Source organism: Nocardia sp. NPDC004168 (assembly GCF_040610355.1).
Lineage (GTDB): Bacteria > Actinomycetota > Actinomycetes > Mycobacteriales > Mycobacteriaceae > Nocardia > Nocardia sichangensis.
Genome location: NZ_JBEXME010000019.1, coordinates 1 through 115,343 on the forward strand (window position 1 = coordinate 1; position 115,343 = coordinate 115,343).

Consider the following 115,343-nt stretch of genomic DNA (forward strand, 5'->3'; position numbering starts at 1 on the left):
CCCTCGAACACACCATCACCCAAGCATTCACCGACATACTCCACACCAACACCATCGGACTCGACGACTCCTTCTTCACCCTCGGCGGCGACAGCATCATGTCGATCCAGTTGGTCAATCGAGCCAGGGCGGCGGGTGTGGTGTTCACCCCGCGCGACGTGTTCGACCGCAAGACGGTCGCCGGGCTGGCCGAGGTCGCCGTCCGCGGCGGCACCGCGGCGACCGCGCTCGCGGCCGAACTGCCCGGCGGAGGCGTGGGGCCGGTGCCGGTCACGCCGATCGTCCGGTGGCTGCTCGAGCAGGCCGGGTCTGGGTTCGGCCGCTTCTCGCAGGCGGTGTTGCTCGGACTGCCGCCGGGGATCGACCGGCAGCAGCTGGTGGGCACGGTGCAGGCGGTACTCGATCGGCACGACATGCTGCGCGCGCGGCTGCGCCCGACCGACGACGGAAGTTGGGCGTGGGAAGCCTTGCCCGCCGGGGCGATTCGAGCCGAGGACGTCATCCGTCGGGTGGCGATGCCGGAAGCCCCGGGAAGCGCCGAGTTCCGTGCTTCTGTGGCGGCGGAGTTGGACGCCGCCGCGGACCGGCTCGATCCGGGCGCCGGGGTCGTGCTGCAGGTGGTCTGGTTCGACCCGGTAGCCACGACGGAGCCGGGCCGGGCGCTGGTGGTGGCGCACCATACGGCCGTCGACGGAGTGTCCTGGCGGGTGCTGGTGCCGGATCTCGCGATCGCGTGGGCGCGGATCGAGTCCGGCGAACCACCCGAGCTGGCCCCGGTCGGGACGTCCATGCGCAGGTGGGCCCACGGGCTGGTCGAATCGGCCGGAAGCGCCGAGCGGCGCGCCGAATTCGGATTCTGGAAAGCGATGGCCGCCGGAGACGATCCGGTGATCGGATCCCGCCCCCTCGACCCCGCGATCGATGTGGCCGCCACTGCCCGCACGGTCGAGATCGATGTTCCCCCCGAGGTGACCGAGGCGTTGTTGACCACCGTGCCCGCGGCATTCCACGGCGAGGTGAGCGACGGGCTGCTGGCCGCGCTGGCGGTTGCGGTGACGAAGTGGCGGCGCGAGCGCGACACGGTAGCGTCCGGCGATCTCGCGGACGTCGTGATCGGTTTGGAAGGGCACGGCCGCGAGGAGCGCGCGGTCCCCGGCTCGGATCTGGCCCGGACGGTCGGCTGGTTCACCACGAGTTTCCCGATGCGCCTCGACCTGTCCGGCATCGATGTCGACGACGCGACCGCGGGCGGGCCCGCGCTGGGGGCAGCGGTCAAGTCGGTGAAGGAACAGTTGCGCAAGGTCCCGGACCACGGGATCGGCTACGGCTTGCTGCGGTATCTCAACACCGATACCGGACCGGAACTCGAGAGCATGCCGACACCGCAGATCGGATTCAACTACCTCGGCCGCGTCGCCACGAAGGTGCCCGGAGGAGCGCCGTCGGCCGGATGGCTACCGGTGGACGACGGCGGGGACCTCTCGGGCGCCGAGTTCACCGGTGCGCTCGATCCGGACCTGCCGATGTCGGCGGTGCTCGACATCAACGCCCTCGTCCTGGACGACGGCGACCGGCGGCGGCTGCGGGCGAAGTGGTCGTATCCGGCCGGGGTGCTCACCGCCGACCAAGTGCACGAGGTGGCGGAGTCGTGGCGCCGGGTACTGACCGCGTTGGCGGCATACAGCCGCCGCGCCGGGACCGGCGGACGGACGCCGTCGGATCTGGACCTCGTCGATCTCACCCAGTCCGATATCGAGCGGCTCGAGACCGGATATCCGGCGCTGAGCGATGTCTGGCCGTTGACTCCGTTGCAGGAGGGATTGCTGTTCCATGCGGTGTTCGCCGAGGAGTCGGTGGACGCCTATGTGGTCCAGCTGGTCCTCGAACTGGGTGGGCGAGTCGATGCGCAGCGGCTGCGCCGAGCCGGGCAGGCGCTGCTGAACCGGCATGCGAATCTGCGCGCGGCGTTCGTCACCGACACCGGGCCGGTGCAGGTGGTCGACGAAGACGTCCAGGCGCCATGGACGGAGCTGGACCTGTCCGGGCTGGACGACGGGGAACGGGATCGAGAGTGGACTCGGTTGATGGCCGAGGACCGCGCGACCCGGTTCGACCCGTCGCGCGCCCCACTGCTGCGCTGGATGCTGGTCACCATCGGGCCGGAGCGCTTCCGGCTGGTGCTGACCAACCATCACCTGCTGCTGGACGGCTGGTCGATGCCGCTGCTCCTGAGGGAGTTGCTGGTGCTCTACGCCACCGACTGCGACGACGCGATGCTCCCTCGTGTCCGGCCCTATCGGGACTTCTTGGCATGGCTGGCGCGGCAGGACCCGACCGCTTCGCTCGACGCCTGGGCCCGTGCGTTCGACGGCGCCGACGAGCCGACTCTGATGGCTCCGTCCGACCCCCGCCGCCGCTACACCGAATCACGAGATGTCCTCGGCGAATTGACCGAGGAACAGACCGCGGACTTGACGAACCTGGCACGGACACGCGGAGTCACCCTCAACACCGTGGTCCAGACGGCCTGGGCGATTGTGTTGGGCGCCTTGACATCCCGGACGGATGTCACCTTCGGCACCACTGTCTCCGGACGGCCTCCGCAACTTTCGGACGTCGAATCGATGATCGGGCTGTTCGTCAACACGCTGCCGGTGCGTGTCCGGCTCGACCGCACCGAGAGTTTGGGGCAGCTGCTCGACCGGATCCAGGCCGAACAAGCCGCGCTGCTCGATCACCACTACGTGGGCCTGACCGACATCGAACGGGTGGCCGGGCCGGGAGCGGTGTTCGACACGATGACGGTGTTCGAGTCCTATCCGGTCGATCGTGGCGGGCTCACCGCGGACACCGACATCGCGGGCATGCGGCTGCTCGATGTGAGCGGCACCGACGCGGCGCACTATCCGATCGGCGTTGTCGCCCAGGTCGACACGCGATTGCGTCTCCACATCAAGTACCTGCCCGACCTCTTCGACCACGACATGATGGACGCGACGCTGCGTCGAGTTCTGCGCGTGCTGGGCGCGGTCGCCACCGACCCGGATCTACCACTGTCCCGGCTGGATCTGCTGTCCTCCGCGGAATACCGCGAGTTGGCGCCCGTGTCGGGTCGTCCGACGGTGTCGGCGCAGGTCTTGCCGGATCTGCTGGCCGCGGCGGTGGCGAACGATCCGGGAGCGGTCGCGGCGGTGTGCGGCGATCGCCGGTGGACTTACGGCGAACTGGACGCGGAGTCGAATCGCCTGGCACGCATGCTGATCGGCCTGGGAGCGGGCCCGGAGACGAGCGTCGCGGTCGGATTGCCGCGGTCGGTCGAGTCGGTGCTGGCGGTCTGGGCCGTGGCGAAGTCCGGGGCGGCGTTCGCGCCGATGGATCCCGAGTATCCGGCCGGCCGCATCGCGTACATGCTCACCGATTCGGGTGTGGCGGTGGGGATCACGCTGTCGCGATGGCGGGATCGTTTCCCCGGATCGGTGCGATGGCTGGCGCTCGACGAACCGGCGGTCGAAGCGCGGCTGGCGGGATTCCCGGCAGCGCCGGTGCGCGACGAGGAGCGAACACGGCCGGTGCGGCCCGACCACGCGGCGTACGTGATCTACACGTCCGGGTCGACGGGAGAGCCGAAAGGCGTGGTGGTGTCGCACAAGGGGCTGGCGAATCTGGTGGACGATCAATGCACGCGTTTGGGTGTCGGGCCGGGCACGCGGGTGCTGCACGCCGCGTCTCCGAGTTTCGACGCGGCGGTACTCGAATACCTCTGGGCGTTCGCGACGGGCGGGCAACTGGTGATCGCGCCGCCGACTGTCTACGGCGGGGACGAGCTGGCGCAAATCTTGGCGCGGGAGCGGGTTTCGCACGCGGCGCTGACGCCGACGGCCTTGGCGACGGTCGATCCGGCCGGGCTCGGAGGCCTCGGGACGGTCGTGATCGGCGGCGAGGAGCCCCCACCGGAGTTGGTGTCGCGGTGGGCGCCGGGCCGCAGATTGTTCAACACCTACGGTCCTGCCGAGGCCACGATCCAGACCGACGCCGGGCGCCCGCTGGTGGCGGGTGAGGCCGTGACGACCGGCAGCCCGATCCGCGGGGTACAGGAGATCGTGCTCGACACCTGGTTGCGGCCGGTACCGGTCGGAGTCGTCGGCGAGTTGTATCTGGCGGGTCCCGCTTTGGCGCGCGGCTATCGCAACCGGTTGGGCACGACCGCGTCTCGGTTCGTCGCCAATCCGTTCGCGGGGCCGGGGCAGCGCATGTACCGGACCGGTGACCTGGTGCGGTGGCTGCGGTCGCCGACCGGACATCTGACGCTCGACTACATGGGCCGGACGGATTCTCAGGTGAAGATCCGTGGTTTCCGCATCGAGCTGGGTGAGGTCGAATCGGCGCTACTGGCGTACGCGGGTGTGGCGCACGCGGTGGCGGCCGTGCGCCGAGGCGCGGTCACCGGCGACCGGTTGATCGGGTACGTGGTTCCCGAGTCCGGCGCCGATCTCGACACGGACGCGGTCCGCGAGTTCGCCGCGGACCGGTTGGCCTCGCACATGGTGCCCGCGACCGTCGTGGTGATCGACGCGCTACCGATGACGGCCAACGGCAAGCTGGACCGCACCGCTCTGCCCGAGCCCGACTTCACCCCTCGTGCCGGATCCCGGCCACCGGCCACCGAGCTCGAGACGACGCTGGCCGAACTGTTCGCGGAGGTGCTCGGACTCGACGAGGTCGGCGCGGACGATTCGTTCTTCGCCATGGGCGGCGACAGCATCATGGCGATTCAGCTGGTCGCGCGCGCCAAGGCGGCGGATCTGCTGTTCTCCGCGCGCGACGTATTCGAGCACGGAACGGTCGCCGAACTGGCCCGGGTCGCCGTGCGCGACAGCACCGAGGCCGCCGCCCTGCCCGCCGAACTGCCCGGCGGAGGCGTGGGACAGATACCGCTGACGCCGATCATGTGCTGGATGTTCGAACGCGGTGGCTTCGACCGTTTCAGCCAGTGGGCGATGCTCACGCTGCCTGCCGGTATCGACAGCGCCGGAATCGGCGCCACCGTCCAAGCGGTGCTCGAACGCCACGACATGCTGCGGGCGCGGCTACGCCCGGACCCCGCGCACGCGTCCGGCTGGGCGCTGCACGTATCGCCGACCGCCGCACCCGCCGCGGGGCTGATCCGGCGCGTGCCGGTAACCGCGGCGCCGGACAGCAGCGACTTCGCCGCGATCGCCGACGCCGAGGCGAACGCCGCGGCCGAGCGCCTCGACCCCGCGGCAGGTGTCGTGCTGCAACTGGTCTGGTTCGAGTGGGCGCGACAGCCGGGACGGCTGCTGATCGTCGCGCATCACCTGGTCGTCGACGGCGTTTCGTGGCGCATCCTGGTTCCGGACCTCGCGATCGCGTGGGCGCAGATCAGCGCGGGGCAACCGCCGCGGCTCGCGCCTGTCGGTACCTCGATGCGACGCTGGGCGCATGCCCTGAACACCGCCGCCGCGCGCCGGGACGAACTCGAGTGGTGGCGCACCACACTCGACGCCGCGGACCCGCCGATCGGCGCACGCCCCATCGACCCCGCGGTGGACGTGCAGGCCACCGTCGCGACCGTCGAGGTGAAGCTGCCCATCGCGGCGACCCGCGCGGTGCTCACCACGCTGCCGGAGGCCTTCCGCGGCAACGTGGACGACGCGCTGATCGCGGGGCTCGCTCTGGCGCTGACCCGATGGCGGCGCGAGCACGGCGACACCGCGCCGGAAACGCTGCTCACCCTCGAAAGCCACGGCCGCCACGACACGGTGCTCCCGCACGCCGACCTCTCGCGCACCATCGGATGGTTCACCACCACCTATCCGGTGCGACTCGACTTGTCCGGCATCGACATAGATGACGCGTTCGCCGCCGGACCCGCCGCCGGGGCTGTCGTCAAATCGGTGAAGGAGCGTTTGCGGCAGGTTCCCGATCACGGGATCGGCTACGGACTGCTGCGATACCTCGACGCCGATACCGCCCGCATCCTGCGTGCGCTGCCCGCGCCGCAGGTGAGCTTCAACTATATGGGCAGGTACGACACCATTCCGGCAGCGTTGCGCGAGGCCGGGTGGATGCCCGCCGGAGGCGGCGGCGTTCAGAACCCCGACGCGGCCGCCGCATCCGTGCTGGGAGTCAACGCGGTCGTCACCGACACCCCGGAAGGGCCGGCTCTCACCGCCGCCTGGGACTATCCGACCGGTCTGTTGACCTCCGACGAGGTCACCGGCCTCGCGGAACTGTGGCGCGACGCGGTGACCGCGTTGGCCGACTATGCGTCCCGGCCCGGCGCCGGCGGGCTCACCCCCTCCGACCTCGATCTCCTCGATCTGAGCCAGGACACGATCGACCGGCTGGAGCGCCTGCACCCGGCCCTGGACGACATCTGGCCGCTCACGCCGCTGCAGACCGGGTTGCTGTTCCACGCTCAGCTCGCGGACGGCGCCCTCGACGCCTACATCGTGCAACTCTGCATGGAACTCGGCGGGCACGTCGACGCCGAGCGGCTGCGCCGCGCCGCGCAGGCGCTCGTCGGACGGCACCCCAACCTGCGGACCGCGTTCGTGCGCGACGGCGCGGGTGAAGCGGTCCAGGTCGTGCATAAGCACGTCGACGTGCCGTTCACCCTCATCGACTTGGCCGAGCACGACGATCCCGCCGCCACGCTGGATCAGCTCATGGCCGCCGACCGGCGCGCCAGCTTCGACGTGACCACGGCGCCGCTGCTGCGAATGACGTTGGTGCGCACCGACCCCGACCGATACCGGCTGGTGTGGAGCATGCATCACATCCTCATCGACGGCTGGTCCACGCCACTGCTCATCCGGGAGCTGCTGACCCTCTACGCCTGCGACGACGACGCCACGGCGCCCGCTCCGGGCCGTCCCTTCCGTGACTACCTGACGTGGCTGCACGCCCAAGACCGGAACGCGGCGGAAACCGCGTGGACGCGGGCACTCGACGGCGTGTCGGAGCCGACGCTGCTGGCGATCGCGGACCGCGGCCGCAGGCACATCACCGACACGCGCGACGTACAAGTTCAGCTCGGCGAAGACCGCACCTCGGCGCTGGTCGCCACCGCCCACCGACAGGAGGTCACGCTCAACACCCTCGTTCAGGCCGCCTGGGGAATCGTGCTGGCCAACGCGACCGGCCGCGACGACGTGGTGTTCGGCACCACCGTCTCCGGGCGCCCGCCCCAGATCTCCGGCATCGAATCGATGATCGGGCTGTTCATCAACACGGTGCCGGTGCGGGTCCGGCTGGACCACCGCGAAACCCTCGCCCAACTGGTGCGGCGAATCCGGACCGAACAAGCCGCGCTGCTCGACCATCACCACCTGGGCCTGGCCCAGATCCAGCAGATCGCCGGTCCTGGCGCGATGTTCGACACCGTGACGGCCTTCGAGTCCTACCCGATCGACTCGACCGGGTTGTCCGAAGACACCGACATCGCGGGAATGCGTGTCCTGGGCGTGCACGGACGCGATGCCGCGCACTACCCGCTCGGCCTGATCGTGCACCAGGACAATAGATTGCACCTGACCTTCAAATACTTGCCCGACCTGCTGACCCGACAGCAGATCGACGCCATCGCCGACCGCGTGCTGCGCGTGCTCGACACCGTCGCGGACCACATCGACCTGCCGCTGACCCGGCTACAGCTGCTGTCGCAGGCCGAGCAGGCCGCGCTGGTGCCCGTTCGCGGGCCACACGGGGCGGTGATGTCGGTGCTGCCGCGGGTGCTGACCGCCGCGATGGAACCGGAGACCGAAGCGGTGGTCTGCGACGGCGCACGACTGTCCTACCGCGAACTCGACGAAACCTCGAACCGGTGGGCGCGGGTGTTGATCGACACCGGGATAGGACCGGAATCGTTCGTAGCCATAGCGCTACCTCGCTCCATCGACGCCATGATCGCCGTGTGGGCGGTCGCCAAGACCGGCGGCGCGTTCGTCCAGGTGGAACCCAGCCATCCGCGCGAACGCAGCACGACCATCCTGACGGATTCCGGTGCCACGGTCGGGCTTACTCGCGAGCCCTACCGAAATCAGTTGCCGGACACCATCGAATGGCTGACCGTCGACAGCCCCTCCTTCGCCGCGACGTCGGCAGAAGTGTCCTCCGCGGCGATCAGCGATGCCGACCGAACAGCCCCACTACGACCGCAGCACCCGGCCTACCTGGTCTACACCTCCGGCTCCACCGGAACCCCGAAGGGCGTCGTGGTCACACATACCGGGATAGCGAACCTGGCCGCGGATACGCGGCAACGGTTCGGCATCACTCCGTCCTCTCGGATACTGGCTGTCGCCTCGCCGAGCTTCGATGTCTCGATCCTCGAATGGATCAGCGCCGTCTGCGGCGGGGCCACGCTGATCCTCGCCCCCACACCGGTCGGCGCCGGGCTGTCCGAGCTGGTCCGGGCGGAACACGTCACCCATGCCGCGCTCACCCCGACGATGCTCGCCGCGATGAATCCCGACGGACTCGAAACCCTGGTCATCGGCGGTGAGCCGTGTCCGCCGGAGCTGGCGGCGCGGTGGACGCCGGGCCGCACGGTGCTAATCAGCTACGGGGCCACCGAGACCACGGTCGTGAGCTGCGCAGGCACTCCGCTGTCCACCACCGTCGACGGCCCGATCGCCATCGGCGGCCCGATCCGCGGATTCACCGCCGTCGTACTCGATCGCAAGCTCCGCCCCGTTCCGTTCGGAGTGGTCGGCGAACTCTATCTGTCCGGACCGGGCCTCGCCCGCGGCTACCACAAGCAACCCGCGACCACCGCGAGCCGATTCGTCCCCGCCCCGTACGGGCGGCCCGGGACGCGGATGTATCGCACGGGCGACCTGGTGGCGTGGACCGCCGACCGAAGACTGCAATACAAGGGCCGCAGCGACCTGCAGTTGAAGGTCCAGGGCAACCGCGTCGAACCCGGCGAGGTCGAATCCGCGCTGAGCGGCTATCCCGACATCGCCTATGCCGCGGTCACCGTGCACACCCGCCCCGACGGCACCGGCCAGCTCACCGGCTACGTCGTACCGACGCCGCACACCACACCCGACACCGGCGCCATGACCACCTACCTCGCAACCCGCCTGCCCACCCACATGATCCCCACCGCCATCGTCGTCCTCGACCGGATCCCGCTCACCAGCACCGGCAAATTCGACTACAAAGCTCTGCCCGCGCCGGACCGCCCCCCGTTCCGCGCGCCGTCCACACCGCTGGAGGCCACCGTGTGCGCGGCGTTCGCGCGAACGCTCCAGCTCGAGCGTGCCGGTTGCGACGATGGCTTCTTCGCCCTCGGCGGCAACTCGCTCGCCGCGACCCAACTGGTGGCGCGGTTGGAGGAGTCCACCGGGGTGCCCGTGCCGATTCAGTGGATCTTCAGCGACCCGACACCGCAATCGCTGGCCCGCCGCATCGAGGCCCGGCTGAGCGGCTTCGAGGAACCCGACCCCCACGACGCGCTCGCCGTCCTGCTCCCCCTGCGCGCGACCGGTGCGGAGCCGCCACTGTTCTGCGTCCACCCGGCCGTCGGTTTGGCTTGGGGCTTCAGTGGACTCGTGCAGCACCTCGGTGCGGAGCGGCCCGTTCACGGGCTGCAATCCCCGGCGCTGACCGACCCCACCGCGCGGTTCGACACGCTCGACCAACTCGCCGCCCGCTACGTGCGGGAGATCCGGTCGGTCCAGCCGCACGGCCCCTATCACTTGCTCGGCTACTCATTGGGCGGCACCATCGCGCACGCGATCGCCGTGCGACTGCGCCGCGAGGGCGAACCCGTCGCCACCCTGGCGATGATGGACACGCGCGTAGTCGACGCGGGCAGCGCACAAGCTCCCCTCCCCACCCTCAGGGACCTGCTCACCGAGTTCGGCGGCGTGGCCGGTTTCCGAATTCCGGCCGACTTCACCGTCGAGGCCGCGACCGACTTGCTGCACCGGCAGGGCGGTCTCTTCACCGCCCTCACGCCCGAACATCTGGCGGTTCTGTATGGCGACTACACCCGGCTCATCGACCTCACCCGGGATCATCGACCGGCACTCTTCGACGGTGATCTGCTCTACTTCAGCGCCGCCAACGGCCACCCGGACGACGGCCCCTCTCCATCTCTCGCGTGGCAGGAGTACCTCACCGGCAGCATCTTCGAACACCGTGTTGCCGTCCCGCACGAAAGGATGACCGACCCTGAGGCGCTACATGCCATCGGATCAACCCTGACCGAGCATTTCCGCCGCACCCCCGTCCCCTCACCGGAGCCTCCGATCTCAGCAAGGACCAGCCGATGATGAACACCGACCCCATAGTCGGGACACGCTCCGGCGTCCAGCCGGTCAACCTCTTCGCTCCCGACGCGGAAACAGGCCTCGCCGACCAACCCCGGTTCGCCGAACTCCGTCGGTGGACCCGCGAATACCTGTGCCATTCCCACCCGGATCTCGGCCGGCCCGGTCCTGTCTGCCCCTACACCAGCCACGCCATCACGCACAGGTACCTGTGGGCCGCCTACTTCGATGGGCACGACATCGATATCGGGCGCATCACCGCGATCGCCGACGATCTGTACGACCTTTTCCCGGCCCTGCCACCGCGGGAGGCGCCCGAGTCGCTGTTCAAAGCCGTTCTCGCGGTCTTTCCCGACCTCACCGACTACCCCTCGATCGACGCGGTGCAACGACAACAGAAAACCAAATTCGTCGACAAAGGTCTGATGATCGGGCAGTTCTATCCGGGCTGCACCTACCCCGGACTGCACAATCCGGCGTTCCCGGCGCTCGACGCGCCCCTGCCCATCCTCGCGGTACGCCACATGGCCCCTACCGACTATCCGTTCCTCGTCGCGCGCCACGAATGGATCGACACCTACCTCAGGCTCTTCGCCCCTACCATTCCCGGATTCGTCGCCACGGCCATGTCCGTCAGACTCGAACAGGCGATCGACGCCCAGAAAGACATTTCGTGAGTCGGTGGTGTGGGCGGTGCGGACCCGGTGACCACCGCCGAGCCGGTCCCGGCGACCGGCTGGACAGCGCTCAGTCCGCCACCAGTTCCACCGGGACCGCGAAGACGTCGACCATGGCTCCGTTGCGCAGCACGGTGACCGGCAGTTGCACGCCGATCGACTCGGCGAACAGCTGCCGCTGAATCCCCTGCGCGTCACGCACTTGCGACCGCGCCACGCTCAGCACCAGATCGCCGCGGCGCAGCCCGGCCAGCTCGGCGGGGCCGCCACGGACCACCTCCACGATGCGCACCCCGGCGGCCTGCCCGGTGCGCGCGGCGACCGGCTCGGGCAGGGGCGCTGGCACACCGACCAAGCCGAGGTATGCGCGCCGGACGCGCCCCTCGGTGTGCAGCGTGCCGATGATCCGGCGCGTCGTCGCGTTGATCGGGATGGCGAGGCCGAGCCCGATGCCCGCGACCGCGGTGTTGACGCCGACCACCCGGCCGGCCGAGTCCGACAGCGCGCCACCGGAATTTCCGGGGTTGAGCGCGGCGTCGGTCTGGATCACGTCCTCGATCACGCGGCCGGCGCGGCGGGATGCCACCGGAACCGCGCGCCCGAGCGCGCTCACCACGCCTGCGGTGACCGAACCCGCCAGGCCGAGCGGACTTCCGACCGCCACCACCAGCTGGCCGACCACCAACTGGTCGGCATCTCCGAGCGGCACCGCGTCCGGCGCGCCGCCGCGTGCGCGCAACACCGCGAGATCCGATAGGGGATCCACCCCGACGACGTGGAAGCGGGATTCCACCCCGTCGGCGAAGACCACCTCACCCTCGCGGGCCGCGCCGACGACGTGCGCGTTCGTCAACAGGAACCCGTCGTCGGTGAAGACCACCGCCGATCCGCTCCCCCGCCTGGTCCGCACGCTGGCCACGTGCGGCGTCACCGACGCCGCCACCGCGATCACCGTGCGGGAGTAGGCATCCATCGCGGCGTTGTCCACGCCGACCACCACCCTGTTCGCCGGAATTGCACTACTGCGTCCAGGATGCCCTCGCGCCGCGGACGACGCACGGTGTTCGCCGCAGGCGCAACCTGGGCCGCGGGTGCGCCGGGCGTGTCGCCGGGATACGGATCGCAGGTCCGGCACCGGGCGCTACGCCGTGGGCACCCGGTCGAGGAAACCGTGCACACTCGTGATCCGATCGTCGGCTCCGAGGGAGATCACGTCCGAACCCGCGACCGGGGCGCTGCCGTCGGTCGCGGAGACCAGCTCCCAGGAGAAGCGGGCGATGTCGTGGTGACCGTCGACCGCGCCGAGGCGACGGAACTCGAACCCGGGGAACTGCGCCTGCACGCCCCCGATGGCCGCCGCCAGCTGGGCGTGCCCGCGCACCTCCGCGAGCGGATCGGTGTACGCGCCGTCCTCGACCCACGCGGCCGCCACCGCCGCGGCCCTGGCGTCCTCGTCGGTGGCGTTCCACGCGGCGAAGTACCGATCGACCGCTTCCTCGTAGCGCGACATAATGAATCCTCCTGTGCGGTAATGATTTTCGGCAACCGTTCGGGTCTTCCGATCGGCTGTCTCCAACCTTGCCGCGCCGCGCGCCCAGAGTCGATTACGCGCGAGGTAATGATCGCCGGATAAGCGCGCGCCCGAGGGCTCAGCGCAGTAGGCCCCGCTTCTCGAGATAGGCCGATGGAATCACCGCCGCCGCCAGAGCCAGCAGCACGGTGATCAAAAGGCTCAGCTGCCAGGGCAATTCGGCGATGTCGAGCAGACCTGCGGCGTAGCAGCCGACGACCAGAACGGGCGGCAGGACGACCGCGGTGGTGACGGTGAACACCTTGACGATCTCGCTCTGCCGCACGTTCAGGCAGATCGTCACGGATTGCTGCAAGAAGCGGACGTTGTCGTACGCCGAGCCCGCATACTGCCCCACCCCGTCGATGTCGGCGAGCAGGATGCCGATCGCCTCGTCGAGTTCCGCCTTCGCCGACGACGTGTCGGCCATCAGATGCCGCGCGGCGCGGGCCAGCTGCCGCTGGGTCTCCTGAGTGCGCGAGACGACGCGTTCGGTCGCGTTCATCCGCGACATCACGCCGCGCAGGTCGGCGAGCTCGATCTCGCGCCGGTCCCGGCCCGTGATCGTCCGCTCGATCTCGTCGCGCAACGCCTCCATGGCGTCACCCGCATGATGTAGCACCCGCTCCGACGCCTCGTTCAGTGCCCACAGCAGCGCGTACATCACGCCGTGCGCGGAGCCGGCGAGCGCCGGGTCGCGCCGCATCTTCGCGACCGCTTTGTCGAAGGGGACGAAATGCTCGGACGGCTGCAGCGTCACGAGGAATTCACCGCCAAGGGCGAAGACGATCGTCTCCTGTTCGATGTTCTCGCCACGCTGGAATCCGGCCGTCACCGGAAAGTAGCGAAAGCTGTCGGTCTCCAGGACCTGATCGCGTGCGGACGTGAAGTCGATGCCGAGCCGTTCCCGCAGCACCGCCGCGGTGTCGGCGTCGTCGGCGGCGAGCGGAATCCAATGCTGCTGGAGCACTTCGGTATCGAAGTGGTCGGCGGTCACGGCACTGAGAAAGGTCGTCATCGACTACCACTGCCCGCGGAAGGAGCGCACCGCGGATCCGGCCTGCTGTCGCCGTTCCGGATCTGTTGTGCGAGGCGATGTTTCGGCCTTCTCTGGCAATGTGGCCATAGTGGATGCTCCAATACTTGCTATCGTGCGGGGCTGGCGCACTCCTCCGGTACCGAGGACGCACGCAGGGGCGAGCAGCGACGTGATCGGGCGGCGCCGCGGGTCGGGGGCCACGTATCGGCCGAACCCGGACGCGCCGCTCTTACGCGCCGGAGAGATGACGAAGGTTGCGGTCCGTACCGTGTCGGCCGATAGGCGCCGTTGCCCGGCGGGCGATCACGCACGCGGATCAACGACGCGCCGGCGCAACCTGTTTCGCGAGAGCGGCCCGGCTGTAGACGTCGATACTGTCATCCGGCATCTGCCGCTCACCTCGCTTCGTCGGTCGACCGGCGCACGAATTGCGCCATCCATCATTAGAAACCCGCCCATCGGGGTACGTCAATCAGTTGCGCAAGTGTTCGACAGCGCGCCACCGGATGGAAATCCAACGGCAGCAGGGGAAGCCGGACGACCGCGAACGACAGCGGTTTCCGGCGCCGAGCAGCCCAGGCCGTCGGCGGCGGCCACCTGATTGCACTGCCGGTCACGGCCGTGCCACCCTACCGGCTCGCCGCCACCGCGACGTCACTCCGCCACATCCACCCCGTACCGGCGCGCCAGCACCGCGAGATCCGTCGGATAACCCTGGCCCACCGCACGCAACCGCCAGACGTCGCCACGCAGGTAGACCTCGGCGAGCACCAACGTCCGTTCCTCGGTGGCCGCGTCCATCGTCGCGCGCGCGACAACGCCTGCCTCCGCGCCCGGCATCGCCTCGACCTCGATCGCGCCGACATCACCGAAGGTGGCCTCCGCGTCGTCCAACGCGGCGGCCAGCACGATCCGGCGGCAATATCGCGGCAGCTGATCCAGCCGTATCGCGTCGGACTGCTCGTCGGGCCCCTCGGCGACGAGACGCACGCCCCGCGTCTCGGGCTGGTTGTAGAAGACGAAGTCGTCGTCGCCCGCCACCTGCTCGTCACCGTCGACGAGGAACGCGACCAGGTCAACCGCCCCGCTGCCGCTGTAGGCCCACGACGCCCGGATCGTCCAATCGATGCCGAAGTCGTCGATCGGTAGATCGATCACCTGACCACGAATCAGCGCAAGAGGCTCGGCGCCCGCGCGACGCGATGCCGGCGACGCGTCGGAAGGCTGCGGCGCCGAGAGCAATTCGGCGCCGTGCACCGGGATGCCGAGTTCGGCGGCCCGTACGCAGCGCCGGTCGGCGTGCCCTCCGGTCAGCGCGAGCACGTCGGTTACCCGCCCGGACATGTTCACGGCCGCGGAGCCGCCGAGCTCGGCGATCCGTGACCGGACTGCGGCGGCACCGCCATGCGTTCCACCGAGCACCAGCACCCGGCGTCCCGCCAAGGGGCCACCGGGTGCAACCGGCACACGCGACGGTCGACGACGTGTCGAAGAAGTTCGCGCCACCTGATCGCCCTTGCGCTCACCCGGCTCGACACGCTCCAGCAACAACAGGAATCTGTTCTCGCTGACGATCGGGGTGCCGACCTCGACGGCTTTGCGAGCCTTGCCGCTGGTCGAATTCGGCGCGTTGGTGACGAGCACACTGGTGCGACCGCTCACCGCGCTGGTCACCTCTAGTCCGGCCGCTTCGGCACGGGCGACCAGGACGTCCCGATCGGTCGCGGTATCGCCGGTGAAGGCCACTTTCATTCCCTGGACGAGAGCGCCACCGGTCTCGAACCGGCCCGGATACGTGTAAGGACACGGTGTTTTCGGGCCCGTCCGCTCGGTCGGCAGACCCCACGCGCTCTGGTAGTTCTCCTTCGGCGGGCAGCGCAGCAGAGGCGGCGTGATGCCGAGCCGCGCCGCATCGGCGATCAGCGCTCTGAGCACACCGGCCAGGACGCGAGTGTCGTCCAACGCGTCGTGCGCTTTCGAACGTGAAATCCCGTAATAGGCGGCGAGCGTGCCGAGTTTGCAATCCGGCGTCGGCGGCGCGACCCGCCGCGCGAGGGCAAGCGTGCACAATCGGCGACCCACCGGCAGATCGGCGCCGGTCCTGCCGAATTCGCTGGCGAGGAACCGGTAGTCGAAGTGCGCGTTGTGCGCGACCATCACCCGGCCGGCCAGCAGGGCCGAAAGAGGTTCGCGCACATGCTCGAATCGCGGTGAGCCGCGCAGGATCTCGGCCGTCAGGCCATGGATGTGCACCGGCCCCGGGTCGCAGCCCGGATCGACCAGCGTATGGAATTCATGGACGACCTGGCCGTCGGCGTCCAGGACCAATGCCGCCACCGAAAGCACCCGATGCTCTTCGGCCCGCAGACCCGAGGTCTCCACGTCGACAACGGTGTAGGCGCCGAAACCCGCCGTTGAAGGCGCTTGGCGCACAATCGCATTCCCTTGCACGGCCAACTCATCGTGACCACGGTCCCGAACGTTGCATTGATCGCACCTCGAATTCCGGATACGCCGCACTCACCATGGACGAGGTCGCCGCACGGGCCGGGACCGACACGAACGCCATCTGCCGACGCCGGCCCCATGGCCGGCCCTCCTGGGCCGCGCGATCGCACGAGGTGAAGCCGTCCCCAAAGCCCTGCATCCGCGGGTGCCACCGTGGCCCTGGTCCTACTCCGCAACGAGTTCGTGGTCCGCGGGACGCCGCGCTACGGGTTCGCGGCGCCGCAGATCGGCAACTCCAGCAGCGCGCTGTGAGCGCGTTGCGGCACCGAGGTGCCCAGGATGAGTTGATGTTCACGACGGCGCTGGCGCCGTGGTCGGCTACCGACTCCGCACGACATGCCCGACAGATCTTCACCGCCGACGCTCCGGGTGCCTGACCGCACCGGAAGCCGGCCACAGTCCCCACCCGTTGCTGAAGTGGTCAGACGTCCAGCTCGAGCCGTCGCGGGTTCGGCCGCCTCGCCCCCTCCGGCGCCTTCCGCAGGTCGGCCGGACAGCGGGCGGCTCAGCCGTTCGCGCTGGACAGCGAAGGCGTCCGCGGCCGAACCCGCTCGCGCGGCGCATCGCCGGGTGCCGTGATCACCGAACCCGCCAGTAGGGTTGACCACGGCGTTGCCAGGCCGGATGCTCTTGGTTGGCCGAACAGCTCGAAACCGGACATTCGAACGATCTTCATCGTCGTAGCGCCGAGTTGTGGCGGCGACGACGCCGGTGCGGACCCGCCCCGGTGTCCGGTACTCGAGGGGAGATTCGCGTGACCTACCGCCTGACCGATATCGATTGCGTGAGTGCCCGTGGGCACTCCGCGCTAGGGGGAACCCTCGCGATACAGGCGGTCTGGCGCTACGCCCGTGCGGTGGATCTGGCGGCGCTCGAGCATTTCCACGAGGCGTTGCGGCACGGCAGGCTGGGTAGAGCGGTCGCGCCCGCGATGATCCCCGCCGCCGGGGACCGGTGGACCACCCGAGTCGAATTCAGCCCGCTCGAGGTCGCCGAGGAGCCCATTCCCTCGGGCGATCTGGAGGCCTGGATCGCCGAACAAGGAAATGCCGAGTTGCGTACCTTCGGCGGGCCCGCGTGGCGGTTGGCGGCGACCCACCTCGACAACGGGGAAAGCGTGGTGTCGCTGCTGGTTTCCCACACGCTCGCGGACGGCCACGCGTTCTGCACGGCGGTCACGGACGCCGTCGCGGACAAGCGACTCGACTTGTCCTACCGCACAGATGAATTCGGCCGGATACGCCTGCTCGCCGGTGATCTCCGCGATGCCGCGCGGCGAGCCAGGTCGTTACCCTCCGCCGCCGGTTTGGCGCTGCGGTTGGCCGTCACCGGGCGCGGCGGCGGGACCGGGACCGTCGGCGACGCGCCGGACTTCCGGCTTCCGACCGTCACCGCGACGGTCCCGGCGCAGCTGTGGCATGCGGCGGCACGGGCCCGAGGCGGAACCGGCACCACCCTGGCGGTGGCGATGATGACCGCCATCGCGACGGAGGTCGGCCGCACCGACGAAGAGGGCCGGGTGCGCATGATGATGCCGGTCAGCACCCGCACCGCCGACGATCTTCGGGCGAACGCTCTGACCTCCATCGCCTTCGAAGTGGACGTGCACGACGGCGCACCGGCCGATCTCGCTCCGCTGCGCGCGGTGATGAAGGAAAAGCTCACCGCGGCCGCGGCCAGCGGGCAGGACGTCCCGCCGCTGATCCCGGTCGCGGTGGCGCTGCCGCGCGGACGGTATGCCCGGCTGGCCCGCCAAGCCGCCACCGACCCCGCCTCCACGGTGTGCTCCAGCCTCGGCAAGCTCGACCCCGAAATCCTGCGCATCGACGGCAGCCCGGCCTCGGCGATGATGATCGGCCTGGTCAATCAGAGCCTCGACGCGCGGAGCGTCGTGACCGAACGCGGTGGCAATCTGTACGTCGCGCTGGTCGAGGCCGCGGAGAAGATCACGATGCGCGTCATGGGGTTCCACCCGCCTGCCCTGCTGGACACCGAGCAGCTCACCGAGCTGGTGCGGTCCGCGCTCGCCGAGTACGAGCTCTCGGCGACCTTCTGGTAGCACCTCGGCTTGTCACCGCCATGTGGCACGATCGCGTAAGTGACCAGCCGACCCGCCGCCACGCAGCACCTGCACGACCTCGCGCGGCTGCGCCGCGTTCGCGACCGCATCGATCGCGAGTACGCGCAGCCGCTGGACGTGGAGGCGCTCGCGCGCGACGCGCACATGTCGGCCGGGCACCTCAGCCGCCAGTTCCGGCTCGCCTACGGCGAATCGCCGTACTCCTACCTGATGACGCGGCGCATCGAACGAGCGATGTCGCTGCTGCGGCGGGGCGACCTCAGCGTCACCGAGGTGTGCTTCGCGGTCGGCTGCTCGTCGCTGGGCACCTTCAGCACCCGCTTCACCGAGTTGGTCGGTGTGCCGCCGAGCGTCTACCGGCGCGAGGCGGCGCGCGCCACGGCGGGGATCCCCTCGTGCGTGTCGAAACAGGTGACCAGACCGATCAGGAATCGAGAAGCACCGGTTACCGAGCCGCAATTAGCCTGACTGCCATGGACATCACCATTCACGCGAGCTTCCTGCCGCACGACGACGCGGACGCGGCCCTCGCCTTCTACCGCGACATCCTCGGCTTCGAGGTCCGCAACGACGTCGGGTACGAAGGGATGCGCTGGCTCACCGTCGGCCCCGCCGGCCAGCCGGAAACATCCATCGTCCTGCATCCGCCGGGCGCAGATCCCGGCATCACCGACGACGAGCGCCGCACCATCACCGAGATGATGGCGAAGGGCACCTATGGCGGCATCCTGCTGGCAACCAAGGATCTGGATGGCGCTTTCGAACGGCTGGCGGCCAACGACGCGGAGATCGTCCAGGAGCCGACCGAGCAGCCGTACGGGGTGCGCGACTGCGCCGTCCGCGATCCCGCGGGCAACCTGATCCGCATCCAGCAGCTGCGCTGACCGCCCGGCGCGAACCGATCGAACCGAGCCCGGCGACGCCGGCCGCGCAGGCGGCCCCGCCCGACAGATGGAGACACGATGAGCACGGCCACGACGACGGACACGCAGTCGCCCGCGCCGCACGCCGCGGACAGCCACGATTTGATCCGCGTGCACGGAGCGCGCGAGAACAACCTCAAGGATGTCAGCATCGAGATTCCGAAGCGAAGGCTGACGGTGTTCACCGGCGTCTCCGGCTCGGGCAAGAGCTCACTGGTGTTCAGCACGATCGCCGCGGAGTCGCAGCGGCTGATCAACGAGACCTACAGCGCGTTCGTCCAGGGCTTCATGCCGACGCTGGCACGGCCCGAGGTCGACGTGCTCGAGGGGCTGACCACCGCGATCATCGTCGATCAGCAACGGATGGGTTCCGACCCGCGCTCCACGGTCGGCACCGCCACCGACGCCAATGCCATGCTGCGCATTCTCTTCAGCAGGCTCGGAAAGCCGCACATCGGCTCGCCCCAGGCTTTCTCCTTCAACGTCGCCTCGATCAGCGGGGCGGGCGCGGTCACGACCGAACGTTCCGGAAGGACCGTGAAGGAGCGCCGCAGCTTCAGCATCACCGGCGGGATGTGCCCGCGCTGCGAGGGCCGGGGCTCGGTGTCCGATATCGACCTCACCCAGCTCTACGACGATTCCAAGTCGCTCGCCGAAGGCGCGTTCACCATCCCGGGCTGGAAGTCGGACAGCTTCTGGACGGTGCGGGTCTACGCGGAGTCGGGTTTCGTCGATCCGAACAAGCCGATCCGCAAGTACACCAAGAGGGAGATGCAGGACTTCCTCTACAAAGAGCCCACCAAGGTGAAGATCGAGGGGGTCAATCTCACTTACGAGGGGCTGATCCCCAAGATCCAGAAGTCGTTCCTGTCCAAGGACCGGGAGGCGATGCAGCCGCACATCCGGGCGTTCGTGGACCGCGCGGTCACCTTCACGACCTGTCCCGAGTGCGACGGCACCCGGCTCACCGAGGCGGCGCGCTCGTCGAAGATCGCGGGGATCAGCATCGCCGACGCCTGCGCGATGCAGATCAGCGACCTCGCCGAATGGGTCGGCGGCCTCAGCGAGCCGTCGGTGGCGCCGCTGCTGGGCGCGCTGCGGCACACTCTCGACTCGTTCGTGGAGATCGGGTTGGGCTACCTCTCGCTGGACCGGCCCTCCGGCACACTGTCGGGCGGTGAGGCCCAGCGCACCAAGATGATCCGCCACCTCGGCTCCTCGCTCACCGACGTCACCTACGTCTTCGACGAGCCGACCATCGGCCTGCATCCCCATGACATCCAGCGGATGAACAACCTGCTGCTGCGGCTGCGGGACAAGGGAAACACGGTGCTCGTCGTGGAGCACAAGCCGGAGACGATCGTGATCGCCGACCATGTCGTCGACCTCGGTCCGGGAGCGGGCACGGCGGGCGGCACCGTCTGCTTCGAGGGCAGCATCGAGGGGCTGCGGGCCAGCGGCACTGTCACCGGCCATCATTTCGACGACCGGGCCGCGCTCAAGGCCACCGTGCGCGAGCCGAGCGGCAAGCTCGAGATCCGCGGCGCGAAAGCGAACAACCTGCGCGATGTCGACGTCGACGTTCCGCTGGGTGTGCTCGTCGCCATCACCGGCGTGGCGGGGTCCGGCAAGAGCTCGCTGGTGCACGGGTCGATCCCCGCGGGCGAAGGCGTGGTCGCGGTGGATCAGGCGCCCATCCGCGGCTCGCGGCGCAGTAATCCGGCGACCTACACCGGATTGCTCGAGCCGATCCGCAAGGCGTTCGCCAAGGCCAACGGGGTGAAGCCCGCGCTGTTCAGCGCCAATTCCGAAGGAGCGTGCCCCACCTGCAACGGCGCGGGCGTCGTCTACACCGACTTGGGGATGATGGCAGGTGTCGCCACCACTTGCGAGGAGTGCGAGGGCAAGCGATACCAGGCGTCGGTGCTGGAATACCACCTCGGCGGCCGCGACATCAGCGAAGTGCTCGCGATGTCGGTGCTCGAGGCCGAGGAGTTCTTCGGCACCGAGGCCGCCCGCACCCCGGCCGCGCACGCCATCCTGAGCAGGCTCGCCGACGTCGGGCTGGGCTATCTCAGCCTCGGTCAGCCGCTCACCACGCTGTCCGGCGGCGAGCGGCAACGGCTCAAGCTGGCCACGCACATGGCCGAGAAGGGCGGCGTCTACGTCCTCGACGAGCCGACCACCGGCCTGCATCTCGCCGATGTCGAGCAGTTGCTCGGCCTGCTCGACCGGCTCGTCGACTCCGGCAAGTCGGTGATCGTCATCGAGCACCACCAAGCGGTCATGGCGCATGCGGACTGGATCATCGACCTCGGTCCTGGGGCGGGACACGACGGCGGCCGGGTCGTCTTCCAGGGCACTCCCGCCGACCTCGTCGCCGCCCGCTCCACTCTCACCGGCGAACATCTCGCGGCCTACGTCGGCGCCTGACCGGGCGCTCGCGAGCAGGGTGGCGGCGATCGACGCCGCTACCCTGACCCGAGAACGCGAGCCGTCAAGGCGAGCACGCCCTCCCGATGGCGTTGCGGGGAGGTCATGTCGGTGATCTCCGGACGCATGCTCGCGAAGATCGCCATGGCCAGGAACTCCGCGTCGGCATCCGGGACGACCTGGGCGATCAACTCCGCCAGCAGCGCCCGCCACGGCGCCCAGGTCTCGGACCGACAGCCGTCGGGCAGGGCGCGCGTCAACGGTTGCAACTCGACCACCGTGAGGTCGAACACCGTGGCGACGAACGTCTGTATCCGCTCGTCCACCGGCACGGCGGGATCCGCGGCGAGGTCGCGGACGGCCGCCCAAGCCCGGCCGGTCCGGTCGTCGAACAGCGCGCGAATCAGCCCTTCGCGGTCGGTGAATCGGCGGAACAGCGTGCCCTTCCCGACTCCGGCGGCTGCCGCGATCTCGTCCATGCAGACGTTGTCGCGCTGCTCATCGCAGATCAGACGCCCGGCTACGGCGAGAATCGCGGCCCGGTTGCGTTCGGCGTCGGCGCGCATCGCTGACCTCTCCAGTTGACATAAGCGGACCCGTAGTCCGTATCATAGCGGCACGCTAAACGGACCGACAGTCCGCATTCGGAAAGGTGGATCCCATGCGCGCAGTTCGCTATCACGAGTACGGCGGCCCGGAAGTGCTGCGAGTCGAGGAGGTCGACGATCCCACGCCGGGCGAGGGCGAGCTGCTCGTCCGGGCCACGGCCACCGGAGTCAACTACTTCGAGGTGCAGGTGCGCGCCGGGGTGACCCCGGATCCGCTCGGCCTGCCGCTGCCGCACACGCCCGGCATCGAAGTAGCCGGGACGGTGGCCGCGGTCGGTCCCGGCGTCGAGACCCGCCGCATCGGCGAACGAGTGGTCGGCACGGTCGCCTCCGGCAGTTACGCGGAACTGGTGCGTATTCCGGCGGCGGCGGCCGTACCGCTCGACGATCGCCTCGGCGAGCATCAAGCCCTCGCGCTGCTCGGCCAGGGCGCGACGGCCGTGGGATTGATCGAAGCCGCGGAGATCGGGCCCGAGGACACGGTTCTGGTGGAGGCGGCAGGCGGAGGAATCGGAACCCTGTTGATCCAGTTGGCCAAACGAGCCGGAGCCCGGGTCGTCGCCGGTGCGAGCGGGGCCGCGAAGCGGCAGCTGGCCGCCGACCTCGGCGCCGATGCCACCGTGGACTACACGCGACCGGGATGGACCGAGGAGGCCGGTCCGGTGTCGGTCGTGCTCGAGACCGTCGGCGGACAGACGGCTCGGGAGGCTTACAGCCTGCTCACGAAACCGCGCGCCCGCATGGTGGTCTTCGGCTCGGCCAGCGGCGTCGCGGTCGAGATCAGCTCGGAGCAACTCCTACCGGTCGGCGCCTCGCTGATTCCCTTCAGCCTCGGATATCGCCCGCAACGGTGGCCGGAGCTGGCCCGCCGAGCCGAGGACCTCACGGTGCGCGGTGAACTCACCCCTGTCATCGGCACGGTGCTGCCCCTGGCCGAAGCGGCGACCGCCCATCGGGCGTTCGAAGACCGCACGGCCATCGGGAAGACCATCCTCACCCCCTGACCGCGCATCGGAAACGTGCGGCCATCGAGCTCGTACGGCTCACGGCAAGGTACGCCGACCGGCCGACGGGCGACAGCATCCGCACCGGTGGCGATGCCGCCGGTGAAATGCCGTCGCGGTGCCCCCGAAATTCCCGCGCGGCGCGTCAATCCCAGCTGTCGATCTTGACGTCGTGGGGATGCGGAGCGCCCTTCTCGGTTTCGATCAGCGATTTCAGGCTCAGCAGGTAGACCGCCCACTTGGTGCTGCAGTGATGCATGAAGTCCACCGGCTCCTTCCACCCCCGGTGCGCGAAGAGCACGGTGGTGTAGTCGCCCGCCTGCTCGAGGCTCCAGTCCACCTGGGTCCCGATCCACTCATCAGGCCCGCCGACCACCTCCCACAGCACTCGCTTTCCCGGGTCGAGCTCGCGCACCCGCATGTCGAATCCACCTGCCGCGAAGCGGAATTCGAGCAAGCCGCCGAGCTCGCCGCCGTCCCCCTGGGTATCGGCCGTCCACCACCCGGCGAGCCCCTCGGCGGTGGTCAAGGCGGCGTAGACCTCGTCCACCGGCGACTTGATGCCCACTTTGTGCAGAATGTCCACCATTTCGATTCCTCTTTCCATTGTTCTCGTAACCGCGTGATCTCACTGCTGGTCTTGTCTGCGCTGAATCGCCTCCGCGATGCGCTTGATACGCCGGAGCCTGGCGTCCCACGCCGCCCCGACCGCGGACAACTGAGCGACCGCGCGCGCGAGTTGCGCCTCGTCCACCCGGTACCGCCGCTCCCGCCCGGCGGGCGTGCCGTGCACCAAACCGACGCGGTCGAGCACGCCGAGATGTTTGGCGACCGCCTGCCGCGTGACGGGCAGCCGCTCACTGAGGCTGGTGGCCGTGCCGTTCCCCTCCGCGAGGAGCAGATCGAGCATCCGCCTGCGCATCGGGTCCCCGATGGCGGACCACAGGTCGTCGTCGACTGCGGCGGTCACGGCGTCGACACCAGCCGCACGATGTACTCCCCGAGGCGGGGGACGAAGGTGTCCCATCCCACGCTGTGGTCGCGGTACTGCTCCTCGAGTTTCGCCACCTCCCAACCCATTTCCCGGAACCCCGTCTCGGTGAGCCGGATCCTGGTGCCCGCGCCCGACGGGGTGAGTTCGAAAGTGACCAGCAGCGAGCCGGCGGAATCGTCGATCGCGCCGCCCGGATAGCACCAGCGGAACGAGAACAATCGCGGCGGCTCGGCCCGCACCACCCTGATCGGGACGACATCGACGCGGTCGCCCCAGACGAGTTCGCCGACCGCACCGGGCGCCGCATCGAACTCGGCGTCGTCGCTCCACCATTCCGAGATGTGCTCCGGGCTGCTGACGACCTCGAAGACCACCTCGGGCGAGGCGTCGACGTGTATCTCGCGTTCGATGCTGCCGTACTCCATATCCACGACCTCCATATGCAACGTTTGGTTGCGCTTGACGTTAGTCGACCACCGGGCATAGCGCAACCATTGGTTGCATATGCGCCGCCGTCGCCGATGCCGGACCTCGCCGCCGCACACCTCGCGCCGACCGACGCCATGGCGGTATCCCCTGCCCGGCAATGGCTTCAGCAACTGAGACATGCCGCGCCCACCCGCCGATTCGGCGCATCAGCAACTTTTCAGCAATCTCGCATCGCTACGATAGCCGCGTGCTGCGCGGAGTGCGGACGAATCGGCGATCAGAAGATCCGGCGACCACAAATCGTCGCGACCGCGGGCGCCGCCGAGCTGCCATGCGGGAGCCGGGATCGACACATCGCCCTGTCAACCCGTAGCCGCCACGCTCACGGCGATCACTGTCACCGCCCGCACCGACGATCGTCTTCATCGGCGTCCCTTTCGAATTCCCGGCAACTGGCAGTCGGCGTCTCGAGAATTCCTTTGCAACATCGGTTCTCGTGGCAGGTGTCGGCTCAACGACCTCTCGCCGAGCCCTGGGTCTCGCCGACACCGCGGCAGTCCGCTGTGCGTCCACGTTTGTGTGCGCGGTGATCGGTAATGTCGGACGAGTGAGTAGCTGGGTGCGCCGGAAGTTTCACGGCATAGGACGAATCGATCGAGCGATCGGCGGCGCGGTCGCCGAACTGCCTGCCTCGGTGGTCGACCATGGATTGCTGCGGCTCACCGGCAGCGCGAACTTCAGCGGACTCTGGCTGGTTCTCGCGACGCTGCTCGCCTCCCGCCAAGGCGCGCCGCGGCGGGCCGCGCTGCGCGGCGTCGTCTCCGTCGCCGGAGCCAGTCTCGTCGTCAACGTGGGCCTCAAATCGCTGATCGCCCGGCGCAGGCCTGCCGCCGAACTCCTGCCGGTGCACCGGCGACTCGTTCCGACTCCGCGCTCCTCCTCCTTCCCCTCGGGACACAGCGCTTGCGCCGCGGCATTCGCCACCGCTGTCGCTCTGGAAAGTCCCCGTACCGCACTGGCTGTCGCCCCGCTGGCCGCCACCGTCGCCTACTCTCGGGTGCACACCGGTGTGCACTGGAGTTCCGATGTGCTCGTCGGAGCGGCCGTGGGTTCCGGTGTCGCCCTGGCCACGCGACGCTGGTGGCCGGTACGCGAATCCGATGAGGCGCAGGCCCGCCCGGTTCGCGAAGTGCCCGCGCTGGTGGAGGGCAAAGGCCTGGTGGTCATGGTGAATCCGGTGTCCGGTGACCCGAATTACGATCCCACCGACGACGTGGTCGCGGCCCTGCCCGCCGCCACCGTGCTGCGCACGCAGCCCGATCTGGACTGTGCCGACCAGCTCGAGCGGGCCATCGCCGAGCACGGTGAACCGGTGCTTGCGGTCGGCGTCGCCGGTGGTGACGGCACGGTGGCCGCGGTGGCCGCGGTCGCGTTGCGCCACGAGCTGCCGCTGGTCGTCATCCCCACCGGCACGCTCAACCACTTCGCCCGCGATCTCGGCGTCTACGACCTGCGCGAAGTAATCGATGCCACCGGTGTCGGCGAGGCGGTGGCGGTGGACATCGCCGGCGTCGAATGCGAGGACGACACCGGTTCCCGCACCCGGCATCTGATCAACACCGCCAGCCTCGGCGCCTATCCGGACCTGGTGCAGCTGCGCGAGAAGTGGCAGTCACGCTGGGGCAAATGGCCCGCCTTCGCCGCCGCGCTCGTGGTGACCCTGCACCGGGCCGAGCCGATCGAGATCTGCCTGGACGGACGCTGGCAGCGGGTGTGGTTCCTGTTCGTCGGCAACGGTCCCTACCACCCGCACGGCGCGGTGCCCGCCTTCCGTGACCGGCTCGACGCCGGACTACTCGATATCCGCTGGCTGCGCGCCGATCTGCGCTGGTCGCGCACCCGCGCCGTACTCGCGCTGTTGCTGGCGGCGATCGGCCACAGCAAGGTCTACGGCGAACGCCAGTTGCCCGAACTCTTCGTGCAGCTACCCACGCCGGAGGCGCTGGCGACCGATGGCGAGGTGGTCGGCAAGGCCACCCGACTGCACTTCCGCATCGCCGGGCAACTCGCGGTCTACCGCCGTGACGAATCCAATCCGCTCTGGGCCGACCGCAGCCGCCCGCATCACCGCCGAGCTCCCTGGCTGCGGGACGTCTTCCGAGCCGAGCTACCGTTTCAGCGGCGAGCGGGCGAAGACTGAGCGCGCTACTTCATCAAGCGCAGCAACCCGAGGTTCGGCTCGAGCGCGCCGTCCTGCCCCAGCGCCAGGAAGTCCGCCTCGACCGCCTCGCGCTCCAGCACCCCGGCCCGCACCGCGTGGTAACGCACCACCGACCAGAGGAAGACATCGAGGTCGTCGAAACGAGTGCCCTCCTCGACCACTTTCTCCTCGTGGAACCAGATCGCGACCTGCCCGTTGCTGAGCACCACGTACAGGTTGCCGCCGCCGTCCGCGCCGATCGAGTACACGTCGCCGTCGGTGAGCTCGGTCTCGTAGTCGGAATCCAGTATGCCGCAGTTATTTCCGGCGAAGTCGAAACCGTAGGACCAGTCGTGGACATCCAGGAACTGCGGCATCCGCCCGGACCGCACCCGGCGATCGAAAGCCGCCAGCGCCGCCGCGGACGCGGGCGCCAGCCGGTCGAGGAAGGGCGCCACCGGCCGGGTCTCTTCCGGCACGGTGACCGGCGGCCGATCGGCGAACCATCTGGCCAGGTCGGCGTCGAGGTCGCGCTCGACGTATCCGGCCAAGTCGTCACGAGTAAGTGTCACCGCCGAATCGTAAGCGTCGTCAATGACATTCACTGAACACCGGATCGTCCAGCCCATCGCCGGCAGCTTGCGAAATCATCGCTACCGCGCTGCCTCGGGGCTGATCGCCGGGCGGCGATAAGCTCTTGGAGCTATGGCACTCAGCGCGACATTGCACAACTTCGCCGTCCAGTTGGCCGACGTCGATCGGGGCGTCTACCAGGAGCTGGAGTTGCGGGTGGCGCGGCACCCGTCCGAATCCGCGGAGTTCATGCTGACCCGAGTGCTCGCCTATTGCCTCGAATACGAGGAGGGCATCGCCTTCAGTGACGGTGGGGTCTCCTCCACCGACGAGCCAGCGGTGGTGGTGCGCGACCTCACCGGCCGCCTCACCGCCTGGATCGAAGTCGGCGCTCCGGACGCGGAGCGGGTGCACCGAGGCAGCAAACTCGCCGACCGGGTCGCCGTCTACACTCACCGCGACCCGGCCAAGGTGCTGGCGCAACTCCCCGGCAAGCGCATCCATCGCGCCGAAGCGATACCGCTCTACAGCTTCGATCGCGACTTCATCGATTCCGCCGTCGCCGCGACCGAACGCCGCAACACCGTGACCGTGTCCGTCACCGAGCGCCTGCTGTACCTGGACCTCAACGGCACCGCGTTGAGCGCACCGATCCACGAGCACCGGCTCACCTAGTTCTCGGATCCGTTCCTAGGTGCCACTCATCGGATCCGGCGTTCGCACTCCTCGAATTCGGCTCCAGCTCGGAGGCAGTCGTAGAGTCCGCTCTGCACGTCGCCATTGGTGGGCGGCTCGCCGCAGAGAACACCGCATCGCTGGTAGTTCGGGACGGCGCTGCCGTCGGGCCAGTGGCAGGCATCGCCGTCGCAGGTGTAGCCGCGCGTATTCGGGTCGCGAGGAATCGGATTCCGGCTGAAGGACCACACGAACGCGTCGGTGTTCTGTACCTGCGTGCAGTAGACGGTCCGGCCGTCGGCGAGGCGGCCCACCGCACCGGAATCCTGGCAGTAGTCGTTCAAGGTGACCGTGACACCGCCGTCGGACGGCAGCGGCGCGGCCGCGGAGGTCACGAACATCGCGGCCAGAAACGTCCCCGCGCCGACAACACCCGTCAGCGCCCGACGCGCCGCCTTACGCTCGCCCGGTCGAGGCATGCTTCCCTCCCTTGCTCCAGGTCCAGCGGACTATACGCCCGGCGTCCACGAGTGGCACACCATTGAGACGTCCTCGCGTACCTCGCCGCAGCCGTGCGCGACTCGCAAGGTGTTCAAGCGGGGGCGGCGAAGGGCGGGTAGTTGTCGGCGGCCGTTCGCTCGGCGGCGTCGATGTAGTCGGCAAGAGCGTCGCGGTACACGGCGGGGAGCAGTATCCGGGGCTGATCGAGGAGTTCGGCAAGCCCGGCGAGGACCGACCGATCGGTCGAACCCGTACCCGCGCCGGTCAGAACAGGAAATAGCGCTGGGCCATGGGCAATTCGGTGGCGGGTTGTTCGCGCCAGACCTCGCCGTCGATGCGGACGGTGAAAGTGTCCGGCTCGACTTCGATGCGCGGCATGGCGTCGTTGTTCGGCAGATCCGTCTTCCGCACGCCACGGACGTCGCGGACCGGAACCAGCCTCCGCTGGACCCGCAACCGGTCGGCGAGGCCGTCCTCGATCGCCTGCTCGGAGACGAAATGCAGTGAGGTCGCGGCGGCGGCCGCCGGGGCGGCGCCGAACATGGGGCGCGGCAGCACCGGCTGCGGCGTGGGGATGGAGGCGTTGGCGTCGCCCATCGCGGCCCAGGCGATCGCGCCGCCCTTGAGGACGGCATGCGGGCGGACACCGAAGAACGCCGGCTCCCACAGCACCAGATCGGCGAGCTTGCCCACCTCGACCGACCCGATCTCGTGGTCCAGGCCGTGCGCGACGGCGGGGCAGATGGTGTACTTCGCGACGTAGCGCTGGACCCGGGCGTTGTCGGCGGCGCCGTCGCCCGGCAGCGCGCCGCGGCGGCGCTTCATCACGTGCGCGGTCTGCCAGGTGCGCAGCACCACCTCCCCGATGCGGCCCATGGCCTGTGAATCGCTGCCGATCATCGAGATGGCGCCGAGATCGTGCAGCAGGTCCTCGGCCGCGATGGTGGAGGGGCGGATGCGGCTTTCGGCGAAGGCCAGATCCTCCGGGATCGACGCGCTCAGGTGGTGGCACACCATGAGCATGTCCAAGTGCTCGTCGAGGGTGTTGATCGTGTGCGGACGAGTCGGGTTGGTGGAGCTGGGCAGCACATTGGGATGGGCGGCGACGGTGATGATGTTGGGCGCGTGGCCGCCGCCCGCGCCCTCGGTGTGGTAGGCGTGGATGCCGCGGCCCGCGATCGCCGCGAGGGTGTCCTCGACGAAACCCGCCTCGTTCAACGTGTCCGAGTGCAGCGCCACCTGCACCCCCGCCGCCTCGGCCACGGTGAGGCAGGCATCGATCGCGGCGGGCGTTGAGCCCCAGTCCTCGTGCAGTTTGAAACCCGATGCGCCCGCGCGTAATTGCTCCCACATGGCCTCGGCGCTGACGGTGTTGCCCTTGCCGAGCAGCACGATGTTCACCGGCCAGCCGTCGGTGGCCTCCAGCATGCGCGCCAGATGCCACGCGCCGGGCGTCACGGTGGTCGCCTTGCTGCCCTCGGCCGGGCCGGTGCCCCCGCCGATGAGGGTGGTGATGCCGCCGCCGAGCGCCTCCTCCAACAGCTGCGGGCAGATGAAGTGCACGTGACAGTCGATCGCGCCCGCGGTGAGGATGCGGCCGTTGCCGGAGATCACCTCGGTGGACGGCCCGACGACCAGGTCCGGGTGCACCCCGGTCATGGTGTCGGGGTTGCCCGCCTTGCCGATCGCGCTGATGCGTCCGTCGCGAATACCGACGTCCGCTTTGATGATTCCCCAATGATCGATGATCACCACGCCCGTGATCACGGTGTCGGGAGCGCCCTCGGCGCGCGTCGCTCGGGACTGGCCCATGGATTCGCGCAGGACCTTGCCGCCGCCGAACACGGCTTCGTCGCCCGCGCGCCCCGGTCCCCCGCTGCGGTCCTCGGTGATCTCGATCAGCAGATCGGTGTCCGCCAGACGAATCCGGTCGCCCGTCGTCGGTCCGAACAGTTCGGCGTACCGCGCCCGGCTCAGCTCACTCATCGCGTCCTACCTCCTGAGCCCGCGTACTCCGCGCCGCCCCGTTCCGGGTCCGCATACGCACTAGCCATCGAGACGGCCCGGTGGGGTCGGGCTGATCCCGTGCACCTCGCGGGCGCCGCCCAGCGGCACCAGCCCTACCCGTTGCCCGAGACCGGGTTCGAAGCGCACCGCGGTCCCGGCCGGGATGTCGAGGCGGTGGCCGTGCGCGGCCGCGCGGTCGAACTCCAGCGCCGTGTTCGCCTGCGGGAAATGCACATGGCTGCCGACCTGCACCGGCCGGTCTCCGGTGTTGACCACGTCGAGTTCGAGGCGCCGCGCGCCCACGTTCAGTTCGATGACGCCCTCGGCGCAAAGGTATTCGCCGGGGATCACGCCGGGCCTCGGTCCGGCTCGGGGGCGCTCGCAAACCGCATACCGCCCGCCTATCCGATCGGGTGGTGCACGGTGACGAGCTTGGTGCCGTCCGGGAAGGTCGCCTCGACCTGGACGTCGGGGATCATCTCCGGCACGCCTTCCATCACGTCGTCGCGGGTGAGGACGGTCCGTCCCGAGGACATCAGGTCCGCGACGGTGCGCCCGTCCCGCGCGCCTTCCAGCACGTGGTCGGTGATCAGCGCGACCGCCTCGGGATGGTTCAGCTTGAGTCCGCGCGCCTGCCTGCGCCGGGCCAGCTCGGCGGCGTAGCTGAGCAGCAGGCGCTCCTGCTCATGCGGTGACAGTCGCATCCGGGCTCCTCACCGGTTCACAGTGACGGGTGACGCACATTCTGGCACGCCCGTTCCGCCGTCGCCGGTCGAGCGGTCAGGACCGATGCGGCAGATTCTGCAGTCGCACCTGACCGCGCGCCACGGTGCGGCCCTGCTCATCGGTGATGACGACCTGCCACAGCTGCTGCAGCCTGCCCCGATGCAGCGGCGTCGCCTCGCCTGTCAGGGTGCCCTCGCGCACCGCCCGCAGGAAATCGGTGTTGTTGTTCACGCCGACGACCGTGCCCTGGTCGCCGAACCAGACGCCGCCGGCGATGCTGGCGAGCGTCTCGACGACGGTGCAGTACACGCCGCCGTTCTGGATGCCTGCGGGCTGGTAGAGGTGCGGTTTCACGACCCACTCGCCGCGCACGCGATCGGGGCTCAGCTCGGTGTAGCGCAGGCCGATCAGGTCGGCGAAGGTGCCTTCGCTGTAAGCGTTCATCTGCTCGGGCGTGACGTCCGCCAGCGAGCCGACCTGGCGAGTCTCCTGCTGTGTCATGTATTCACTGTCGCACAGCACCCGGCGCGCAACGCCGCGGCCTCATCGCAGGCCAGGGCGGTGCCCCGCCGAAGAGATCGACACAGAGCGGCGGGCCCCACCGGAAGTGGAGCCCGCCGCGGCACGGGATCGGGGGTCACCGCAGCCCTCGGGACTCTCACGCGATCCGTACGCCGGAGATGAGTATAGGTCAGGCTTACCTAACTAAGCAAGAACCCGACCGCCGCACGGGCAGCCCGCGCTCGGCCATCGCCGCCAAGAGCGCCTGGCCACGACGCGCGCCGGTGACGGAATCGGTCCGCGCCAGATCGGGCACGTAAGCCGAAGCGCCCGCGACGGATGCACCGACGAGGGACCAGAACCGCCCGGCGCTCAAACCGGAGCAGCGAGTCAGGTTCCGCTGGACGACGGTCAGCGCGGGCTCGCAGCGATGCGCGAGCCAGACGTACATCGCCTCCGGGCACGGCAAGGCGACCACACCGGGACCGCCCGCAAGCGGATCACCGTCGATCACGCGAATCGTGGTGTCCGACAAGCCCGCCCAGTCGATTCCGCCGTCGTTGTCGGTATGGATCCAGAGGTTCTCCAAGCCCGGATCCCAGGCCCGCCCTTCCGCCACGAGCAGCGCGACCACCCGACCGGCTATCGCGTGGATCAGCGCCGTGGCAACCACCTCCGCCGCGATGCCGGCACTGATCATCTCCGCGGCATGCCGCCGGTACATGAGTTCGACGCGCCCCTCGCGCACTCCGTCCGCCAGCTGCCACCACCGTCGTTTGCCCTGCTCGGCGATCGCGGCGACGGCATAGACCCGCGGGTGCTCCGGTTGCAGCGCGCGCAGCCGGGCACAGGCGCGTCCGAACTCCGTCGTCGAGCGATGTGGCGTGGTGATGAGCTCGGTCATCGAACCTCCTCGGGGATCGGCTCCGTCGCGCGGCGCGGCGGACATTCGGCCATGCCCGTCTGTCCGCGAAGATAGGTTAGGCTTACCAGACCTAGCAACCGTATCGCTGATTTCAGGAGCAGCTCGTCGCCGTGACTTCTCTTGCCACCGTGAGGCGGCGACGTCTTTCCGGACTTCTCGTCTCGACCGTCCTGCTGCTGCTCGCCGTGCTGGCCGGCGTGGCGGTGGGCGCCCGTTCGCTCGCGCCCGGGACCGTCTACGACGCCGTGCATCATGCGCTCACCTGCCCCGGCGGACCCTTCACCTGCGCAGCCGGTTCCACCGAGGAAGAGATCGTGCGAGGGCTGCGGCTGCCGCGCACCGCGTTGGCACTGGTCTGCGGGGCGGCCTTGGGAATCGCGGGCGCGCTCGTCCAGGGCTACACCCGCAATCCGCTCGCCGACGCCGGGTTGCTCGGACTGAACGCGGGTGCGGCGTTCCTGGCCGCGTTGAGCGTGTACCTGTTCGCCTTCGCCGCGCCGGAACAATACATCTGGTTCGCGCTGGCCGGAGCGCTGATCGCGGGGGTGGCGGTGTTCGCGACCTCGTCCGTGGGCGGCGGCAAGGCGAGCCCGCTGACCCTCGTGCTCGCGGGTGCGGCGGTCACCGCGTTCCTGCAGGCCATGACCAACGCCGTCGTGCTGTTCGACGCCGCCGCGCTGGACACCTACCGGTTCTGGGTGATCGGCGCCGTCGCCGGCCGCGACGCCGCGGTGTTCTGGCAGGTACTGCCGTTCCTGGCCGCGGGCATGTTGCTGGCGGTGCTGGCGGCGCCCGGACTGAATCTGATCGGCCTCGGCGACGACGTCGCGCGTGGGCTCGGCGTGCATGTCGGCCGCAGCCGCGCGCTCGGCCTGGCGGCCGTCGTGCTGCTGGCGGGCGCGGCGACGGCGGCGGTAGGGCCGATCGCCTTCCTCGGCCTGGTCGTGCCGCATCTGGCGCGGACGATCACCGGGCCCGACCATCGCTGGCTGATTCCCTATTCCGGGCTGCTCGGCGCGTTGCTACTGCTGATCGCCGATGTGGCGGGCCGGGTGGTGGCTCGCCCCGGCGAACTGGAGGTCGGCGTAGTGGTGGCCCTGCTCGGCGTGCCGTTCTTCCTCGCGTTCGTGCGCAGGCGAAAGCTGGTGAACCTGTGACGGTCTCGCTGCGAGCCTCGAGTGCCCGCCCCGCGCTGCGCGTCGGGCCGGTGTCGACGGTGCTGCGACCGCGGATGATCCTGATCGTCGCGGTCCTGATCGCGCTGGCGCTCGCACTGTTGTGCCTGGACGTCGCGGTGGGCGAGTCCCGTCTACCGCTCGGGCGCGTGCTGGACGTCCTGACCGGCGGCGGCACCAGGGCTCAGCGGTTCATCGTGCTGGAGTCCCGGCTGCCGCGCGCGCTCACCGCGCTCGTGGTCGGCCTCGCGCTCGGGCTCGCGGGCGCTGTCACCCAGTCCATCCTGCACAACCCGCTGGCCGCGCCGGACATGCTCGGCATCACTTCGGGCGCGAGCCTGGGGGCGGTCGCGGTGCTGGTCGGCACCGGAGGCGCGAGCACCGGCCTGGCCGCTTCGGTCGGCGCGCCGGTGGCGGCCCTGGCAGGCGGGCTGCTCACCGCCGTCGCCATCTACCTGCTCGCCTGGGGACGCACCGCCACCGGCGCGTACGGCGCCACCGGGCTGCGGCTGGTGCTGATCGGCGTGGGCGTGAACGCCCTGCTGACCGCCGGGATCAGCTGGCTGCTCACCCGCGCCAGCCTGGCGGATGCCCAGCGCGTGCAGTTGTGGCTGAACGGATCGCTCAACGCGGCCGACAACGCGCGCCTGGGTCCCGCGGCGATCGCCGCGGGAATCGCCGCGCTCGTCGCGCTCGCCTCCGCCCGCACGCTCGCCGCGCTGCGCCTCGGCTCCGACACCACGCGTGCGCTCGGGGTGCGCATCCAGACCCAGCAGGCCGTCCTGATCGGAGCGGCGGTCGTGGCCGCCTCGGTGGCCACCGCCGCCGTCGGGCCGGTCGGTTTCGTCGCCCTCGCCGCGCCGCAGATCGCACGACGCCTGCTGCGCACACCGGGCGAGCCGCTGGTCGGCGCCGCGGTGACCGGCGCCATCCTGGTGGTCGGCGCGGATGTCGTGTCCCGCACGGCGTTTCCGGTCGACCTACCCCTCGGCGTCGTGACCGCGGCATTCGGCGGGCCGTTCCTGCTGTACCTGCTCGTGCGTATGAACCGGAAGGCCACGCTGTCATGACGATCGCGGACATCACCACCCCTGACGCCACGGAGCGAGCGAGCGCTCCTGCGCACCGGCTCGGCGCCGAGGCGGTCACACTCGGCTACGGCGACCGGGTGATCGTCGACGGGCTGAGCTTGACCGTCGCTCCCGGCGTCGTCACGACCGTCATCGGGCCCAACGGTTGCGGGAAGTCCACCCTGCTGCGTTCGCTCGGCCGCCTGCTGCGCCCCCGAGAAGGCCGAGTGTTGTTGGACGGCAAGGCTATTTCGACGATGAAGACCAAGGACGTCGCCCGCATCGTCGGCATGCTGCCGCAATCGCCGGTCGCCCCGGAAGGGCTCACCGTCGCCGATCTGGTCGCCCGCGGCCGCTACCCGCACCAGTCCTGGTTCCGGCAGTGGTCGGGCACCGACGAATCCGAGGTGACGACCGCGCTGGACCAAACCGGGATCGCCGACCTCGCCGGCCGCCCGCTCGATGAGCTGTCCGGCGGCCAGCGCCAGCGCGCCTGGATCTCGATGGCGCTGGCCCAGGGCACCGACATCCTGCTGCTCGACGAGCCGACCACCTATCTGGACCTGGCGCACTCCATCGAGGTGCTCGACCTGGTGGACCGGTTGCACGCCGATCTCGGCCGCACCGTCGTGATGGTGCTGCACGATCTCAATCTCGCGATCCGCTACAGCGACCAGCTGGTCGTCATGCGCGACGGACGCGTGGTCGCCGCGGGCGCCCCCGGCGAGGTGGTGTCGGTCGAGCTGCTGCGCGAAGTGTTCGACCTGGACGCGAAGGTTCTCGAGGACCCGGTGTCGGGCCGCCCGATGATCGTGCCGATCGGCGCCAGGCACGTGCGCGGAAAGGTGGGCGGACCGGCTGCCACAACGCCCGAGACCGCGCCGTATGAGAAATGACACACCAGCTATTCCATAGTTACGACACCCTGTAGTACGCATCCTCGTCGTTGAGTACCTAAAATTAGGGAATGGCAGGTCTTGGTGAACTCGAGAAAGCGGTCATGGACCAGTTGTGGTCGGCCGACGAACCACAAACGGTCCGGCAGGTGCACGAGGCGCTCGCCGCACGCCGTGAGCTCGCGTACACCACGGTGATGACCGTGCTGCAACGCCTCGCGAAGAAGAACCTCGTGGTCCAGCGGCGCGACGACCGCGCGCACCGCTACGCGCCGGTGCACACCCGCGACGAACTCGTGGCCAGCCTGATGGTCGACGCCCTGCAACAGGCCGACGCGGCGGGCAGCCGCGCCGCGGCCCTGGTGCACTTCGTGGAACAGGTCGGCAAGGACGAGGCTGCCGCTCTGCGCGAAGCACTCGCTAAGCTCGAAGCAACCGAGGACTCGGCGCCCCCGCCGCAGTAGACTCCTCGGGCGCCCTGGCCCCACAACGCAGTGAGCTGAGTCGATGAACGCAACCGCGCCGGTATTCGCCGGACTGGCATTGCTTCTCGCGGGGCCTGCCCCGGCCTTGCTCAGCCGGGCGACCTGGACCTACCGGACGCCCCGAGCAGCGCTGGTGCTCTGGCAGGCCATCGCGCTCGCAGCCGTGCTCAGCGCGTTCGGCTCCGGGTTGGCCATCGCCGCCGAGCTGCTCGTGCCCGGTCCCGACGGCCGCCCGACCACCGCGCCGACCAGGGAGATCGACGCGCTCGGCCTGCCGCTGTGGCTGGCGTACGTGTTCGTCTTCGCGCTCACGCTGCTGATCGGCGCCCGGTTGATCTACGCGATCATCCGGGTCGGCGTGCACACCCGCAGGCGGCGGTCGCGCCACCGCATGCTCGTCGACCTGCTGGACCAGAGCGGTCCGCACCGGCGCGCGGCCGACATCCGGGTGCTGGCCGCCACCGAGCCCATCGCCTACTGCCTGCCCGGCCTGCGCCAGCGCGTCGTGCTCAGCGAAGGCACTCTGACCAATCTCGCCGACGCCGAGGTCACCGCCATCGTCAGCCACGAACGTTCGCACCTGCGGGCCAGGCACGATCTCGTGCTGGAGGCGTTCACGGCCGTGCACGAGGCGTTCCCCCGGGTGGTGCGCAGCAAGGCGGCGCTCGGCTCGGTGAAACTGCTCATCGAGTTACTCGCGGACGACTCGGCGGTCAAGGTCACCGGACCGAAGCCGCTGGCCCGCGCCCTCGTCGCCTGCGCGAAGTCCACCGCGCCGCAAGGCGCGCTCGCCGCGGGCGGCCCCACCACGCTCATCCGCATCCAGCGGCTGAGCGGCCGGATCGGGGACCTGCGCATCGCCACGGCCGCCTACCTCGGCTCGGCCGCCATCCTGGTGGTGCCGACGCAGGCCGTGGCCGTACCCTGGCTCGTGGAACTGAGTCGGCTGTTCCACGGCTGACTGCCCGGCACGTATCCTGGACCTTCGGCCCGCCTCCGGTCGGCCGCATCCTCTCGCTTTACCCGGCGCGCGACATCGCCCGCGCCACCGCGCGGTGAAACCGCATCGCGCACCGTTCTCCATCCCACCGAACAGCGCGATCCGCGTGGAACGCGCCGTGCGACGAAAGGCACATCCTCCTCGTGACCCCCTCGACCACCGTCGCCGCGGCGCCCCCCGCGACCTTCGCGGGTCTGGGCCTGCCCGCCGTGCTCGTCCAGGCACTGCGACGCGACGGCATCGAGACGCCGTTTCCGATCCAGGCCGCCACGACGCCCGACGTCCTGGCAGGCAAGGACGTGCTCGGCCGCGGGCCGACCGGTTCCGGAAAGACCTTGGCCTTCGGCCTCCCGATGCTCACCCGGCTGGCCGGCGCCGCGGCCAAGCCGGGCCGCCCGCGCGGACTGGTCCTGGTGCCGACCCGCGAGCTGGCCGCACAGATCGAGCGGGCACTGGACGAACCGGCGCTTTCGCTCGGCCTGCGCGTGGCCTCGGTGGTCGGCGGCGCCCCGATCAAACGCCAAGCCGACCGGCTCGCCCGCGGCGTCGACCTGCTCATCGCCACGCCCGGACGGCTCGCCGACCTCCTCACCCAGGGATCGGCCGATCTGTCCGACGTGACGATCACCGCGCTCGACGAGGCCGACCACATGGCCGACATGGGATTCCTGCCGCAGGTGACCAAGCTGCTCGACCGCACGCCGCGCGACGGTCAGCGCCTGCTGTTCTCGGCCACGCTGGACGGCGAGGTCGACAAGCTGGTCAAGCGTTACCTGCGCTCCCCCGTCACGCATTCCACCGCACCGCCGTCGGCCTCGGTCACCACGATGTCGCATCACCTGCTCTACGTCGGCGACAAGGTGACCAAGCGGGCGGTCGCCACCGAGATCGCCGCCCGCGACGGGCTGACCATCATGTTCGTCCGTACCAAGCACGGCGCCGACCGGCTCGCCAAACAGCTGCGCGGGGCGGGCATCGCCGCGGGCGCGCTGCACGGCGGCAAGGCGCAGAACAATCGCACCCGCACCCTCGCCGCGTTCGCCGACGGCTCGGTGCCGGTGCTGGTCACGACCGACGTCGCCGCGCGCGGCATCCACGTCGACGGGATCTCCCTCGTCGTGCATGTCGATCCGCCGCCGGAGCCGAAGGCCTATCTGCACCGGGCCGGGCGCACCGCCCGCGCGGGTGAGGACGGCGTGGTCGTCACGCTGGTGATGGACGAAGAGCGCCGCGACGTCGAGTCGATGGCCCGTAAGGCGGGTGTCGAAGTGGACGGAGTCGCGGTCCGTCCCGGCGACCGCACCCTGGTCGAGATCACCGGCGCCCGCCGCCCGTCCGGAACTCCGGTGGTTCCGGCTTCCGCCGCGCCCGCGACCACCCCGGCGACGAAACCCGCACGACGTCAAGCGAACCGGCGTGCGGAGACAGCTCAGGCCGGTGGCCGCGGCGCCGGTGCGGCGAAGCAGTCCCGATCGGGCTCGATGCCGAGCCGTGGTGGCGAATCGGTCACCGCGCCGGGGCGTCGTCGCGGCCAGGCGAAAGTCGCCGGGAAGCCCGCCACCGGCAGCTCCGCCGGGCACAGTGCGGGTTCGGTCGAGGGTGGGTCCCCCCGCCGTTCCGCTACGGCGGGCGGATTCTCCGGACGCGCCGCAGGGCACGCCTCCGGCGACACGCCGGGCCGGACACGGCGACGCGCCGTACGCGCGCAGCAGTCACCGCAGCGGGGCAATCGCGGAGCAAACTAGAGCGTGTCGACTCACGCGGCAGCCGCCGTCCTCTGCGCCCTGCTCGCGGCGCTGCTGTTCGCGGTCGCCGCGGTGGCGCAACAGCACGCGGCGGCCGCGGTGCCCGAGGGCGCGTCGCTGATCCGCTCGCTGATGCGTACCCCGCGCTGGTGGGCGGGCGTCGTCGGCGACGCGGGCGGATACGCCATGCAGGTCGTCGCGCTCACCTTGGGCGCGGTGCTGCTGGTGCAGCCGATCCTGGTGAGCGCGCTGGTGTTCGCGCTACCGATGTCCGCCCGGCTCAACGACCGCCGCGTGGCGCCGCGCACCTGGGCGACCGCCCTCGCGCTGACCGCCGCGCTGGCCTGCTTCCTGCTCGTCGGCAACCCGACCGAGGGCAACACCGATGCGCCGCTGCGAGATTGGCTCGTGCCCCTGGGCATCCTGCTCGGCCTGATCGCCGCCGCCACCGCCGGTGGCATCGCCGCGCGCGACCCGGCGTGGCGCGCGCTGCTGATCGGCGCTGCGAGCGGCGCCCTCTACGGACTCGCCGCCGCGCTCACCGACTACGTCACCGACCTGTTCGAGCACGGTCTCGGGGATGTACTCAGCGGCTGGCAGACCTGGGCACTCATCGGGGCCGGTGTCACCGGCGTCTACCTGCAGCAGCGCGCCTATCACGCGGGACCGCTGACCGCCTCCTTGCCCGCCGTCACGGTCGTCGAGCCACTGGCCGCCGCGTTCATCGGCATCGCCGTGCTGGACGAGCGGTTGCGGACGGACACCGCGGGACTGGTCATCACCGGAGGCGCGGTGCTCGTCATGGCCGCCGCGACGATCATGCTCTCCCGCTCGCAAGCCGCCGCCTGAGCCCGCAGGCGAAGAAAGGCCGACGGGACAGACGACGCACCGCATATCCGCACTGTCGAGCCCCGGGCAGAACGGCGCACACCGGTCGGCGCGCGGATATCATCGGTCGAGTGCGCTTTCTTCCCGGTCATCAGCCGCCGTACGACCTGACCTACGACGACATCTTCCTCGTCCCGAATCGGACGGACGTCGCGTCGCGCTTCGACGTCGATCTGTCGACGACCGACGGGTCGGGCACCACCATCCCCATCGTCGTGGCGAACATGACCGCCGTGGCCGGGCGCAGAATGGCCGAGACGGTGGCCCGCCGCGGCGGCATCGTGGTCCTCCCCCAGGACCTGCCGATCACCGCGGCCGCCGACACCATCGCCTTCGTCAAGAGCCGCTCGCTCACCGCCGACACCCCGGTCACCCTCGCCCCCGACCGTTCGGTCTCCGAGGCGGTCGCCCTGATGCACAAGCGCGCGCACGGCGCGGTCGTGGTGGTGGACGAAGGACGCCCGGTCGGCGTGGTGACCGAGGCCGCCTGCGCCGACGTCGACCGCTTCGCCCGGCTCCGCGAGGTCGCGGTCACCGATTTCGTGCGGGCCCCCGCGACCACCACCCCGCGTGACCTGTTCGACCTGCTGCACGCCGAGCACGCCGACTTCGCCGTGCTCACCGCCGAGGACGGCACCTTGGCCGGCGTGCTCACCCGCACCGGCGCCCTGCGCGCGGGCATCTACCAGCCCGCCGTCGACGCCGCGGGCAAGCTGCGCGTCGCGGCCGCGGTCGGCATCAACGGCGACGTGGCCGCCAAGGCCAAGTCCCTCGTGGATTCGGGCGCCGACCTGCTGGTCATCGACACCGCGCACGGACACCAGGCCAAGATGCTCGAAACGCTCACCGCCGTGCGCGATCTCGGGCTCGGAGTCCCGCTGGTCGCGGGCAACGTCGTCTCCGCCGAGGGCACCAGGGATCTCGCGGCGGCGGGCGCCGACATCGTCAAGGTCGGTGTCGGCCCCGGCGCCATGTGCACCACCCGGATGATGACCGGCGTCGGCCGCCCGCAGTTCTCCGCGGTGGCCGAATGCGCTACCGCCGCCGCGGAACTCGGCGTGCACATCTGGGCCGACGGCGGCGTGCGCCATCCCCGCGACGTGGCGCTCGCGCTGGCCGCGGGCGCGTCCAACGTGATGATCGGCTCCTGGTTCGCCGGTACCTACGAGTCCCCCGGCGACCTGCGGGTCGATCGCGACGGCAACGCGTACAAGGAGAGCTTCGGCATGGCCTCCAAGCGGGCCGTCGCCGCCCGCACCGCCTCCGACAGCGAATTCGACCGAGCGCGCAAGGGACTGTTCGAAGAGGGCATCTCCAGCTCGCGGATGCGGCTGGACCCCGAGCGTCCCGGCGTCGAGGACCTCATCGACCACATCTGCTCCGGAGTGCGCAGCGCGTGCACCTACGCGGGAGCACGGACGCTCGCCGAGTTCCACGACAAGGCAGTGCTCGGCGTGCAATCCGCGGCCGGATTCGCCGAAGGCCGCCCGCTGCCCAGCGGTTGGTGAGCGCCGACACACGAATCGCACCGGCACCGGCCCACGCCACTCGGCACGTGGGCCGGTAGCATGGTGGTTGCCGGACACCGGCACCACGACTCGTTTGCGAAAGGATCCAGTTGTCACCCGCGTCCGAGGGCGCCGCACAGGAGGGCTCCTCTACCGAGCCGGGTGACCAACCCGGCGTCCTCCTCCCCGCAGTAGTCCCATTCCGCACAGGCCGTCACGCAGCACCGTTCGGGTGGTGCTGACCATGTCCGTCGCGCTCACCGCGCTCAGCCTGATCGGATTCATCGCACTCACCGTCGGCACGGCCCTGTTCGTGGCCGCGGAATTCTCCCTCACCGCCCTGGAGCGCAGCACCGTCGAGGCGCACGCCCGCACCGGTGACGTCCGCGCCCGCATGGTCCGCAAGGCGCATCGCACGCTGTCGTTCCAGCTGTCCGGCGCCCAGCTCGGCATCACCATCACCACGCTGATCACCGGTTACATCGCCGAGCCGGTACTGGCCCGGCTGCTGCATCCGGTGTTCGCCGGCATCGGGCTGAGCGAAGCCGCCGCGGGCGGCGTCGCGCTCACGCTCGCGCTGATCCTGGCCACCTCGCTGTCGATGATCTACGGCGAGCTGGTGCCCAAGAACATCGCCATCGCCAAGCCGCTGGCCACCGCCCGCGTCACGGCCGGACCGATGGTCAGCTTCTCGGTGGTGTTCAAGTGGATGATCCATTTCCTCAACAGCACCGCCAACTGGGTGGTTCGCAGGCTCGGCGTCGAGCCCGCCGAGGAGTTGCGCTCGGCCCGTTCGCCGCAGGAACTCGGCTCCCTGGTGCGCACGTCCGCGCTGCGCGGCGCGCTCGACCAGCCCACCGCCCAGGTGATGGACCGCTCGCTGCAGTTCGGCGAGCGCAGCGCCGAGGAGCTGATGACTCCGCGGGTGAAGATCGAGTCACTCGACAAGGACGACACCATCGCCGATCTGATCGACGCGGCGGGCCGCACCGGTTATTCCCGATTCCCGGTGATCGACGGCGATCTCGACAACACCCTCGGCTTCGTGCACGTCAAGCAGGCTTTCACCCGCCCAGTGCACGCGCGCCGGACGACACCCCTCTACCGGCTCGCCCAGCCGGTGCCGATCGTGCCCGCCAGCTTGGACGGCGACGAGGTGCTCGAACGGGTCCGCGCCGACGGCATGCAGGTCGCCCTCGTCGTGGACGAGTACGGCGGGACCGCGGGCCTGGTCACCATGGAGGACATCATCGAGGAGATCCTCGGCGACGTCCGCGACGAGCACGACGAGGAGGAGCGCGACGTACGGCGCGTCTCCGACGGCTGGGACTGCTCGGGCCTGCTGCGTATCGACGAGGTCTCCCGGGCGACCGGGTACGACGCGCCGGAGGGCGAATACGAGACGCTGGGCGGCCTCGTGCTGACCCGGCTCGGCCGCATCCCGGTGCCCGGCGACGAAGTCGTGCTGCCCAACCCTCGCTCGCAGCAGTGGACGGCGCCGGAGAACCACGGCTCCGGCGGTTGGATCGCCCGGGTGGAGCGCATGGACGGACGGCGCATCGATCGGGTCCGGTTGATCCCGGTGGACGCCGACGCCCTCGCGACCAAGGAGCACAGCCATGGGTGACCTCTTCGGCGTCCTGCTCACCGTCGTGCTGCTGGCAGGCAACGCGTTCTTCGTCGCCGCCGAGTTCGCGCTCATCTCCGCCCGCCGCGACCGGCTGGAAGCGCTGGCCGCGCAGGGCAAGCGCAACGCGAACACCGTCATCCGAGCGGGCGAGAACCTTTCGATGATGCTCGCCGCCGCGCAGCTGGGCATCACCATCTGCTCGATCCTGCTCGGCCGCGTCGGCGAGCCCGCCGTAGCGCACCTGCTGGAAGGCCCGTTCGACCTACTCGGCTTGCCGCAGCAACTGCTGCACCCGGTGGCGTTCGCGCTGGCGCTGACCATCGTGGTGATCCTGCACATCCTGTTCGGCGAGATGATCCCGAAGAACATCGCGCTGGCCGGGCCGGAGCGCAGCGCGCTGCTGCTGGTGCCGGTGCACCTGATGTGGCTGCGGCTGGCCCGCCCGCTCATCGCGCTGTACAACCTGGCCGCCAACCTGTCGCTGCGCCTGCTGCGGGTCGAGCCGAAGGACGAGCTGGAGGCCACCGTGTCGACGGTGGAACTGGCCGAGATGATCGGCGAGTCCCGCTCGGAGGGGCTGCTCGACGAGGAGGAGCATCGCCGCCTCACGCAGGCGCTCGGCACCAGCGACCGGGTGGTCGCCGACGTGATGGTGCCGCTGGACGCGACCCGATCGATTCCGCTGCGCGGCAACGGGACCACACTCGGCGACATCGAATCCGCAGTCGCCGAGACGGGTTTCTCCCGGTTCCCGGTGCGGGCGAACGACGGCTCGCTGGTCGGCTACCTGCACGTCAAGGACGTGCTCGACAAGGTCGCCGACGAGAGCGCCGGTCCGGGGACGCCGATCCCGCGCACCGATATCCGCCCGCTGCCTACGGTGGGCATGGGCGCCACGCTCTACGAGGCGCTGGCGCGGCTGCGGCGCACCAACAGCCATCTCGGCCGCGTGGTCGACGACCGGGGCAACACCACCGGCATCGTCGCCTTGGAGGACTTGGTGGAGGAATTCGTCGGCACCGTCCGAGACGGAACGCATCGGGTGGGCGAATGACGATTCGGGCAGCGTGCCCGCGCGGGGTGCGATGACCATGCGGGTGTTGTCCGGTGCGCGATGGCGGGAGTCCGCCGCCGCGCACCGGGCCCGGCTGGACGACCTGGTCGGGCCCTATCTCGAGCGGCGGGCGCAAGGTTCGTCGCACCCGGTGATCGACTTCTTGTTCACCTACTACGGGCACAAACCCGCCCAGTTGCGGCGCTGGCATCCGGGATACGGCATCGGGATGGCCGATGCCGCCGAATACCGCGATGCGCGCGGGTATCACCACGTGGTCACCGATTCCGGCGCTGCGGACTTCTGCACCGCCGATCCCGCATACCTGGACAAACGCCGCGATACCGTCGCGTTCGTCGCGGAGTTGCTGCGTGCCACCGCGTCCCGGCCCGCTCATCTGTCCTGCTTCGGGCTGCACGAATGGGCGATGGTGTATCGCACCGACGACATCCGCCACCAGAGGGTGCCGCTGCGGCTGGGACGCGCGGGCACCGACAGCGTGCTCGACTCGATGTCGCTGCGCTGTACGCATTTCGACGCCTACCGCTTCTTCACCCCGGACGCCGTCGGCCGCAATGCCGAGCCGCTCACCCGAGCTGACCAGCTGCGTCGCGAACAGCCGGGCTGTCTGCACGCGAATATGGATCTGTACAAGTGGGGCTTCAAGCTGGTCCCGTTGATCTCGTCGGAGCTGCTCCTGGATTGTTTCGAGTTGGCTTGCGCCGCAAGGGAACTGGACATGCGCGCCAGCCCGTACGACCTGTCCGGCCTCGGCTACCAGCCGGTTCGCATCGAGACACCCTCGGGGCGGGCGGAGTACGTCCGCGCCCAGGCCGAGTTGGCGGAACGCGCAGCCGGACTACGACGCGTCTTCCTGGGTGCCTGCGACGAACTCCTGTCGGAGCACCCGAATTCGGCCACGCTCGGCACCGGACCGACCCAGTCGCGCTGACCACGCGGACCGGAAAACTTCGCGAATCGTCTGCGATTCGACGAAACTCACCCTCGGGCCGACGGAAATCATTACCATTCAGTCAGTTCAGCGGTGACTGTCCCAGTCACCCTGGGTAGCCAATCTCGACGACGAAGTTGGGGGGTCGCGACGATGCGCCCGTTGGCCAGACTGTGCCGTGTCAAACCGCTGGCTCTGCTCACCATCGGCATGGTTACGGCCGTGCTGCTGCCCATGAGCGCTTCGGCCGATCCGCCATCGGACGTTCGTAACGCGGTCGAGGAGTTCCTCGACGTCGGGCGCACTTCGGTTCCCCGCGCCGACTGCGGCCCCGGCGCCGCCCCCGAGAGCGGACTGCAAGGCGATGTCACCGCCGCCGACCGCGACAGCGGGCGCAGCACGCAGGGCTACCGGTGCAACATCTCCTACGTCGGCGGCTACGCGGGACGCGGCGCGGGCATCACCTCCACCAGCTTCGAGCATTGCGCCTATCTGGGCTCCTTCTTTCCCGGCGACCTGATCAGCGAGGGCCGTGGCGTCCAGGTGCTCGACGTGTCCGATCCGGCGAATCCGCGTCCGACGGCGACTTTGACCGAGCCCGCGATGCTCGCGGGCACCTGGGAGAGCCTCAAGGTCAACACCGAGCGCAAGTTGCTGGTCGGCACCGGCGTGCCGGTCGGCGAGGGTGTGGGCTACCTGTCGGTCTACGACATCTCCGATTGCGCGCATCCGCGGCTGCTCAATCCCGGTCCGGGGACGAATCTGGCGATGCCGCTGCCGATCACCACGCACGAGGGCGGCTTCTCCCCCGACGGCAACACCTATTGGGCCTCCGGAGTCGCGCCCGGCTTCGTCAGCGCGGTGGACCTGAGCGACCCCGCCGACCCGCACGTGGTGTGGCAGGGCTTGACGGGCATCGAAGCGCACGGATTCGGCATCAGCCCGGACGGCGATCGGATGTACATCTCCGCGCTCGGCGGATTCACCGTCCTCGACATCAGCGCGGTGCAGCGCCGCGACCCGAACCCGCAGGTGCACCATCTGGGCCGGGTGTTCTGGACGGACGGCTGGGCGACCCAGCACAGCATCCCGGTCTTCTACGACGGCAAGCCCTACCTCTACACCGTCGACGAAGGCGGTTCCGGCGGCGTCAAACTCATCGATATCTCCGACGAGACGGCGCCCAGGGTGGCCAACAAGATCAAGCTCGAGATCAACCTGCCGCAGCACATCGACAGCAATATCGGTTCGTCGATGGGTGGTTCCGCCTTCGCCTACGAATCGCACTACTGCGCCGCCGACCGGCAGGACAACCCGACCGCCTTGGCCTGCGGATGGATCTCCTCCGGCATCCGGGTGTTCGACATCCGCGACCCCTACGCCATCCGCGAGATCGCCTACTACAACCCGCCCGCCCGCACCGGGCAGAACATGAGCCTGTGGAACTCGCCGCACGCGCTCGCCTCGCTCATCGGCGTTCCGCTCATGAGCACCCCTCCGGCGGTGCGCGCCGTACTGGAGGGACAGTTCAACCCCCTGGACGCCACCACCCCGCGCACCGGCCGCCTCGCCTTCGGCGATGTGTCCACCGACTGGTGCTTCTCACCACCGGAATGGCGCGGATCACAGCTGTACGTCGCATGCTCGGACAACGGGTTCATGGTGCTGCGACTGGACGACGACGTGTACTCGCCACCGGCGGACCAGCGGTCGATCGTCGGGTCGTAGCGATGCGGCGCTGGATGTCGACCGCCGCCCTGGTCTCGGCGGCCTTCGCGCTGCTCGTGCTCGGCGCCGCTCTGCGGCCGCTGGTGTTTCCGGAAAGTCGTTCCGCCGCACCGGTGCTCACCGATGTCGAGATCGGCTTCGTACAGGACATGACCACCCATCACCAGCAAGCGCTGCTGATGGTGCAGCGGCTGGATCGCTCGGTCGATCCGGCGGTCGCCCGGCTGGCCGAACAACTCGACCGCACACAGCGCCTGGAGATCGGCACCATGCTCGGCTGGCTGCGCCTGGCGGACGCGCCGCCCAGCTCCGTACACCCGATGGCGTGGATGCACGGCGCGGACGCGTCGGCGCATGGCCATCAGGCGACGGCCGCGCAGACGGCGCCCCTGATGCCCGGGATGGCGAGCACGGCGGAACTGGACAATCTGGCAGCGGCACATGGCCGGAACGCGGAGATACTGTTCCTTCAACTGATGTTTCGCCACCACCAAGGCGGTATCGCGATGGCCGAGGCCGCCGACGGTCTCCTGGGCTCCGGGCCGGTCAAAGAGATCGCGCGTTCCATGATCCATGGGCAAGGCCAAGAGGCGGGGGTGATGGGCATGCTGCTCACCCAGCGCGGAGCGACCCCACTGCCGCCCTGATCACCCGGGCGGCTACGACGCCACGTGCAATCCGAAGCCGGTCGCTCCCCGCGCTTCGCGACCAGCCACGAGACGCAGAGTCCGGTCGTAGTCGCCGCCGCCCTGCGGCCGGTACCGGATCGGCTCCAGTTCGGCCAGCTCCGACATCCGCCGCCGCAGGTCGTACGCGACGTCGTCGAAGCGCGCGGCGTCGAGGCGGATCGTGTCGTGCACCACGAACGGAGGCAGCACGTCCATGCCGGTGTAGTAGAGGATGCCGTGGTGGATCGGGAACAGCAGATCCTCGACGGGGCCGTTGATCCCGCGATCGGAGTAGGACGGCTGCCTGCCCCCGACCGAGACCACCAGCATCGCGCGCCGCCCGGCCAGGACGCCCGCCCCATATCTGGGCAACGCCTTACCCCCGGCTCCATAGGCGAAATCGCAGGTGAGAACCCGGTCCACCCAGCCCTTCATGATCGCGGGCATGCCGAACCACCAGAGTGGGAAATGCAGGACGACGGCGTCGGCCCACAGCAGTTTCTCCTGCTCGGCGCGGATGTCGGGACTCAGCGTCCCGTCGCGGTAGGCCACACCCGAGGCCAGCATGAAGTTGGGCTCCTCGACCGCGCCGAAATCGTCGGTGTCGGCGGCGGCCTTCCACCCCATCGCATAGAGGTCGGTGATCCGCACCTCGTGCCCGTCCGCCCGCAACTGGCGCACCGCAACGTCTTTCAGAGCGCCGGTGAGTGAGTCCGGCTTCGGGTGGGCGTACACGATCAGTACGTTCATTCCAGCGTTCGTCACATGTCGGCGCAACAGCGTGCGGAGCGTCGGATATTCCGTCGTCCCCTCGACCTGCGTCGACAGGTGGCCCGGCGACGGCCCGGCGACACCGCGACGGTATGGTCGGCTGAACCGGGTCATGATCGTCGGCCGGGAGAGGTTGGGCAACAGATGATTCGGACCGATGCGATCAAGGTGCCCGCGCACGTGCGCGGATACCCGGGTGTGGCGTTCGGCGGGTATGTAGCGGGACTGCTCGCCGCCGCGAGCGGCGCCACGCAGGTGCGCGTCGACTTCCGCCGCGGCGTGTCCGTGGACACTCCGCTGGTACTGGCGGCCGACGGCTCCGGCGGCGCGTCACTCACCGACCTCGACGGTGCGGTACTCGCCGAAGCGTCCCCATCGACGGTCACGGTCACGCCGCGGCCCGCGCCCAGCTGGGAACAGGCTCGAGCGGCGAGCGCGACCGCAGGCGCGCTGCGCAAGATGAGCCACTGCTACGGCTGCGGTGCGGCCTGCGCGCCCGGACGTGGATTGCGCTTGTCGCCTTGGGCCATGTCCACGCACGACATGGTCATCGCCGCCTGGACACCGGATCCCGCGCTCGCCGGACCCGATGGCTTGCTGCCCACCGAGAACGTCTGGTCCGCTCTGGATTGCCCCGGCGGCTGGGCCGCGATGGCGCTGCGCGATCTGCGCCCCGGAGCGGTCACCGCTGCTCTCACCGCCACGCAGCTCGAACCGGTCCGCGCCGGCGACCCCTACCTGTCCTACGGGTGGCCGATCTCATCGGACGGCCGCAAGCACACGGTCGGCGTGGCCTTGTCACGAAGCGACGGAACGCTGTGCGCCCTCGCCGAAGCGCTCTGGATCGAGCCCCGCCGACCGCTCCCGTTCGAATGGTGATCGGTCCCCCGAATCTGCCGACCGCGCTCAGTGAGTGTCGACGAAGCGGTACCACTGGCCGTCGAAAGCGGCGTATTCGATGCCGTTGGTGGCGGGTGGGCCGAGGTGCGGCGGGGTGGCCGGGTCGCGGAAGAAGGCGAAGCCCTCCGAATTCGAGTCGCCCGTTTGGGTGTAGAACAGGCAGCCGCCGTCGCGGGGCGTGATGAAGGTGATCGTGTAGACGCCGAGGCGGCTGCGGTGGCCGGAGTGCGCGCAGTCGACGGCTTGGTCTTCGAGGATCCCACGGGAGAGGCGCCAGCCGGTGTCCTCCGGGACGTCGTAGAGGGCCGACGCCACGAGGGCCGCGATGAGCACGGGCGAGGCGAGACTGTGGAACACGGCACGGTAGCGCAGCAGCCCGAGCAGTCCGAACAGGACGGCGATCCCGCCGAGCACACCGAGCACTGCCCAGAGCACGACGAGGGTCGGGAACGTGCCCTCCGCCGCGAGTTGCCAGAACAGCGCCGCGCAGCAGAGCGCGACCAGGGCGGTCAGGAGCCCCATCCACAGAACGAACCAACGAGGAATACGCGACCGTGTGCGCACGGACCCTGCGGAGTTCACGTGTTCAAGATACGAGGGGCAGGAGCTTCGCGCGCGGGATCGGCCGCGAAATCCCCCGGGGCACTGGCGATCACGGCGACGCGGGAAGCGGCCGGAAAGCCCGGGCGGTCCAATTCCGGAGACCGCGTCCGAGTTCGCATGGTCCAGATGTCCGGCGAATTCCGGCACCGATGACTACGCACTTCACCAGGCGCGAGATCCATCAGTGTGAAAACAAACAATTCGGAACGTTTCCCGATTCCGGCCGGAATAGAAAATCCCCCGGCCAGCACACCTGACCAGGGGATTTCACTACTCGCAGCAGATCGTGGACCGCACGTTCACAGCGGAGGGAAGCCCGCCGATCCGGTGGCCATCCAATTCCAGAACATCGCCGCGCGATTAACGACCAATGCCACGATGTCGAGCACAACGCTTCCCATGAATCTTCCTCACAAATCGACGATCTCGTGCGGCCCCCAGAGTAACGGACCGATATACAAGAGTCGAAACTCCTGGTCGCCCGCGAAAGCGCGAATCCCCCGGCCGACGGGACCGGGGGATTCGCGACACACGGAGACTAGACGCAGGCCAGCGCCTTCGCCTCACGGCGACGGCGGTGCAGGATCGGCTCGGTGTACCCGTTGGGCTGCTTGGTGCCCTCCAGGATCAGTTCCTTGGCCGCCTGGAACGCGATGCTGCCCGCGAAGTCCGGCGCCATCGGCCGGTAGTTCCGGTCGCCCGCGTTCTGCCGGTCGACGACCGGGGCCATCCGCTCCAGGCTGGCCACCACCTCATCGGCGCTGACGATGCCGTGACGCAGCCAGTTGGCCATCAGCTGGCTGGAGATGCGCAGCGTCGCACGGTCTTCCATGAGCGCGACGTCCTTGATGTCGGGCACCTTGGAGCAGCCGACGCCCTGGTCGATCCAACGCACCACGTAGCCGAGGATGGACTGCGAGTTGTTGTCCAGCTCCTGGCGCTTCTCCTCGTCGGTCCAATTCGGCGCGGCGGCCAGCGGGATCTCCAGGATCTCGTCGACGGTGGCGCGGCGACCGCCCTTGGCGATCTCCTGCTGCCGCTTGAACACGTCGACCAGGTGGTAGTGCGTCGCGTGCAAGGTCGCGGCGGTGGGCGAGGGCACCCACGCGGTGTTCGCGCCCGCGCGCGGGTGACCGATCTTCTGGGTGAGCATGTCGGCCATCAGGTCCGGCATGGCCCACATGCCCTTGCCGATCTGCGCCTTGCCGGGCAGGCCGGCGGCGAGACCGGTGTCGACGTTCCAGTCCTCGTAGGACAGGATCCACTGCTGGGACTTCATGTCCGCCTTGCGGACCATCGGCCCGGCCTCCATGGAGGTGTGGATCTCGTCGCCGGTGCGGTCCAGGAAGCCGGTGTTGATGAACACCACACGTTCGGCGGCGGCCTGGATGCAGGCCGCGAGGTTCACCGTGGTGCGGCGCTCCTCGTCCATGATGCCGACCTTGAGCGTGTTGCGGCTCAGCCCGAGCACGTCCTCGATCCGGCCGAACAGCTCGTCGGTGAACGCGACCTCGTCCGGGCCGTGCATCTTCGGCTTCACGATGTAGACCGAGCCGGTGCGGCTGTTCTTCAGCTGCACGTCGTCGGCCAGGCTGTGCTTGGCGATCAGCGAGGTGATCAGCCCGTCCATGATGCCCTCGGGCACCTCGTTGCCCTCGGCGTCCAGGATGGCGTCGGAGGTCATCAGGTGACCGACGTTGCGCACGAACAGCAGCGAACGGCCGTGCAGCGCCAGCTCGCCGCCGTCCAGCGCGGTGTACACGCGGTCGGGGTTCATGGTGCGGGTGAAGGTCTTCTCGCCCTTGGTGACCTTCTCGGCGAGGTCGCCCTTCATCAGGCCGAGCCAGTTGTGGTAGCAGAGCACCTTGTCCTCGGCGTCCACGGCGGCGACCGAGTCCTCGAAGTCCATGATCGTGGTGACCGCGGACTCCAGCACGACGTCCTTGACGCCCGCGGTGTCGGTGCTGCCGATCGGGGACTGCGGGTCGATCTGGATCTCGATGTGCAGACCGTTGTGCTTCAGCAGCACCGAACTCGGCGCCTCCGGATCACCGAGGTAGCCGACCAGCTGGGAGGCGTCGGCCAGACCGATGCTGGTGCCGTCCTCCAGGCCGACCTCGAGCTCGCCGTCGACGATCTTGTAGGACGTCGAGCCGATGTGCGAACCGGTGATCAGGGTGACCGAGTCGTCGAGGAAGTTGCGCGCCCACTCGATGACCTTGTCGCCGCGCACCTTGTTGTAGCCGGTGCCCTTCTCCGCGCCGCCCGCCTCGGAGATGGCGTCGGTGCCGTAGAGCGCGTCGTAGAGCGAGCCCCAACGCGCGTTGGCGGCGTTGATCGCGAAACGGGCGTTCATCACCGGCACCACGAGCTGCGGGCCCGCGGTCACGGCGATCTCCTCGTCGACGTTCTGGGTGGTGATCTGGAAGTCGGCGGGCGCGGGCCGCAGGTAGCCGATGTCGGTCAGGAAGTTCTTGTAGGCGGCCTTGTCGTAGTTCGCGCCGGGGTGCTCCGCGTGCCAGGCGTCGACCTTGCCCTGGATCTCGTCGCGTTCGGCCAGCAGAGCGCGGTTGCGCGGAGCGAGATCATTGATGACCTGCTCGGCGCCGGCCCAGAACGCGGCGGAATCCACGCCGGAACCGGGGAGCGCCTCGTTCTCGACGAACTCGTGGAGAACGCGTGCCACCTGGAGCCCGCCGACCTGAATCCGCTCTGTCATCTACTGCCTCACTTCCGAGAAAACCGAGTGGGAAAACAGTGTCATGTTACCCGTGGGTAGCGGTGTAACCGCGCGCCGGGTCGCCCATGCCTGTGCCCGAATTCGTCGCCACGCCGAGGTGAGCTGTTCGTTGCGCCCGGCGGGTCGTGAGCCGTCGGCGGTCGGCCGGACAGCCCCTTGATCGTAACGCGCGCCGGATTTAATGTACTGATCGGAACATTTTCGGAGATGCAGGAGTCAAGGTGCCACTCACCGACAAGGTCGTTGTCGTCACCGGGGGAAGCCGGGGGCTGGGCAAACAGATGGTGCTCGCGTTCGCCGAAGCGGGCGCGGACGTGGTGATCGCAAGCCGCAAGCTGGACGGTTGCGCCGCGCTGGCCGATGAGGTGACCGAACGGTTCGGCCGCCGCGCCCTGCCGGTGGCCTGCAACGTCAGCGACTGGTCGCAGTGCGACGCCCTGGTGCAGACCGCCTACGACACGTTCGGCCGGGTGGACGTGCTGGTCAACAACGCGGGCCTCTCGCCGCTGTACCCCAGCCTGGACCAGGTCACCGAGGCGCTGTTCGACAAGGTCATCGGCGTGAACCTCAAAGGACCGTTCCGGTTGTCCGCTCTGATCGGCAGCCGGATGGCCGCCGACGGCGGCGGCTCGATCATCAACGTCTCCTCGATCGAGGCGATCCGGCCGGAACCCTTCGCGGTCCCCTATTCGGCGGCCAAGGCCGGTCTCAACGCACTGACCGGAGGGCTGGCTCAGACGTTCGCGCCGAACGTGCGGGTCAACACCATCCAGTGCGGGCCTTTCGAAACCGACATCGCCACGGCGTGGCCGGACGAGCTGCGCGCGGAACTCACCAGACACAATGCCCTGCGCCGGGTCGGCAGGCCGGAGGAGATCGTCGGTGCGGCGCTGTTCTTCGCCACCGAGGCCTCGGCGTTCTGCACCGGCGCCACCCTCCCGATCGACGGAGGATGGCGATGAAGGCGCTGACTTATGACGGACCGCGACAGATCTCGTACGACGACCGGCCCGATCCCGCGCTGCCCGGCCCCGACGGCGCGATCGTCCGGGTCACCGCGGCGGGCATCTGCGGCAGCGATCTGCACATCTACGCCGGACACGGATTCGTCGCTGGCGCCGGTTACGGCGTCGGGCACGAAGCCGTCGGCGAGATCGTGGAAGTGGGGCCGTACACCCGCGGGTTCTCCGTCGGCGACCGCGTGCTGGTCGCCGCCTCGGCCGGTTGCGACAGCTGCGCGCAGTGCCGCGCCGGGATCGTCACCGCGTGCGCTCGCCATCCGCTGCCGGTGGATGCCTGCTACGGGCTCGGCGGCGCACTGGCCGGATGCCAGGCCGAGCTGCTCGCCGTCCCGCACGCCGCGGGCAATCTGGCGAAGTTGCCCGACGAGGTGAGCGACACCGCCGCCGTCGTGCTCACCGACAACGCGCCCACCGCGTGGTATGGGGCCCGGCGCGCCCGGATCGCGCCGGGCGACACCGTGGTGGTGATCGGGCTCGGCCCGGTCGGTCTCATGGCGGTCCAGTCCGCGTTCGCGATGGGCGCGGCGCGGGTACTCGGCGTCGACCTGCTGGCCGAACGCCGCAAGCGCGCCGCCGAGCTCGGCGCTGAGCCGGTCGAATCGGACGATCCGAAGCAGGCGATCCGCGAAACGCTGCGCGGCGGAGCGGATGTCGCGATCGAGGCGGTCGGGGCCGACGAAACCATCAAGCTGGCGATCAGCGCCGTCGGGCACGGCGGCCGGGTCAGTGTGATCGGCGTGAGCCACAACCGCGCCTACCCGTTCCACATGATGGCGGCGCAGGTGAAGGACCTCGAATTCCACATCGGGCTGTGTTCGATCCAGTACGAACTGCCCGCGCTGCTGAAGCTCACCGCGGGCGGCAGGCTGCGGCCCGAGGCGGTGGTCACCCACCACCTTCCGATGTCCGACGGGTCCGCCGCCTACCGGATGTTCGCCGAGCGGGCCGACGGGGTGGGCAAGATCGTGCTGGACCCGTCGAAATGACCGCACCGTCCCGTAGGCGGGGCCGTCCGCCCGCGGCCGAATCGACCGCGAGCGACACCAGGGCGCGGATCGTGCGGGCCGCGATCGACCTGTTCGCCGAACGGGGCTTCCACGGCACCGGTGTGGCCGAGGTCGGCGAGCGCGCCGACGTGCAGCGCGGCGCTCTGTACTACCACATCGGTTCCAAAGAAGAGCTGCTCTGGCAGATCCTGCGCGACTACACGCAGCTCATGTTGACCGAGGCCGAACAGATCGCCGACGGGCCCGGCGATCCGGTCGCCAAGCTGCGCAAGCTGATCGACAGTCACGTGCGGCTGATCGTGCGGCATCAGCGCGAGGTGGCCATCCAGCTACGCGACGTCGGCGCGCTCACCGGCGAGCGCGCCGCGCAACTGCAAGACCTGCGCGACCGGGTGCAGCAGTGCTGGCAACGCGTCATCGACGCCGGTCACGCCGAGGGGCTGTTACGCACCGACGACCACGTGGTCACCAACAGCGTGCTCGGCATGTTGAACACGGTGTCGTTCTGGTACCGCCCGCACGGCGGCCGCTCCCCCGGCGAGATAGCCGACATCCTCGCGACCACTTTGCTCGACGGCGTGGTGACCGGCACCGCGCGGGACACGAAAGGCTGACCCGGGCTTGGGATTCGAGGCCAACCCGGAGCACCGGCGGAAGCTGGACTCGGCCGCGGAGTTCGTCCGCACCGAAGAAGAACTACGCCCCGGGCGACCCGGTGTATCCGAGCGGGTACCGGCCGCGCTGCGCGAGAAGGCCCGCGAACTGGTGGCCCAGCGCCTCGAGCGCATCGGCGGGAATCTCTGAGCAGGCCGCCGGAGTTCAGGATGCGCGCTGAGTGGTGGCGTCCGGGTGCGACGTGTCCGCGTACCCGGCGACGGGGCTGAGCCGCAGCACCGAGGGCATCCGGCGGGTGAGCGCGGGCGTGCCGGTGAACGCCACCCGGCCCGTCCGCAGCGCGTGCGCCAGCGGCAGCCGCCCCAGCCACACCTCGTACAGCGAGGCGACATCGGAGCTGATCGCGACGTCAACGGGATAGCCGGGATCGGATTCGCACACCGAGGGCACCCCCGCCTCGATCACGATCCAGAATCGGCGCAGGTCGTCGGTGAAACGCACGTGCAGCACGTGGCGACGGCCCGGGAACGACGAGGTGTCGACCCTGGTGTGCATCCACCACACCAGCAGAGCGGGGTCACGCTCGTCCTCGCGCGGCGTGCCGAAGGTCCAGCGCGCACCCCATTCGCCGAGGTCGAACAGGATGGGCTCCAGTTCCCGCCCGGCGTCGGTGAGCAGGTACTCGCCGACCAGTTTCTCCACGAGCCCGGCTCGCTCGAACTGCCGCAGGCGTTTGGCCAGCAGGCTGCGCGACAGGCCGGGCAAGCCGCGCGCGAGGTCGTTGAACCGGGTGGTGCCCAGCAGCAGGTCGCGCAGGATCAGCAGTGACCAGCGCTCGCCCACCACGTCGAGTGCCCGGGAGATCGGGCAGTACTGGCCGTAACTCGGCGTCGAAATCGTCATGGCACCTCGCGAACGCGGTCTCGGTTCTGGACCGGGGCGGTCCACTTTCTGCACTATCCGGTTATCGCGGCCGTTCCTAACTTCGAAACATGACCACTACAGCTCCTGCCCCCACCGACACCACAACCGACTGGATCGCCAGCGCACGCCGCGTCGGCGAGGCTCTTCATCCCGAGGTCGCCGCCCGCGACCACTCCGGCGAGATCTCTCTCGCCGCGTTCGATCTCCTGCGCGAGAGCGGACTGTCCGCGGCGCTCGTCCCCGCCGAGTTCGGCGGCGGCGGGGTCACCCACCGCGAGATGGGCGCGATCCTGCGCGAGCTGGGCCGCCACGACCCCTCCACCGCGGTCGCCTTCGCGATGCACACCCACCTGGTCGCCGCCCAGGTGTGGCGGCACAACCACGGCATCGATGCCGCACCACTGTTCGCCAAGGTGGTCGCGGGTGCGATCCTGGTCAGCACCGGAGCATCGGACTGGGTCGGCTCCAACGGCCGCGCCGAGCGGGTCGACGGCGGCTACCGGGTGCACGCGCGCAAAGCGCCTGCCAGCGGATGCGAGGCGGGCACCGTCCTGGTGACCAGCGTGCGCTGGGATGACGCACCCGACGGCCCGCAGGTGCTGCACTGCGCCATCCCGTTCACCGCCGACGGCGTACGGATCGAGAAGACCTGGGACACTTTGGGTTTACGGGCGAGCGGTTCGCACACCGTGGTGCTCGAGGATGTGTTCGTGCCCGACGCGGCGGTATCGCTGACCCGCCCGGCATCGGTGTGGCCGCCGTTGCTGAACGTCGTGATCGGCGCGGCGATGCCGCTGGTCATGGCGGCCTACCTCGGTATCGCCGACGGCGCGGTCGATATCGCGACCACGCTCGCCGCCGGGCGGGCCGACGCGCCGACCGTCCAATTGGCCGGCGAGATGGCCACCGCGCACACCACCGCGGGCGACCTCGTCGACGCCATGTTCACCGGATCGGAGAACCTGCGCTTCGCCAACACCGATCAGTACGCGAGCCGGACGCTCAGCCGTAAGACCGCCGCGGCGGACGCACTCGTGCACACCGTGCGCCTCACCATCGAAACCGTTGGCGGACTCGGCTATTCGCGCGACTGCGAGCTGGAGATGCGCTACCGCGACGTGCACGGCTGCCTGTTCCACCCGCTGCCGCGGGCCAAGCAGACCCACTTCACGGGCCACGTCCTGCTCGGACACTCCCCGATCGGATGACGTTCTTCCGTCGACGCCACCCCCCGCTCGCCCCCATAATCGGATGGGGGCGAGTTTCCCTGAACACTCCGAGGAGAATCCATGGCGTCCGCACGGGGCATCGCTCGATCGCCGATCACCTGGGCCGTCGTGGCGTTGCTGATCGTGGGTCTGGGCGCGGGACTGGCCGTTTTCCAGCCATGGCGGCTGTTCACCGACACCACCGTGCAGGAGGCCGCACCGTCGGCATCCCCGGCGCCGGGTCCGGGCGGGACCGAAGCCCAGCCGCGCACCATCGCCCGGGGCAGGTTCATCTCGCACGAGCACGCGACCGCGGGCACCGTCGCGGTCCTGCGACTGGCCGACGGCAGCAGAGTGCTGAGACTGGAAGACCTCGACACCTCCGACGGCCCCGACCTGCACGTCTGGCTCACCGACGCGCCGGTGCGCGAAGGCCGCGACGGGTGGTTCGTCTTCGACGACGGCAGTCACACCGACCTGGGCAGGCTCAAAGGCAACCAGGGCAACCAGAACTACCCCATCCCCGCCGACGCCGACCTGGCCCGGTTGACCAGCGTCGCGATCTGGTGCGACCGGTTCAACGTCTCCTTCGGCGCCGCCGAACTGCGACCGGCCTGACCGCCGGATCACCCTCCGTAGCACCGCCCAAAAAATGACCCGACAACGGCGGGTGCGCTGTGCCACCATGTGTTTCGACACCGGCCACCACCTCGAGGTGGCCGCCGAGCAGTGGAGAGGAGGAGCGGCAGTGATTCCGGAGACGACGAAGCGAATGAATACCCTCGCGGCGCGATCGTCGGCCGCGGGCGACGCGATCGGCAGGCCGTTGCGCGCACGGCGCGGCGAACCGGTCGACAGCCGCCTCCAGATCCTCGGCTGATCGCCGCATCGCTCTCCTCCTTCGCTCGAATTCGCACGAAACATGGTGATTCCCATGACGTTCCGCCGTGCCGCCGATCAGGCGACAACCGCAGACAACTGGATACACAGCGGGGTACTCGTCCTGAACGCCTCCTACGAGGCGCTCGACGAGATCAAAGCCGACCGGGCCGTCGTGCTGCTGGTCGCCGGCGCCGCGGAGACCGTGGCCGACCGCAGGCCGCACTTCCCGATCCGGTCACGGCACGTGGAAATTGCTCTGCCACAGACCATTCGGTTGCTGCGCTACGTCTACCTCGAGCACGCCGTGCTGGTGCACGACGAGAGCAGGGCAACCCTGGCGGGCGTGCTGCGTCGCGACCGGAACCGGTGCGGCTACTGCGCCGGGTGGGCGCGCACCGTGGACCACATCCGGCCGCGGTCGAGGGGCGGCCCGAACACCTGGGGCAACCTCGTGGCCTGCTGCGCGCCGTGCAACACGGCCAAGGCGGACCGCACCCCGGAGGAGGCGGGCATGCGCCTGCTCTGGGAGCCGAAGGCCCCTACCCATCGGATCCGGCAGCAGCGCCGGATCTGGAAGCAACTCGCCGCGACCTGACCACGAGCCGAGAAAGGAGAAGATCGCGATGACGAGCGCCGAGACCACCGCCGTCGCGGAGCCGACCCTGGCCGACCTGCTCCCGCTCTCGGATTCCCGAGGGTGGCACCGGGCGGCCTGCCGCGGCGACCCGAACCACGAAGCCTGGTTCCCCTACCCGTCACAGGACTTCGACTACGCCCGGGAAGTCTGCGCGCGCTGCCCGATCCGGGATGCCTGCGGTGACTTCGCCGCGCGCACCGGGCAATCCGGCGTCTGGGGCGGGCACGAGTTCGACCGCGGACGGGTGATCCGCCACTGAGCGGTCCCGCCGTCGTGCCGTGCGGCACGGCGGCGGGCCAACACGACCGCGCGCACCCGCGCCGGTATCGGGGAGCCTCGCCGACTTCGTTCGGCGCCGCTGACCATACACTGACCGCGTGGGCACTCATCGCAGCGCAACCAGATCCCGGGGCGTCAGCAAAGGTCCGGTTATCGCAGTGGTCGTCGTTGCGTTACTGGCCGCGATCGTCGTCGTCTGGTTCCAGTTGCGCGATCGCGCGGCGCACCAGGACAGTGCGGCGGCGGCCGAATGCGTCGAGGGGCCCGCGACACTCTCCGTGACGGCCGATCCCGGCATCGCCGCGCAGGTGCGGGCCGCCGCGGACAGCTACAACGCCACCCGGCCGAAAGTACGCGACCACTGCGCGCGGGTCGAGGTGACCGCACAGCCGTCCGCGGCCGTCGTCGCCGCGTTCACCAGCGGCAAGCCATGGGACAAGGCGCTCGGCCCGCAGCCGGCGCTGTGGATCGCCGATTCGACCCGTTCCATCGAGTCCATGCGGGTGCCCGGCCTGATCGAGGGCACACCGGTACCCATCGCCACCAGCCCGATCGTGCTCGCGATGCCCGAGGACCTGCGTCGCGCGCTGGAGCAGGCCGACGTGTCCTGGGCCGACCTGCCGCGGCTGCAGCAGGGCTCGCTCGCCGATGTCGGCCTGAACGGATGGGGCGGGCTACGGATGGCCCTGCCCGCGGGTGACGCCACGCTCGCCGCGGCCACGGCGGTCGGCTCCGCGGTCTCGGGCGCGGAACCGCTCAGCGAGCAGGCGGCGCAGTCCGGTCAGGTGGTCGCCGCGATCTCCGGGCTCGCCGCCGACGCTCCCGAGGCGTCCGACACCACGGCCGCGCTGACCGAGCTCACGGCGCAGGACGCGCCCATGCACGCGATAGCCGCTACCGAGCAGCAACTGAAGGGTCTGCCCGGCGTCGTGGCGTTCCGCCCCGCCGGGTCCGCACTCGTGGCCGATTACCCGGCCGCGTTGATGTCCGGCGCGTGGGTGGACAAGACGCAGAATCTCATCGCCGGACGGTTCACCGACTATCTACGCAAGCCCGAGCAGGCGCAGGCCTTCGTCACGGCGGGATTCGCCGCCGCGCCGCAGACCGCGGCCGCCGTCCCGCCCCGTGGCGCGCTCGACAAGGTCCGCGCCACGCTGGCGAATCCGGTACTCGGCGTGCGCTCCACCGTCCTGGTCGACGTGTCGGCGTCGATGGGGACGGCGGAGGGCGCCACGACGCGTCTGGCGAACGTTCTGGCCGCGCTGAATTCCACGATGACGGTCGTGCCGCCGGAGTTCGGACTCGGCGTGTGGACCTTCGGCAAGAACCTCGACGGCACTACTCCGTACCGGGTGGCCGCCGCCACCGCCCCGCTGACCACCGACCAGCGCACGAAGATCGGCACCGCGCTGACCGCGGTGCACCCGAGCGAGAGCCGGTCGGATCAGGCTTACCCGTCCCTGATCGCGGCGTACAAGAGCGCCGTCGCCGGGTACACGCCGGGCCGCACCAATTCGGTGCTGCTGATCACCGACGGACCCGACGACGATTCCACGGTCACCGGCACCCAACTGGCCGCGGACATCGCCGCGGCGACCGACCGCACCCGGCCGGTGCGCGTCGACGTCATCGTGGTCGGCGGCAGCGGCACCCAGACCCTCCAGGCCCTGGCGCGGCAGACCGGCGGGAACTACACCCGCCTGGCCACCTCCGACGACATCGGCTTCGGCTCCGCGGTCGTCCAGGCGCTCACCACGCCGTAGCGCGCCGCCCGCGCGAAGACAGAACTGCCGCCTCGCACTATAGACAGCCGCTATTGGTAAGTCTAAACTTACGGTTCGTGGGGACTTACCGAGATGCGGCGCTGGCCGCGCTGGGTGACCCGACGAGGCGGGCGATCTTCGAGCGCCTCGGCAAGGGGCCGTGCGCGGTAGGGCAGCTGGCCGCGGATCTGCCGGTGAGCAGGCCCGCGGTATCGCAGCACCTCAGGGTGCTGGAACAGGCCGGATTGGTGACCCACGAGGCGGTCGGCACCCGCCGGGTGTACCGCTTGAATTCCACCGGTATCGACGCGCTGCGCGTGTACTTCACGCGGTTCTGGACCACCGCGATGTCGGCTTTCCAGGACGAAGTAGGCCGGAGGGCCGCCGAAGAACGAGCTACCGACCAGGAGCAGTCATGACACAGCAGGCCAGCGACAAGGACGTACGCGTCGAACTCGTCGTCGACGCACCCATCGAGACCGCCTACGACGTGTTCACCACCGGCATCGACAGCTGGTGGCCGCGCGAGCACCATATCGGCGCGGGCCGGCTCGCCGAGGAGGTGATCGAGCCGCGCGTGGGCGGCCGTTGCCTCGGTCGCGAGGACGACGGCACCGAATGTCCATGGGGCACCGTGCTGGTGTGGCAGCCGCCGACCCACTTCGCGTTCTCCTGGGCGATCGGCCTGGACTGGAAGCACGAACCGGATCCGGAGCGGGCCAGCCGCGTGGATGTCACCTTCTCGGCGGTCGCTCCCGACCGCACCGCCGTCACGCTGGTGCACTCCGGCTTCGATAAGCACGGACCGGGCTGGGAGTCCATGCACGACGCCGTGGGTAGTCCGGGTGGTTGGCCGGACCTGGCGAACACCTATGCAAAAGTGGCCGCCACGCGGTGAGGTCGATACGCGACCGGACTTGGCGGTCAGTCCGCGTACGCCTCCAGCGGTGGACAGGCGCAAACCAGGTTCCGGTCGCCATAGGCGCCGTCGATCCGGCGCACCGGCGGCCACACCTTCGCCCTGGCATGCCCGAGACCTCGGGGATACACGGCGACTTCCCGGCTGTAGGGGTGTTCCCACTCCCCCACCAGCGACGCCGCGGTGTGCGGCGCCCCACGCAGCGGGTTGTCGGTCACCGGCCACACGCCCGCGGCGACCTGGGCGATCTCCGCGCGGATCGCGATCATCGCCTCGATGAAATCGTCCAGCTCGGCGAGGTTCTCGCTCTCGGTGGGCTCCACCATCAACGTACCGGCCACCGGAAAGCTCATGGTCGGCGCGTGGAACCCATAGTCCGCCAAGCGTTTTGCCACATCGTCGACGGTGACGCCGGTTCGCTTGGTGATCTCGCGCAGGTCCAGGATGCACTCGTGCGCCACCATGCCGCGCTCGCCGGTGTAGAGCACCGGGAAGTACTCGTCCAGCCGCCGCGCGATGTAGTTGGCCGAAGCGATCGCCGACAGCGTGGCGCGGCGCAGCCCATCGGCGCCCATCATGCGGATGTAGGCCCAGGTGATCGGCAGAATGGAGGCGGAGCCGTACTTCGCGGCCGACACCGCGTGCGACCCCGCTTCCAGCGGGTCGCCGGGCAGATACCGCGCCAGGTGCGCGCGCACCGCGACCGGACCGACGCCGGGACCGCCGCCGCCGTGCGGGATGCAGAACGTCTTGTGCAGATTCAGGTGGCTCACGTCGCCGCCGAACCGGCCCGGCCGGGCGAGGCCGACCAGGGCGTTCAGGTTCGCGCCGTCCACGTAGACCTGACCGCCCGCGTCGTGCACCAGCGCGCACAATTCGGCGACCTCGTGCTCGTAGACGCCGTGCGTGGACGGGTAGGTGATCATGATGCAGGCCAGGCGATCGGCGTGATCGGCGATCTTGGCGCGCAGGTCGTCGAGGTCGACGTCGCCGTTGGCGCGACACTTCACCACCTCCACGCGCAGCCCGGCCATGGCCGCCGACGCCGCGTTGGTGCCGTGCGCGCTGGACGGGATGAGACAGGTGTCGCGGTGGGTGTCGCCGCGATCGAGGTGGTAGCGCCGGATCGCCAGCAGCCCCGCGTACTCGCCCTGGCTGCCCGCGTTCGGCTGCAAGCTCACCGAGTCGTAGCCGGTGATGTCCGACAGCCACCGTTCCAGGTCCGCCACCACCCGCAGCAGGCCGGGCGCGTCCTCGACCGGCGCGTAGGGATGCACGCGCGCGAAACCAGGCCAGGTGATGGCCTCCATCTCCGCGGTGGCGTTGAGCTTCATGGTGCAGGAGCCGAGCGGAATCATGCTGCGGTCCAACGCGATGTCCTTGTCGGACAGTGCGCGCAGATACCGCAGCATCGCCGTCTCGGTCCGGTACTTCGTGAACGCGGCGTGCGCCAGGAACTCCGAGGTCCGGCTCTCGATCGCCGCGACCGGCGCGGGCGCCCCCGGCTCGGACGACACCGCGGTGCCGAAGGATTCGAGCACGGCCGCGACATGCGCGTCGGTGGTCGCCTCGTCGCAGGCGATGCCGACGTGGTCGGCGTCCACCAGGCGCAGATTGATGCCGCGCGACTTCGCTTTCGCCACAACGGCTTCCGCGCCGCCGGGCACGTGCGCGAGCACCGTGTCGAAGAAGCTGTCGTACACCACCGCGCCGTCCAGCCCGGCCGCGATCGCCGCGGCGTGCGCGTGCACCCGGCGGGCGATCGCCCGCAGCCCTTCGGCACCGTGGTAGGAGGCGTACATCGCGGCCACGACGGCCAGCAGCACCTGCGCTGTGCAGATGTTGGAGGTCGCCTTCTCCCGGCGGATGTGCTGCTCGCGGGTCTGTAAGGCGAGCCGGTAGGCGACGGCGCCGTCCGCGTCCACCGAGACGCCGACCAGGCGGCCGGGCAGCTGGCGGGCCTGCGCTTGCCGCACCGCGAGGTATCCGGCGTGCGGGCCGCCGAAACCGAGCGGGACACCGAAGCGCTGGGTGGTGCCGAAGCATACGTCGGCGCCCTGCTCACCGGGCGGCGTGATCAGCGTCATCGCCAGCAGATCGGCCCCGACCGCGACCAACGCGCCCCGATCGTGTGCCGCGGCGATCAACTCGGTCAGGTCCACGACGCGACCGGAAGCCCCGGGAGTCTGCGCCAGCACACCGAAGAACTCTCCGTCGGGCAGCTCTCCGGCGGACAGGTCCGCCTCCACGATCTCCAGGCCCAGCGGCTCGGCCCGGGTGTAGAGCACCGTTCTGGTCTGCGGGAACAGGTCGCGGTCGATGATCAGGCGTGCAGACTTCGATCGGCCCGCCCGGCGCAGCAGTGTCATGGCCTCGGCCGCCGCGGTGGCCTCGTCCAGCATCGACGCGTTGGCGACGTCCATGCCGGTCAGCTCCGACACCATGGTCTGGAAGTTGAGCAGCGCCTCGAGCCTGCCCTGGCTGATCTCGGGTTGATAGGGCGTGTAGGCGGTGTACCAGGCCGGATTCTCCAGCAGATTGCGCACCAGAACCGGCGGGGTCAGCGTGTCGTAGTAACCCAGCCCGATCATCGAGGTGGCCACGGTGTTGGTCCCGGCGAGTTCGGCGAGTTCGGCGAGCACCTCGTGCTCGGAGCCCGCCGCGGGCAGCCCGGCCAGGCCGTCGCCGTCCAGGATGCTCGCGGGCAGCGCGACGGCAGCCAGCTCGTCCAGCGACGACACGCCGACGACGTCCAGGATCCGGGCCAGTTCCTCCCGGTCGGGTCCGATATGGCGGTCGGCGAACGAGCGAGTCACAACAGCTCCCAAGGTCGGGCGGGGTCGACCAGGCGGTCGACGGGTACCGGCCCTCCCCCTCTGTCGTGGCGCCTGAGAGATTCGGGTCCCGCGACCGGTGGCCGAGACCCTTTCCCCATGGGCGGGCGGCTCGAAGCCGCCGCTTTCCAGAGGCGTCGAAGCCCGCACGGTCCTTTTTGCCTGAGAGATTGACGGGGAGGTGCTGCTCCTTCGGCGCTCGGACTCGTTTCCGGACCGAGGCTCTCCCGCACGGCGGCGACGCACCGTCAGTCTAAGCCGACGACACGCCGGAGCGCGCCACCGGACCCCGCGCGCACCGTGTCGTTCTGGTCACTCGGGGGACCGAGCGGGCATCACCCGTCAGATGGCGAGTCCGGCGCGCAGCCGCGCAGCCGCCAGCACGATCGACTTCGCTTGGACGCCCACCAGACGGGCCAACGGCACCGCGACACCGGGTGCGTTCAGCTCTACATCGGTGCACCATTGATCGAATACCGCGGCGAACCGGTCGCGCTCGGCGGCCAGCGCCGTACCGCCGCCGAGCGCGTATTCGTCCTCCAGCAGGCGCAGCAGCATGCCGCCCAGCCGCAGGCGCAGCATCGCGGTCCAGTCGTACTGCTCGACGAAGATCTCCCCCCGGGTCGCGATCCGATTTCGTTGCGGCACCGACTGTCTGCTCACGGCGAGACCCGGCAGCCCGGCGACCAGCGCACGCACCGACCGCTCGAACGGACTGCGACCGCTCAATGTGCCGTCGACGCGAGCGAGCACCTCGGAGGCGACCTCGGCCATGGCCCGGTAGTCGGCGGCGGTAGCGTCGAGCAGGTCGCCCAGCACTCGGTCGCCCGCCGAACCGTCGCCGATCCGCGAGTCCACCCAGAGCGGCAATTCGCAGACCAGGATCGCCGTGCCGTAGCGCGCGGCGTAGTCCCGGCAGCCGCCCCCGCCCAGCGCGGTGACCGAGTCGAGGCCCTGGGCCGCGAGCAGATCCGCCATCGCCTCGAACAGCGGCAACTCGAAGACTCCCGGAGCGAGCGTGCGGGCGCCCGGCGCGTCGGGTTCGCCCTGGTAGATCGGCACGCCGGCGGCGGAGAGGCCTGCGGTCAACGCCGACCAGTACCCGGGATCACCGCCAGAGGTGTAGAAGAAGCCGCCGCCGAACTCCGCGTTGTGCAGGGAGGCGATCAGCGCGGGCCGCGTGCGGTCGATCAGCGCCATCATCGCCTTCGTCTCCGGCAGCGGCACCCCGACGCGCCGGCCGCGCCATTCGGTGGGGAAACACCATTCCGGTTGTTCGGCCGCGGGCGGCCGGTAGAAGCCGCGGGCGACGCCGGTTCTGGTGTGCGGTCCGGCGAACCACCCCTCGTTCAACCGCGTTCCGTCCGGATCTACGCACAGCAGGAAATGCCACGTGGCGCCCACGGTCACCGTCTCGTCCGCGGCCATCCGGCCGAGCAGATGGCGAATCGTGGCCATGCCGATGGGCTCGTTCGGATGCGGATTGCCGAAGACCAAGATATGCCGGTCGCCGGATCCGACCGTCACCTCCCGAATCGGGTCACCGCCGCGCGAACGTCCTAGCTCAGTGATCGAGATCCGGTCCGGATGACCAGCCGCGAGAGCGTCGGCGAAGGCATTCAGTTCGTCGACGGTCGGAAACGCGTCGATCCGCTCGATCGGCCCGACGAGCCCGGTGATATCGCGTGCCTGCACCGCGCCCCCTCTCGCTGCCGCCCCGGCCCTTGCCCGCCGCCGACGGCGCTGTCACGCACCACGGCCGGGGAGGCTGCACGCCTTGCCCGGCCGTGAAAGCGTTGTGCGAATCCTAGCCCGTCTTGCGGTTCATCCGCGCCTTACGACGGAACGACAGCTCGTCCTCCGGACGCTCGGTGATCGCCGACGCGCGCTCCGCAGGGAAGTTCGCGATGGCGCCGGTCAGCTCGCGCATGGCGCCGCTCACGGCGATCCCGAACACACCCTGCCCGCCCTGCAGTAAATCGACGACCTCCTCGGCCGACGTGCACTCGTACACCGAGGTGCCGTCGGAGAAGAGGGTGATTCCCGCCAGGTCCTGCACGCCGCGGCTGCGCAGATGATCGACGGCGATCCGGATGTTCTGCAGCGAGATGCCCGCGTCGAGCAGCCGCTTGACGATCTTCAGGACCAGGATGTCCTTGAACGAGTACAGCCGCTGGCTGCCCGAACCCGCGGCGCTCCGGATGGAAGGCACCACCAAACCGGTGCGCGCCCAGTAGTCGAGCTGCCGGTAGGTGATTCCGGCTACCTGACACGCACTGGGAACGCGATAGCCGACCATGTCGTCAGGTACCGAGTCGTCGGGGAACAGTCCTGGCTGTACCACATCCTGCGATTGCTCTGCCACTGACCACTCCCTTGCTTCGCCGACGCATTCCCAGCCTCATCGATGACCCGGCGCCGTCACCGACCGAATCGGTGCGGATTCGGCCGAAACGGTCGTGGCCCAACTGTCGAGATTACTCCCCACGATTGTCCAGCCCGCGGCGTCATCGAGCCAAACGCGACGCGCGGGGAAAGTCTCGACCTCTACTTCAGCTATCGGTCGCCTTGAAGTCGTCGGGAGACACCGACTCCAGGAATTCCTTGAACTTCTCCACCTCGTCCTCGCGCTCGTCCGGCATGACGAGACCGGCTTCCTCGAGAACCGACTCCTCGGCATGGATCGGGCAACCCACCCGCAAGGCGATCGCAATCGAATCCGATGGCCGCGCCGAAATCCGCAGATCGTTCTCGAAGACGAGATCCGCGTAGAAGGTGCCCTCCTGCAGATCGACGATCCGCACTTCCTTCAATGTGTGCCCCAGCTCGGTGATCAGGATCTTGATCAGGTCGTGGGTCAGCGGGCGGATCGGGGTCACCCCCTCCTGCTCGAGGACGATCGCCGTCGCTTCGGCTTGCCCGATCCAGATCGGCAGATACCGGTCGCCCGCCACTTCGCGGAGCAACAGCACGGGCTGGTTCTGTGGCTGCTCGACACGGATGCCGATCACGCGCATTTCGCTCATCGCACTGCCTCCCATACTCGCCGCCGGCCCGGCATGACCGCCGCAGAGCTCGCCGTACCACGAGTCTAGGCGAACCCGCACCGGTCCAGCGATCCGTCTGCACAGCAGAAATCAGGGTGTCCGTTCGCCGGAACCTACGGACCGTGGCCCCTCGGGGGGTCAGCCCCCGAGCGAGCCCCGGACCGAGGACTTGACCAGACAGGTGTGCAGGGTCAGCGACAGCGCGGCCAGTTCACGCACCGTCTCCTCCGCGCGGGCGCGCGCACCCGCGTCCCGGCTCTTCGCGATCGGGGCGACGATCTGCGCCACGAGCGCGGCCTCCCGGTCGGCGGCAAGCTTGAACGCACGCAGATGCCGTGCCTCCAAACCGAATTCGGCCATCGCCCGCGCGGTCTTGGCCAGCGTGACCGCGTCCGCGTCGAAGTACCCCGCCGGGCCGGGTGTGATCAGATTGGCCCGGATGAGGTCGCCCAGGAACTTCTCCTCGATCCCGGCCTGGTCGAGCAGATCGGCCCGGGTGACCCGGATTTCGTGATCGAACCGCAGATCATCCGGGGAGATCTCGCTCGGCACGACGCCGAGCCTACGAGGCGCGGCCACCGGGCGCACGCCACGTTCGGAAGCACCCACGGCCGGTTCCGCATCGGGCGTGCTGCGCCCGGACTCCGGCGCACCAGGGCGGACGGAGTGCGCTCGGGCGCGGGCTTCCCGCACACCGAGCGTCGCCGCACCGCTATCGATTGCCTCGAGCTGCTCCTTGATCACCTTCAGCGGGAGGTATTGATCGCGCTGCGCGGTCAATACGAACCGGAGCCGTTCCACATCCGCCACGGAGAACCTGCGGTAGCCCGAAGGCGTCCGCTCCGGCCGGATCAGGCCCTCCGCTTCCAGGAAGCGGATCTTGGAGATGGTGACGTCGGGAAAGTCGGGGCGCAGCAGGTCGAGCACGGAGCCGATCGACATCCCTCCGCGTGCCCACTGCGCCGCACCGGTCACAGCGCCAGGTCCTTCATGACTCCGAGCCTTTCATGAGTGCGCGACCCGGCACCGACGCCGTCATAGACTCCCCGCGCCCGCCGACGAGTCGGTCACCTGGGCGCGCGGTCCGGTGAGGAACACCAGCCGGAACTTGCCGATCTGGACCTCGTCACCGTTCTGCAGTTCGGAGGAGTCCACCGGCTCCCGGTTCACATACGTGCCGTTCAGGCTGCCCACGTCGACGACCTGGAAGGAATCGTCGTCCTGACGGAACTCGGCGTGCCGACGGCTGACGGTGACGTCGTCGAGAAAGATGTCACTGTCGGGGTGGCGCCCCGCCGACGTGGTCGGCTGATCCAGCAGGAACCGCGAGCCCGCGTTCGGGCCGCGCTTGACGACCAGAAGGGCCGCGCCCACGGGCAGACCCTCGACCCCTTGGACCGGCTGTTCGCCGGTCGGCTCTCCGGAGCGCGACGCGTCGACCTCGTTCAGGAAATCCGCGCGGAAGACCGACGTCGTCTCGGCCGCGGTCTCCCCGTAACCCGGGTCTTTGTTCTCGCTCACCGTTTCTCTCCTCCTCGAACCTGATTATCCCTGCAAGCAGGTGATACCTCTGGTACCACGACCTGCCGTCGAGTCACTAGATTCCCGGCACAGCCGCCGGGTGCATCTGTTGGCATTGACCGTACCCTGCCGGGCCGCACCCGTGCAGGTAGAACTGGGAAGGCTGCTTCAGCCCCCGATAACTCCTTGATAACCTGCGGCATCCAGCAGTTCACCGAGCGTCGCGTCGAGACTCGCCGCATCGCCCACCTCCAACTCGAACAGCCATCCGTCACCGTAGGGATCGGCGTTCAACGTCTCCGGCTCCGAGTTCAGCAAGTCGTTCACCGCAACGACTTTCGCGCTCAGCGGCGCGTAGATGTCGGACACGCTCTTGGTCGACTCCACCTCCGCGATGCTGTCCGCGGCGACCACCTCCGCGTCCGCCTCGGGCAGCTGCACGAACACAACGTCACCGAGTTGAGACTGGGCGTAGTCGGTGATGCCCACCCGCACCCGGGTCGGCGCGATCCGGCGTACCCACTCGTGCTCCTCGGTGTAGCGCAGATCCTCGGGGGTCTGGGTCACAGGCCGTCCTTTCGTTTGAACGTTGCACGCAAACTCTATCGGCTACGCCGTCCGGTGCCCCACAGCCGGTATCGCTCTTGCGACCGCGATGGCTTTGCCGGTGTACAGCACGCCGGTCCAGACGTAGACCGCGGTGCCCCAGATCAGTAGTGCCCCGCCGAAGGCGCGCCCGAAACCGGCGGCAGCCCAGTCCATCTGCCCCGCCAGCAGCCAGGGCAGCGCGGACATCAGCGCGAAGGTGGCCGCCTTGCCCAGGTAGATCACCTCCGGCGGGGGCAGGTCGCGGCGCTTGTACACCGACAACGTCGCGGTCAGCACGAGGTCGCGGCCGACCAGGATCGCCGCGACCCACCACGGGATCAGGCCGCGGATCACGAAAGCCGCCAGCGTGGCGACCAGATAGAGCCGGTCGACGAACGGATCCAGCAGTGCTCCCAGCCGTGAGGACTGCCCCAGCAGCCGGGCGAGTTTGCCGTCCAGGAAGTCGGTGACGCCGCTGACGACCAGCAGGGCGAACGCCCAGCCATCGGCCCGCTCGATCAGCAGCAACCACAGGAACAGCGGGACGCCCAGCAGGCGCAGCACGCTCAGCACGTTCGGCACGGTCAGGATGCGGTCGGCGAAGACTCCCCGCACTCCGCCGTCGGCGGCGCGTTCCTCCGGTTGGGCTGTGCCCGATTCGGTTGTCACGCCCCGTGCATACCCCACCGACCCCGTTCCTCGCCATCTTCGCGGGCCGAATTTTCCGGATATCGACGCGGCATGCCCGTGCGAGGATGGTTTCCGCCACAGCGCGACGGTGACAGAATGATTTGGAATATTTCTCACCATGTGGCCGGTGAGCGAGAGGAAGTCATGTCCGCATTCGACTACGACGTGGTGGTGATCGGCTCCGGCTTCGGCGGCAGCGTCAGCGCCCTGCGGCTCACCGAGAAGGGTTACCGCGTCGGGGTGCTCGAGGCAGGCCGTCGATGGAACGCCGAGGACATCCCGCGCACGAACTGGAATGTGCGCAAATCGATCTGGGCGCCGCGCCTGGGCCTCACCGGTCCGCAGCGGATCAGTCTGCTCGGCAAGTGCGCCGTGTTCTCCGGCGCCGGGGTCGGCGGCGGCTCGCTGATCTACGGGAACACGCTGTACGAGCCCCTGCCGAACTTCTACACCGACCGGCAGTGGGCGCACATCACCGACTGGCGCGCGGAACTGGCGCCGTACTACGACCAGGCCAAGCGCATGCTCGGCGTCGCGCCCAACCCGCGCACGACCCCGGCCGACGAGGTGATCCGGGAGATCGCCGAGGACCTCGGTGTGGCCGACACCTACCATCCGACCGATGTCGGCGTGTTCTTCAACGAGAGCGATCCGGGCACGGAGGTCGACGATCCCTACTTCGGCGGCGCGGGTCCCCGCCGCAACGGCTGCGTGCACTGCGCGCGCTGCTTCACCGGGTGCCCGCACAACGCCAAGAACACCACCACCACGAACTATCTCTATCTGGCCGAACAGGCCGGTGCGCAGGTTCACCCGCTGACCACGGCCACCGCCGTGCGGCCGCTGCCCGGCGGCGGATACGCCGTCGACACCGAGCGGTCCGGCCGCTGGATCCGCAAGCAGCGCAGAACCTTCACCGCCGAGCAGGTGGTGTTCGCCGGCGCCGCGCTCGGCACCCAGAAGCTGCTGCTCGAGATGCGGGACGACGGCGTGCTGCCGCACCTGTCGCCCCGGCTCGGCGAACTGACCCGGAGCAACTCCGAGGCCATCCTCAACGTGGTCAGCCGCGCCCGCCGCGACTTCGCCGAGGGCATCGCGATCACCTCATCGATCCACCCGGAGCCCGACACCCACGTCGAGGTGTGTCACTACGGCAAGGGTCAGAACGCGCTGTTCCCGATGTCGGTGCCGATCGTGGACGGCGGCGCGTTCCGCTTCCTGCGCTTCCTGCTGGCGATCCTGCTGCACCCGCTGGTGTTCCTGCGCAGCCTGAACGCACGGCACGCCTCGGAGAAGTCGGTGATCCTGCTGATCATGCAGTCGCTGGACAACTCGCTGACCTCGTTCCGCCGGCGCGGGCGGCTGCGCACCAGGCAGGGCACCGGCGAGCCGAACCCGACCTGGATCCCCCTGGCCCACGACATCGGCAGACGGTTCGGCGCCAAGGTCGACGGCGACACCCACGGGCTGATCATGGACGTGTTCGACATCCCGGCCACGGCCCACTACATCGGCGGATGCGTGATCGGCGAGAGCCCGCGCAGCGGCGTGGTCGACCCGTACCAGCGGGTCTACGGTCATCCCGGCCTGCACGTGGCGGACGGCTCGGCGGTGACCGCCAATCTCGGCGTGAACCCGTCGCTGACGATCACCGCGCAAGCCGAGCGCGCGATGGCGTTCTGGCCCAACCGCGACGAACCCGACCCGCGGCCGGAACTGGGGTCGGCCTACCGGCGCATCGCTCCGGTGCCGCCGGCGCGACCGGCGGTGCCCGCCGAGGCGCCGGGCGCGCTGCGGTTGCCGATCGAGCCCGCGTCGCCCCGTACCCAGGTGAAGTGAGGCCGACACCACGCGGCATGAACGGTCGCTGGCGGCTAGCGTGATCCGTTGTGTCAGACAGTGGTATCGATCTGCGCTCCTACGTGCCCGCGGAGGAGGTGCGCGCCCGCGGACGCGCGTTGCGTGAGCGGGTTCCGGTCAGCGCAAGGGATCGGGCGGCCACCGGAGTACGGCGTCCGAGCGTGCTCGATTTCGTCGAGATGAGCAATGCGGGCAGGCTGGAGCACCTGATACCGCTGCGGATCGGGCGGATGATCGCCTCACCGTTCACCTTCTATCGGGGCGCGGCGGGGTTGATGGCGGCCGATCTGGCAGGTGGCCCGGACAGTGGGCTCACCGCCCAGCTGTGCGGTGACGCGCACGCGGCGAACTTCGGCCTGTACGGCACCGCGCGCGGCGAGATCATCATGGACATCAATGATTTCGACGAGACCGTGCCCGGTCCGTGGGAGTGGGATCTGGAGCGCCTCGCGGCCAGCCTGGTACTGGCCGGGCGGGAGGCGGGCGCCGACGAGGACGAGTGCCGCACCGCCGCGCGCGACGCCGCCCGTTCTTACCGCCTGGCCGTGGCGGATCTGGCCGCGATGCCGTTCATGGCGTCCTGGTCCGCGCTGCCCGACGAGTCGGTGCTCGCCAGGGCCGAGGCCGATGACCTGCTCGACGACTTCAAGAAGGCGGCCAAGAAGGCGCGCAAGAACACCAGCGCCAAGGTGGTGGCCAAGTGGACCGAGCACCTCGAGGATCACCAGACCGGTATCCGCAAGCACCGCTTCGTCAGCGATCCGCCGATTCTGACCGCGGTGGACGAGCGCGTCGCGGAGGCGGTGATCGGCGGGCTGGAGCGCTATGCCGACACCTTGCCCGAGTCGCGGCGCAATCTCCTGGCCCGGTTCGCCGTGTCCGACATCGCGTTCCGGATCGTCGGGACCGGCAGCGTCGGGCTGCGCAGCTATCTCGCGCTGCTGCACGGCAACGACGGCGAGGCGCTGGTCCTGCAAGTGAAGCAGGCCGCGGCAGCGGCGCTCGCCCCGTTCCTGCCGACGGCCGCCGTACGGCACGAGGGTGAGCGAATCGTGCGAGGCGCCAGGCTTGTTCAGTCCGAGTCGGATCTCCTGCTCGGGTGGACGTCCCTCGACCCGGTCGGCGACGGCGTCGAAATGCCGTTCATCGTCCGGCAATTCCGCAATATGAAGGGCGGCATCGATCCCGCCGAGTTGCCCGCGGACGACCTCGACGACTACGGGCGGCTGGCGGGCGCGCTGCTGGCCAGGGCCCATTCCCGGTCGCTGGATCCGCGCTTGCTGTCGGGATATCTGGACGGCGACGAACGCTTCGACGACGCGGTCGCCGCGTTCGCGGTGCGTTACGCCGACCGCACCGAAGCCGACCACGCCGAACTGGCCGGTGCCGTGCGGGCGGGCCGGATCGCCGCCGAGTAGCCCGGCCGCCGCGCCTTTCGCCCGACACGCCGTCCGTCGGCACGGGCGCGGCGAATCCGTTGCGGCACCTCGTATCCTGTCCACTGTCGAGTGTCGACGTGAAGGGTGGCCGCCAATGCTCGTGCGAGTCCAGAACGCCGCAGGTACCAATGCCGAGCGGGTGCTGATCGATTGGCTGCGCACCTGGAAGGACCCCGGGAGTCCGCACGGTGTCGCGACGATCACCTGCAGCTTGTTCCACAAGGATCGGCTGCACCAATTCGACGCCGTGGTCTGGACCCCGACCAGCTGCGTGGTGATCGAGGCCGATGCACTGGTCGCCCGCCAGGATGGCGTGCTGGAGGTCCCGCTCAACGGCGAGTGGACGATCAACGGCGAGCCGGTGGCGATGGAGAGCCGCGACCGCAGCACGCCGCTGGACAAATCCCGCGAGCACACTTTCGCGTTGCAGGAATGGCTGGCCGCCCGCGGCCTCGGGCAGCGGGTCGTGCACGGCGTCGCGCTGCTCGTCCCGCTGTCGGGCGCCCAGTTGCGACTCGAACAGCGGTGGGCCGATCCGAGTTTCGACGTGATCATCGGCGACGACCCGGGCCGGCTGCGGCACTACTTCGACTCGCTCGCCACGGAGGAGAAGTTCCTCTGGACGGCCAACGACGTCGCCGTCGCGTTCCGCGGTCTCGGCATCCTGCCCTACCTGCCCGCGCCGCAGGAACTGCTCAACGAGGGCTTTCTCGGCCCGATCGACATCACGCTCTGGCACGGTGGGCCCAACCAGGCGCAGGCCGAGGCCTACGCGGAGGAACTCGCGCAGGCCGAGCGGGAAGCGCAGGCGTCCGCCTTCGTCATCCGGGCGCCCTGGTACAGCCCGTGGAAGCTGTATCCACGCGAGTCCGGCGACCTCGACTTCGGGCGCGCGGTGATGCGCACCGTCCTGGCCATCGGCATGATCGTCGCCTTCGTCTGGGTCGTGTGGTTCGTGGTCACCGCGCTCACGGCGTACGGACCGGGCTGAGCGGCCGCCGACGGGGGCGACCGCCCGGCCGCTAGGACGACGCCGAGATCGGCTGGTCCCGCTGGAAGACGCTCGCGTCGTCGAGCATGGCCGCGCGCAGCATCCGCTCCGGCACGCCCATGGCCTCGACCAGGGTCGAAGCGTGCGGACGCAGCCGGTCGACCAGTTCGTTGACGCCGCGGCGCACCGCCTTCGCCCGGTCCACCGACATGAACCGGTGCATGATGTACCAGGCCTGGTTCTCCTCGATGGTGGAGTAGACGAACAGGTCGCACATCCAGTCGGCGAGTTCACGCGCGGCCGGGTCCTCGATGTCGGAGATCCCTTCGATGAACGCCTCGAGCACCAGCCGGTCGATGTGCGCCGAGCCCGCTGCCAGGATGTGGTCTTGGGCATTGTTGAACGCCTCGAACGGGCCGGTCTCCTCGGCCCTGGCGCGCAGCCGGTGCGCCGCGGTGCGGACCAGGTAGTCCTCACGGTCGGCGAACAATTGCAGTTGCACCGCCCGGCGGGACAGATCGCCCTCATCGATGGAATCGTCGCCGCGGTCACGGAGGGTCTGGATCAGCTGGCGCACGCCCGAACGCTTGCGCACCACGTCACCGGCCATGGTCGCGGCGAAGCGCACCCAGCCCAGGGCGTCCAGGTCGCGCACCTCGTCGGCGTAGGCGGTGAGCAGTTCCTTGGCCACCAACTGGGTGAGCACCACGTTGTCACCTTCGAAGGTGGTGAACACGTCGGTGTCGGCCTTCAAGTTCACCAGCCGGTTCTCCGTGAGATAACCCGCGCCGCCGCACGCTTCGCGGCACTCCTGGATGGCGCGGGTGGCGTGGTTGGTCTGCGCGACCTTGAGGCCTGCCGCGCGCTTCTCCAGCGCGCGCTGTGCGCCCGGCTCGAGATTCTGGCCGGTCTGCACCAGGTGCATCCGCCGCACCAGGTCGTTCTGCGCGAACGCGAGCGCATACGACTTCGCGACCAGCGGCAGCAGACGGCGCTGGTGGCTGCGGTAGTCCAGCAGCACGGTTTCCACCCCGGTGTCCGGGTCGGAGAACTGGCGGCGCAGCAGCGCGTAGCGCACCGCGATGCTCAAGGCGACGCGCGCGCCCGCCGCCGCGGCGCCGCCGACGCTCACCCGGCCGCGCACCAGGGTGCCGAGCGTGGTGAAGAACCGGCGGCTGGGGTTGTCGATTTCGGAGCTGTAGGTGCCGTCGGGGGCGACGTCGGCGTAGCGGTTGAGCAGGTTCTCCCGGGGCACGCGCACGTGATCGAAGACGATGCGCCCGTTGTCCACGCCGGGCAGGCCGCCCTTGAGGCCGTCGTCATAGGTGGTCACGCCGGGCAGGTCGGCGCCGTTCTCGTCGCGGATGGGCACCAGCAGGCAATGCACGCCCTTGTTCTCGCCCTGCGTGATCAGCTGCGCGAACACCGCGGCCATCCTGGCGTGTTCGGCCGCGCCCCCGATGTAGTCCTTGCGCGCCGACGGCGTCGGCGAGTGCACCACGAACTCTTGGGTCTGCGGGTCGTAGGTCGCCGTGGTCTCCAGGTTCGCGACGTCGCTGCCGTGCCCGGACTCGGTCATCGCGAAGCAGCCGAGCAGATCCAGCGAGATCAAGCGCTCGATGAACTCCCGGTGCCGTTCGGTGCCGAGATTCTCCACGGCGCCGCCGAAAAGACCCCACTGCACGCCCGACTTCACCCACAACGACAGATCCGCGTACGCGAGCATCTCCAGGCCGACCACCGCCGCGCCCGGCTCACTGGTACCGCCGTTCTCCCGGCGGAAGCCGCGCTCGGCGAACCCCATCGTGGAGATCGCCTTCATCTGCTCGAGCACGCGCGCCCGGGCGGCCTTGTAGTCCTGGTAGGGATCGGCGGTGAACTCCTCCCCGGCCAGCAAGGTCCTGGCTTCGTCCCGGACGGCCGCCCAAGGGCCGTCGAGTGCCGCGCGTAGGTGGTCCGCCGTCGTTGCCGTGCCGCTAGTCATGTCTCGACGATAGCCCCGTACACGGGCGGCAAACCGTGATGCGCGACAAGTCGGCGACAGGTCTTGCTAGACCGTTGAACGACTGTTTAATATACTGAACATGTGTTTAACCAACAGCCCGTTCCGCAAGGATCCGCCGACGATCTGAGCACCGCGGCGCGCATTCGCGATACCGCGATCGAGGTGTTCGGCGAACACGGATTCCAGGTCGGAGTCCGCAAGATCGCCGCCGCCGCCGGCGTCTCCCCCGGCCTGGTCAACCATCACTTCGGGTCCAAGGACGGCCTGCGCGCCGCCTGCGACGACCGGGTGCTGCAGTTGATCCGCGACGAGAAGGTCAAGGCGATCACCGCGTCGTCGATGAAGGCGGGCATGCTCGACGCCCTGGCCGAGATCGAGTCGTACGCGCCGCTGGTCGCCTACATGGTGCGTAGCCTGCAGGCAGGCGGACCGATGGCGGAATCACTGTTCGAGCACATGGCCGCAGATGCCGAGGGATACCTCGAGAAAGCGGTCGAGGCGGGCAGGATCAAACCCAGCCGCGACCCGGCGGCGCGCGCCCGATACCTGATGATGCTGAACGTCGGCGCAACCATGCTGTACATGCAGATGCGCCAGCACCGCGACGAGACGATCGACTACCGCAAGGCGATTCGCGAACTCAGCGAAGAACTCACCCCACCGGCCCTGGAGTTCTACACCCAAGGGCTGCTCACCGATCCCACGATCTTGGACACATTCACCAAGGAGAAGTGATGTCCGACATCATCGAAGTCCGCGATCTGCGCAAGACTTTCGGTCACGTCACCGCGCTCGACGGCCTCGACCTCACCGTCACCGAGGGCGAGATCCACGGCTTTCTCGGCCCCAACGGCGCGGGCAAGTCCACCACCATCCGGGTACTGCTCGGCATCCTGCGCGCCACCGGCGGGCAGGCTCGACTGTTCGGCCGCGACCCGTGGGCCGACGCGGTCGCATTGCACCGCGAATTGGCTTATGTGCCAGGCGATGTCACGTTGTGGCCGTCGCTGTCGGGCGGGGAGACCATCGATCTGCTCTCCCGGATGCGGGGCGGTCTCGACGAGAAGCGGCGCGATGAGCTGATCCAGCGCTTCGATCTCGACCCTCGCAAGAAGGCGCGCACCTATTCCAAGGGCAACCGCCAAAAGGTCTCGCTGGTCGCCGCGCTGGCCTCCGACGCGCCGCTGCTGCTGCTCGACGAGCCGACCTCGGGGCTGGACCCGCTGATGGAGCAGGTCTTCCGGGAGTGTGTGCACGAGGCGCGAGAGCGCGGCGCGACCGTCCTGTTGTCCAGCCACATCCTGTCCGAGGTCGAAGCGCTCTGCGACCGGGTCACCATCATCCGCGCCGGGCGCACGGTGGAGAGCGGGTCGCTGTCGGATCTGCGCCACCTGTCGCGCACGTCGATCACCGCCGAATTGACCGGCGACGCGGGCGATCTGAGCCGCATCCCGGGCGTGGAGGATATCGAACTCGATAACCACACGCTGCGCTGCCAGGTCGACAACGAGCACCTCGGCGAGCTCATCCGGGTGCTCGGCGACGCGGGCGTGCGCAGCCTGACCAGCACGCCGCCCACGCTCGAAGAGCTGTTCCTGCGGCACTACCACGTCGACGGCCACGGCGCCGAGTCCGGCGCGGCCACCGGGGAGAAGGTGCGAGCATGACCACCGCCATCGCCGGCCGCGCCACGGCGGCGCAGGTATTCGGCGTATCCGGCGACTTCGCGGGCACCGGGCGATTGCTGCGGCTGTACCTGCGGCGCGACCGAATCGTGCTGCCGCTGTGGACGCTGCTCATCGGCCTGATGCCCGCGTTCCAGGTCGCCGGCATCAAGGGTCTGTACGACAACCAAGCGTCCCTCGACAGTTTCGCGCGGACCACGGCCGACAGTCCCGCGCTGATCGCCATGTACGGCCCGGTGTTCAGCTCCGCGCTCGGGTCGATCGGCACCTGGAAAGCAGGCGCCATGTACACCATGATCGCCATCGCCACGGTGCTCACGGTGATTCGGCACACCCGGGTCGAGGAGGAGACCGGCCGCGCGGAACTGGTGGGCGCCACCAGCATCGGACGCTACGCCGGTCTCACCGCCACCCTGCTCATGACCTATTCGGGAGCGTTGCTCGCCGGGATCGTGTGCGCCCTGTCGCTCTACGGCACCGACCTGCCCGGCGCGGGATCGGTGGCCTTCGGCGCCGCCCTGGCCGCGTCCGGCATCGTCTGGGCGGCCGTCGCGGCGGTCGCCGCCCAGGTCAGCGCCGGTGCGCGGGTGGCGCGCGGCGTGGCCTTCGGCGCACTCGGCGCGGCGTTCGCGCTACGGGCGGTCGGTGACGCCGGAAACGGTGTGCTGTCGTGGTTGTCGCCGATCGGCTGGTCGCTGCAGATCCGCCCGTACGCCGAGGAACGCTGGTGGGTGTTGCTGCTCTTCGCCGCTCTCGCGGTGCTGGGCACCGGCGTCGCGTACGCGTTGCTCGGCAACCGCGACGTCGGTTCCGGGCTCATCGCCGAGCGTCCGGGGCCGTCCACGGCGGCGGCGATCCTGTCCGGTCCGTTCGGGCTGGCCTGGCGGTTGCAGCGCGGCACCCTGCTGGCGTGGACGGTGGGCTTCGCGCTCTACGGCCTGCTGATCGGTGGCGCGGTGAACAGCGTCGGCGACATGCTCGACGGCAGCGCGTCCATCCGGGACATGGTCACCCGGATGGGCGGCTCACAGCAGCTGCAGCAGTCCTTCATCACCTACGCGCTCACGATGCTCGCCGCGGCCGCGTCCGCCTACTCGATCTCCGCCGCCCTGCGGTTGCACGACGAGGAGACCAGCGCCCGGGTCGAGGCCACCCTGTCCGGCGCCGTCGGCCGCGTGCGCTACGCGTTGAGTCACATCGGCTTCGCGCTGCTCGGCCCCGCCGCCGCATTGCTGGTCTCGGGCGTGGCGATCGGCATCGTCTACGGCGCGGCGGACGGCGACCTCGGGACGAAACTTTCCCAATCGCTGGCCGCCGCCGCCGTGCAGGTGCCCGCGGTGTGGGTCGTCACGGGCATCGCGGTCGCGCTCTACGGTCTCGCACCGCGGTTCGCACCGGTCGCGTGGGGCGTGCTCAGCGCCATGGTGGTGATCTTCTTCGTCGGCTCGCTCGACGGCCTGCCGCACTGGATGCTCGATCTCGTGCCGTTCGTCCACCCGCCGAAGGTGCCCGGCGCCGAATTCCAGGCGCAGCCGCTGCTGTGGCTGCTCGCGACCGCCGTGGCGCTGCTCGCCGTCGGCATCACCGCCTTCCGCAGCCGCGACCTGCGCTGACGGTGTTCTCCGTGGCCCGCGCGAACCCGTTCGCGCGGGCCACTTCTCGTCAGCGGGCCGTTCGGCTCGCCGCCTGCCTGAGGCGGCGCTCGCTGCGCCCGGCGCGTGGGCACAGCCCGGCCGCACCGAACGGCCGACAGGATATTTGCCGTGACCGACGGTGGGTCGCCGAACGTGGCCGCGCCGCTCCCTGGCGGTGGCCGCTACACCGGCGCCGACGCCGTGCTGCCGACGAAGGACGCGCGCCGCCGGTGCCGATCCGACTGGGCCTGACGGTCGTCAGCGACAGGAGGGCGGGCCGGTCTACGAGGATGGCGTTTGCGGACGGTGTCTTCGGCGCGCGCACCACCCCGCACCGGCGGCCGTCGCCGACGCGGGCGCGAAGCCGGGACGACGATGGCTGCTGGTCGCGGCGGGCGCTATCGTCGTGGCCGGTGCCCTGGTGAGCCCTTGTTGTGATCCGCGGACGCGGTTGGTCACGCCGCGCGTGTCACCCGGCGTGCTCGATTCCCAGTTTTCCCGCCAGGCGCGTGAGGTAGGCCCGGACGTCCTCCGCGGAACGGTCGGGCAGTCCGAAAACGGCTTCGGTGACCCCGGATTCGGCCCAGCGCGCCAGCTGCTGCGCGTCGTGCCGTCCGGCGAGCGCGATGACCTCAGGATTGTCGGCACGCCCCTGCTCGCGCCAGATCCGGCGCAGCAGAGCGATCTTGGGGTCCAGGTCGTCCTCGGTGGGCGTGGTGATCCATCCGTCGGCGTACTTCGCCAGCCAAGTGAAGTTCTTCTCGGTACCCGCCGCGCCGAGCAGGACCGGAATGCGCTTCTGCACCGGCTTCGGCCAGGACCAGCTGGCGCCGAAGGTGACGAACTCGCCGTCGAAGCCGGCTTCCTCTTCGGTCCACAGCACGCGCATGGCCTCCAGATGCTCCCGCAGCACCGTTCTGCGTTTGCCCGCGGGCACGCCGTGGTGGGCCAGTTCGTCGGTGTTCCAGCCGAATCCGACGCCGAGGCTGACCCGGCCGCCGGACAGGTGATCCAGCGAGGCGATGGTCTTGGCCAGCGTGATCGGATGGTGTTCGGCGGGCAGCGCCACCGCGGTGGACAAGCCGATGCGCTCGGTCACGGACGCGGCGGTGCCGAGCGCGACCCACGGGTCAAGAGTCCGCAGATAACGGTCGTCGGGCAGGCTCGCATCGCCGGTGCGCGGGTGCGCCGCGGCCCGGACCACCGGAATGTGCGTGTGCTCGGGCACATAGAACGTGTCGAATCCGGCACGCTCGGCGGCCAGCGCCGCATCCGCGGGGGTGATGCCCCGATCGCTGGTGAACAACACGATTCCGTACCGCACCGTACGCGCTCCCATCGCCGAAATTAGAACAAGTTCTACCACGAACCGACGGTCCGACCAAGGGGTGATCGCGACCGGCGCGCCCGCCGCGACCCGCACGGATGCCGAGAAGACATCGGATGACTAGGTTCGCCTCCATGAGTCCTGAGGCAACTTCCGTAGGCGATGTCACCACCGGACGGGTGGATCACCTCGGCTGGCGTCGCGGGCTTCGCCTGCGGCGTGCCCGGCCGATTCCGGTCGTCACCCAGGCCGTCGGCATGCTGGTCGCGGACCGGCAGGCGACCGCGGACACCATCGTCACCGCGCCAACGCCGTTGCAGCCGATCGACCTCACCGACGACGCCAGGGTCGCCGAAGTCCTCGACCTCGCGGTCCGGGTCGGCGAAGTGGTGCTGGCCTCCGGCACCGGCGTGGTGGACACCACCACGACGGTGCGGTTCATCGCCGCCACCTACGGGCTGTCCCGGTGCAGCATCGACGTCACCTACGACGCCATCCGCATCTGGGCCGACCGCGGCGCCGCGCTGCCACCGGCCAGCACGATGCGGATCGTGCACTACCGCGCCCTCGATTTCACCCGGCTCGCCGCCGTCGACCGGCTGACCCGCCGGATCCGCCACGAAGTGGTCCCTCCGGTTCAGGCCCGCGCCGCACTCGACGCGATCACCTCGGCGCCGCACCCGTACCACCGCTGGACCGCCACCGCGGCGTGGTCGCTGATGGCGGCGGCGATCGCCGCTCTGCTCGGCGGCGGCGCCCTCGTGGCCGCGGTCAGTTTCGCGACCACCGCGGCGATCGACCGCACCAATCGCGTCCTCAATCGCTACGGGCTGCCGTTCTTCTTCCAGCACATGGTGGGCGGCGCCATCGCGGCGATCCCGGCCATCGTGCTGGCGAGCCTCGCCGCGCGCTTGCGGATCGACGTCGACCCGACCCTGATCATCGCGGCCGGTATCACCGTGTTGCTGAGCGGATTGCAACTGGTCGGCTCGGTGCAGGACGCGATCACCGGCGCGCCCATCACGGCCACGGCCCGCATGCTCGAGGTGATGATGATGACCGGCGGCATCATCGCGGGTATCGCGCTCACTCTGCGCATCGCCGATCTCGTCGACGCCACCGTGCCCCCGGTGTACCTGACCTCCACCCGCGACATCACCGACCTGCCGGTGAAGATCGCGGCCGGTGCGGTGGCGGCCCTGGCGTTCGCGCTCGCCTGTTACGCCGAACGCCGGGCGCTGGCCGCGGCCGCGGGTAGCGGCGCCGCGGGCATCATCTGCTTCATGCTCATCCAGGAGGCGGGTTTCGGCCCGGTGATCTCCTCCGGCGTCGCCGCGACGCTGGTCGGCCTGGCCGGTGGCCTGATGGCCCGCCGCGCGCTGACCCCGCCGCTGGTCGTCGCCGTCGCGGGCATCACTCCGCTGCTTCCCGGCCTCAAGGTCTACCGCGGCCTCTACGCCCTGCTCAACGACGAACTGCTGATCGGAGGCAACCAGCTGCTCGCGGCCGTCGGCATCGGCTGCGCGCTGGCGGCGGGCGTGACTCTCGGCGAATGGTGCGACCGCACCGTGCGCAGGCCGCGGATACTGCGCCGGTTCGGCTCGCTGCGCCGCCCGATCGTCCGGCGCCGCCGCCGATCGACGCCCGCGCACTGAGCCGCGAGGTGCATGCGCGCGCAACTTCCGACCGGTAATCTCTTATCGAACTGGTCAGGGCCCGCGATTCGGTGGCGGCCCCGCTGTGAGGTGAGGTGGTCCGGACATGTCGGAGGCAGTACCGTTCTCGGCGCAGATCCGCACCGCCACCGCGCAACAGCATGCGGAGGCGGAGAACTCTCGCTTCATGAGCGACATGCTCGGCGGATCGCTCGGCGTCGACTCGTATCACCGCTACACCGGCCAGCTCTGGTTCATCTACCGCGCGCTCGAACAGCGGTGGGCGGCGCTGGCCGACGACCCGGTGGCCGGGCCGTTCATCCGGCCCGAGCTGGCCCGCACCGCGGAACTCGAGCGTGACCTCACACATCTGCTCGGCTCCGGCTGGCGAACCGGCTTGGAGCCGCTGCCCGCCACCGCCGCCTACGCCGAACGCATCGACGAGTGCGCGCGCGACTGGCCCGCCGGGTACATCGCCCACCACTACACCCGCTACCTCGGCGACCTGTCCGGCGGACAGGTCATCCGCGGCACCGCGGAGAAGCTGTGGGACCTACCGCATCGCGGCGACGGCGTCCGCTTCTACGTCTTCGACGGAGTCGGCAATCCCGCCGCGTTCAAGCGGGAATACCGCGCCCTGCTCGACCGGCTGCCGCTCGACGACCTGGAGCGCCGCCGCGTGCTCGACGAGGGCAGGCGCGCCTTCGCGATGAACACCGCGGTCTTCGAGGAACTCGCCGAGGAATTCCCGGCCGCGCAGTAGCGGGATCGGGCGCGGCGCATCGCCGTGCGGCAGGCGGCATTTCGGCTGTCGTGCGCGAACGTCGCCGACGTGGGACAGTCGTGATATGAGAGCGCGTCGCCGCATCGCCGTGGTTCTTGCCGGTCTTGTCGGTGTCGGTCTGGTGGGGGGTTGCGGCACGACGTCCGACCCCGGCGCCGGTCCCGGCTCCTCGACGGCGGCCGGGATCGTGCCGTTGATCTCGACGAACGACCTGCGTGCGGCGCAACCGGACGAGGTGCACCTGTTCGGCTTCAACGATCTGCACGGCAATCTGCAGCCGCCGAGCGGGTCCAACGGCAGGATCGCGCAATACGACGCGGGCGGAGCCGCGTATCTCGCCACTCATCTCGCCCGGCTGAAGGCCGCCTATCCGTCCAGCGCGGTGGTGGCGGCCGGGGACAACATCGGGGCCAGCCCGCTGATCTCCAGCCTGTTCCACGACGAGCCGACGATCGACTTCCTCGACAACGTGGGAGTGGCCGCGTCCGCGGTCGGCAACCACGAATTCGACGACGGCGTGCTGGAATTGGCGCGCTTGCAACAAGGCGGATGTGCCTTCGACGGATGTTCTCCCGGCGCTCCCTTCACCGGCGCGAAATTTCCCTATCTCGCGGCGAACGTCATCGATGCGCAGGGCAACCCACCGCCCGCGCTGCGCCCGTGGACCATGCTGGAGGTGGGCGGCCATCGGATCGGCGTAGTCGGCACGGTCACGCCCGAAACCACGAGCATCGTTCTGCCCGAAGGCATCCGGGGCTTCCACTTCGGCGACGAAGCCGCCGCGATCAATCGCTACGTGCCGGAGTTGAAGGCGGCGGGCGCCGAAGCGATCGTGGCGCTGGTGCACGACGGCGGTTCCCAGCGGCCGGAGCGGAACGCGGCCCTGGACTACAACGGCTGTGCGAACGTCACCCCGAACGTGACGGGACTGGCCGAGCGGATCGACCCCGCGGTCCGGGCGGTGTTCACCGCCCACAGCCACCAGCCCTACGTGTGCACCATCGGCGGCAAGGTGATCACCCAGGCCGCCTCGTACGGGCGGCTCGTCACCGACGTCACGCTGCGTTTCGGCGGCGACGGCGTGCAGGCCTCGGCGGTCAACCGCGTGGTGACCCGCGAGGTGACACCCGACGCTCAGACGACCGCGCTGATCGACTTCTACACCGAGCAGTCCCGGCCGCGCGCGGGCCGCGTCGTCGGCGCGGCCGCGAACGCCCTCCCGCACGACCCGGGACCGGCGGGCACCTCGCCCCTGGGCGACGTGATCGCCGATTCCATGCTGTCGGTCACGGCGGGTCCGGCCGCCGCCGTCGCCGCCTTCATGAACCCCGGTGGCGTGCGCGCCGATCTGAAGCAGGGGCCGGTCACTTATGGCGACCTCTACACCGTCCAACCGTTCGGCAACCAGGTCGTCACGCTCACGCTGACCGGCAGCCAGATCCTGCGCCTGCTGGAACAGCAGTGGAACAACACCGGCAAATCGACCATTCTGTCTCCGGCGGGAATCAGCTATACCTATTCCGACACCGCCCCCACAGGCGCGAAGGTGATCGCCGACAGCGTCCGCATCGCAGGTCAGCCACTGAATCCCGTCGCGACGTATCGCATCACGACCAACAACTTCCTGGCTTCGGGAGGCGACGGATTCACCGTCTTCACCGAGGGAGCCGATACCGCGGTGGGCCCGACCGACTTGGACGCCTTCGAGACGTTCCTGCGCGACAAGCCTCCGCTGCAGACGCCACCCGCCCGCGTCGAGAAGAAGTAGCGAGACCGGACGCTGCCCAGTTGCTGGACACTCGACCAGAACTCGGGTAACTGGAAATCTTTGTAACACATACCGTTTGACCTGCGCCGACGGTGACCAGTCCCACAGGGTGAACGGGTCATGATCGCTTGCCGGGGCCGCACGCGGTCGATTACTGTTGAGTAATAAGTCAGGACGAAGGTGTTCCTACTTTCGGCCCGACGTCTGTCGCTGGGGGCCGAATCGACGCTGTCCGCATCCATTGCCGCATGCCGGATGAATTGTGCGACAACAAGGTTCGACTGAACAGCAGGAGAGTGCGATGGCCACTTACATCGTGACGGGCGGGACCGGTTTCCTGGGCAGGCGGGTTGTGCAAGACCTGCTGGACAACGACGCCGAGGCGATCGTCCACGTGTTGGTGCGTGAGACGTCACTGGGCAAGTTCACCGACATCGCGGCGGGCTGGCGCGGCGCCGAGCGGGTCTACGCGCTGATCGGTGATCTCACCGCCGAAGGGCTCGGTTTGGCGTGCGAAGCGCCACGGGCCGACCACATCGTTCATCTGGGCGCGGTCTACGACATGACGGCCGACGAGGACACCGCGCACGCGGCGAACGTCACCGGCACGCGCTCGGTGCTGGCCCTGGCTCGCGAGCTGGGCGCGGTGCTGCACCACGTGTCTTCTGTGGCGGTGGCGGGCGACCACAAGGGCAAGTTCTTCGAGGAGGACTTCGACCTCGGACAGCAGCTGACCTCGCCGTATCACCGCACCAAGTTCGCCGCCGAGAAACTCGTCCGCCAGGCGCGCGGCGTGCGCTGGCGGGTCTATCGGCCCGCGATCGTCGTGGGCGATTCCCGCACCGGCGAGATGGACAAGATCGACGGCCCCTACTACTTCTTCGGCGCGATCGCGCGGCTGGCCACGCTGCCGTCCGATCTGCCGTTGCCGCTGCCCGATCTCGGCGCCACGAATATCGTTCCGGTCGACTACGTCTCGGCCGCCATGAGCGAACTGATCCGTCGCCCCGGCCTGGACGGACGCACCTTCCACCTGGTCAACCCCGAGCCGCAGCCCTTCGGGGAGGTGTATCGCGCGCTCGCCGCCGCGGCGGGCGCCCCGACCGGCGTGGGAACGGTGCCGGGCAGCGGTTTGGCGCTCAGCGGCCTCGCGCACATCCCCGGCGTCACCACCGTGCGCGATTTCCTGCTCGAGCAGGTGGGCATCCCGGCCGAAGTCGCTCCGCACACCTCGTTCTCCGCGGAGTTCATCAGCGATTCGACCCGCGCCCAGCTGCGCGGCTCCGGTCTGACCGTCCCGTCGTTCGACAGCTACGCCGAGCGGTTGTGGCAGTACTGGCGCGACCACCTCGACCCGCAGCGCGGCCGCGTGTCGGTCACCGGTGACCCGCTCGCCGGGCGGGTCGTGCTCATCACCGGAGCGTCCTCCGGTATCGGACTGGCCACCGCGCACGCCGTCGCCCGGCGCGGCGCAACGGTCCTCATGGTCGCCCGCGGTCACGACGACCTGGCGGCCGCCGCCGAGGCGGTGCGCGCGGAGGGCGGTGTCGCGCACACCTACCCGTGTGACATCACCGACTCCGAAGCGGTCGAGAAGCTCGTGCAGTGCGTCCTCGACGACCACGGCCACGTCGACTACCTGGTGAACAACGCGGGCCGTTCGATCCGCCGCTCCGTGCTCAACTCCACCGACCGGATGCACGATTTCGAGCGCACCATGGCGGTGAACTACTTCGGCGCCGTGCGGCTCATCCTGGGACTGCTGCCGTCGATGCGAGCGCGCCGCTTCGGGCACGTGGTCAACATCTCCTCGATCGCGGTGCAGACCAAGGTGCCCCGGTTCGCCGCCTACGTGGCGAGCAAGTCGGCGCTGGACAACTTCAGCGACATCGCGGCGGTGGAGAACCGGGATGCCGGTATCACGTTCACCTCGGTGCGGATGCCGCTGGTGCGGACCCCGATGATCGCCCCGACCGACCTGTACCGCTCGCTTCCGGTGCCGGATCCGGATCAGGCCGCGGCGATCGTGGTGCGCGCGCTGGAGGACCGGCCGCATCGCATCGACACGCCCGTCGGCACCTTCGCCCAGGCGGTCGAGTTGCTGATGCCGTCGGTGAAGCGTCAGATCATGCACCAGGGCTTCCGGCTGTTCGGGGAGTCCCGCGCGGCGCGGGGCGGCTCGGACCGCCGTCCGGCCGATCCGTCGCCCGCTGCCGAAGCGCCCGGCGGCGCGCTGTCCGCGCTGGCGCCGGTGATCATGCCGCTCATGGCGCTGCCCTCCCCCGCGGCGCGCGTCGCGCGCGTGGTTCCGGGCTTGCAGTGGTGACTGTGCAGGACTGAGGGGTGGGACCGACCTCGGGTCGGTCCCACCCCGCGGATTTCCCGTCTCGGGATGTCACATCCGGTCTACCGCGAACTCCACGGCGGGCCACATGGCCCACCGGTAGTCCGTGTGCGCGGCCGGACGGATGCCGCCTTCACACACCGGATCACCGCTCGCGCAGTAGTTTCCGGTCCGCCCGGCGTATCGGTCCGGCACGTTCCAGCCGATCAGCCGGATCGGGTCGCCGAACAGCAGCACCGCCGCCACCCGGGATTCCAGATCTCCGGGCAGGGAGTAGATGCCACCGAGCACGGTGACGATGCCGGTGCCGAGCACCCCGTGGGTGACGACGGCTCCTTGCGAGAAGCCGACCAGGATGAACCGCTGGTCCGGGCAGTTCGCCGCTTGCCACATCAGGTGCGCGGTCATGTCCTGCGTGCCGCGGCTGATCGAGGACGGATCGAGCAGGTCGGCGGGGTAGTCCACCCGATAGGCCTGCGAATCGACCGGAAGTGCTTGCCACAGTGCGTCGTACAGCGGATCGCCCACCACCGAACCCAGATACCCGGGTTCATGGGTGCCTCTGGCGACGACGACGTCGACCGCCACACAGGACGCGGCCCATGCGTGCATTCCCGTCGCAGCCCCGAAACCCGCGACGATCAGTAGCACGGCGAATGCCCTTACTACACGCCACTTCTCGAACTGGATTACCTTCCGGTTGGCCATCGTACTCACCTACTCACGCCGTTGTGAGACAGCCGATCGACACTTGTCAGTGACAATTACTCGGCTATATCCGCGAAGGTAAGAACGGCTCAGGAGGCCGTCAAGGAACTCCATCCGACCGATACGGAGTCAGCGCCGAATCGTGTTCTACGGCAGGAGAACCGCCGCACCGGCAAATCGTCCGTGCGCGAGATCGGCCAGCGCCCGATCGGCCATGTCCAGGGAATACCCGTGCGTGGTCAGATGTATCCGGTGTTCGCCGGCGAAAGCCAGGAATTCGCGGGCATCCGCGCGGGTGTTCGCGGTCACCGAGCGAATCTCTCGTTCCTGGAACAGATGCCGCTGGTAGTTCAAGGCGGGAATGTCGCTGAGATGAATACCGGCGACGGCAAGGATCCCGCCGCGATCGAGCGCCGCCAGCGCGGGCGGCACCAGCTCACCGACGGGGGCGAACAGGATCGCCGAATCCAGCAGCACCGGAGGCGGATCCGCCGCGCCCTGCACCGAGGCGGCGCCCAGCGCGGCGGCGAGCTCCCGCGCCGCCGGATCCCGCGTCATCACGTGCACCTCCGCTCCGCGCGCGGCGGCTACCTGAGCGGCGATGTGGGCGCTGCCGCCGAAACCGTAGATCCCCAGCCGCCCGCCCTGCGGCACGGCGGCCCGCAGCAGCGCCCGGTACCCGATGATGCCGGCGCACAACAGCGGGGCGGTATCGGCATCGGAGTAGCCCGGGGGCAGGCGCAGCGCGTAAGTCGAGGGCACACAGGCGAATTCGGCGTAGCCGCCGTCGGCGTCCCAGCCGGTGTAGGCCGAGTGCGGACAGAGGTTCTCCGCCCCGCGCAGGCAGAACTTGCACTCGCCGCACGTGTGCCGCAGCCAGGCGATGCCCACCCGGTCCCCCACCGCGAAACCCTCCGCGGCCCTGCCGACCGCGACGACCTCGCCGACGACCTCGTGCCCCGGCACCACCCCCGCGCGGTGCACCGGAAGGTCGCCTTCGGCCACGTGCAAGTCGGTCCGGCACACGCCGCAGGCCAGCACACGCACCAGCAGTTCGCCGGGACCGGGTTCGGGGACGGGTGTTCGCTCCGCGTCCAACGGTCCGCTCTCGATCGGACCCGGCCTGCGCACCCGCCAGCAACGCATCGCGGACGTTCCGCTGCGAACCTCGCTCATCGGATCACCTCGCACCGATCGGATCGACACGGATGGGCACCCCGACCGCGGCGGTCGGGCCGGAATCACCCTACTCGGCGAATACGGCCACGCGGTCCGGCGAATTCTGATACGTTTCTGTATCGAGTACATTCCTGTATCCAACGCCTCGACCGAGGAGGTGCCCGATGACGTCCGATGCCGCGCAGGCCGCGCCCGCCCGGGTCACCCGCCGCCGCGCCGAAACCAGGAACCGGCTGCTGACCGCCGCCTACGAGGCGTTCGCCGAGGAGGGTTTCGGCCGCGCCACCGTGGAGCGGGTCTGCGAGCGCGCCGGATTCACCCGCGGGGCGTTCTACTCGAACTTCAGCTCGCTGGACGAGCTCTTCCTGGCCATGTGGGAGCAGCGCTCCACGGCGATGCTCACCGAGGCGAGCGCCATCCTGGACGAGATCGCGGCCGAGGGCACCGATGACGTACGCGCCGCCGTCCAGCGACTGGAACGGGCGGTCCCGGTCGACGAGGGCTGGTACCGGATCACCGCCGAATTCACCGCGCACGCCCTGCGCACCCCCGCGCTGCGCCGGGTGATGGCCGCTCGTGAGGAGGCCATCGTCGCGGCGCTCATGCCCACGATCGTCGCGGCGCTCGCCCGCGGCGGCCGCACCGTGCCCGATCCGGAGGCGTTCGGGCAAGCGCTCATCGCCGTCCACGACGGCACCAGCGTGCAGGTACTGATGGAGCCGGACAGCCGCGCCGTGCGCGAGCGCCGCACCGAACTCTTCCACCACGTCGTGCTGGCCTACAGCACCGCAACCGAAGGATGAACATGTCCCACAGCAGCCCCGAGGCGGACGTCCTCGTCGTCGGCGCCGGGCTGGCCGGCCTGGTCGCCACGCACGAACTGGTCAAGGCCGGTCGCACGGTGCACGTGCTCGATCAGGAGAACCGCAACAACCTCGGCGGCCAGGCGTTCTGGTCGCTGGGCGGGCTCTTCTTCGTCGACAGCCCGGAGCAGCGGCGTCTCGGCATCGAGGACTCCTACGATCTTGCTCTGCAGGACTGGCTCGGCTCGGCCGGGTTCGACCGCGACGACGAGGACAAATGGGCCAGGCAGTGGGCGCAGGCGTACGTGCGGTTCGCGGCCACCGAGAAGCGGGACTACCTGCGCGACCTCGGCCTGCGCGTGACGCCGCTGGTCGGCTGGGCCGAACGCGGCGGCGCCACCGCTGACGGGCACGGCAACTCGGTGCCGCGCTTCCACCTCACCTGGGGCACCGGCCCCGAGGTGGTCCGGGTCTTCGCCGAGCCCGTGCTCGAAGGCGAGCGGCGCGGGCTGGTCCGCTTCGGCTTCCGTCACCGGGTGGACGAATTGATCGTGGAGGACGGCGCGGTGGTCGGTGTGCGTGGCGCCGTGCTCGAGGACACCGATCTGGAGCGCGGTCGCGCCTCGTCCCGCACCGAAGTCGGCGGGTTCGAACTGCGCGCCAAGGCCGTGATCGTGGCTTCCGGCGGGATCGGCCACAACCACGAGCTGATCCGGCGCAACTGGCCCACCGAACGACTGGGCCCGTGCCCGGAGACCATGATCTCCGGCGTGCCCGCGCACGTCGACGGCCGAATGCTGGCCATCACCGAGACCGCGGGCGGCGCCATCGTCAACCGCGACCGCATGTGGCACTACACCGAGGGCATCGTCAACTGGGACCCGATCTGGCCCGACCACGCCATCCGGATCATTCCGGGGCCGTCCTCGCTGTGGTTCGACGCCAACGGAAAGCGGCTGCCCGCACCGTGTTTCCCCGGATTCGATACGAACACGACGATGAAGGAGATCCTGAAGACCGGCTACGACTACTCCTGGTTCGTGCTCACCCAGTCGATCATCGAGAAGGAGTTCGCGCTGTCGGGCTCCGAGCAGAACCCGGACATCACCGGCAAGGACCTCAAACTCACTTTGAAGAGCCGCGTGGCCAAGGGCGCGCCGGGCCCGGTCGAGGCGTTCAAGCAGCACGGCGTCGATTTCGTCGTCGCGGACACGCTGCGCGAGCTGGTCGAGGGCATGAACAAGATCGCGCGCGGCCCCCAGTTGGATTACGACGACCTGGAACGCCAGATCGTCGCGCGCGACCGGGAACTGGCGAACAAGTACGGCAAGGACAGCCAGCTGATGGCGATCGCCAACGCGCGCCGATACTTTGGCGACAAGGCGGGCCGGGTCGCCAAACCCCACCGGATCCTCGATCCCGCCGCGGGCCCGCTGATCGCCGTCCGGCTCAACATCCTCACCCGGAAGACCTTGGGCGGTCTGCAGACCGACCTGAGTTCCCAGGTGATCAGGCCGGACGGCACGGCGTTCCCGGGTCTGTACGCCGCGGGTGAGGTCGCCGGATTCGGCGGCGGCGGTGTGCACGGCTACAACGCGCTCGAGGGCACCTTCCTCGGCGGGTGCATCTTCTCCGGCCGGGCCGCTGGGCGTGCGCTGGCCGCGAGGCTCACCTGAGCGCTACCGTCGACAGCCGGACGCGACCGTGACGGGCCCTGTCGCGGTTGCCAGCGACGGCGACGACGTGAACGACGGCGCGCCGGAATAGAGCCGGGTGCCCGCCGAGTATCGCCCCGGTTCCACCCGCACATCGGTGATCTCGGCCTCGTTGCCGAAGACGTCCGTCACGCGCGCGGTGAACGGGCCCAGCCCGGCGCCGGAAAGGGTCCAGTAGTTGTCGGCCCGTCGGCTGAGCTGTCGCCACGGCCCACCCTCCCCCGGACGAACAGCCGCCTCGCGCAATGGGTTTCCGGTGCCGCCGAACAGGATGCCGAACCAGGACGCGGACGAATCCGGCTTCACCTCGTAGGTCAGCTCCTGCGCCGGTTGCGGATCGCGGACCAGACGGTAGCCGACCCGCGCCACTCCGTCGCGGGGATCGGCGATCCGCTCGAACGCCGCCGCGCTGAGATCCAATTGTCCCGGAGCGCATGCCGGGCAGTGGTCGACCACCAGCGCGCGGACCGACCCCCGTGGGCCCGCGATGTCCAGCAATGCCCCGCAGAGATCGGCGCGCCCGTAGTCGCGGGTCGAAAGCCCGGCATAGTAGCCGTCCGGCGGCAGCTCGCGGAAGGAACACGATGTCCGCGTGCCGAAGACGTAGTAGCGCACCTCGGCGGACATGTCCGGCCCGATCGGCGCGAAAGTCACGGCGGACACGGGAAATCGGGACGGCGAGGACACCTCGTCGAGCGGATGCGCCGCGGCGCAGGTCGGCGCCGACGGCCGCACCAGCCAGACGACCACCGCGACGGTGGCCAGCGCGCCCGCCGCAAACCATAGCCATTCGGAACGGAATGGCCGCTCTTGGATCGGTACCCGGTGCATCGCTTCCCCGACTCCGGCTCGGCTCCTCGCGGACTGTCCATCCTGACTTCACCAGGAAAGCAGCCCGGCCGCTCGCGCGCACAGCGAACGAAAATTCTTCACAGTGAAAGAGCACCCTTTCGTGGCGAACTCGCAACCTGGCAAGCGCTCTACAACGCATCTAACGCCTCATACCAACGGCTGCGTCTACTCACCCCGCGGCCGGTCGGTGAGAGGTGGCTGTCGTGAACAAGATCTTGCCGCCCATCGTGCCCAGCGGCGGCCCGCTTGCTGCAGCTCCTGCGCTGTCCAACTCTCGGAACGATCGTCCGCTGACCACGTTGTATCAGCCTCCGTCTCGGCAAGAGCCGCGGTGGCTTTGCAGTGTTCGCCGTGTGGACGCCAGAGGCCGAGTGATCGACAAGGCGCTCCTTCCCGCTCTCGGCTGGCGCCCCGGCATGCGGCTCGGGGGCAGGCTGGAGGGCGAGGTCGTTGTCGTCAGCAGCTTCGGAGATCCTGAACTATGGATCACTGCAGCTGGTGACCTCCGACTTCCAGCCGTGTTCCGGCGCAAGGCCGGGATTCGCGCCTTCGACCGGATCCTTCTCGCGGCAGACCTTAAAGAAGGCGTGCTCTCTATGTTCGGCCCTGCCGCCGTCGATGCGATGATCAGGCGGGAACTGCAAACAGCTCCTCTCTCGGAGGAGGGCCGATGACACCATCAGCATCGAGCGCCGAAGTGCAGACCGCTCAATTACTCCTCGAACGATTGGGAGTAAGTCTCGAGGATCTCACGTCCGGTCAGTCGAAGCGAGCGGTACCAACCTTTGCCGAGTATGTGCCCGTCGTCTATGCGGCCATGCCACCCGGCGTTACCCGCGAAAACTACAAGTGCTATTGGAAAAAAGTCGTCGCGGCATGGCCGGATCGCCGACTCGATGAGCCGACCATCACGGAATTCAAGCAACTCATCGGCACATTACAGGCGCAACGCGCAGTCCGGCGCACTGATCGCGGTGGGTACGCCCTTGCGCAGGTGGCGGTCAACGCACTCCGCTGCCTATACCGGCACGCAGTCGATGACAAGTTGATTAGTCCTGCGGACAATCCTGCAATCGCGCTGGTCAAGCCGAAGAGACGCTCCTCAAGTCGTGGAGCCATACCGACCGATCGACTCGCGGAGATCAACCGTGTCGCGGCCGAGTATGGCGATGAACCTGAGTTGACCACACTGATTCTGCGAATGTGCACCGAAACCGCCTGTCGACGGGGCGGCATCCTGGCCTTGAGGAAGCAGGATTTGGATCCGGACCAATGCCTCGTTCGGCTTCGCGAGAAGGGCGACACCGAGCGCTGGCAACCTGTATCACCGACTCTGATGCGGGCGCTACTGGACCACCACGCATCCCGCGCTCACTTGCGGAGCGGGAAAAGCCGGCTAGCAGGAAACGGCAGACCGATCAGCAGGAACGCTGACGAAAGACTGTTCCGCTACAAGAACGGCGCTCCGATCACTGCGACGCGATTCGTCATCATGTGGCGGCAGATCGGCGAGCAGCTGCCGTGGGTGAAGCAGCAAGGAATCACGTGTCACTGGCTGCGTCACACCACGCTGAGATGGGTAGAGCGGAATTTCGGTCATGCTGTCGCCAAGGCTTATGCGGGACACGCCGACAACCACAGTGACGGCGCCACCTCGATCTATACCCGCGCAACCCGCGAAGAGGTGGCTTACGCCCTGTCGGCCTTGACCGGAGAACCGCACCCAGTGGCTCCCCAGGTCGCCACTGCTTACACGGAGGAACTTTCAAGGTGAATATCTCCGCCCGCGATCCGGACCCGACTACCAGCTCAGGGCCCCAGCCGGCCTGGAAAAGGCGACACATGCCATGGCTGCTGCGTCGGCGTAGGCGCCGCGCTGATGCACTGGATCCGAATGAGCTTGCTCGCCGCCTCGCGGCGGCGAAGGCGTGTCTGCCTTCTCTGCAAGATCCGGCGCTTTACGACGCGTACGACGAAAGCGAGCTCGATTCCGAGCAAAAGCTGCACCGCTGGATTCGGGCGCAGGGCCGGCGCGATCGTCAGAGCCAGGTTCGCCGGGAGCGCGCATCAAAGAATCGCTCGCGGCGCACCGCGGAGCGGATTCGCGCCAGTGAACAGCGGGAGCTGCGGTGGCATGCGCGTGCGCGAGCCGAGCGTCGTCGTGCCACCAGCGCGGATGCGTTGGAGGGCACGCTACACCGTCGCGCGACGTGGTCGTCGTTGCGGCTGCGCGCGGTCATCGTCGTCGGGCTGGTGTGGTCGGCGGTGAACGTCGGACGCAACCTCGCCCCCGAAGGCGGACCGACAGGTGCGTCCTGGTGGCTGTTGTGGCTGCTGTCGTTCGGCATCGAGGCGATGATCTCGGTGCCGATCCTGGAAGTGATGGCACAGGCCGCGACCGCCGCACGGCTGGGTGTCACGGTCGACCGCCGCAAGATCCTGCTGTTCGAAGCCTGCCTGTTGACCGCAACAGTCGGCCTCAACAGCGGGCCTCATCTCGCGGCAGGAAACCTCGGCCGCGCCGCCGAGTATGCGGTCGCGCCGGTGATGGTGGTTGTCCTGATGTGGTTGCACGCCTGGCTGGCCCCCCGCTACGCCCAGCTCATCAACACGGTCAGAACAACCGGCACCCCCGACGATACGTCGGACTCCACAGATCGTGCGGACGGCGATCATGGCGCCGACCAGACCATTCGCCCCCTGCATGTGGACGACTACCTTGCGACGGTCACGGCGCACACCACTACACCCCCTGCACATGCGACCGGCCTGGTGGCGTCGACCACCGAACCTTCCGTGGATCCGGTCCGAGCCCCGCCTCACCACCAGGCGCTGCTGCAGCAACAGGTGGAGATGCCGCAATGGGTGCTGATCGATGTGTCAGAGCCTGACCAATGCTGTCGCATCGCACGGGAGTTGGTGCGTGGCAGGTTGACTCAGAAGCCAGAGACGGAGATCGAGGAGCTCCTGCGGCTTGCTGAGCGTGGGGTGAACGCCAACGCAATCGCGACCGAACTGAGTCAGATCACGGGCGTCAAGTGGACCCGCTCGACGGTCGATCGCATCGTGGGTCGCGCCGAGTCGATGGGCTTCGGAATCGGATCCAGGCAGGGGGTGGGGCCCGCGGCCAGCCCCGCTTAAAGCGACGGCCAGGGTGCGCGTGTTAGTCGCACACTACGCCGCGCACCCTCGCGCTCTCGTGAGCCTCAGCTCACTACAACTCCAGATATGACGAAGGCCCCCAGCTGCAACTGAGGGCACTTCTGTAACACAACCCGAAGGTTGCTCATGAAAGGCACCTCCGAGGGTAGCGCACGCCCTGCCACGGCATCAAACGCCCCCGACGGCACAGGGACCATCTCCTACCGGCCACCCGCGCAGCTACCCCGAAGAACCGAAAACCCCGCCTCGCTGACGGCTGACGATGAGGCCGCTGCCGCGCACGAAGCGTTCGCTCGGCTCGCACCATTACTGGCTGCCCGCCGCTCGATGCGGCTGTGGAACCCGAGCCTTGACGGGTACAACGACCGCGCCCGAACACTGACCCGCAAACTGCCCGAACAGCCTGCGGCGGTGCCAATCTATCGGGACGGCCGGACCCGTCTGCTGGTCTTGGATTTCGACAGCGCCCGTGGCGGCACCGTGGCGGTCGAGCGCGATGTCGAGCGTTGCCTGGGATGGGTTCGGGAAGCGGGAGGCCGGGCGATCACCGACTGCTCCACCAGCGGCGGCCGCCACATCCTTATCCCGCTGCCCGTCGGTGACACCCTCGGCCTCGCGCAAGCCGAATCCCTTGTGCGCGCACTGGCCGCGCGGCTGCCCAGCTTGGACATCACACCGATGCTCAACGCCGCCACCGGCTGCATCACTCCACCCGGATCGCGCTGCAAGCAAGGCGGATACCGCCGCCTCGACGACAGCCTCGACGACGCCCTCGAAGCCCTCCGCACCCGATCCGCGCCCGGGTTCGTCGCCCGCATGCGACACCTGGTGGCCGGGACCGCACACGCGGTGAGCACCGCGCGCGGGTCATGCGCGATCCCGTGCGTGCCGCGCGCGGCCGCCGACATCACGCGCGAAGTGCAGTTGTGGGAAGGAGAGGGTGAGCGCGCGCGGCTGCGCGCGCAATACCGCCGCCGCAGCCCGCTCTCCCCCACCATCCAAGACTTCGCGCGCGACGGCGCCGCCCCCACCGACGGCCGGTGGACGACGCGCGCGGGCCGTTTGGATCGCTCCGCGGCACGCCAATCCGTGCTCGCCGCCGCGGTCGTGCGCGGCTACTCCTACCTCGACGTGCGCGCGCAACTGCCTGTCGCTGGTGGCAGTTGGCGCGGGTTCGCCGACGCCTACCGTCGCTACGGTCGCGGCGCCGACGCCGCGATGCGCCGCGACTGGCTCTCCGCCTGCCGGTGGGCCCAGCTCACCGTCCCCGAATTCCTGCCCGTCGCGCACAAGCAAAAAGACACAGGGGGTGTACCCCGGCTCCGGTCGGCGGCGCGTCTGCAGCAGCGGTGGCTGGCGACCGCGACGGTGTGGGTGCACGCGCAGTGGCCGCGGTCCCCGCGGCGGTGGACGGTGCTTGCGGTGCTGCAAGCCTTGGCATGGGCTTCCGCAGTCGGAGGGCAGGTCGCGCGCGGTGTGCCCGTCGTCGAGTTCGGTGGCAGGTCACTAGCACTGGCAGCTGGCGACCTACCCGAATCCACCGTGTGGGGCGTCCTGAGGGAACTACGCGACATGCCCGGCGCACCGATCCTGCGCACCCGCACCGGCCGCGGACTCGCTGCCGACCGCTACGCCCTGGTCACCCCGCACCACAGCGACCAACCTATCCGCCCGAGCCCGACGCAACTGAGTCGCGCGTGGGTCGAACCCGTGCATCCCGCCTGGAGCGTCCTGGGGCTGCACTGTCGCCGCATCCACGAACTCGTCACCCACGACGGGCTCACCACCCCGGCCGATGTCTTCGCCGCGGCATCGGTCAGTCCCAGCGCGGGATACAACGCACTGGCTGTCCTCACCACCGCCGGACTCATCAACCACACCCACGACCACCTGCAACCTGGACCAACCAGTCTCGACGACATCGCCCACGCGCACGGCCTTCGCCAGCAGCGCATCCGACGCCTAGCTTGTCACCGACGCGACCGCACGGCATGGAAGCAGTGGCTCACCCGACACGACAGACGCACCGGTAGGCATGTAGCGCACACCACCGCCTCCACACCGATGAATCCCATTCGCACGCCAGTTGTGCAACACCGCAATCAGGGAAGTGGAAAACAACTCAACTCGAGCGGGGGTACCGCCCTGGCATCCCGCAGTCCCCGGCCAGCCGATGTCGTTGTGATCGACTCGGCGACGCCGGTGCTATCCCCCGCGACGAAGGTTGCCCCCGCCGCCCCGAGACCGACCGCGCACAGTACGCCCCCTGTGACTGTCTCCGAGAATCACAGGGATTGCGCATCACTCGAGTCGTCCGGCCCTCGCGCGCCCACCTGGACCGGCACGGTCCGCGAACGCGCGCGCGTGCACTCACGCGCGAGCTACCTGCGCGCAGCAGCCGAAATCTACGTGGAGACCTCCGCTACGCCGATCGCGGGTGGGCGTTGGCTGATCGCGACGGACTCGACCGTCATCTACGAGCGCCCCACCGGTGTGCAAGTAGCTTCCACCGTTCCCGCATCGCTGCTTCGGCGTTCACCATCTTGGACGCACGTGTCCGGGCAATCCGAGCCGGTGAGCCGATGAAGTGACGCGACGCCCTTTCCCTACCTGTATTGGTGGGCGAACCCGAACGCCCGGCCGCAGTCGGTGCGGGAACTGATCAAATTGGTCCGGACCTACCCGAAGCTGTTGGCGGGCATCGGAATCAGGGACGGTCTGTGCCTGCTGATCGGGGGCCTCGTCAACAACGCCACCGAGAACTTCCCTGCCTCGATCGCCGGGGCAGTTGTCATGGCGGCCTGCGCCGGGTTGCTGCGGTGGCAGGTGGCGCGACACTGCTGCCGAAAGTCGCGGCGCGCGCCGACGCTCAGCATGCAGCGTACTTGCGGGGTGAGAACTTCGGGGTCTACGGTACGAACGATCTGCCGGAGCTGTAGAGACTGCGACGAGCGTGTGCAGCTTCCCGGCCCAGCGGGCGGCCCAACTCGCAGCGCCGGCAATTAGGGCCGCTTCAGCCGCTCAATCCACGAACTGCCAGTGACCTGTCCCCGATGAGTGAGACCACTTGATCTGGCCCCCGCTCAGGGGTCTGCGGTTACGAGAGTTGAGGCAGACTGACCCGCAAAAGGTCACGATGCCGAAGTCCTTTCCGCTGGCGATGCGACGGCAGGTGTGCGCTCGGCTGCGTGCCGGCGAGCCCGTCGCCGAGACAGGGTTCTCGCCTGCCATGTTGTTCCGGTGGAAGGCGCAGGTCCTCGTTGATGCAGGAATCCGCGAGGGCATTCCGAGCCGCGGAAACGGTGAGCATGTCTTGCCGCACTTGCTCTGCCGCGCCAGCGCAAACAGCGTCGGTTTGCCCTATTCGCAGGCGATGCCGTCCTTATCGCGGTCCAGCTCTGCTCTGTAGCCGGGTTCTCCCCGCCGTAGCGGCGCGGCGCCCGCGGCCCTGGCGGCGGCGCAGTTGGAGTAGTAGACGCTGGGAGCTGCCGGTCGCGGTGGCACCGGCACGGCCGCCGCCGGAGGTGTCGGTACCACTGCCGCGGGCGGGGCAGGCGCGACCGCAGCTGGCGGCGAGGTGGGGGCGATGGTCGTTTCCGGTGTGGTCGGCGGCAGTGGTGCGGCAGTGGTTGTCGGCGGCAGGAGTGTCGTGTGGCCAGCGGATACGACTGATGTCGTGACCGGTGTTGTGGTGGTTGGTGTTGACGCGGATTCGGCACCGCAAGCGGCGGCCGCGAGCGTCACTGCCGCGCACGAAAGGAGAGCGGCAGCGTGTCGCCGTGGTGATGTCATGGTCACTTTCCGAGGTAGGGGTGTACGTCCGAGCACAGGTGCACGCCGCCGCGTCGACGGAAAGGGTGACGTGCAGCCATGACGCACCGCCATGGCATTGCACCTTGCGTTGTCGGCTGTGGTTCCGTCCCGCAGATTCTGCGTGGTGTGCAGCTCGGGAACTGCCAGCCTTATCGGAATCGGCCCGGGTTGTGTTTCGGGTATCCAACGCCGTTGGTTTGGCCCTGTGCTTCGCCTCGGCCCGATCGTCGGGGTCCTTGCCGGTTGGACCGTATCCCTTCTTTCGACTCGTGTTGCCTCTGAGCCCATCCAGCAGTCTCGACGGTGAGACTCCGCACATCTGGCACCTCGGAAGTCGCTGCGCTGGATAGGGGTTCGCCCTCACTTCGCGCGGAGCTGGGCGCGGACGGTCAGTGTCCGCCTCTGTCGGTGATGTCGGGCCAATCCAGCGTCGGCTGAGCCCCCGCGATGCTTCGGGCACCGTCAGAACGCGGGCATCCACCTGTTCGCTCGGCGACAGCCGAAGCAGGCTGCCCGGAAACCCGGTCTGGGCTGTCAACTGACATCAAGCGCCCGGGTACGCCTGTCGTCGCCCTCGGGGTCATCACGACCAGGAACAGACGCGAATTGGTCACGGCATCCCCGGCGGCAGCGGCTACCTGTGAGGTTCCGGCTTGCTTGGATTCCAGTAGTCGTCGCAACGGTTCGAACTACGAAGCGTTCAGTAAAGCATTGAGTCTTTCGGTGGGTGTTTGCCAGGCGAGGCATTTGCGGGGTCGGTTGTTGAGTTTGTCGGCGACTGCTTGCAGCGCTGCGGGTGTGTGAACTCGGAGGTCGCTGCCGCGTGGGAAGTATTGGCGCAGCCTGTTCGTGTTCTCGTTGCTGCCGCGTTGCCATGGCGAGCCCGGTTCGCAGAAGTAGACGGCCATGTCGGTGGCGTTGCTGAAGGCGCGATGTTCGGCCATCTCACCGCCTTGATCCCAGGTGAGGGTGCCCCGCAGTTGGGCAGGCAGCCCCGAGATGGTGGTGATGAGGCCGTCGCGTAGTGCGTCGGCGCTGCGGTCTGCTCCGAGGTGGACCAGCACGACGAAGCGGCTGGATCGTTCGACCAGGGTCGCGATGGCCGAGCGGTTGGTGGCGCCGATGACGTAGGGGTCGGACCGGGGCGCGGTGTCAGGATTGCTCCTGGTCCGTTTCCCCGGCCCGCCCTCCGCACCGGACGTGCGACTCTCATCGCATCCGGCGCTCCACGGACTGCCACTGCTATGCGGGAACCGTGGTTCCCGCGTTGCCGGACCATGGTGTGGGGATGTTGTTCGCCCGCCACCGGTAGCGGATAACCGCGACGGTGGTGGTGTCGAACATGACGATCCCGTCTGCTGCCGGACGGTTGCCTGGCCTGCCGGTCAGGAAACGCCGGTAGAGCTCCGCCCAGGTGATTCGCTTGTGCCGCTTGAGCAACCATTGGGTTACCCGATGCCAGGCGAACGCATCGAGATACCCGAACGTCGCTTTCGGCACCCCGTGGCGGAAATACGCACACCATCCTCGAAGCACCGGGTTGAGGCGTCCGAGGAGGTCAGTGAGGCCGTGATGACGTGCGTTCTTCGTCAGTGCCCGCACCTTCGCCATGATCGAGGCCAGAGCCTTCTTCGACGAGTAGGTGTAGACACTCATCTTGGCGGTTCCCTTCTTCCGGCGCCGCTGGATGCGGAACCCGAGGAAGTCGAACCCCTCGTCCAGGTGGCATACCCGGGACTTTTCTGCCGACAGGCGTAGCTCCAACGGGGCGATCACCTGCGCGACCTCGTCCCATAACGCTTCCGCGTGCGCTTCGGTGCCGGCCACCATGATCACGAGGTGAGTGGCCGGGAGGAATCGCACCTCCCGGCTCTCGTAGAACCGGACTTGAACCTCTCGGCTCATCCGGCTCCCATTGCCCAATTGTCAGGACGGGCACCGAGTTTCCAGTGCGCGAACAGACGGGGAGACCGCTGGGCGATCTCTGCCAGCCATGCCATCACGCGCCGTTCCCGGCGATACAGTCGTTTGTATTTCCGGCCGGCCCACCGCACCAAATGCCGGTTGAGCCGCCGAAGGAAGTAGAGCAACCTGGAGCGGTAGAAGCGCCCGTAATAGTTGATCCATCCCTGCACCACGCTGTTGAACATGTGCGCAAGGTCGTCGAGGACACGATGCGTGTCTTGTCCGGATGTAACTCCAGACCGACCTGCGCCAGGCGAGCTGCGATCGCGTCTCGCACCCGCGGGGCTTGAGACTCACTGCGGCAGTGCACGACTGCGTCGTCGTAGTAGCGTTCGAACCCGATGTTCGGGAACTCCCGCACCATCCAGGCGTCGAACGCGTAGTGCATGAACAGATTAGCGCGGATTTCCACGCAGGAGGTTGGACACAACCTGGTTTATCGATGTCACGGGCACTCGACCCGGATGGCGAAGACGTATGGGTAGTGGTTGGCCTCGTAAGCGTTGAGACCGGCCGAGGTCAGGATATCGATGATGGTGTTCATCATGAGTTCCTCGACTCTGGCAGCGTGCCGCATGATTGCCGGAGTCTCACCGCCATCGGCGATCTCGGCCAACCTTTGCGCGGCGGCGAAGAGGGCATCGTCATCGGATTCGTTGTGTTCGTCGAGGCCGAGTCGAGCCCGGCTGAGTTCGTCACTGACGCACCATTCCACGAGCACGCCGGGTCCCTCTTCTTCGAATGCCTGCACGAGCGCGCCGCCGTTGCTGAGCTCGCGGACGTCATTGCGCCCGCTCGCGTGCAGACCGGCACGGCGCAGCTCGGCGCAAACCCGTTCCGCAACGCGACACCGTTCGGCGTAGACGTCGTCCGGGACGCAGGGAATGCGCGGAGCCGATCCTTCGGACATCCGGCCAGCATGGTTGATGTGAGTACCCCGCGTCAACGCCACACTTGCCATAGCGCTGAAGCGGGTGACAGTACCCTCGACCAGGCCGTGGTCGGTTTCCCTGTGGTGTCGGCGGCGCGCGCTCTTTGGTTTCAGGTGAATTCGTATCGTAGTGTGCGGTTTTCCCACCAGGGTACGGGTGTGTTTTGTGGGAAGTCGGCTTGGCGGAGGGTGGGGGTGTAGGCGCGTCGGTCGAGGCGCACGGTGATGGTGTCGCCGGTGATAGTGATGGTGCCGGGGGTTTCCAGGAAGCGGCGTTGCAGCACGTCGGGGGTGGTGTTGTGGTAGCCGGGCAGGCGATTGCGGAGGGCGGCGGTGAGGGCTTGGGCCAGGACGCAGCACATGATGTCGAGGTCGACGTTGAGGTTGACCGTGGATGAGAGGGCGTCGGCGTGAAAGGCTTGGATGATTTCGGCGAGGCGTTGTTCGATGGTCATGCGCCGGGCGTAGCGTTCGATGATTGCTTTGGCCGATAGTGTGTGGTTGTTGGTGATGATGACGGTGGCTGCGTCGCGTCCCAGGCCGGTGACTACGAGTTGGCGTACGGTGGCCGGGTAGCCGGTCAGGCGCACGCCGGTGGTGTCGTTGACCTTGAGGCGGTTGAACTTTCCGGGTCGATTCAATGTGACGGTGCGGAAGTCTTTCGGTGCCAGGGCGTCGATGTATTTCACCAGGGATGGTGAGCGCATGCGCAGGGTGAGGAAATCGATGCCGCGGGCGTTCAGTTCACCCAGGACGGCGTGGGTGGTGACTTTCTGGTCCATGACCAGCATGGCGGGATCGCTGCCGGTGACGGTTTTCCAGTGGTCGCAAAACGCGATCACTTCGCGGGCCTGGGTCGCCTTGGAAATCTCGGCGTTGGCGTAGACGAGGTTGTGGGTGTCGCTGTCCTGGGCGAAGAACGTCAACACCGACCGGGCACGCTGGGAGCGGGTGGGCACATAGTGTTTCTCAAGTACGGGGTCGTTTCCCCAGTGCACGACCGCGTGGAAGTCCAGATCGAAGATCGCCTGCTGCCCGTCGACCAGCCCGGTATCGATCATCCGCCGGTCGAGAGCGGCGAGGAACCGGCGTTGATGGTCGCGGTCGGTGCGATAGGAGTATGCGGTCAGCGCGGATTTCTTCGGCAGCACCGACAGCCCCGCGAACAGGGCCGCGGCCGGGTCGGTGATCAACAGGTCGTCGACATGGGAGACCCGGCGGGTGCGGGTCAGTTTCAACGCCAACAGCGACAACATCCACGACACCGCGGGAACCACCCCGGTACCCGGATACCCGGCCGCGGCCACCAGCTCCGGCAGGCCGAGGGCAACCAGGTCGGGGATCAACAGCAGCAGCCCGGCTTTGCCGGTTTCGACTCTGGCCGGCCAAGCCGCGAAGTGGAGCGTGCCGGTGCGGGGTAGTCGAGTGTCGCGGCCGAGGGTGGCCGGGTTGACCGACGCGACCGGCTCCGGGTGGCGCAGCAGCCGGCCGAAGCCTTCTTCGGTGAGGATTTCGGCGACACCGGTGCGGTTGAGCGGGGTCCCCTCCACAGCCAGCCGGGCGGAGATCTCGTAGGTCGACAGGCCCTCGCGACGCAATTCGATAACCCGGCCTCGGACCCGTTCCTTGGCCGGCGCCCTACCGGGCGGCGGCCCGGGTTTGCGTAACGGGGCGAACAACTCCAGCTTGCCTGCCCGATACTCCCGCACCAGGTTGACCATCCCCCACCGGGTGTAACCGAACCGCGCTCCGGCCTGCTCGTAGGACAGGCCCTCGACGAAGTATGCCCGCAGCGCTTCATAGCGGCGTTGGTTGGCCTGTGTCGACGCGAGGAACGCTTGGGCCTCGCCGGGTTGTGTCGATCTCGCTGCCATTCGGCAGTTCTACCACCTCAACCAACACGGCTGGTCGAACTCACCCGAAACTGAACCGCGAAGACTGAAGCCGAAGAAAATAGAGCATTTCAACGCTAGATTGAATGGATGAACAATGTATCTCACATCCTTTCTGTACAGCATACTGAGCTGGGTGCGGATCGTGGGCGTGATCCTGATCGCGATTATTTCGATTTTCACACTGATACAGTCAGCTGCAAGGGACCGCCTGTCTGTCACCAAACTCCTGGTCACCGGAGCTGGCGCCCTGCTGGCTGGCGCGATGGTATGGATGCTTCCTACTCTCATATATCTGGCACGGGACGAGGCTCAAGCGAATTTACCGGTTTACACACACAATGGCGGCTACCGATGAGGACTTTCCTGCCGCAGTATGCTCGCGTGATGGGTATAGTCTTGTTCATAGACGCTGCGGGCCTAATGTTCATGCAGGGCCCGTCACAAATCATCGTCAACTGCGGGTTCTTATTATTCGCGATAACCCTCTGGCTCGCGGGCCACTGGTTGACTGCGCGATATGAGAATGCCTGGAGGACAGCTGTAGCTCGACACGCATACGCCCTCCCAGGTCTCAGGCGACTGGATCCGACAACTGTGACTGATCGCTAGCAATGTTAACTCTCCCCGTGATTGAGCCAGTCGACGATGAGAGTCAGGAACGAGCTCGGGTCGGTAGGTGATTGCGAGCTTGTCATTGGACGTTGGCGATGGGTCCTCTCCTGATCGGCGGTTCGTTATCTCGATCTGGAGGGTGGTTGGCGAAATCGTCAGGCCTAGTGAGAAATTGTCAAAACCTGTGTTTTGGTTAGGTTCAGGCGACCTCCGTTCGGGTGGTGTCGGCGGGGTCGGTTGAGGGCGGCGGGGTGATCTCGCGGGGTCGTTCGAGCAGCTTGCCCTTGTGGAATAGTGCCCCGTTGCGGACGAGCGCGACCAGTTCGGGGGCGTTCACCTTGCGCCAGCGTGCCTGGGCGGCCTCGATCAGCTTGTAGGCCATGGAGATTCCGGCGGCGCGGGAGCCTGCCCCTTGGTGACTTTCGTCCGCAACCGGACCGATGCGAAGGTCGACTCGATGGGGTTGGTGGTGCGCAGGTGGATCCAGCGCTCGGCCGGATAGCGGTAGAACTCGAGCAGCACGTCGGCGTCATCGACGATCTTCGCCACGGCTTTAGGATACTTTGCGCCGTAATCGATGTCGAATGCTTTGATTGCGAGCTGGGCCTTATCGATGTCCTCGGCGTTGTAGATGTCCTTCATCGCCGCTATTGCGCCGGGATGCGCCGATTTCGGCAACGAGGCGAGCACATTCGCGGATTTGTGGAACCAGCAGCGTTGTTCGCGGGTCTGCGGGAACACATCGCGCAACGCCCGCCAGAACCCGAGCGCGCCGTCACCGACCGCCAGCACCGGCGCGGTCATGCCGCGACGACGGCAATCCCGCAATAGATCGGCCCAGGATTCGGTGGATTCGCGGTAGCCGTCGCTGATCGCGACCAACTCCTTGCGGCCGTCGGCGCGGACACCGAGCATTACCAGCAAACAGAGTTTCTCCTGCTCCAACCGGACTTTGGTGTGGATGCCATCGACCCACAGGTACACGTAATCGGTGCCTGAGAGGTCGCGGGCGGCGAACGCTTTCGCCTCGTCCTGCCACGACGCGGTCAGCCGGGTGATCGACGCCGCCGACAATCCGGCCCCGGAACCGAGGAACTGCTCGAGCGCCGCACCGAAGTCACCGGTGGACAGCCCATGCAGATACAGCAGCGGCAGCACCTCGCTGACCTGCGGGGAGCGGCGACACCAGGCGGGCAGGATCGCCGAGGAGAACCGTTGGCGCTCACCAGTTTCAGCATCGACGCGGCCGTCGTCGACCCGCGGCGCCTTCACAATGACCGCACCGGCGGCAGTGAGCACCTGCCGTTGGGCGTGGTAGCCGTTGCGCACCACCAGCCGGTGGCCGTTCTCGTCCACGTGGCCGGCCAACTGGTCGATATAAGCAGCGACCTCGGCTTGCAACGCTGCCGCGAGCATCCGCCGTGCGCCCTCGCGCACGATCTCAGCGATCGCCGAACCCGACACATTCGCCGACGCGCCGTCCTGATTGGGCTCGACGCCGCCGTCGATTACCTTGAGCATGGGACGTACCTTCCCGCCCGGCTTTGGCGCGCCAGGCGATCGAAACCCGTTGTCTTTCAGATTATCCGGGAAGGTACTCCCTCCCGGTCATCCACAGGTTTCGATCATTGCTCGGCCTAGTTTGGCTGACCTGACCCCTCTGTTCCGGTCCGGGCGATCTGTGAGAGTCTGAATGCCCAGGATTTGGGCGGGAAGGCACGACGACGAGGGAGCAATTGTCAATTCCTGTGGATCGCGGGTGATTCAGGTTGCTCTTAGCCATTGATCGAGGGCTGCGAAGTCGCCGTCGCTGAGCCCGCGGAAGGACTCGACGTGGCGTAGGAACGCGCGGCCGGGATGATGTGCGCGGACCCAGCTGCGGTCGGCGTCGGTGATCTCGTCGTCGATCCATGCGAACGGCCGGCCGGCCGCCCAGTCCACCAGTGTCCAGGTCTTCCAGCACAGCCCGAACCATCGATCCTCGCGTTCGTGCTCGTCGGAGGAATCGGGCCAGCGCACGACCGGCAGCGGTGGCAGTCCGATCCGGGGCGCGATCTCGGCGTTCGCTTCGTCTTCCCATGTGGTGGCCCAGACCAGCTCCCACGACAGCGCTGCCAGTCGGCGCCCCAGTTCAGGGCCCAGCCGCGACAGGTGCGAGTCCGGCACGACAGCGCGCGGTTGGTGTTGGGGGTCCTCACCGAACGGGAGAAGCGGCCCATCGACATCGAGGAACAGCAGCGGGCCTTGCGATCGGCCGGTCATGCCGCGGTGGCCTGATCACGTTCGACGAGAACGCCGCGGTCGAAACGCGCTCCGGCGCGGACGAGAGCGACCAGGTGTGGTGCGTTGACCGCGCGCCACCGGTTCTGAGCGGACTCGAGCAGTTTGAACGCCATCGCCAGCCCGGCCGCGCGTGAGCCTGGTCCTTTGGTGACCCTAGCCCTCAAACGCACTGTCGCGAAAGATGATTCGATAGGGTTCGAGGTGCGTAGGTGGATCAAGTGCTCGGCCGGGAAGTGGTAGAACTCGAGCAGCACATCGGCGTCGTCGATGATCTTGGCGACCGCTTTCGGGTGTTTGGCTCCGTAGGTCTTCTCGAAGGCTTTGATCGCCAGCCGGGCATGGTCGATGTCCTCGGCGTTGTAGATCTCCTTCAGTGCCGCAGTCGCCCCCGGATGGGCTGATTTCGGTAGTGAGGCCAGTACATTCGCGGATTTGTGGAACCAGCAACGTTGCTCGCGGGTGTCGGGGAAGACTTCGCGCAGCGCGGTCCAGAACCCGAGCGCGCCGTCACCGACCGCGAGAACCGGGGCACGCATGCCGCGGCGGCGGGCATCACGCAGCAGATCAGCCCACGACTCGGCTGATTCGCGGTAGCCGTCGGTGAGGGCGACGAGAGCCTTGCGGCCGTCGGCGCGTACGCCGATCATCACCAGCAGGCACAGTTTCTCTTGTTCCAGGCGGACTTTCAGGTGGATGCCGTCGACCCACAGGTAGACGTAGTCCAGTTTCGACAGATCCCGGGCCGCGAACATCTTCGCCTCATCCTGCCACTGCGCGGTCATGCGGGTGATCGAGGCCGCCGACAAACCGGCACCGGAGCCGAGGAACTGCTCGAGGGCCGCGGTGAAATCACCGGTGGACAGCCCATGCAGATACAGCAGTGGCAGCACCTCACTGATCTGCGGCGATTTCCGGCACCATGCCGGCAGAATCGCCGAGGAGAAGCGTTGACGTTCACCTGTTTCCGGATCGACACGCTTGTCGTTGACCCGGGGAGCACGGACCTCGACCGCACCCGAGGACGTGGTCACGGTGCGTGCGGGGTGGTAGCCGTTGCGGACTACCAGCCGATGCCCGTTCTCGTCGAGTTGATCGGCGAACTGAGCAACATACGCGGCGACCTCGGCCTGCAATGCCGCCGCGAGCATTGCCCGCGCGCCCTCGCGCACGATCTCGTCGATCGGCGAACGCGGCGCGCCGTCGGCCACACCGACATTGTTCGAACCGGCGCCACCGTCGATTACCTTGAGCATTCGGGACGTACCTTCCCGCCCGGCGTTGGCGCGCCAGGCTTGATCAGATCCAGGATTCGAAAATCATCCGGGAAGGTACTCCCTTCACAGTCATCCACAGACCTCCGATTCCGCTAACTGTCAAGCAACAGTCTGATTTTCGGTTGTGTCGGTGGGATGCCCGAAGGCCTTCACAAGGTCGAAGGTCTGGTGGGTTTGCAGGCAGTGGTAGAGCTGGCCGAGCATCTTGTTGAACAAGTGCCGCAGGGCGGCAGCGTGGCGGTCGCCGTGATCTCGGCGCCTGCGGTAGTGCTCGCGGACGGGGCCGGGGTTGATCGAGGCGTAGGTGGCCCAGACCCAGCCGACTGCGGCGAGCCGGTCGTTCTTGATCCGCCGGTGGGTGACAGAGGTGACCTTGCCGGAGGCCCTGGAGCAGGCGGCATCGAGCATCGCCAGCAGGGCCAGCGCCTGTCGGCCCATCGCCTGCTCGACGAGCCCGGGCTGGCGCAGCTGCGGGATGCGCAGGCGCTGCAGTATCTCGGCGGCGCGGTCATCGATGCAGCGTTGACGGCCGGCGCGGCGCAACGCGGTCGCGATGCGGGTCTTGGTGAGTTTTGCTGCATGCGCCGGTGTGGGCGCGATGGCGAGCACCGCACGGGCATCCGGTTTGGCCAGATCGGTTGCCGACTTGCCCGCAAAGGCGTTCAGGAACGCCGGGTAGCACTCGCGCAGGATCGACCGCAGTTCGTTGCTGGCCTTGCTGCCGCGCCAGACCGCATCCTGCTGCGCGCCAAAACCGCGATGGCTTGGGCTAATTCGCTGTCGGCGGGCAGCTTCCGGTACAGGTGGGCATCGACGCGCAGGATGTTCGCCAGCGTCATCGCATCGGCGTGGTCGGACTTCGTGCGGGCCACCGAGTGGCGTTCCCGATAGCGGGCCACGGCCATTGGATTGATCGCAAACACCGGACGCCCGGTCGCGCGCAACGCAGCCACCAGCAACCCGCGCGGGGTCTCGATGGCGATCGGGATCGGATCGTCGGGGCTGTCACCGGCGTCGGCGAGCATCGAGGTCAACGCCGTGAATCCCGCCGGGTCGTCGCTGATACGCTGCTTGGCCACCAGCTTTCCACCGCTGTGGACGATCGCGACATCGTGATGCCCTTCGGCCCAGTCGATTCCACATGAACAGTTCAATCCGCACCTCCATCAGATCGGGTGTTTCGCTGGTCCGACACCCGGGCGAGAACGCGCAGCGACCTACTTACGAGCCTCCGTGGGCTTGCCTCCGATGAGCTGTTCGCGATCCCAGCGCACCCCGCACGGCGCCAATCTTGACCAGAGCTACTTGGCTCTCGAACAGATGAGGCGTCAAGCCGCGCGGGCGGGCTCGAACCACGAGCAATCCCACCGGTCCACACCGGCTCGGACGGGACGACACACCGCACTGCCCGTCCGGACCGGCGAGCCGGCCTCGGCGCTCACGGTCTGACATGAGGGCTTTCGCCCAAGATCGGGGCAGGAGTCACCAGGCAGGATCGGTGAACGGTGCACGACGTCTCCGGCACCAAGCCTGTGGATAGGCCTACCCGCGGCCCTGTTTTGATCAGGTGTCCGTGACCGCCGATGCACCGTTCACCTATAAGTAAGTTCTGATCATTGCTCCGGGAGCACCGGCCACTTCTCCGTCAGCACTACTGTGCTCAACACATCTCCTCAGTTCGTGGTCGTATCGCAGCAGTTCGTGGTCGTATCGCAGCGAGATAGTTTCCGCCGCAGTCAGATTCCACGTAACTGATAGCTTGCGGTTGATCGTCGCCGCCGAACACGCCGCCTCGGACGTCGGCAGCGAATGTCACCGTCGCCGACCGCATCCCCGGCGAGCAACCGCAACCAACCCACGAACCGACCGAAATGCTCCAACCGCACTGTCCGCCAGTCGATCTCGTGTGCAGTCAGGAACGCGGAGAAGTCACGTAGATCGAACGCATACGACCGCATGGTGCCCGGTGACCGCTCGATCGCGGTCAAATGCGCCAAAAACTCATCAACCGGCTCGATGACCGCAAACCCCACGTCCAGCACCGTCCAGGACTCCGGACCCCCACCCGACGCCAGCACCTGCTGCACCCGCACACCCGCCTCCTGCCCATTCGAACAGCCCGAAAGTACGGACGGCGCCGATATGACCCCCGAACCCGCCGACCACAATCACGTCTGGCGCGTCATGGACATGCCCGAGATACCGTGTCGAGCCCGAACCCCGACAGGGCAAAAGGTCACCTCTACCGCTCACTCCGCAGCCCGATGGCAGAGCGTCGGTGCCGGTGAACTGCGGGTTCGCCATGTCGTTGTTGGCTCGGAACGGACCCTGGTGTCCGGGCCTGATCGGCAAATCCTGTGATGGCTGGTGCGGCGCTAACTCGGCTGGGACGGCGATGCCGCGTGCCTAAGCCGGAGTTGGCAGCCGATCACCGAAGTGGACGAAGCAGTGCGTATGTCGTGTCGCGTCGATTCGAGGGCATCCACTGCGGCGGCGTTGATCCTCGACGCTCGGGCCATTTCCCCGCGTTCGCTATGCGCCTTCACAATCGCGGTGATACTGACGATCAGTTCGCCGACCAAATCGGATTCGGTCGGCGGATCGTGAACCTCCCTGCACAACTGGGCCAGGACGAACGCTGCCTTGTCCAGATCCGGCGCGGGCGGTCGAAGTTTGGGCGGACGCGAGCGACTCCCGGCTACAAGCGCCGACATACCGACTTCGTGCGCGGCGACGGCGAACGGCCCTCTCGCGTCCGGTTCGATCCGCCACGACCACAGCGCCAGCACCCCGGCGACCCGGCTTGCCGCCCACCCCCATGCCGTGCGCTCGCTGCTGGGCACACCTGCCAGCGTTTCGTTGAAACCCTGGACTTCAGCCAGGGCGTATGCCCACAACTCGGTATCGCCCCACAGCACCGTTTCCCTGACCGACGGCCCAACCGAACGCGGAAGTTTCCACTCGGTCTGCGCGGCGGCCATCGCATGTGCGTCGGATTCCCATCCTTCCCGCAGGTCGAACAGACTCAAGCCAGCGCCGACCTCGAGGTCGGTGATCGCGGGACCGAGGCGTGCACTGTGGGCGTCACACCACTGGGCGATGTAGCCCGCGACATAGCCGTCCACGACACTGACCCGCGGCTGCAGGATAGTTCCGGTCGCCCGCATCCGGCGTATCCATTCGGCCTCCGACAGGCTGACCGCAGCCGTGGCGCGCAACGTGCGCCGCAGCATCCGATGGTCCGAGCCATCCCCGAATTCCAGCCGCTCGATTCCTAGCATTTGCTGCTCGAAACCCGCCCCCGGTCGAGGCAGCCCCGGCGTCACCGACCGGTAGAGACAAAGATCGCAACCAGTCAACGCGACATCATCCGATCAGTCGACGAACCGACGAGCACCGTTAGCCGAGGGGAGTAAATCTCTGCCGAAGCGAGCATCCGCCCAGCCTGCCCAGTCACCAACACAATCCGATATGGGGGAAACTCCTACGATTCTGTCCAGCCAACGGTGTAACTCGGTTTGATCGGGTTACTTCCGTCCAGCGCTGAGTCGGCCTTCGAAGGTGATGGCCAACGCGTTCAACGCGGCTTTCGTGCGCCGTGAGGCGCCAGGAATCGAAGGAGGTGAAAGACCTTCTCGCTGGGCTGTCGCAGCAGCCTGGTAGGAGCGGAGCGCAGTTCGACCTGGGAGACGCCGGGAAGGCGGGAAGCAGCGCTGCCCGTAGCCGGGACGGTTCGGAACTGCCAGACGGTCCGGGTCCGGCGAGCGAGATCGGACGGCACACGACAGGAACCAGTGGCTAAAGCTTCGTAAGCGAGGGACCGGCTCAAATCTGGCGGATAAGGACATGGTCAAGCCGGCGACGACCGCGTCCTGATCGCGGCGCAGGCCCCGAACGAACGAGTGCAGCGCCGGTTGGTCGTCGGCGTCGACGGCGGCCATCCACCGTTCGAGATCTCGGCCGCGCCGCGCGCCCATGATCTTGGCGAACGCGCGGACATGCCCGGTCAGCGTGGCCAGTTCTGGGCTCACGACCAGGATCGATTCGAGGCCGGCCCGGTGCTCGGCAGCGATGGTGTCGGGGTTGGTCATGATCCAGCTGACGACCCTGCGGACCGCCGGTGGTTTGCGTGGCGGGGCCGGGATATGCGCGAGGGCGCGGAAGGGCTGCAGGTAGGTGCGCACCATCTTCTCGCTGCCCTGGTAACCGCGGGACTTGATCTCTTCGAACAGTTGGGTCGCGTTGGTGCAGCCCTCGTTCCACCGCCGATGAAGGTCGGGTTTGTAAGCGTCGAGCACGCTGACGCGGTACCCGGTGCGGTTGTTGACCAGCAGCTCATCAGCCGATTCCGCGCGAGCGAAGCGGCGTGCGGTGCCGCGCGCGAGCCCCGGCTGGCGGGGCTGATCGCGCGAATGGTCTCGCCCTGGGCCAGCAGCGCATGGACCTCGCTCCAGCGCTGGCGGGTGCGCACCGCGGTGCGATCCTGCCGTTGGTGGGGCGCGACCGGTCCGCGGTGTATTTCGGGCGACCTCGGTGATGGCGGGCCGGTCTCGCGGTTCGGGATCGGCGATCGCGGCAGCGAGGCTGGCGCGGTGGCGTGCCACGGTGCGTTCGACCGCCTCGCCGAGGTTGCGCCAGATATGCCATCGATGGGCGACCTGCACCGCGTCCGGTGCTCCCACCGCAGCGCCCTCCAATGGCGTAGGCGCCGGCGCGGTCACGGCAGACGATCTCGACGCCCGGATGGGCTCGCAGCCAGGCCGCGAGGGTGTCGGCGGTCCGGTCGTCGAGCACCTCGATCGGGCGGCGGGTCTGCATGTCGATCAGGATCGTTCCGTAGTCGTGCCCGCGCCGCAGGGCGAAATCGTCGACACCCAGCACCCGCGGGAGCGGATGCTGAGGATCGGGCAGCGCCCGGATCTGGCGCAGCAACGTCATACGGCTCACCGTGGCGGCCAGCTGCCGGGTCAAACGCGCGCCAGCACGGCCGCCCAACGCCAACCCGACCGCGCACAACGCACGCTGCAAGATCAGCGTGCGGCGGCCGTGCCTGGCCGCGAGCTGCGGCACCTGCTCGACGAAAGTCGTTTTACCGCAGTCAGAGTTGCCGCAGAACAGCCTACGAACCCGCAACCCGATCACGACCTCGCGGCCGGTGATCGAGGTGTCCGACAACCGCTGCCGATAACGGCTATGGACCCGGCCCGACAGCGTCCCGCAGCCGGGACACCCGACCGGATCCTCACCGGTAGCGGCATCGATCCGCACCGTTGAACCCGCCGCGCGGACCGTCTCGATCCGCAACCCGTCCAGATGCGGGAACAGAACCCTCATCGGTCCAAGATCACAACACCCGCGACATAATGAACTATCAACCGCCCCTTCGCATCCCGAACCGGGTCAATCACGAAGTCTGTGCCAGATCCAGTTTTCACGTTCCGCCGACACCCGTAGAGTACGAACGAACCCACACCCCCGCTCACACAGCCGCGTGAGCATCACACCCAACCCGTCCGGGAAACAGGGGCAATCTCAATCATCGCGTTGAGCTAGGTGATCGACTCGACCTCCGGGACCTTCTCTGAACCAAAATTTATGTTCGGTTCTCTGGAGTGTGCCTGACTGATCTGGATGATCTTTCGTTGTTGGCGGTCAGGCGGGCCACGACCTCGGATAGATGGCGCTCAGTGACATATAGCTCCGCGCCGACTCGTGCAGGTCGCAATGTTTGCCGTGCGATCAGATCAAAGATTGCGGACCGTTCCAACCCGAGCCGTGCTGCCGCCTCGACTAACAGGATATGCGGTGGAGTAGGTGAAGCATCGAATCGCTCAAGATCGACGTCGTACCAGCACTGACGCTGTAGCCGCAGAAAGTACTCGTGGTAGATGCGGCTTCTCGCGCGAGGGTCGGAGGTTTCGGCCAGGAACTCATCGAGCAAGTCGAACAGACCGTCGACGGCAGCTTGTTCGTCATCGCCACTGAGCGGACGATCAGCGGCGGGAACACAGAGTTCCACCACGAGACCGGACCAGACGAGGTTGTCACCGCCGTCGAGTTTGAGGATCAAGAACTCGCGGAAACCGGTCAGCATCGAATCTTGGCTGCCGATGTCCAGGCCGGTGATGAACGCGACCAGCTTGTCGTATCCCAGCTCGGACCTGCCGAAAAACATGCCAGGTCGCGATCTGACGTCGCGCAACACTTCGCGGTAGTCCATCTCGGAAGGCTGC

General features: G+C 68.7%; 96 protein-coding genes, 5 pseudogenes and 1 riboswitch. Of the genes and pseudogenes, 53 read left to right on the top strand and 48 right to left on the bottom strand.

The window, feature by feature from the left end:
* The first annotated feature begins 14 nt into the window (after positions 1–14).
* Together ABZW96_RS27125 and ABZW96_RS27130 are read left to right on the top strand one after the other, a co-directional pair.
* Entirely contained in the window at positions 15–10,307 is a 10,293-nt protein-coding gene (locus tag ABZW96_RS27125; protein WP_355078543.1) for an amino acid adenylation domain-containing protein, read from the top strand.
* A complete protein-coding gene (locus tag ABZW96_RS27130) occupies positions 10,304–10,981 on the top strand; it encodes a DUF6875 domain-containing protein (protein ID WP_355078453.1) in 678 nt (225 codons plus the stop codon). The genes ABZW96_RS27125 and ABZW96_RS27130 overlap by 4 nt, the downstream gene beginning before the upstream one ends.
* Positions 10,982–11,051: 70 nt before the next feature.
* Here the strand turns inward: ABZW96_RS27130 and ABZW96_RS27135 are convergent, their stop codons facing one another.
* The 4 genes from ABZW96_RS27135 to ABZW96_RS27150 all read right to left on the bottom strand — a co-directional run bounded on the left by ABZW96_RS27135 (position 11,052) and on the right by ABZW96_RS27150 (position 16,041).
* Complete coding sequence (locus ABZW96_RS27135) at positions 11,052–11,954, bottom strand: trypsin-like peptidase domain-containing protein (RefSeq protein ID WP_355078544.1); 903 nt, start codon at positions 11,952–11,954, stop codon at positions 11,052–11,054.
* A gap of 168 nt (positions 11,955–12,122) precedes the next feature.
* Positions 12,123–12,491, bottom strand: a complete 369-nt coding sequence (locus ABZW96_RS27140) for a nuclear transport factor 2 family protein (protein ID WP_355078454.1) — start codon at positions 12,489–12,491, stop codon at positions 12,123–12,125.
* Between the two features lie 139 nt (positions 12,492–12,630).
* Positions 12,631–13,569, bottom strand: coding sequence for a CorA family divalent cation transporter (locus tag ABZW96_RS27145; RefSeq protein WP_355078455.1), 939 nt, complete (start codon positions 13,567–13,569; stop codon positions 12,631–12,633).
* A 675-nt stretch (positions 13,570–14,244) separates the two neighbouring features.
* Positions 14,245–16,041, bottom strand: a complete 1,797-nt coding sequence (locus ABZW96_RS27150; protein WP_355078456.1) for an exonuclease domain-containing protein — start codon at positions 16,039–16,041, stop codon at positions 14,245–14,247.
* Between the two features lie 811 nt (positions 16,042–16,852).
* On the opposite strand from ABZW96_RS27150, the gene ABZW96_RS27155 reads away from it, so the two are divergent.
* The 4 genes from ABZW96_RS27155 to ABZW96_RS27170 all read left to right on the top strand — a co-directional run bounded on the left by ABZW96_RS27155 (position 16,853) and on the right by ABZW96_RS27170 (position 21,534).
* Positions 16,853–18,157, top strand: coding sequence for a hypothetical protein (locus ABZW96_RS27155; protein ID WP_355078457.1), 1,305 nt, complete (start codon positions 16,853–16,855; stop codon positions 18,155–18,157).
* Between the two features lie 39 nt (positions 18,158–18,196).
* The gene (locus ABZW96_RS27160) at positions 18,197–18,646 is read left to right on the top strand and encodes a helix-turn-helix transcriptional regulator (protein WP_355078458.1); all 450 of its coding nucleotides are present in this window, start codon (positions 18,197–18,199) and stop codon (positions 18,644–18,646) included.
* Between the two features lie 5 nt (positions 18,647–18,651).
* Positions 18,652–19,062 (top strand): VOC family protein, encoded by a 411-nt coding sequence (locus ABZW96_RS27165; protein ID WP_355078459.1) that lies wholly within the window; start codon positions 18,652–18,654, stop codon positions 19,060–19,062.
* A gap of 78 nt (positions 19,063–19,140) precedes the next feature.
* Entirely contained in the window at positions 19,141–21,534 is a 2,394-nt protein-coding gene (locus tag ABZW96_RS27170) for an excinuclease ABC subunit UvrA (protein WP_355078460.1), read from the top strand.
* Between the two features lie 38 nt (positions 21,535–21,572).
* Here the strand turns inward: ABZW96_RS27170 and ABZW96_RS27175 are convergent, their stop codons facing one another.
* Complete coding sequence (locus tag ABZW96_RS27175; RefSeq protein ID WP_355078461.1) at positions 21,573–22,100, bottom strand: TetR/AcrR family transcriptional regulator; 528 nt, start codon at positions 22,098–22,100, stop codon at positions 21,573–21,575.
* A gap of 95 nt (positions 22,101–22,195) precedes the next feature.
* On the opposite strand from ABZW96_RS27175, the gene ABZW96_RS27180 reads away from it, so the two are divergent.
* Positions 22,196–23,146 carry a zinc-binding dehydrogenase gene (locus ABZW96_RS27180; RefSeq protein WP_355078462.1) on the top strand — a complete coding sequence of 317 codons (951 nt, stop codon included), beginning with the start codon at positions 22,196–22,198 and terminating at the stop codon, positions 23,144–23,146.
* A 145-nt stretch (positions 23,147–23,291) separates the two neighbouring features.
* Here ABZW96_RS27180 and ABZW96_RS27185 read toward each other — a convergent pair whose 3' ends face one another.
* Genes ABZW96_RS27185 through ABZW96_RS27195 form a run of 3 tightly spaced genes read right to left on the bottom strand, consistent with a single transcriptional unit; the run spans position 23,292 to position 24,565 of the window.
* Positions 23,292–23,735, bottom strand: a complete 444-nt coding sequence (locus ABZW96_RS27185; protein ID WP_355078463.1) for an SRPBCC domain-containing protein — start codon at positions 23,733–23,735, stop codon at positions 23,292–23,294.
* Between the two features lie 39 nt (positions 23,736–23,774).
* The gene (locus ABZW96_RS27190; protein ID WP_355078464.1) at positions 23,775–24,116 is read right to left on the bottom strand and encodes a metalloregulator ArsR/SmtB family transcription factor; all 342 of its coding nucleotides are present in this window, start codon (positions 24,114–24,116) and stop codon (positions 23,775–23,777) included.
* Entirely contained in the window at positions 24,113–24,565 is a 453-nt protein-coding gene (locus ABZW96_RS27195) for an SRPBCC family protein (RefSeq protein WP_355078545.1), read from the bottom strand. Before ABZW96_RS27195 ends, ABZW96_RS27190 begins: the two co-directional genes overlap by 4 nt.
* Before the next feature lie 611 nt (positions 24,566–25,176).
* On the opposite strand from ABZW96_RS27195, the gene ABZW96_RS27200 reads away from it, so the two are divergent.
* Entirely contained in the window at positions 25,177–26,769 is a 1,593-nt protein-coding gene (locus tag ABZW96_RS27200; RefSeq protein WP_355078465.1) for a phosphatase PAP2 family protein, read from the top strand.
* A 5-nt stretch (positions 26,770–26,774) separates the two neighbouring features.
* Here the strand turns inward: ABZW96_RS27200 and ABZW96_RS27205 are convergent, their stop codons facing one another.
* A complete protein-coding gene (locus tag ABZW96_RS27205) occupies positions 26,775–27,341 on the bottom strand; it encodes a hypothetical protein (protein WP_355078466.1) in 567 nt (188 codons plus the stop codon).
* A 133-nt stretch (positions 27,342–27,474) separates the two neighbouring features.
* Between ABZW96_RS27205 and ABZW96_RS27210 the strand changes: the two genes are divergently transcribed.
* The gene (locus ABZW96_RS27210; RefSeq protein WP_355078467.1) at positions 27,475–28,017 is read left to right on the top strand and encodes a YaeQ family protein; all 543 of its coding nucleotides are present in this window, start codon (positions 27,475–27,477) and stop codon (positions 28,015–28,017) included.
* Between the two features lie 26 nt (positions 28,018–28,043).
* Here the strand turns inward: ABZW96_RS27210 and ABZW96_RS27215 are convergent, their stop codons facing one another.
* From ABZW96_RS27215 to ABZW96_RS27240, 6 genes are all read right to left on the bottom strand, one after another.
* Positions 28,044–28,496, bottom strand: a complete 453-nt coding sequence (locus tag ABZW96_RS27215; RefSeq protein WP_355078468.1) for a hypothetical protein — start codon at positions 28,494–28,496, stop codon at positions 28,044–28,046.
* A gap of 286 nt (positions 28,497–28,782) precedes the next feature.
* Positions 28,783–30,504 (bottom strand): urease subunit alpha, encoded by a 1,722-nt coding sequence (locus ABZW96_RS27220; protein ID WP_355078469.1) that lies wholly within the window; start codon positions 30,502–30,504, stop codon positions 28,783–28,785.
* Between the two features lie 60 nt (positions 30,505–30,564).
* Positions 30,565–30,876, bottom strand: coding sequence for an urease subunit beta (locus tag ABZW96_RS27225; protein ID WP_355078470.1), 312 nt, complete (start codon positions 30,874–30,876; stop codon positions 30,565–30,567).
* A 50-nt stretch (positions 30,877–30,926) separates the two neighbouring features.
* Positions 30,927–31,229, bottom strand: a complete 303-nt coding sequence (locus ABZW96_RS27230; protein ID WP_039797870.1) for an urease subunit gamma — start codon at positions 31,227–31,229, stop codon at positions 30,927–30,929.
* Between the two features lie 76 nt (positions 31,230–31,305).
* Positions 31,306–31,695 (bottom strand): PaaI family thioesterase, encoded by a 390-nt coding sequence (locus ABZW96_RS27235; protein ID WP_355078546.1) that lies wholly within the window; start codon positions 31,693–31,695, stop codon positions 31,306–31,308.
* A 253-nt stretch (positions 31,696–31,948) separates the two neighbouring features.
* Positions 31,949–32,656 carry a hypothetical protein gene (locus ABZW96_RS27240; protein ID WP_355078471.1) on the bottom strand — a complete coding sequence of 236 codons (708 nt, stop codon included), beginning with the start codon at positions 32,654–32,656 and terminating at the stop codon, positions 31,949–31,951.
* A gap of 131 nt (positions 32,657–32,787) precedes the next feature.
* Between ABZW96_RS27240 and ABZW96_RS27245 the strand changes: the two genes are divergently transcribed.
* From ABZW96_RS27245 to ABZW96_RS27305, 13 genes are all read left to right on the top strand, one after another.
* Positions 32,788–33,834, top strand: coding sequence for an iron ABC transporter permease (locus ABZW96_RS27245; protein WP_355078472.1), 1,047 nt, complete (start codon positions 32,788–32,790; stop codon positions 33,832–33,834).
* Entirely contained in the window at positions 33,831–34,922 is a 1,092-nt protein-coding gene (locus tag ABZW96_RS27250; protein WP_355078473.1) for an iron chelate uptake ABC transporter family permease subunit, read from the top strand. Before ABZW96_RS27245 ends, ABZW96_RS27250 begins: the two co-directional genes overlap by 4 nt.
* Complete coding sequence (locus ABZW96_RS27255) at positions 34,919–35,818, top strand: ABC transporter ATP-binding protein (RefSeq protein WP_355078474.1); 900 nt, start codon at positions 34,919–34,921, stop codon at positions 35,816–35,818. The genes ABZW96_RS27250 and ABZW96_RS27255 overlap by 4 nt, the downstream gene beginning before the upstream one ends.
* Positions 35,819–35,889: 71 nt before the next feature.
* Positions 35,890–36,282 (top strand): BlaI/MecI/CopY family transcriptional regulator, encoded by a 393-nt coding sequence (locus ABZW96_RS27260; protein WP_039797864.1) that lies wholly within the window; start codon positions 35,890–35,892, stop codon positions 36,280–36,282.
* A 43-nt stretch (positions 36,283–36,325) separates the two neighbouring features.
* A complete protein-coding gene (locus tag ABZW96_RS27265) occupies positions 36,326–37,264 on the top strand; it encodes a M56 family metallopeptidase (protein ID WP_355078475.1) in 939 nt (312 codons plus the stop codon).
* Positions 37,265–37,446: 182 nt separating this feature from the next.
* Positions 37,447–39,048: a DEAD/DEAH box helicase gene (locus ABZW96_RS27270; RefSeq protein WP_355078476.1), complete on the top strand. Its 1,602-nt coding sequence runs from the start codon at positions 37,447–37,449 to the stop codon at positions 39,046–39,048.
* A 3-nt stretch (positions 39,049–39,051) separates the two neighbouring features.
* On the top strand, positions 39,052–39,897 hold the full coding sequence (locus tag ABZW96_RS27275) for a DMT family transporter (protein ID WP_355078477.1): 846 nt from the start codon (positions 39,052–39,054) through the stop codon (positions 39,895–39,897).
* Between the two features lie 110 nt (positions 39,898–40,007).
* Entirely contained in the window at positions 40,008–41,444 is a 1,437-nt protein-coding gene (locus tag ABZW96_RS27280) for a GuaB1 family IMP dehydrogenase-related protein (RefSeq protein WP_355078478.1), read from the top strand.
* A gap of 244 nt (positions 41,445–41,688) precedes the next feature.
* Entirely contained in the window at positions 41,689–43,071 is a 1,383-nt protein-coding gene (locus ABZW96_RS27285; protein WP_355078547.1) for a hemolysin family protein, read from the top strand.
* Positions 43,064–44,128 (top strand): hemolysin family protein, encoded by a 1,065-nt coding sequence (locus ABZW96_RS27290; RefSeq protein ID WP_355078479.1) that lies wholly within the window; start codon positions 43,064–43,066, stop codon positions 44,126–44,128. The genes ABZW96_RS27285 and ABZW96_RS27290 overlap by 8 nt, the downstream gene beginning before the upstream one ends.
* Before the next feature lie 37 nt (positions 44,129–44,165).
* Entirely contained in the window at positions 44,166–45,080 is a 915-nt protein-coding gene (locus ABZW96_RS27295) for a 3-methyladenine DNA glycosylase (protein ID WP_355078548.1), read from the top strand.
* A 153-nt stretch (positions 45,081–45,233) separates the two neighbouring features.
* Complete coding sequence (locus ABZW96_RS27300) at positions 45,234–46,808, top strand: hypothetical protein (RefSeq protein ID WP_355078480.1); 1,575 nt, start codon at positions 45,234–45,236, stop codon at positions 46,806–46,808.
* 2 nt (positions 46,809–46,810) lie between these two features.
* Positions 46,811–47,455: a DUF305 domain-containing protein gene (locus ABZW96_RS27305; RefSeq protein ID WP_355078481.1), complete on the top strand. Its 645-nt coding sequence runs from the start codon at positions 46,811–46,813 to the stop codon at positions 47,453–47,455.
* Positions 47,456–47,467: 12 nt separating this feature from the next.
* Here the strand turns inward: ABZW96_RS27305 and ABZW96_RS27310 are convergent, their stop codons facing one another.
* The gene (locus ABZW96_RS27310) at positions 47,468–48,226 is read right to left on the bottom strand and encodes an NAD(P)H-dependent oxidoreductase (RefSeq protein ID WP_355078482.1); all 759 of its coding nucleotides are present in this window, start codon (positions 48,224–48,226) and stop codon (positions 47,468–47,470) included.
* A gap of 165 nt (positions 48,227–48,391) precedes the next feature.
* On the opposite strand from ABZW96_RS27310, the gene ABZW96_RS27315 reads away from it, so the two are divergent.
* Positions 48,392–49,126 (top strand): hypothetical protein, encoded by a 735-nt coding sequence (locus ABZW96_RS27315; protein ID WP_355078483.1) that lies wholly within the window; start codon positions 48,392–48,394, stop codon positions 49,124–49,126.
* 27 nt (positions 49,127–49,153) lie between these two features.
* Here the strand turns inward: ABZW96_RS27315 and ABZW96_RS27320 are convergent, their stop codons facing one another.
* Together ABZW96_RS27320 and ABZW96_RS27325 are read right to left on the bottom strand one after the other, a co-directional pair.
* The gene (locus ABZW96_RS27320) at positions 49,154–49,669 is read right to left on the bottom strand and encodes a hypothetical protein (protein WP_355078484.1); all 516 of its coding nucleotides are present in this window, start codon (positions 49,667–49,669) and stop codon (positions 49,154–49,156) included.
* Between the two features lie 619 nt (positions 49,670–50,288).
* Positions 50,289–52,469 carry a malate synthase G gene (locus ABZW96_RS27325; protein ID WP_355078485.1) on the bottom strand — a complete coding sequence of 727 codons (2,181 nt, stop codon included), beginning with the start codon at positions 52,467–52,469 and terminating at the stop codon, positions 50,289–50,291.
* 242 nt (positions 52,470–52,711) lie between these two features.
* Between ABZW96_RS27325 and ABZW96_RS27330 the strand changes: the two genes are divergently transcribed.
* From ABZW96_RS27330 to ABZW96_RS27345, 4 genes are read left to right on the top strand one after another with little or no spacing between them, the layout of a single operon-like run.
* Positions 52,712–53,452 carry an SDR family oxidoreductase gene (locus ABZW96_RS27330; protein WP_355078486.1) on the top strand — a complete coding sequence of 247 codons (741 nt, stop codon included), beginning with the start codon at positions 52,712–52,714 and terminating at the stop codon, positions 53,450–53,452.
* On the top strand, positions 53,449–54,498 hold the full coding sequence (locus tag ABZW96_RS27335) for an alcohol dehydrogenase catalytic domain-containing protein (RefSeq protein ID WP_355078487.1): 1,050 nt from the start codon (positions 53,449–53,451) through the stop codon (positions 54,496–54,498). Before ABZW96_RS27330 ends, ABZW96_RS27335 begins: the two co-directional genes overlap by 4 nt.
* A complete protein-coding gene (locus tag ABZW96_RS27340; protein WP_355078488.1) occupies positions 54,495–55,133 on the top strand; it encodes a TetR/AcrR family transcriptional regulator in 639 nt (212 codons plus the stop codon). Before ABZW96_RS27335 ends, ABZW96_RS27340 begins: the two co-directional genes overlap by 4 nt.
* Before the next feature lie 7 nt (positions 55,134–55,140).
* Complete coding sequence (locus ABZW96_RS27345) at positions 55,141–55,323, top strand: hypothetical protein (protein ID WP_355078489.1); 183 nt, start codon at positions 55,141–55,143, stop codon at positions 55,321–55,323.
* A gap of 15 nt (positions 55,324–55,338) precedes the next feature.
* Here the strand turns inward: ABZW96_RS27345 and ABZW96_RS27350 are convergent, their stop codons facing one another.
* A complete protein-coding gene (locus ABZW96_RS27350; protein WP_355078490.1) occupies positions 55,339–56,037 on the bottom strand; it encodes a helix-turn-helix domain-containing protein in 699 nt (232 codons plus the stop codon).
* Between the two features lie 89 nt (positions 56,038–56,126).
* Here ABZW96_RS27350 and ABZW96_RS27355 point away from each other — a divergent pair, with 89 nt between their 5' ends.
* The 8 genes from ABZW96_RS27355 (at position 56,127) to ABZW96_RS27390 (ending at position 61,725) form a co-directional block, all read left to right on the top strand.
* A complete protein-coding gene (locus ABZW96_RS27355) occupies positions 56,127–57,266 on the top strand; it encodes an acyl-CoA dehydrogenase family protein (RefSeq protein WP_355078491.1) in 1,140 nt (379 codons plus the stop codon).
* An 81-nt stretch (positions 57,267–57,347) separates the two neighbouring features.
* Positions 57,348–57,884 (top strand): DM13 domain-containing protein, encoded by a 537-nt coding sequence (locus ABZW96_RS27360; protein ID WP_355078492.1) that lies wholly within the window; start codon positions 57,348–57,350, stop codon positions 57,882–57,884.
* 34 nt (positions 57,885–57,918) lie between these two features.
* Positions 57,919–58,146 (top strand): hypothetical protein, encoded by a 228-nt coding sequence (locus tag ABZW96_RS27365; protein ID WP_355078493.1) that lies wholly within the window; start codon positions 57,919–57,921, stop codon positions 58,144–58,146.
* Between the two features lie 54 nt (positions 58,147–58,200).
* On the top strand, positions 58,201–58,743 hold the full coding sequence (locus ABZW96_RS27370; protein ID WP_355078494.1) for an HNH endonuclease: 543 nt from the start codon (positions 58,201–58,203) through the stop codon (positions 58,741–58,743).
* 28 nt (positions 58,744–58,771) lie between these two features.
* On the top strand, positions 58,772–59,044 hold the full coding sequence (locus ABZW96_RS27375) for a WhiB family transcriptional regulator (protein WP_355078495.1): 273 nt from the start codon (positions 58,772–58,774) through the stop codon (positions 59,042–59,044).
* Positions 59,045–59,222: 178 nt separating this feature from the next.
* Positions 59,223–60,827: a hypothetical protein gene (locus ABZW96_RS27380; protein WP_355078496.1), complete on the top strand. Its 1,605-nt coding sequence runs from the start codon at positions 59,223–59,225 to the stop codon at positions 60,825–60,827.
* 77 nt (positions 60,828–60,904) lie between these two features.
* Positions 60,905–61,246: a metalloregulator ArsR/SmtB family transcription factor gene (locus ABZW96_RS27385; RefSeq protein WP_355078497.1), complete on the top strand. Its 342-nt coding sequence runs from the start codon at positions 60,905–60,907 to the stop codon at positions 61,244–61,246.
* A complete protein-coding gene (locus ABZW96_RS27390) occupies positions 61,243–61,725 on the top strand; it encodes an SRPBCC family protein (RefSeq protein ID WP_355078498.1) in 483 nt (160 codons plus the stop codon). Before ABZW96_RS27385 ends, ABZW96_RS27390 begins: the two co-directional genes overlap by 4 nt.
* Before the next feature lie 26 nt (positions 61,726–61,751).
* Here the strand turns inward: ABZW96_RS27390 and gcvP are convergent, their stop codons facing one another.
* From gcvP to ABZW96_RS27430, 8 genes are all read right to left on the bottom strand, one after another.
* Entirely contained in the window at positions 61,752–64,562 is a 2,811-nt protein-coding gene (gcvP, locus tag ABZW96_RS27395) for an aminomethyl-transferring glycine dehydrogenase (protein ID WP_355078499.1), read from the bottom strand.
* A 157-nt stretch (positions 64,563–64,719) separates the two neighbouring features.
* A riboswitch (glycine riboswitch) is annotated at positions 64,720–64,820 on the bottom strand.
* Between the two features lie 102 nt (positions 64,821–64,922).
* Entirely contained in the window at positions 64,923–66,275 is a 1,353-nt protein-coding gene (locus ABZW96_RS27400) for a M14 family zinc carboxypeptidase (RefSeq protein WP_355078500.1), read from the bottom strand.
* Between the two features lie 112 nt (positions 66,276–66,387).
* The gene (locus ABZW96_RS27405) at positions 66,388–66,945 is read right to left on the bottom strand and encodes a MerR family transcriptional regulator (protein ID WP_067811025.1); all 558 of its coding nucleotides are present in this window, start codon (positions 66,943–66,945) and stop codon (positions 66,388–66,390) included.
* A 187-nt stretch (positions 66,946–67,132) separates the two neighbouring features.
* A complete protein-coding gene (locus tag ABZW96_RS27410) occupies positions 67,133–67,606 on the bottom strand; it encodes a bifunctional nuclease family protein (RefSeq protein WP_039797829.1) in 474 nt (157 codons plus the stop codon).
* Positions 67,607–67,765: 159 nt separating this feature from the next.
* Complete coding sequence (locus tag ABZW96_RS27415) at positions 67,766–68,569, bottom strand: MerR family transcriptional regulator (protein ID WP_355078549.1); 804 nt, start codon at positions 68,567–68,569, stop codon at positions 67,766–67,768.
* Positions 68,570–68,662: 93 nt separating this feature from the next.
* On the bottom strand, positions 68,663–69,148 hold the full coding sequence (locus ABZW96_RS27420; RefSeq protein ID WP_043690204.1) for an FHA domain-containing protein: 486 nt from the start codon (positions 69,146–69,148) through the stop codon (positions 68,663–68,665).
* Positions 69,149–69,316: 168 nt separating this feature from the next.
* The gene (gene gcvH, locus ABZW96_RS27425) at positions 69,317–69,715 is read right to left on the bottom strand and encodes a glycine cleavage system protein GcvH (RefSeq protein WP_355078501.1); all 399 of its coding nucleotides are present in this window, start codon (positions 69,713–69,715) and stop codon (positions 69,317–69,319) included.
* A 42-nt stretch (positions 69,716–69,757) separates the two neighbouring features.
* Entirely contained in the window at positions 69,758–70,351 is a 594-nt protein-coding gene (locus ABZW96_RS27430; protein ID WP_355078550.1) for a CDP-alcohol phosphatidyltransferase family protein, read from the bottom strand.
* A 219-nt stretch (positions 70,352–70,570) separates the two neighbouring features.
* Between ABZW96_RS27430 and ABZW96_RS27435 the strand changes: the two genes are divergently transcribed.
* The 3 genes from ABZW96_RS27435 to ABZW96_RS27445 all read left to right on the top strand — a co-directional run bounded on the left by ABZW96_RS27435 (position 70,571) and on the right by ABZW96_RS27445 (position 74,716).
* Complete coding sequence (locus tag ABZW96_RS27435; RefSeq protein ID WP_355078502.1) at positions 70,571–72,265, top strand: GMC family oxidoreductase; 1,695 nt, start codon at positions 70,571–70,573, stop codon at positions 72,263–72,265.
* A 50-nt stretch (positions 72,266–72,315) separates the two neighbouring features.
* A complete protein-coding gene (locus ABZW96_RS27440) occupies positions 72,316–73,704 on the top strand; it encodes a DUF2252 domain-containing protein (protein WP_355078503.1) in 1,389 nt (462 codons plus the stop codon).
* 115 nt (positions 73,705–73,819) lie between these two features.
* Positions 73,820–74,716 (top strand): nuclease-related domain-containing protein, encoded by an 897-nt coding sequence (locus tag ABZW96_RS27445; protein WP_355078504.1) that lies wholly within the window; start codon positions 73,820–73,822, stop codon positions 74,714–74,716.
* Positions 74,717–74,747: 31 nt separating this feature from the next.
* Here the strand turns inward: ABZW96_RS27445 and ABZW96_RS27450 are convergent, their stop codons facing one another.
* Positions 74,748–76,700: an acyl-CoA dehydrogenase gene (locus ABZW96_RS27450; protein WP_355078505.1), complete on the bottom strand. Its 1,953-nt coding sequence runs from the start codon at positions 76,698–76,700 to the stop codon at positions 74,748–74,750.
* A 102-nt stretch (positions 76,701–76,802) separates the two neighbouring features.
* Between ABZW96_RS27450 and ABZW96_RS27455 the strand changes: the two genes are divergently transcribed.
* The 4 genes from ABZW96_RS27455 to ABZW96_RS27470 all read left to right on the top strand — a co-directional run bounded on the left by ABZW96_RS27455 (position 76,803) and on the right by ABZW96_RS27470 (position 80,292).
* Entirely contained in the window at positions 76,803–77,456 is a 654-nt protein-coding gene (locus ABZW96_RS27455) for a TetR family transcriptional regulator (RefSeq protein ID WP_355078506.1), read from the top strand.
* On the top strand, positions 77,456–78,388 hold the full coding sequence (locus ABZW96_RS27460; RefSeq protein ID WP_355078507.1) for an ABC transporter ATP-binding protein: 933 nt from the start codon (positions 77,456–77,458) through the stop codon (positions 78,386–78,388). The genes ABZW96_RS27455 and ABZW96_RS27460 overlap by 1 nt, the downstream gene beginning before the upstream one ends.
* On the top strand, positions 78,385–80,019 hold the full coding sequence (locus tag ABZW96_RS27465; protein ID WP_355078508.1) for an ABC transporter permease: 1,635 nt from the start codon (positions 78,385–78,387) through the stop codon (positions 80,017–80,019). Before ABZW96_RS27460 ends, ABZW96_RS27465 begins: the two co-directional genes overlap by 4 nt.
* Positions 80,020–80,169: 150 nt before the next feature.
* Positions 80,170–80,292, top strand: a complete 123-nt coding sequence (locus ABZW96_RS27470; RefSeq protein WP_355078509.1) for a hypothetical protein — start codon at positions 80,170–80,172, stop codon at positions 80,290–80,292.
* A 217-nt stretch (positions 80,293–80,509) separates the two neighbouring features.
* On the opposite strand, the gene ABZW96_RS27475 is transcribed toward ABZW96_RS27470, so the two are convergent.
* Positions 80,510–81,364, bottom strand: a complete 855-nt coding sequence (locus ABZW96_RS27475) for an LLM class F420-dependent oxidoreductase (RefSeq protein WP_355078551.1) — start codon at positions 81,362–81,364, stop codon at positions 80,510–80,512.
* Between the two features lie 260 nt (positions 81,365–81,624).
* On the opposite strand from ABZW96_RS27475, the gene ABZW96_RS27480 reads away from it, so the two are divergent.
* From ABZW96_RS27480 to ABZW96_RS27495, 4 genes are all read left to right on the top strand, one after another.
* The gene (locus ABZW96_RS27480; RefSeq protein WP_355078552.1) at positions 81,625–83,022 is read left to right on the top strand and encodes a threonine/serine exporter family protein; all 1,398 of its coding nucleotides are present in this window, start codon (positions 81,625–81,627) and stop codon (positions 83,020–83,022) included.
* Between the two features lie 106 nt (positions 83,023–83,128).
* Positions 83,129–83,785 (top strand): biliverdin-producing heme oxygenase, encoded by a 657-nt coding sequence (locus ABZW96_RS27485; RefSeq protein ID WP_355078510.1) that lies wholly within the window; start codon positions 83,129–83,131, stop codon positions 83,783–83,785.
* Between the two features lie 85 nt (positions 83,786–83,870).
* The gene (locus tag ABZW96_RS27490) at positions 83,871–85,574 is read left to right on the top strand and encodes a 5'-nucleotidase C-terminal domain-containing protein (RefSeq protein WP_355078511.1); all 1,704 of its coding nucleotides are present in this window, start codon (positions 83,871–83,873) and stop codon (positions 85,572–85,574) included.
* A 301-nt stretch (positions 85,575–85,875) separates the two neighbouring features.
* On the top strand, positions 85,876–87,900 hold the full coding sequence (locus tag ABZW96_RS27495; RefSeq protein WP_355078512.1) for an SDR family oxidoreductase: 2,025 nt from the start codon (positions 85,876–85,878) through the stop codon (positions 87,898–87,900).
* Between the two features lie 69 nt (positions 87,901–87,969).
* Here the strand turns inward: ABZW96_RS27495 and ABZW96_RS27500 are convergent, their stop codons facing one another.
* Positions 87,970–88,626 (bottom strand): cutinase family protein, encoded by a 657-nt coding sequence (locus ABZW96_RS27500; protein ID WP_355078513.1) that lies wholly within the window; start codon positions 88,624–88,626, stop codon positions 87,970–87,972.
* 147 nt (positions 88,627–88,773) lie between these two features.
* Positions 88,774–89,772, bottom strand: coding sequence for a zinc-binding alcohol dehydrogenase family protein (locus ABZW96_RS27505; RefSeq protein WP_355078553.1), 999 nt, complete (start codon positions 89,770–89,772; stop codon positions 88,774–88,776).
* Between the two features lie 197 nt (positions 89,773–89,969).
* Between ABZW96_RS27505 and ABZW96_RS27510 the strand changes: the two genes are divergently transcribed.
* Positions 89,970–90,608 carry a TetR/AcrR family transcriptional regulator gene (locus ABZW96_RS27510; RefSeq protein ID WP_355078514.1) on the top strand — a complete coding sequence of 213 codons (639 nt, stop codon included), beginning with the start codon at positions 89,970–89,972 and terminating at the stop codon, positions 90,606–90,608.
* Positions 90,605–92,284, top strand: coding sequence for an FAD-binding dehydrogenase (locus ABZW96_RS27515; RefSeq protein WP_355078515.1), 1,680 nt, complete (start codon positions 90,605–90,607; stop codon positions 92,282–92,284). The genes ABZW96_RS27510 and ABZW96_RS27515 overlap by 4 nt, the downstream gene beginning before the upstream one ends.
* Before the next feature lie 3 nt (positions 92,285–92,287).
* Here ABZW96_RS27515 and ABZW96_RS27520 read toward each other — a convergent pair whose 3' ends face one another.
* A complete protein-coding gene (locus tag ABZW96_RS27520; RefSeq protein WP_355078516.1) occupies positions 92,288–93,154 on the bottom strand; it encodes an expansin EXLX1 family cellulose-binding protein in 867 nt (288 codons plus the stop codon).
* Between the two features lie 224 nt (positions 93,155–93,378).
* Between ABZW96_RS27520 and ABZW96_RS27525 the strand changes: the two genes are divergently transcribed.
* The 4 genes from ABZW96_RS27525 (at position 93,379) to ABZW96_RS27540 (ending at position 98,923) form a co-directional block, all read left to right on the top strand.
* Positions 93,379–93,849 (top strand): hypothetical protein, encoded by a 471-nt coding sequence (locus tag ABZW96_RS27525; RefSeq protein WP_355078517.1) that lies wholly within the window; start codon positions 93,379–93,381, stop codon positions 93,847–93,849.
* Positions 93,846–94,949, top strand: a complete 1,104-nt coding sequence (locus ABZW96_RS27530; protein ID WP_355078518.1) for a site-specific integrase — start codon at positions 93,846–93,848, stop codon at positions 94,947–94,949. Before ABZW96_RS27525 ends, ABZW96_RS27530 begins: the two co-directional genes overlap by 4 nt.
* A 68-nt stretch (positions 94,950–95,017) precedes the next feature.
* The gene (locus tag ABZW96_RS27535) at positions 95,018–96,316 is read left to right on the top strand and encodes a hypothetical protein (protein WP_355078519.1); all 1,299 of its coding nucleotides are present in this window, start codon (positions 95,018–95,020) and stop codon (positions 96,314–96,316) included.
* Between the two features lie 432 nt (positions 96,317–96,748).
* The gene (locus ABZW96_RS27540) at positions 96,749–98,923 is read left to right on the top strand and encodes a hypothetical protein (RefSeq protein ID WP_355078520.1); all 2,175 of its coding nucleotides are present in this window, start codon (positions 96,749–96,751) and stop codon (positions 98,921–98,923) included.
* A 774-nt stretch (positions 98,924–99,697) separates the two neighbouring features.
* On the opposite strand, the gene ABZW96_RS27545 is transcribed toward ABZW96_RS27540, so the two are convergent.
* The 7 genes and pseudogenes from ABZW96_RS27545 to ABZW96_RS27575 all read right to left on the bottom strand — a co-directional run bounded on the left by ABZW96_RS27545 (position 99,698) and on the right by ABZW96_RS27575 (position 104,920).
* A complete protein-coding gene (locus ABZW96_RS27545; protein WP_355078521.1) occupies positions 99,698–100,438 on the bottom strand; it encodes an excalibur calcium-binding domain-containing protein in 741 nt (246 codons plus the stop codon).
* Positions 100,439–100,839: 401 nt separating this feature from the next.
* Positions 100,840–101,274, bottom strand: a pseudogene (locus ABZW96_RS27550) (IS30 family transposase); the annotation flags it as partial.
* Between the two features lie 118 nt (positions 101,275–101,392).
* Positions 101,393–102,055, bottom strand: a complete 663-nt coding sequence (locus ABZW96_RS27555) for a group II intron maturase-specific domain-containing protein (protein WP_355078522.1) — start codon at positions 102,053–102,055, stop codon at positions 101,393–101,395.
* Entirely contained in the window at positions 102,052–102,300 is a 249-nt protein-coding gene (locus ABZW96_RS27560) for a group II intron maturase-specific domain-containing protein (protein WP_355078523.1), read from the bottom strand. Before ABZW96_RS27560 ends, ABZW96_RS27555 begins: the two co-directional genes overlap by 4 nt.
* A 77-nt stretch (positions 102,301–102,377) precedes the next feature.
* Positions 102,378–102,503, bottom strand: a pseudogene (locus ABZW96_RS27565) (group II intron reverse transcriptase/maturase); the annotation flags it as partial.
* A gap of 57 nt (positions 102,504–102,560) precedes the next feature.
* A complete protein-coding gene (locus ABZW96_RS27570; protein WP_355078524.1) occupies positions 102,561–103,025 on the bottom strand; it encodes a hypothetical protein in 465 nt (154 codons plus the stop codon).
* A 131-nt stretch (positions 103,026–103,156) separates the two neighbouring features.
* The gene (locus tag ABZW96_RS27575) at positions 103,157–104,920 is read right to left on the bottom strand and encodes a transposase (RefSeq protein ID WP_355078525.1); all 1,764 of its coding nucleotides are present in this window, start codon (positions 104,918–104,920) and stop codon (positions 103,157–103,159) included.
* Between the two features lie 154 nt (positions 104,921–105,074).
* Between ABZW96_RS27575 and ABZW96_RS27580 the strand changes: the two genes are divergently transcribed.
* On the top strand, positions 105,075–105,296 hold the full coding sequence (locus ABZW96_RS27580) for a hypothetical protein (protein WP_355078526.1): 222 nt from the start codon (positions 105,075–105,077) through the stop codon (positions 105,294–105,296).
* Positions 105,297–105,752: 456 nt separating this feature from the next.
* On the opposite strand, the pseudogene ABZW96_RS27585 reads toward ABZW96_RS27580, so the two are convergent.
* The 9 genes and pseudogenes from ABZW96_RS27585 to ABZW96_RS27625 all read right to left on the bottom strand — a co-directional run bounded on the left by ABZW96_RS27585 (position 105,753) and on the right by ABZW96_RS27625 (position 115,330).
* Positions 105,753–107,074 (bottom strand): annotated as a pseudogene (locus tag ABZW96_RS27585) (IS256 family transposase).
* 243 nt (positions 107,075–107,317) lie between these two features.
* Positions 107,318–107,815, bottom strand: a complete 498-nt coding sequence (locus tag ABZW96_RS27590) for an HAD domain-containing protein (RefSeq protein WP_355078527.1) — start codon at positions 107,813–107,815, stop codon at positions 107,318–107,320.
* Positions 107,812–109,089 carry an IS256 family transposase gene (locus ABZW96_RS27595; RefSeq protein ID WP_355078528.1) on the bottom strand — a complete coding sequence of 426 codons (1,278 nt, stop codon included), beginning with the start codon at positions 109,087–109,089 and terminating at the stop codon, positions 107,812–107,814. The genes ABZW96_RS27590 and ABZW96_RS27595 overlap by 4 nt, the downstream gene beginning before the upstream one ends.
* A gap of 120 nt (positions 109,090–109,209) precedes the next feature.
* A pseudogene (locus tag ABZW96_RS27600) lies at positions 109,210–110,264 on the bottom strand (IS110 family transposase).
* 582 nt (positions 110,265–110,846) lie between these two features.
* Positions 110,847–111,203 carry a site-specific integrase gene (locus tag ABZW96_RS27605; protein ID WP_355078529.1) on the bottom strand — a complete coding sequence of 119 codons (357 nt, stop codon included), beginning with the start codon at positions 111,201–111,203 and terminating at the stop codon, positions 110,847–110,849.
* 282 nt (positions 111,204–111,485) lie between these two features.
* Positions 111,486–112,391 carry a hypothetical protein gene (locus tag ABZW96_RS27610; RefSeq protein WP_355078530.1) on the bottom strand — a complete coding sequence of 302 codons (906 nt, stop codon included), beginning with the start codon at positions 112,389–112,391 and terminating at the stop codon, positions 111,486–111,488.
* Between the two features lie 246 nt (positions 112,392–112,637).
* On the bottom strand, positions 112,638–113,792 hold the full coding sequence (locus tag ABZW96_RS27615) for a hypothetical protein (protein ID WP_355078554.1): 1,155 nt from the start codon (positions 113,790–113,792) through the stop codon (positions 112,638–112,640).
* A 76-nt stretch (positions 113,793–113,868) separates the two neighbouring features.
* Positions 113,869–114,444 (bottom strand): annotated as a pseudogene (locus tag ABZW96_RS27620) (transposase family protein); the annotation flags it as partial.
* A 259-nt stretch (positions 114,445–114,703) separates the two neighbouring features.
* On the bottom strand, positions 114,704–115,330 hold the full coding sequence (locus tag ABZW96_RS27625; RefSeq protein WP_355078531.1) for a hypothetical protein: 627 nt from the start codon (positions 115,328–115,330) through the stop codon (positions 114,704–114,706).
* Positions 115,331–115,343: the final 13 nt, after the last annotated feature.

Bases quoted from the DNA above. Each gene is read 5' to 3' on its own strand.
- ABZW96_RS27180 (WP_355078462.1), top strand. From the start codon at position 22,196: ATGCGCGCAGTTCGCTATCACGAGTACGGCGGCCCGGAAGTGCTGCGA.
- ABZW96_RS27410 (WP_039797829.1), bottom strand. From the start codon at position 67,606: ATGAGCGAAATGCGCGTGATCGGCATCCGTGTCGAGCAGCCACAGAAC.
- ABZW96_RS27285 (WP_355078547.1), top strand. From the start codon at position 41,689: ATGTCCGTCGCGCTCACCGCGCTCAGCCTGATCGGATTCATCGCACTC.
- ABZW96_RS27165 (WP_355078459.1), top strand. From the start codon at position 18,652: ATGGACATCACCATTCACGCGAGCTTCCTGCCGCACGACGACGCGGAC.
- ABZW96_RS27195 (WP_355078545.1), bottom strand. From the start codon at position 24,565: ATGGAGTACGGCAGCATCGAACGCGAGATACACGTCGACGCCTCGCCC.
- ABZW96_RS27560 (WP_355078523.1), bottom strand. From the start codon at position 102,300: ATGTTCAACAGCGTGGTGCAGGGATGGATCAACTATTACGGGCGCTTC.
- ABZW96_RS27435 (WP_355078502.1), top strand. From the start codon at position 70,571: ATGTCCGCATTCGACTACGACGTGGTGGTGATCGGCTCCGGCTTCGGC.
- ABZW96_RS27505 (WP_355078553.1), bottom strand. From the start codon at position 89,772: ATGCGTTGCTGGCGGGTGCGCAGGCCGGGTCCGATCGAGAGCGGACCG.
- ABZW96_RS27305 (WP_355078481.1), top strand. From the start codon at position 46,811: ATGCGGCGCTGGATGTCGACCGCCGCCCTGGTCTCGGCGGCCTTCGCG.
- ABZW96_RS27495 (WP_355078512.1), top strand. From the start codon at position 85,876: ATGGCCACTTACATCGTGACGGGCGGGACCGGTTTCCTGGGCAGGCGG.
- ABZW96_RS27465 (WP_355078508.1), top strand. From the start codon at position 78,385: ATGACCACCGCCATCGCCGGCCGCGCCACGGCGGCGCAGGTATTCGGC.
- ABZW96_RS27310 (WP_355078482.1), bottom strand. From the start codon at position 48,226: ATGAACGTACTGATCGTGTACGCCCACCCGAAGCCGGACTCACTCACC.
- ABZW96_RS27355 (WP_355078491.1), top strand. From the start codon at position 56,127: ATGACCACTACAGCTCCTGCCCCCACCGACACCACAACCGACTGGATC.
- ABZW96_RS27460 (WP_355078507.1), top strand. From the start codon at position 77,456: ATGTCCGACATCATCGAAGTCCGCGATCTGCGCAAGACTTTCGGTCAC.
- ABZW96_RS27175 (WP_355078461.1), bottom strand. From the start codon at position 22,100: ATGCGCGCCGACGCCGAACGCAACCGGGCCGCGATTCTCGCCGTAGCC.
- ABZW96_RS27390 (WP_355078498.1), top strand. From the start codon at position 61,243: ATGACACAGCAGGCCAGCGACAAGGACGTACGCGTCGAACTCGTCGTC.
- ABZW96_RS27510 (WP_355078514.1), top strand. From the start codon at position 89,970: ATGACGTCCGATGCCGCGCAGGCCGCGCCCGCCCGGGTCACCCGCCGC.
- ABZW96_RS27140 (WP_355078454.1), bottom strand. From the start codon at position 12,491: ATGTCGCGCTACGAGGAAGCGGTCGATCGGTACTTCGCCGCGTGGAAC.
- ABZW96_RS27445 (WP_355078504.1), top strand. From the start codon at position 73,820: ATGCTCGTGCGAGTCCAGAACGCCGCAGGTACCAATGCCGAGCGGGTG.
- ABZW96_RS27260 (WP_039797864.1), top strand. From the start codon at position 35,890: ATGGCAGGTCTTGGTGAACTCGAGAAAGCGGTCATGGACCAGTTGTGG.
- ABZW96_RS27610 (WP_355078530.1), bottom strand. From the start codon at position 112,391: ATGCTAGGAATCGAGCGGCTGGAATTCGGGGATGGCTCGGACCATCGG.
- ABZW96_RS27590 (WP_355078527.1), bottom strand. From the start codon at position 107,815: ATGACCGGCCGATCGCAAGGCCCGCTGCTGTTCCTCGATGTCGATGGG.
- ABZW96_RS27265 (WP_355078475.1), top strand. From the start codon at position 36,326: ATGAACGCAACCGCGCCGGTATTCGCCGGACTGGCATTGCTTCTCGCG.
- ABZW96_RS27130 (WP_355078453.1), top strand. From the start codon at position 10,304: ATGATGAACACCGACCCCATAGTCGGGACACGCTCCGGCGTCCAGCCG.
- ABZW96_RS27215 (WP_355078468.1), bottom strand. From the start codon at position 28,496: ATGCCTCGACCGGGCGAGCGTAAGGCGGCGCGTCGGGCGCTGACGGGT.
- ABZW96_RS27335 (WP_355078487.1), top strand. From the start codon at position 53,449: ATGAAGGCGCTGACTTATGACGGACCGCGACAGATCTCGTACGACGAC.
- ABZW96_RS27295 (WP_355078548.1), top strand. From the start codon at position 44,166: ATGCGGGTGTTGTCCGGTGCGCGATGGCGGGAGTCCGCCGCCGCGCAC.
- ABZW96_RS27290 (WP_355078479.1), top strand. From the start codon at position 43,064: ATGGGTGACCTCTTCGGCGTCCTGCTCACCGTCGTGCTGCTGGCAGGC.
- ABZW96_RS27340 (WP_355078488.1), top strand. From the start codon at position 54,495: ATGACCGCACCGTCCCGTAGGCGGGGCCGTCCGCCCGCGGCCGAATCG.
- ABZW96_RS27170 (WP_355078460.1), top strand. From the start codon at position 19,141: ATGAGCACGGCCACGACGACGGACACGCAGTCGCCCGCGCCGCACGCC.
- ABZW96_RS27485 (WP_355078510.1), top strand. From the start codon at position 83,129: ATGTCGGAGGCAGTACCGTTCTCGGCGCAGATCCGCACCGCCACCGCG.
- ABZW96_RS27320 (WP_355078484.1), bottom strand. From the start codon at position 49,669: ATGGGGCTCCTGACCGCCCTGGTCGCGCTCTGCTGCGCGGCGCTGTTC.
- ABZW96_RS27145 (WP_355078455.1), bottom strand. From the start codon at position 13,569: ATGACGACCTTTCTCAGTGCCGTGACCGCCGACCACTTCGATACCGAA.
- ABZW96_RS27135 (WP_355078544.1), bottom strand. From the start codon at position 11,954: ATGGATGCCTACTCCCGCACGGTGATCGCGGTGGCGGCGTCGGTGACG.
- ABZW96_RS27300 (WP_355078480.1), top strand. From the start codon at position 45,234: ATGCGCCCGTTGGCCAGACTGTGCCGTGTCAAACCGCTGGCTCTGCTC.
- ABZW96_RS27625 (WP_355078531.1), bottom strand. From the start codon at position 115,330: ATGGACTACCGCGAAGTGTTGCGCGACGTCAGATCGCGACCTGGCATG.
- ABZW96_RS27515 (WP_355078515.1), top strand. From the start codon at position 90,605: ATGAACATGTCCCACAGCAGCCCCGAGGCGGACGTCCTCGTCGTCGGC.
- ABZW96_RS27490 (WP_355078511.1), top strand. From the start codon at position 83,871: ATGAGAGCGCGTCGCCGCATCGCCGTGGTTCTTGCCGGTCTTGTCGGT.
- ABZW96_RS27370 (WP_355078494.1), top strand. From the start codon at position 58,201: ATGACGTTCCGCCGTGCCGCCGATCAGGCGACAACCGCAGACAACTGG.
- ABZW96_RS27325 (WP_355078485.1), bottom strand. From the start codon at position 52,469: ATGACAGAGCGGATTCAGGTCGGCGGGCTCCAGGTGGCACGCGTTCTC.
- ABZW96_RS27375 (WP_355078495.1), top strand. From the start codon at position 58,772: ATGACGAGCGCCGAGACCACCGCCGTCGCGGAGCCGACCCTGGCCGAC.
- ABZW96_RS27545 (WP_355078521.1), bottom strand. From the start codon at position 100,438: ATGGGCTCAGAGGCAACACGAGTCGAAAGAAGGGATACGGTCCAACCG.
- ABZW96_RS27570 (WP_355078524.1), bottom strand. From the start codon at position 103,025: ATGTCCGAAGGATCGGCTCCGCGCATTCCCTGCGTCCCGGACGACGTC.
- ABZW96_RS27315 (WP_355078483.1), top strand. From the start codon at position 48,392: ATGATTCGGACCGATGCGATCAAGGTGCCCGCGCACGTGCGCGGATAC.
- ABZW96_RS27575 (WP_355078525.1), bottom strand. From the start codon at position 104,920: ATGGCAGCGAGATCGACACAACCCGGCGAGGCCCAAGCGTTCCTCGCG.
- ABZW96_RS27230 (WP_039797870.1), bottom strand. From the start codon at position 31,229: ATGCGACTGTCACCGCATGAGCAGGAGCGCCTGCTGCTCAGCTACGCC.
- ABZW96_RS27235 (WP_355078546.1), bottom strand. From the start codon at position 31,695: ATGAACGCTTACAGCGAAGGCACCTTCGCCGACCTGATCGGCCTGCGC.
- ABZW96_RS27240 (WP_355078471.1), bottom strand. From the start codon at position 32,656: ATGACCGAGCTCATCACCACGCCACATCGCTCGACGACGGAGTTCGGA.
- ABZW96_RS27360 (WP_355078492.1), top strand. From the start codon at position 57,348: ATGGCGTCCGCACGGGGCATCGCTCGATCGCCGATCACCTGGGCCGTC.
- ABZW96_RS27350 (WP_355078490.1), bottom strand. From the start codon at position 56,037: ATGACGATTTCGACGCCGAGTTACGGCCAGTACTGCCCGATCTCCCGG.
- ABZW96_RS27520 (WP_355078516.1), bottom strand. From the start codon at position 93,154: ATGCACCGGGTACCGATCCAAGAGCGGCCATTCCGTTCCGAATGGCTA.
- ABZW96_RS27595 (WP_355078528.1), bottom strand. From the start codon at position 109,089: ATGCTCAAGGTAATCGACGGTGGCGCCGGTTCGAACAATGTCGGTGTG.
- ABZW96_RS27480 (WP_355078552.1), top strand. From the start codon at position 81,625: ATGCTGGTCGCGGACCGGCAGGCGACCGCGGACACCATCGTCACCGCG.
- ABZW96_RS27255 (WP_355078474.1), top strand. From the start codon at position 34,919: ATGACGATCGCGGACATCACCACCCCTGACGCCACGGAGCGAGCGAGC.
- ABZW96_RS27365 (WP_355078493.1), top strand. From the start codon at position 57,919: ATGACCCGACAACGGCGGGTGCGCTGTGCCACCATGTGTTTCGACACC.
- ABZW96_RS27220 (WP_355078469.1), bottom strand. From the start codon at position 30,504: ATGAGTGAGCTGAGCCGGGCGCGGTACGCCGAACTGTTCGGACCGACG.
- ABZW96_RS27535 (WP_355078519.1), top strand. From the start codon at position 95,018: ATGCCATGGCTGCTGCGTCGGCGTAGGCGCCGCGCTGATGCACTGGAT.
- ABZW96_RS27555 (WP_355078522.1), bottom strand. From the start codon at position 102,055: ATGAGCCGAGAGGTTCAAGTCCGGTTCTACGAGAGCCGGGAGGTGCGA.
- ABZW96_RS27450 (WP_355078505.1), bottom strand. From the start codon at position 76,700: ATGACTAGCGGCACGGCAACGACGGCGGACCACCTACGCGCGGCACTC.
- ABZW96_RS27500 (WP_355078513.1), bottom strand. From the start codon at position 88,626: ATGGCCAACCGGAAGGTAATCCAGTTCGAGAAGTGGCGTGTAGTAAGG.
- ABZW96_RS27185 (WP_355078463.1), bottom strand. From the start codon at position 23,735: ATGGTGGACATTCTGCACAAAGTGGGCATCAAGTCGCCGGTGGACGAG.
- ABZW96_RS27415 (WP_355078549.1), bottom strand. From the start codon at position 68,569: ATGTCGATCGGCTCCGTGCTCGACCTGCTGCGCCCCGACTTTCCCGAC.
- ABZW96_RS27210 (WP_355078467.1), top strand. From the start codon at position 27,475: ATGGCACTCAGCGCGACATTGCACAACTTCGCCGTCCAGTTGGCCGAC.
- ABZW96_RS27530 (WP_355078518.1), top strand. From the start codon at position 93,846: ATGACACCATCAGCATCGAGCGCCGAAGTGCAGACCGCTCAATTACTC.